Raw genomic sequence first — 112,782 nt, 5'->3', positions numbered from 1 at the left:
CTCGATTGCCCGGCCATGGTCTTGTAGCCGCTGACCACCTGCACGCCCGGGGCATGCAGGTCCACGAAGAAGGCGCTGATCTCGCGCTGCGGGCTGCCCTCGGGCGCGGTCGAAGCCATGAGCACGGCCAAGTCGGCGAACGGCGAGCCCGAGATGAAGCGCTTGCGGCCGTGGAGCACGTAGTGGTCGCCCTCCAGCACGGCGCGAGTCTCCAGCGCGCCCGCGTCCGAGCCGGCCGCTGCCTCGGTCAGCGCAAAGCAGATGGATTTCTCTGCGCGCGCCACGGGCAGGATGAACTGCTCCATCTGCAGCGGCGTGGCCTTGCGGATCAAGGCGCCTATGCGCGGCGGGCCGCTGAGTTCGCCCAGCACATGGGGCGCGAAGGGTGAGCCCGTGGCGTAGATGGCCTCCTTGACCAGCACCTGGTCGAGCACGGACAGGCCGGCACCGCCCATGGCCTCGGGCAGGGTCATGCCGTAGAAGCCGCGCGCATGCGACAGCTTCCAGACCTGGCGCAGCAGTTCGGTGGAGGCGCTGTTTTCATGGTCCACGCCATGCGCGCGGGCGAGGTCGGCCAGTTCGCCGTGGATGAATGCGTTGAGCGCGTCGATCAGGCCGGCTGCGCGCTCGGAGCCTTCAAAAGGCATTTCCAGCAGGGCAGCGTTGGCGGCGGGGAGAGTGTCTTTGGCGTTCATCTCAGTTCACCTTGCGGGCGTGGTTGGCCCAGTAGGGCGCCTGCACGGCGCGGCGCATGACCTTGCCGTTGGGGTTCTTGGGCAGCTGCTGCACGAATTCGATGTGGCGCGGGCGCTTGAAGCCGCCCAGGCGCTCCGCGCAAAAGCGGTCCAGCGCGGCGCTGTCGCCGGCCAGGCCGGGCTTGAGCACGATGTGGGCGGCCACGGCCTCGCCCCATTTGTCGTCGGGGATGGCGAACACGCAGGCATCGGCCACCGAGGCATGTTCGTAGAGCACGGACTCCACCTCGGACGGATAGACGTTGAAGCCGCCGCTGATGACCATGTCCTTCTTGCGGTCCACGATGTAGACAAAGCCCTGCTCGTCCATGCGCGCCAGGTCGCCCGTGTGGTAGCGGCCGTTCCTGAGCACCTCGGCCGTCAGCTCCGGCGCGCGCCAGTAGCCCGCGAAGATGTCGGCGCCGCTGACCACGATCTCGCCGATCTCGCCCTCGGGCACCGGGCGGCCCTCGTCGTCCAGCACCTCGACCAGGGATTCCAGGAAGGGCCGTCCGCAGGATGCCAGTCGCTCGGGCCGCGATGCGCGCGCCTGCAGGTGGTCCTGCACGCTCAGGCCGCAGACGCCCGAGGTGGTCTCGCCCGCGCCGTAGCCCTGGGACAGGATGGGGCCGAACACGTCCATGGCCTGCAGGATGCGCGCCGGCGCCATGGGCGCTGCGCCGTAGCCCAGGCGCAGCAGGTCGGGCAGGGGGCGGTAGCGGCCGCCGATCTCGGCCAGCAGCATGTTGATCATGGTGGGCACCATGAAGGTGTGGGTCACGCGCCGCGCCTGCATCTCGGCCATGAAGGCGCCCGGCTCGAAGCCCGAGAACAGGTGGATGGTGGCGCCCGTGCACAGCGCCGGCACCATCTGCATGCCCGAGGCGTGCGTGACCGGCCCCACCAGGCCCAGCACATGGCCGGTCTGCATGCCCTCGCCGCGCATCAGGAATTTGCGCAACTGGGCCAGGCGGTTGCCGAAGGTCTGCATGGCGGCCTTGAGCACGCCCGAAGAACCCGAGGTGTAGTGCAGCACGGCCACCTCGTGCTCGTGCACGACCACGGGCTGGAAGCGGTCGCTGGCGCGGGCGAGCAGGGCCTCGTAGCTTTCGCCGGCGGGGCCGTCCAGCAGCAGCAGGCGCACATCGGCGGACTGCAGGTGCGGCTTGAAGGCCTCGGCGCGCGCTGCGGTGGTCACGATGACGGCGGCATCGCTGTTGGCCGCGATATCGCCCACCTCGCGCGGCGAAAGGCGTGCGTTGAAGGGCGCCTTGATGAGCCCGGCCTTGTAGCAGGCGATCTCGATCTCGACGATTTCCACGCAGTTGGGCAGGTAGATGCCCACGCGGTCGCCACGGGCCAGGCCCAGCGCCGTCAGCGCATTGGCCAGCCGGTTGGAGCGCTGCTCCAGCTCGGCATAGCTGATGCTGCGCGCGGCGCTGGTCACGGCCGGCTGCGCGCCGTAGGCCTTGCAACTGCGCGCGACCAGTTCGCCGACATTGGGGATGGGAAGGGAGTGGGGGGGTGAATGGGGGTGGCCTGCGGTGGGCCGGGATGTCTCGTGCATGGCATTCCTTGGCTGAAGCCGCGCGTTTTGCGCGGCGTGCCATGCACTGTTCCAGAAGAGGCCTGGAGCGGGGAAATACCGTTTAGTGATTCAGGCGCATCAGAAAAATTGATGTCCAGATCAACCCTTGCGGTATTTGCTGATGGCCCGTGCCCAGACCCCTGCGGTCATGCCGTCATGCCTGCTGCCAGCGTGCCTGCCAGATGCCGGCCGTGATCAGTTGCCGGGCCTGTGCCATCAGCGCCTGCTGGACCACCTGCAGCGCCGGGTCGCTGCTGCGGTTGGCCTGCACGGCCAGGAAGTAGCGGCGCAGCAGTTCGGGCGCCGTGACCTGGGCCACGATCCAGCCGGGCTGGATGCTGCCGGGCGCAGCCTGGGCGCCGGCCCGCAGCCAGATGGGCGCCTCGCTCAGCGAGCAGGCGGGCGTGAAGGTGAAGCCCGCGCCGCAGTGGTAGAGCGAGCGGATGACGCGGGCCGAATCGTGTTCGTGGACGATGTTCAGCCGCAGATCCCGTGCGTCGGCCGCGGCCTCCACGGTCTGGCGGATGGAAAAGCGGCGCGACTGCAGCACCAGCGGCAGCTGGCAGGCGTGGGCAAAGTCCATGCGCGGCAGGCCGCCGTCCGGCGCGGGGCGCAGCAGCGGGGCCACGCTGCCATCGACATCCTGGCCGCAGACGTAGATGGATTCCTCGGCCATGGGCTGCACCTGCATGTCGTGCAGGCTGGCCGTGTCCACGAGGATGGCCAGGTCGGCACGCCGGTCCAGCATGGCCTTTTGCACCATGAGGCTGAGGTCGTCGAGCACGAAGATGCGTATGCGCGGGTGGCTGTTGCGCAGGCTGGCGATCACGGGGCCGGCCAGCAGGCTGGTCAGCAAAAAGGGCAGGGCGAGGGTGACCGAGCCTTCGGGGCCCTGCGGCAGGCGCTGTATGCGCTCGCGCATGGCATCGGCGTCGGACAGCAGGCGGCGTGCGTCCTCGTACAGCTGGGCGCCGGCCGGCGTGGGGGTCACGCCGGCGTGGCTGCGCTCCAGCAACTGGGCGCCCAGCTCGCCTTCCAGCTTCTTGATCTGCGCCGTGAGCGCAGGCTGGGCCACGTACAGCGAGTGCGCGGCGCGCGAGAGGCTGCCCGCCTCCAGCACCGCGATGAAGTAGCGCAGCGCCCGCAGGTCCATCTCAGCCCAGGGGGCGGTAGGTGGGGCGCAGGGCCTCGATGTCGCCTTCGGTCCAGGCGCGCAGTGCCTCCTGGGTGATCAGCAGCACCTGCTCGTCGCCCGAGCTGGTGTCCAGCCAGAACACGGGCAGGTCGGGGAAGGCGGCTTCGAAGAAGTCCTTTTCATTGCCGATTTCCAGCACGACCACGCCTTCCTTGGCCAGGCGCGACGGCAGGTCCAGCAGCAGGCGGCGGATGAAGTCCATGCCGTCGGCACCGCCGGCCAGCGCCAGTTCGGGCTCGGCCTGGTATTCGGCGGGCAGGCGCGACATGCTGTCGGCGTTCACATAGGGCGGGTTGCACAGCACCAGGTCCCAGGGGCCGGGCAAGGCGGCCAGTCCGTCGCTTTCCAGCAGCTGCACGCGCTCGGCGAGTTCATGGCGGTCCACGTTGATGCGTGCCACGGCCAGCGCGTCGGCCGAGATGTCGGCGCCCGTGACCTCCACCTCGGGCCAGGCCATGGCCGCCAGGCAGGCCAGGCTGCCGTTGCCCGTGCACAGGTCCAGCACGCGGCGCGTGCGGTCGGACAGCCAGCCGTCGATGCTGCCGTCGGCCAGCAGCTCGGCGATGAAGCTGCGCGGCACGATGGCGCGCTCGTCCACGTAGAAGGGCACGCCCTGCAGCCAGGCCTCGCGCGTGAGGTAGGCGGCGGGCTTGCGCGTGCGGATGCGCTCTGCGAACAGCTCGGCCACTTCGGCCTGCTGCTGGGCGCTGACGGCCTGGTCGGCCAGGGATTCGGGCGCGCCGGGCGCCAGTTCGCTGTCCAGCGGCAGGCCCAGCTTCCACAGCGTGAGCCAGGCCGCTTCGTCTTCGGCCGTGGCCGTGCCGTGGCCGAAGGCCACGCCGGCCGCCGTGAGCGCTGCGGCGCCCGAGGCCACGAGGTCGGCGATGGTACTGCCCGAGATGGCGGGAGTATTGGCAGGGGTGGGGGCGGATGTCATCGTCGGCTCCTTGGTCGCGTTCAGACGGCCTGCTGTCGCTGCAGCTCCTGGAGCGTGCGGCGGTAAATGTTCTTGATGGGCTCGATGTCGGCCACCACGATGTGCTCGTCGATCTTGTGGATGCTGGCGTTGGGCGGGCCCACTTCCACGACCTGGCTGCAGATCTGGGCGATGAAGCGGCCGTCGCTGGTGCCGCCCGTGGTGGACAGCTCGGTCTCCAGACCGGTCTCGGTGCGGATGGCGGCCTGCACGGCATTCACCAGCGTGCCCGGCGTGGTCAGGAAGGGCTGGCCGCCAATGGTCCAGGCCAGCTCGTACTCCAGCCCGTGGCGGTCCAGCACCGCCTGCACGCGCTGCTGCAGCGACTCGGCCGTGGACTCGGTGCAGAAGCGGAAGTTGAAGTCGATGGTCACATGGCCGGGGATGACGTTGGATGCGCCCGTGCCGCCATGCATGTTGCTGATCTGCCAGCTGGTGGGCGGGAAGAAGGCATTGCCCTCGTCCCAGCGCGTGGCGGCCAGTTCGGCCAGGGCCGGCAGGGCCTGGTGGATGGGGTTGCGCGCCAGCTGCGGGTAGGCGATGTGGCCCTGGATGCCCTTGACCGTGAGGCGCCCGCTCATGGTGCCCCGGCGGCCGTTCTTGATCATGTCGCCCGTGCGCTCCACCGAGGTGGGCTCGCCCACGATGCACCAGTCCAGGCGCTCGCCGCGCTCGCGCAGCAGCTCGACCACGACCCTGGTGCCGTCCACCGAAGGGCCTTCCTCGTCGCTGGTCAGCAGCAGGGCGATGTCGAAGGAGGGGGCCGGTGTCTCGGCCAGGAACTCCTCCAGCGCCACGACGAAGGCGGCGATGGAGGTCTTCATGTCGCTGGCGCCGCGGCCGTACAGCTTGCCGTCGCGGTGCGTGGGCACGAAGGGCGGGCTGCTCCACTGCTCCAGCGGGCCGGTGGGCACCACGTCGGTATGGCCGGCAAAGACCAGTACGGGCCGGTCGGCGCCTGTCCCGGAGCGCCGGGCCCAGAGGTTGCGCACGCGAAAGCTGTCGGGGCCGCTGTCGATGCGCTCGCAGGCAAAGCCCATGGGCTGCAGGGCATCGGCCAGGAGTTCAAGGCAGCCGGCGTCTTCGGGAGTGACGGAGGGCAGGCTGATCAGCTGCTCGGTCAGTTGCAGGGTGCGGGACATGGTGGGTGGGATCAAAAAACAAAAAAGTCGGAGGGCCGGCTACCGCCAGCGTGCTCCGACATTGTGAACGCTGCGGGGCCAGCCGATCAGTTCGGCTTGACTTCCAGCATGATTTCCGTGAACGAGGGCATGTCGTCCTCGCCGGGCGTGGCCAGTTCGGCGAACTGGCTGGATGGCGCGGCATGGCTGGCCTTGACCACGTCGTTTTCCAGCCGCCACATCAGGTTGGTGGGCGAATCGGCGAAGGCCAGGGCTTCGGCGCGGTCGATGCGGCCGGAGCGGACCAGCTGCGCCAGCGCCTCTTCAAAGGTCTGCGAGCCTTCGGCCATGGATTTTTCCATGGCCTCCTTGACGCCCGAGAAGTTGCCGCGCTCGATAAGGTCGGCGATCAGCTTGGTGTTGAGCATGACCTCGACGGCCGGCATGCGGCCGCCGTCCACGGTGCGCACCAGGCGCTGGGAGATCACGCCCTTGAGCGCGGCCGACAGCTCACCCAGCATGGTGGGGCGGATTTCCTCGGGGAAGAAGGACAGGATGCGGTTGAGCGCGTGGTAGCTGTTGTTGGCGTGCAGCGTGGCCAGGCACAGGTGGCCCGACTGCGCAAAGCCCATGGCCGAGGACATGGTCTCGCGGTCGCGGATTTCGCCGATCAGGATCACGTCGGGCGCCTGGCGCAGCGCGTTCTTGAGCGCGATCTGCAGCGATGCCGTGTCCGAGCCCACTTCGCGCTGGTTGACGATGGAGCGCTTGTTGCGGAACTGGTATTCGATGGGGTCCTCGATGGTGAGGATGTGGCCCGTGAGCCTTTCGTTGCGCGCATCGATCATCGAGGCCAGCGTCGTGCTCTTGCCCGAACCCGTTGAGCCCACGACCAGCAGCAGGCCGCGCTTTTGCATGATCAGCTCGCCCAGCACGGGCGGCAGGTTCAGCGTGTCCATGGCCGGAATGTGCTGGGCGATGAAGCGGATCACCACGGCGCAGCTGCCGCGCTGGTGCATGGCGCTGACGCGAAAACGCCCCACGCCGCGCAGCGGCACGCCCATGTTGAGCTCGCCCGTTTCGTCCAGCTCCTGCAGGCGCTCGGCCGGCACGATCTCGGCCAGCAGGCTGCGCGGCGCGTCGGGCGGCAGCAGCTGGTTGTTGATGGGCACGCATTCGCCGTTGATCTTGATCAGCGCCGGCGCGTTGACCGCCAGGTAGACGTCGGACGCCTGCTTCTCGCCCATCAGGCGCAAAATCCTCTCCATCGTGCCCATGTTTTCCCCCAGATTCGTGTACTGCCGCTGTTCTTGGATCGTTTGCACGCTCTTGTGACGTGAAACGGGCGTCCGCTGCCTGGTGGCCGGGGACGCCCTCGAGAGTATGCCTTGCTCCATCCCCTGAACAGGGGATGTTTGGGCGCCGCAACCACGCCTTTGGCGCGGTGCGGATGCGGGTCAATCGCGCAGCAGGTCGTTCAGGCTCGTGGTGGAGCGGGTCTTGGCATCGACCTTCTTGACGATGATGGCTGCGTACATGCTGTAGCGGCCGTTGTCCTTGGGCAGGTTGCCCGACACCACCACCGAGCCGGCAGGCACGCGGCCATAGCTGGTCTCGCCGGTCGCACGGTCATAGATGGGGGTGGACTGGCCGATGTACACGCCCATGGAGATCACGGAGTTCTCTTCCACGATCACGCCTTCGACGATCTCGGAGCGCGCGCCGATGAAGCAGTTGTCCTCGATGATGGTCGGGTTGGCCTGCAGCGGCTCCAGCACGCCGCCCAGGCCCACGCCGCCGGACAGGTGCACGTTCTTGCCGACCTGGGCGCAGGAGCCCACGGTGGCCCAGGTGTCGACCATGGTGCCTTCGTCCACATAGGCGCCGATGTTCACGTAGGAAGGCATCAGGATCGCGCCCTTGGCGACGAAGCTGCCGCGGCGGGCCACGGCCGGAGGCACCACGCGCACGCCGGTGGCGGCGATCTCGGCCTCGGTCATGCCGGCGAACTTGGTGGGCACCTTGTCGAAGAAGTTCAGGTCGCCGGATTGCATCAGCACGTTGTCCTTGAGACGGAAGGACAGCAGCACGGCCTTCTTGATCCACTGGTGCACGGTCCACTGGCCCACGCCTTCGCGCGTGGCCACGCGCAGCTGGCCGTTGTTCAGGGCATCGATCACGTGGTCCACGGCCTCGGTCACTTCCTTGGGAGCGGCAGCGGGGGAGAGGCTGGCACGGTTGTCCCATGCGGTGTCGATGATGGATTGCAGCTGTTGCGTCATATGGCTTTGGTGATCAAAGGGTTTGTGAGGAAAGGGGAGCGCAGGGCTGTCTCAGCGCTGGCGCGATTCTATGAACTGTGCAATGCGCTGGGCCGCTTCCAGGCATTCGGCGGTCTCGGCCACCAGGGCCATGCGCACGCGCCCGGCGCCGGGGTTGCGGCCATTGGCCTCGCGCGCCAGGTAGCTGCCGGGCAGCACGGTCACGCCGGTGGCGGCATACAGCTCGCGGGCAAAGTCGGCGTCGTCCAGGCCCAGCGATTCGGGAATGCCGGCCCAGAGGTAGAAGCTTGCATCGGGCAGGCGCACATCCATCACGCGTGCCAGCACGGGCGTGACCTGGTTGAACTTCTCGCGGTACAGGCGGCGGTTTTCCTCGACATGGGCCTCGTCGGCCCAGGCCGCCATGCTGGCCGTCTGCACCACGGGGCTCATGGCACCGCCGTGGTAGGTGCGGTACAGCAGGAAGGCCTTGATCAGGGCCGCATCGCCCGCCACGAAACCGCTGCGCAGGCCCGGCACATTGCTGCGCTTGGACAGGCTGGTGAACATCAACAGGTTCTTGTAGTCCGTGCGGCCCAGGCGCTGTGCGGCCTCCAGTCCGCCCAGGGGGGGCGTGCCGTCGAAGTAGATCTCGCTGTAGCACTCGTCGCTGGCAATCACGAAGCCGTAGCGGTCGGACAGGGCAAACAGCTTTTCCCACTCGGCCAGCGGCATCACCGCGCCCGTGGGGTTGCCGGGCGAGCACACGAAGATCAGCTGGGTCCTTTCCCACACGTCGGCGGGCACGCTGTCCCAGTCCACCGCAAAGTTGCGCGCAGCGTCGCTGGGCGCGTAGTACGGCTGGGCGCCGGCCAGCAGGGTGGCGCCTTCGTAGATTTGATAGAACGGGTTGGGGCAGATCACGCGCGCGCCGTCCTGGCTGGCATCCACCACCACCTGGGTGAAGGCAAACAGTGCCTCGCGCGAGCCGTTGACTGGCAGCACCTGGGTGGCGGCGTCCAGGGCAATGCCGTAGCGCTGGCGAGCCCATTGGGCGCAGGCCTCGCGCAGCGCGGGCTCGCCGGCCGTGGCCGGGTACTTGGCCAGGCCGCCGAGATCGGCGCTCAATGCCTGTTCGATGAACGCCGGCGTGGCATGGCGGGGCTCTCCGATGCCAAGGCTGATGGGGCGCACACCCGCCGGTGGCTGGACCCCGGCGAACAGTTTGCGAAGACGCTCAAACGGGTAGGGCTGGAGTCGGGAGAGCAGGGGATTCATGGGCTCGCATTATGGATTGATGCGCTTTCGGCATGCCGTTGTCACAGGGGACTGCGGGTCTGCACGCTGGCTTTTTTGCATTCTGTTACCTATTCTGGCATGGTCTCGACTGGGGCCATGCCATCTCGTGTGGCGGGGCCTCGCGAACGGTGAATTCCAGATACCAATGACTAGAGAGGCAATCAGCTATGCAGGCAGGCGCTGGCATGGAAAAAGTGGGAAACAGGCATCGTAAGCATACATCCGGCCCCGGGGCCGGCTTCCTTGTATGCGCGGTGTGGGCATTGGCCGGGCCGCCGCTGGCGCTGGTGGCCGGTTCGGCGGGCATGGGCCCCTGGGTTTGGGGGGGGCGTGCTGCTGTGGGCCGGGCTGCTGCTGGGCGGCATGCACAGGCTCTGGTCGCGGGTGATCGGCGAGCGCGAATTGCTGCAGCAGGCCATGCAGGGCATCGCCCAGGGCGACCTGAGCCAGCGCGTGACCGTGGAGGCGGCCGCCTCGCAGGAGGGCGCTGGCGCCGTCCAGACGCCCAAGGCACTGCTGGGAGGCATGGTCACCTCGCTGTCGGGCATGGTGGCCGATGTGCGCAGCAACGCGGCCCTGGTGGCGCAGGCCGGGCAGCAATTGGTGAACGAGCACCAGGCGCTGTCCGACCGCACCGAGCTGCAGGCCACCAATCTGGCCCAGACCGTGGTCAGCGTGGAGCAGTTGAGCAGCGCCGTGCAGCACAACGCCGATGTGGTGGGCGTGGTCCACCACCAGGCCAGCGCCGTGCGCGGCGCCGCCGATGAAGGCGTGGTGGCCATGGGCCGCGCCGTGGAGTCGGTGGAGACCATCGAAAGCAGCGCCGGACGCATGCGGGAGATCATCGGCGTGATCGACGGCATTGCCTTCCAGACCAATATCCTCGCGCTCAACGCCGCAGTGGAGGCTGCACGGGCTGGCGAGCAGGGCCGGGGCTTTGCCGTGGTGGCCAGCGAGGTGCGCTCCCTGGCCGGCCGCTCGGCCGAGGCGGCGCGCGAGATTCGCCACCTGATCGGCGATGCGCTGACCCAGGTGGAGCACAGCACCGAGTTGATCCGCACGGCCGGGCGCGGCATGGAGCGCGTGACCGAAGGCATCCGCCAGGTGGCCGAGCACATGGGCGAGCTCTCGCAATCGACCGGCAGCCAGAGCACGGGCTTGGCCGAGATCAGCCGCGCCGTGCACCAGATCGACGAGATCACCCAGCACAACGCGCAGATGGTGGGCCACGCGCTGGACCAGGCGCGCGCGCTGCAGCAGCGTGCGCAGATGCTGTCGGGGGCGGTGTCGCGCTTTCGGCTGCAGCAGGGTACGGCAGAAGAGGCCGTGGCGCTGGTCGAATCCGCCCTGGGCCTGGCGCGGCGTGGCGTGGCCACCGAAGCACTGCTGGCCGCCGTGAACGACCCCGGCCAGCCCTTCCATGACCGTGACATGTATGTGTTCGCCCTGGCCGCCGACGGCAGCTACCGCGCCTTTGGCGGCAACCCTGCGCGCGTGGGCGTGCGCGTGCAGGAGCTGCCAGGCGTGCGGGGTGAGCAATTGCTGAGCGACATCATCGCCCAGGCCGAGCGCGGCCCAGGCTGGGTGGAGTACGACTTCAGAAACCCCGCCACGCAACAGGTACAGACCAAGATGTCCTTCGTCTGCAAGCATGGCGGGCTGTACTGGGGCTGCGGCGTTTACAAAAGCCTGGCGCTGGCTGCGTAGGCCTGCGCAGGCCCACAGGGGGCAAATGCGACAGGTGGCTCGCCTGCCTTGGCACGCACACTGTTCAGTGCGTATTGGGCAATGCGTCGCCGCCCGCGCGCTGGGCTCGTGCGCGGGCCATGATGGCGGCGATGGTGGCCTGCTTGCTGTTGTCGGCCACGGGTGGCGCGGGGCAGGGTGTGGAAGGGCTGGCATTGTCGGCGGCGGCGTCCTGCCGTGCCGATGCATGAGGCACCTGCGCCCGGCTTGCACCCAGACGCTCGCGCTCCAGTTCACGCTCGCGGCGCAGCACATAGCGCTGGCGCGCGTGCTCGGCCTGCTGCGGGCTCCAGGCAGACCAGCCTGTGGCCGGTCCGCTGGCATTGTGCAGTTCGATGCAGTCCACGGGACAAACCGGAATGCACAGCTCGCAGCCCGTGCAGTGGGCGGCGATCACCGTGTGCATGAACTTGTTTGCGCCCAGGATGGCGTCCGTGGGGCAGGCCTTGATGCACAGGGTGCAACCTATGCACCAGGCCTCGTCGATCACGGCCACGGTGCGCGGGGCTTCCGTGCCGTGCTCGGCGCTCAGGGGAACAGCGGGCCGGCCCGTCAGTGCAGCCAGCCGCTCCACTCCCGCAGCGCCGCCCGGGGGGCACTGGTTGATGCCGGCCTCGCCCGAGGCCACGGCCCGGGCATAGCTGGCGCAGTCGGGGTAGCCGCAACGCGTGCACTGCGTCTGCGGCAGCGCCGCGTCTATGCGTGCTGCCAGATCGTCGCGGGCAAGGATTGCGAAGGCGGACATGGCGTGCCGGGTTTGCTCGGTGCTCAGCCTGCCTGCACCTTGGCACCGCGCTTGCGCGGCTGCTCGGCGGCCGAGGGCCCGTCATCGCTCAGGCTGCTGGCGTGACCGGCCGCGCTGGCGGCCGTGGCGCTTTCGGGCTGGTGGGCACTGATGAACTCGCGCACCTGCGGGTAGACGATCTCTCTCCAGCGGCGCCCGCTGAAAATCCCGTAGTGGCCCGCACCCGGCACTTCAAGGTGCTTGCGCTGCTCGGCTGCGATGCCCGTGCACAGATCGTGCGCTGCGCGCGTCTGGCCCGAGCCGGAGATGTCGTCCAGCTCGCCTTCCACGGTCAGCAGGGCGCTGCCCTTGATGTCCTGCGGGCGCACCAGCTCGGCCTGGCCTTCGGGCGAACGCACTTCCCAGGTGCCATGGACCAGCTTGTAGTCCTGGAACACCGTGGCGATGGTCTCGAGGTAGTAGTCGGCGTCCATGTCGAGCACGGCGTTGTACTCGTCATAGAACTTGCGGTGGTGCTCGGCGCTGGCGTCGTCACCCTTGATCAGGTCCTTGAAGTAGTCGTAGTGGCTCTTGGCGTGGCGGTCCGGGTTCATGGCCACGAAGCCCGAGTACTGCAGGAAGCCGGGGTACACACGGCGTCCCACGCCTGGATAGCCTTCGGGCACGCGGTAGATCACGTTGTTCTCGAACCACTCGAAGCTGCGGTTCTGCGCCAGGTTGTTCACCGAGGTCGGCGAGCGGCGCGCGTCGATGGGGCCGCCCATCATGGTCATGGACAGCGGGGGTGTCTCGCCGCGGCTGGCCATCAGCGACACGGCAGCCAGCACCGGCACCGTGGGCTGGCAGACGCTGACCACGTGGCACTGGCCGTACTTGCCCTGCAGGTAGCGGATGAACTCCTGCACATAGTTCACGTAGTCGTCGAGGTGGAACTCGCCATCGGCCAGAGGCACCAGGCGGGCGTTCTTCCAGTCGGTGATGTAGACCTTGTGGCCGCCCAGCATGCTTTGCACCGTATCGCGCAGCAGCGTGGCGTAGTGGCCCGACAGCGGTGCCACGATCAGCACCACGGGCTGGCTCAGCATGGTCTGCAGCGTGTCGGTGTCGTCGGAGAAGCGCTTGAAGCGGCGCAGCTCGCAAAACGGCTTGTCCACTTCGACGCGCTCGCGGATGGTCACGTCAACGCCGCCCACATCCACACTGTGCAGGTTGAATTCGGGCTTCTCGTAATCCTTGCCAAGGCGGTAGAACAGATCGAACCCGGCGGCCATGCGCTGGGACATCGGACCTTGGCTCAGCACCGAGTGGGGGTTGCTGTAGAGCTTGGCTGCAGCTTGCGCGAAATCGGCAAAGGGCTCGACCATGGCGCGCTGGATTTCGTAGAGCTGATAGAGCATGGATACAAGGGGTTGTTTGGAAATGTTGCAGTGCAATATATCAGCAGCAAGCTAAGAAAATTGGTAGTAAAACCCCTCTGATGCTGTCGCGTAAGTGATAGTTTTCACCGATAGGCCTGGGTGGGCGGTCGCCTCAGCCCTGGCCATCCTGCAATGCAGTCCCCGGCACTAGGCGGCAAGCGCCGCCTCGGCCGGTTTGGTGCGCGCAAGCCGCATCACTTCTGAAGGCGGCAATAGCTTGAGCTGGTGATTGCTCCATACCTGGCGCCAGCGGCGCGCCCCCGCCAGCCCGTTGCGCAACCCCAACATATGCCGCGCGATGGAGTACCAGTGAGTGCCGTGCGTGCGCGCCTCGCGCTCCATGTACGCCACCATCTGCTCCTCGATGGACTCGCGCGTGCGTTCCACGCTCGCATCGCCGTAGTACAGCGCATCCCACGAGGCCAGCCACCAGGGGTTGTGATAGGCCTCGCGGCCCACCATCACGCCATCGACCTGCTGCAGCAGTTCCTGTACCGTGGCATCGGCCTTGATGCCGCCGTTGATGGCAATGGTCAGTTCCGGAAAATCCTGCTTGAGCCGGGCCACGATCTCGTAGCGCAGCGGCGGGATCTCGCGGTTTTCCTTGGGCGACAGGCCCTTGAGCCAGGCATTGCGGGCATGCACGATGAACACGCGGCAGCCCGCATCTGCCACCGTGCCCACGAAATCGCGCACGAACCCGTAGCTCTCATCCTTGTCGATGCCGATGCGGTGCTTCACCGTGACGGGCACATCCACCACATCGACCATCGCCTTCACGCAATCGGCCACCAGCGGCGCCTCGTTCATCAGGCAGGCGCCGAATGCGCCGCGCTGCACCCGCTCGCTGGGGCAGCCGCAATTGAGGTTGATCTCGTCATACCCCCACTGCGCCCCCAGCCGCGCGGCCTGCGCCAGATCGGAAGGCTCGCTGCCACCGAGCTGCAGCGCCACCGGATGCTCCTCGGCCTCGAAACGCAGATGCCGCGGCACATCCCCATGCAGCAGCGCGCCCGTCGTCACCATCTCTGTGTAGAGCAAGGTGTGGCGGCTCAGAAGCCGGTGCAGGTAGCGGCAATGTTTGTCGGTCCAGTCCATCATGGGCGCAACGGACATGCGCCACATGCTGGCAGGTGCTTGATTTTCTACGTTTGTCATTGATCTGATTGGGTTTTTTGCTCCGGTGACTGCTCCTGATTTTGCACCGTTGAACCCCGTTTTTCCTGTTTTTTCAGCGCTGAGTGCTACATTGAGTGCTACAAAATTGGCTTGTAGCACTCAATGGGAACCATCACCACACGCAAGCGAGCAGACGGCTCGCAGTCATACACCGCGCAGATCCGGCTCAAGGAAGGCGGCCAGATCATCTACAGCGAAGCACAGACGTTCAGCCGGAAGGTTCTGGCCAGCGAATGGCTGCGCCGGCGGGAGTACGAGCTGGAGCAGGAGCGCGCTTCTGGCCAGGCTCTACACAAGAAAATTTCAGTGGGGGAGCTACTGCGGGATTATGTCAGCGCGGCCGAAAACGTGACTGAGTGGGGCCGTAGCAAAAAGGCCGACATCGCGCGCTTGCAGGCCTCTGGCCTGGCCGACCTTCAGGCCACCAAGCTCACGGTGCAGGATCTGATGGGCTACGCCAAGAAGCGGCGCACGGAAGACGAGGCCGGCCCTGCCACCGTGCTCAATGACATGGTGTGGCTGCGCCAGGTCTTCCTGCATGCTTCGGCCGCGCGCGGCATTGATGCGCCGCTGCAGGTGCTGGACCGTGCCAAGTCCGAGCTGCTGCGCACGCGCGTGATCGCCAAGCCAGCCCAGCGCTCGCGCCGGCTACTGCCGGAAGAAGAGTCCACGCTACTGGAGCACTTCGCCAGCCGCGACGGCAGGGCGTCGATCCCCATGCGCGACATCATGCAGTTCGCGCTGCTCACGGCGCGGCGCCAGGAGGAGATATGCCGCCTGCGTTGGGACGATGTGGATTTCGAGAAGGGGGTGGCCTGGCTGGATGATGTGAAGCACCCGCGTATGAAGAAGGGCAACAGGAGATGCTTCAGGCTCGTGAAAACTGCGGCAGAACTCATTAAGATGCAACCGATGCTTGAGACAAAAGCTTATGTATTTCCGTACAACAGTAAGTCTGTCGGTGCTGCCTTTGCTAGGGCATGTCAGTTCCTTGGAATTCTTAATTTGCACTTTCATGATTTGCGTCACGAGGCAACGAGTCGACTTTTTGAAAAAGGATATTCCATTCAGGAAGTGTCACAGTTTACTCTTCATGAGAGTTGGTCTACATTGCGGCGATATACGCATTTGCGGCCTGAAGACGTAGTCAAACGCTAGAAGATAAGATTTAAAATACTATTTTTCGGATATTTACAATGAATTCTATTGTTGAGCATAAATTTCCAGACACTGAGTTGACGGAATTGGGTCAATCTTCTGGGGTGGAATATGAGCCTGTTAGTGAAATGGAGGAGCCATTTGATCCTGCCTCTATATCTATAGATACAAGAGTTATTGCGTTGGATCATGTTTTGCGGCGTTTGCGTCAAGGTACTATAAGATTGGCGCCGTCTTTTCAAAGAAAGTATATATGGGATGAGCCTAGGAAAAGCCGTCTTATAGAGTCTCTTATGCTGCGAATTCCGTTGCCAATGTTTTATGTGGCAGCAAACCATGACGGGACTTGGGATGTCGTTGATGGCCTTCAGAGATTGACTACGATCAGAGATTTTTTAATCGTTTCTGAAAAATCTGAATATAAAAGTCTTAAGTTGGCTGGGTTGGAGTTCTGGGGTGATCGATTCAATGGTAAAACATTTGCTGAGATCGAGTCGATGGAGACTAATAGCCGAGTTGTGAATAACATCTTGGAGACAGAGATGAGGTTCACGGTAATTAATCCGGGCACCCCAGAAGAGGTTAAAAGAAATATATTTAAAAGAATTAACACCGGTGGCATGCCACTCACATTGCAAGAAATTCGCCATGCTCTTTATCAAGGTCCCGCGACCGATTTGTTGGCGAAGCTTGTGGAGTCAGATTCATTTCTAAATGCCGTTGATAATTCTATCGACGATAGTCGCATGGCAGGTCGAGAGTTGATTTTGAGATTCTTAGCTTTTTACATGTTTGATCATACTAATGGTTTTGATGGAGACATGGATAAATTGCTTAGCAACGTTATGAGGGTTATAAATTGCCTTCCGAATGTTGGTGAAAAAGAAATGCTGAAGATTTTCAAAGATGCTCCAGTCCCCGAACTTATCTTTCGAGATATAGGCAAGGTGGAGATTGCATTCGGAAAGGCAATGATCCGCGGTAAGCGATTTTTTGGAGAAGATGCTTTTAGAAAAGGTACAAGTGAGTCCCGGAGAACTCCTGTAAATAAAGCATTATTTGAGGCTTGGTCGAAAATATTTGCCGCAATGAAACCGTCTGAGTTTCGTGATCTCTGCTCAAATAAAGCGGATGCCATTAAAGAGTATAAGAAAATTTTGACTAAAGATAGCTTTGAAAGAGCGATCAGTAGAGACTCAACCTCTGGCCCTGGTGTTAGAGAGCGCTATAGAGTATTGGATGGTTTGGTAAAGAAGTGGGCGGTGAAGTATGATCTATGAGCTTAAAATTGAAGGTTTTAAATCGTTTGTTAAGCAGAGAATAGAGTTCGGTGCTGTTACTCTTTTGTGTGGTTTAAATAACAGTGGGAAGAGTTCAGTTTTACAGGCATTGCGCATGTATTGCCGAGCGGCGAACGGTGACTCGCCAATAATTTCCGGTCTTGGGGATTTTAATGAGCTTAGATCAAAATATGTGCCACCATCGTCTCATATAAGAATTGAATGCTTGTATAGCGATGGTAAAAAGGGTGTTCTTGATTTAACTGAAAAAAAATATAAAAAGCCTTCAAAATTTCCGTTGAATATATATATATCGGCTGAACGTTTTGGTCCTAGAGTCTCCTTGCCTTTGGATATAGGTTACAAGAATCATCCTGATGTTGGCTCTGAAGGTCAATACGTTGCAGGATTTATTGAGGCCCTTCAAGATTGCGTCATTCCTCCCGTGCTGCGACATCCTAAGGCGGAAGGTTTTACCCTGAATTATCAAATTCGCGCCTGGATTGCTGAATTTGCTCCAGGTGCTGAATTTGGCTTTAGTGTAGATAAAAAAACTGACTCTGGTACTTTGCAGTTCAATGACTTTCGACCAACTAATGCGGGATTTGGTCTGAGCTATTCTTTGCCTATAATTGCGGCTATATTAGGTTGCGCTTCCAAAAAATTAGATGGTCCGTGGGATGGGCCCTGGGATGAGCATTGGGAAAGCGCTAGAGAAAAAGATGGTTTGCTTTTAATTATTGAAAATCCTGAGGCTCATTTACATCCTTCTGCTCAAACTGCTATTGGAAAATTGATCGCAAAAGGCGCTGCTGCTGGAGTACAGATGGTCATCGAAACTCAGAGTGAGCATGTTATGGACGGAGTTAGGTTATTTGCGAAAGAGCATGAAGGGTTTCAAAATAATGTAAAGTTTAATTATTTGACACGAGGGGAAAATGGTATATCTGTAGTTGATAGTCCTATCCTTTCTCAGTCTGGTCGCTTGTCTCATTGGCCAAAAGGTTTTTTTGATCAAGCCATAAAAAATAAAATAGAGCTCTCGAAATAGATCATGTTTGAAAACCTCGTTTGGAACTCTAGTAGCTTTCAATCTACTACTGATGAAAATTCGGTATTGCTTTTGATGGAGACTTTGCGTGGGTCCTTACGCTTGATTGATGCAGAGGCACTTGGTGCATTGTATTATGATGGACCAGAGTCTTTAATGGAAAGGAAGATTTCTGAAAATAGGTTTGTCAAGGATTTTATTGATCATTTAGATAAAGAGAATGAGATTGAACTTCTGGAGGTTTTCTTGAATCTCGAGGATAGATCTCCAGCTTTTGATTCGATAGATGAAATTGTTTTTGATGAGATTGCTAAACACGAATATCATTTTGTAGATTTAGCTGCTAATGATAGTGTGGATTATTTAGGCTTGGCGCGGCATCTGAATGCCGTTTTATTTACTGCGCGCAGCAGTGAGTATTGGGCAGATTCTGAGCTTTCTTACAGTATTCTGCCCTCCGTTGATGGTGGTTATGAGCCAGTAGGTATTAAATCCGTTTGTGACGTAAATTCTGCAGAGGAGATATTAGAAGCGTTATCCTTGTTCTCTGGTGAAGGTCATATTTCGGAAATTTTGAAATTTTGTTTCCTAACGGAGGACTTTAGTGGTTGGTATGAGGGGCTTGATAAAAATAATAAAGAAATTGTTAGGCGTCGGCTTATATATGCTGATCAGAAGAGATTTCAAGGAGGCAAACCTTTGTTTGATACGCTAAACAATGCTGATGGTATGCGTGAGATTAGAATGAAAGCGCATGCTGGTGGAGCCATACGGATACTGTTTGGAATTGCTCAAACTGGCAAGCAGGCAATTCTAAGAGCGTGGATAAAAAAAGCTGATAATGAAGGCTATAAAACAAACATCGCGGCTGCTAAGTTAGTCTGGGATGGATTGAAAAAATAAAAGATCATTTGTTGTTGAGAATTCCCCATTCTCTGCTAGCTTCACTTTTTCTTTTATCAAGAAATTCCGCGAGATAGCTCGCGTCAATCAGCCAGGGGCTTTTTTGAGATCCGAGCCTGAAGGCTGGGACTGGCAAACTTTGACGGCCTGCGGCCTCGCAAGCCTTTCTTGGCGACAAGCCGAAAATATCTGCGCATTTCTCTACTGGAATATGGGCGGTCCCATATTCCGCCATAAGTGCAAAAAATGTGTTCATTGCGTCTCGTCCCTCGCAAGTCCGGCAATGGGCTCTGCACGGGCATCGCTACCTGAGGGTGTCTTGGTGGGGTCATCGGTGAACCGCAGCCGCTCGGCAAGCGCTTCCAACTGCTCGAAAGTGAAGCACATGCCGCGGATCGCGCGCGTAGGCCCGGGCGTGTGGAAGGTGGCGCCGCACTGCTGTGCCAGCAGCACCAGAGGGGTGTTGATCATCGTCATTGAAGGCTCCAAGTCAGGCGGGGAAAGGTTCGACGCGACGCGTGGGTGCGGGGTAGTACAGATGCCCGCCAACGCGGCTGGGCAGCGTGAATGCATAGAAGCGGGAGGCAGGCAGGCCTGGATGAGGTTTCAGCTCCGTGCCCTGGTAGCAGTTGCTGGGAGGGGTGTAGGGCTTGTCGGCTTTTTTCATTGTTGAGCAGGAAATAAAAAACCCGCCGAGGCGGGTATGTGATGGCATGCCGGAAAACGCCGGCGATGGATGGGGTTAGGTGCGCTGCGCTGTGTCCGCATGGGCACTGATGAGCGGGCAGGCCAAGCGCAGGATGACCTTGGCCAGCCGCCGTGCATGGGGCTGCTTTCGCGCATCGGGCGTGGCGTACACCCAGCGGGCGCATTCAATGAGCTTCGTAGCCATGTAGACGACGTCCTGCGTGGGCCGCTGCGGCTGATCGCCGTTGTCGAACAGTTGGATGCTGCCGGCCTTCGGATAGTCGGCCAGCCAGCAGTACAGCTTGGGCGGTACGTGGTAGCCGGTGGTGCACACGGGCTTTGTGCTGATGCACACGGTCGTGGCGAGCTGCGGGGCGCTACGCTGTGGCGCGATGCTGTTGAGCGCGTCGAGCAACTGATGCCCATTGAGCGTGAGCGGCTGCTGTTGCATCTGGGCGATGGCTGCTAGGTCGGTTGCCATCGCATCCAGTTCACTGTCTGGCATTTCGTAGCGCGTGGCCAGGTAGTCGCGCATGGCCTGGATGGTGTCGGACATGATCAGCGGCCCATCGTGTGGACGCGGCGATTGCCGAGGCCGCGTACCCATGGGTGATTGGCTGAGGGGCCAGAGTTCAGCACGCGGTCTCGCCGTTCCTCGGCGGTCAGAGGCGGTTCCGGAAATGGCTCATCGTCGGGATCATGCTGCAAGGCTGGCTGCGGTGTGTTCAGCCGTTCGCTGGCACCGTCCTGGTTCTCGATGAAGGGCAGCGTGACGGCGCCCTTCATGACTGCAGCGAACTGGATTTCGACCCGGGCGGTGTCTATGATCTGTTTGGACATTTCGCAAACCATGCGGCTGCGTTCAAGATCCACGGTTTTGCTTAAGTCGCAGAGCATGTCCATCTGATTGAACAAGTGCTCGCGCAAATGACCAATATTTTTGGTTGCACTCATTGCTTATCCTCGTTAATTGAAGACTGACCGGCCTCGATCTTAATGCTATCAACGATTTCCGCAGCACATGCTGCTATAGCTCGGGCACGCATAACTGAGATTTCACTTCCACTGCGCTTAAGCGTTTCTAATGCTTTCTTAAGTTGTGAATATATTTCTTGAAATTCTCGGCTATTTTCGTGATGCGATGATTTATACATTTGCCCTCTCCTTTTTAACCCCAAGCCGCTTTGCCCTTTGATAAATGGCAGGCTTGCTCCTGCCAAATATGCAAGCTAGATCCGTTATGCTTGTAGTAGGATAAAGATCCGAGAGCTTTTTTTCGTTCTCTTGACTCCAAGTGCACGACGGGCGAGTGAGACCAAGAATTTTTAGTCGCCTTTCTATACCGATGGAGCTACGGCCTAAAGCCCCAGCCATTTCCCTATTTGTACATTGCAAGTAGTTGTTCAGCAGAAAATCATCTCCTTGGGCAGACCACGAATTTGTACGAGAAAAATACTTGCGTTGTGCTCCTGTCTCGTTTTGATCCTCAGGATGCATGCTTTCAATTAGATTCAGGGCGGCGCCGATTTGAGATTTAATGCTGAGCAGTTTGATGAGGGTAGGAGACATTCGACTACGCGCTGCCATCATCGGCACATCGGAGGGAGACATGAGTCTTAGGGGTTCCCCTTTTCTCCGACCTATCAATACCATCCCTTCGGGGACAGGTCCGTTGATAGCCTCCCATTCGATTACTTCCACGCGCTTCCAATCGATTCTACGAACTCCTGTTAGTGCAACCTTACGAAAAATTTTGCCTCGACTTATCCGCTCTGTCCCAATCGGTAAATGCCGGATACATTTTGCATTTGGGTTTTTGGTGCCATTGTCAGAAATTCGGTTATCAATTGAATGCAATGATCGATCCAATTTCTTGGCAATGTCCTCAAGCGTCATTATGCCAATCGAAGATTTTAAGAAATCTGCCTCTTCTTCTGTCCATCGCCTTCTCGTTAGGGAAACTCTATTTCCCATTTGAATGCCGATCTTCTGCGCTTTTTTTAGTACGGCGGTTTGGGCTCTCCCGATAATTGAACTCACTGCCGATGCCCCCATAGATGGGTAAATATCATGCAGCAATTTGACTTCTGCAGCGTCCCAAGCACGGGAGCTTCTGGCGGTGCTTCGAAAGAGGCCCATGCTGCGCGCTTTTTGATCGATGGCGGCAAATGAGCGGCCAAATATAGTCATCAGCTCTGGTGCCGATTTTGTAGAATAAATGGATTGCAGATTTTCCACCTCTGCCGATGTCCATGGAGTATTTATCTTCATGATGATGATGGTGTTGAGCACACCGGGAAGCACCCAAAATAGGGCGCTTTCCACTGTGTACATATAAAGGTAAATCGCGGAAACGATGTGTAAATTAAAAAGCCCGCTTCTGCGGGCCTGTAGCTGGGACTAGTCTTGTGCCTCGTGGGCAGCCTCTTTTATCAAGCTATTACAAATGCATTGCGATCCTTGCCTGCGATCCAGTTCGGGGGCTTGCCTCGCCCGGTCCAGGTCGAGCCGGTGGAGGGATCGCGGTACTTGGGTTCGCCCACAGAGCCCTTCGGCTTGGCGCCGCGCGTAGGGAAGACATCTTGCTCGGTCAGCTGGTACTGCTGAACCAGGGTGCGGACCTCTGTGACCGCGCCGGCCTTCTCGGTCTTCATCACTTCCGCGATGCGTGCCTCCAGTTCGGCCTTTTGCTGCAGCAGGGTCTTGTAGTCAGTCATCTTCGATTTCTCCAGTTGGTTTAGGAAAGTTGAAGCCCAAGCAGAGGGGCTTTTGGGAGTCAATTATCAATTGGCAAAAGCCGCCGCGAGCAGGAATGCGCCGGCAAAGCCGGTGCTGTCGGCCAGCAAGCTCATGCCGGCCACGGCGAGTAGAACGGCCCGCATGTCAGGCCTTCGCTGCGCTGTCGCGCACGTCTTCGATGTGCGCAATGAGGAGATTGCAGAGCGCCGTGAAATCCTCGGTAGCCATGTGCACTGCGCCGCGGCTGCGCTCAATCAAGATCCCTACCGCAACCAGCGTTTCGGCGTCGATCTTGAGCAGGCCGAGGGCTGCATTGATCGCGCCGATGGTCATGGTCTGGCCATCCACGATCAGCTGAGCCAGGGACGCGCGCTCCTGTGGAGCGGGCCTCGGCGGCGGCGCCTGGCGCACAGCTGGCGTGGGCGCCGGGGCGGCCTGGGCATGGGCCAGCACCTGGGATGTGATGCCGGGTGCAGCTGTCGCGGCGGCGGGGGCCGTTGCTTCCAGCGTCATCTGTTGGACAGGGGCAGCGGTGGGTGCTGGTGCGGGCGCTGGTACGGCCGGTGCTGGTGCCGAAGCCTGCGCTGTGGCGGCTGCCAAAGCTGCCTTGGCCTCGGCCAGCTCGTGCGCCAGGCGCTCGTTCTCCAGTCGGGTGCGCTCGGTTTGTGCCAGCGCACGCAGCGCGGCCACAGTGCTGTCGCGCGTCAGCGCTGCAGCTCCCGCGAACTCCTCCCATTCCTCGCCAAACTGCAGGTCCTCCAGCGCAGCAATGGCGCGCTCGATGGCCTCGACGGGCTGGCCATAGGCTTGGTCAGCGTAGGCGCGCAGCTTCTCCAGATTCTGGCGGTGCTGGGCCACGCGGTCCGCTTCGGCCTTTTCGCGTGCGGCCTTCTCGTCCGCCTTGCGTTTCTCCTCGGCCTTGATCTGCCCATCCACATGCTCCTCGATCGGCTTCACGATGGCCACCAGGCGCTCCACCTCGTCGGCCATGGTGCGCTTGAGGTCGTTGACTTCGCCCTTGATGCGCGTTTCGGTGCGCGTGAGCAGCAGCCGGCCGTTGTCGCGCAGGTCAGCGCGGGCGGCGACTGCTTCCTTCATGCCCTTGGGCGTGGCCACGGCATAGGCCACGTCGCGGTATTTGTCGGCCAGCGCCTGTATGGCGGGCTCGGCCTCGCGGAACTGCGCAAGCACAGCGTCGCGGATCGATATTGGCGTTGTGAGGACGGCGCCCGCACCAGGGCTGGGCGCCGCCGCCACGGCGGTGGTGGCTTCGTTCATTGGGTCTTCCTCAGAAAAGTTCGGGCAGCGCCACAGCTGCGGGCGTTGTGGCCTTCGGCTGGCGGGCGGGTTGTCGTTCGGGAGCGGGTGCGCGTTGCTGGACCGCTGCAAGAACCTGGGCGGTTGCTGCCGCCGCGTTGGCGCCGAATGCAGCGACGTGCGCGGGCTCGGGATGCGTGGCAGCGAATTCGGAGATGCACCGCGCGTAGTAGGTCCGGGCCAGTTCCAGCTTCACGTCCATCTGCGCCTCAAGCGCGCGGTCGCGCTCGATGGCCCAGGTGGTCAGGCGCATGTGCTCGGGGATGTGCTCGACCAGGTGCAGCTGCTGCGGCTCGTACTGGCCCAGCAGTTCCTCGGGCGTGTTCACCATGGCGTAATTGACCTCCCAGCGGTCCACGTCCCAAAGCCGCATGTAGCCGCGCATCTGCCACTCGTAGAGCGAGTCTTGGCAGTCACGCACGAATGCGGGGAAGGTCTGCAGGCTCCACGAGCATTTCAGGTCGTGGCCGCAGCGGCGCGGCCCCAGGTCCACCGTGTCGGCTTCACCCGTGATCTGGCCGTCGCTGCGCCGCTCGGTGTTCTTGGCCAGGGCCAGCCCGCGCACGCGGTTCAGCAGTGCCAGGCCTTCGGCTTCCACGGCCAGGCCCTTGTCCGTGTACTTGCTGGACACCTCGAAGTCCACGCCCCAAAGCTCCTGTCGCACCAGCTCCCGGATGTAGGTCTTGGCGGTTTCGCTGAGCGTGCCCAGCTTGAGGCGTTCCAGCACGGCCTTCTCTTCGTCCGTGCGCTTCTTCTTCGCCTGGATGGCTTCCACCTCGGGCGTGATCAGTGCGGGATCGATGCTCACCGGCGCGGTCATCAGCTTGCCGATGCTGCTGCAGCGGAACAGGATTTCTCTCATGCTGTGCTCCTGGTGGCGGCGTTGAAGGCGATGAGGCCGGCGCGGTCGCGGGTCAGCGCAGCGCGGCCATCGCGGCAACCCTTATCAAATTCATCCGTGCCGCGCACGCTGATGATGTAGTCCACCCAGCCCTGGGCCAGTTTGGAGAGCGGTGCAGCAGCGCCGCCCTGGCCGTCGTCATCCTCACCGGCCTCGGCCACGCCTGTGATCTGCTTGAGCGTGTGCCGCTGCAGGTATGTCGTGGTGGAAATGATGGCCTGGATGGCGTTCTTGCCGCCCGTTTCGTCGGGCTGAGCCGTCAGCTGGACTGTCTCGGCATGGCCTAGGCGGTGCCGCAACATGCAGACCACGGTGATGTCGCGGCCGACCTGGTGGGTCTTCCACGACCAGGCGAAGCCGTGAACGGAAAGCTCGGGGCCCATGGCCTGCACAACGTCGTCCAGCTCGGCATGCTTGTAGCTGGTTCGTCCGCCCTTGCTGGGGAAGTCCACCAGCTTGCGCTTCACGATGCGGATGTTCTTGGCCTTGAATGCGGCCAGGGCTTCGTTGTAGGCCTTCTCGGCCTCGTGGCGCTCGTTGCGCTCCAGCAGATCCATCATCTTCTCGATCTGCTCCAGGCCTGCGCCGCGCTCCTGCAGCGTCAGCATGAAGTTGGCGGCGGGTGATGTGGGAAGGGCGGTGGGAGCGGGGGCGGGCGCGGCGTCTGCCGCCGGCACCAATTCAAGGGCTGCGGCCTCTTTCTGAGAAACAGCGTTCATGGGAACCTCGCAGGTTGTGGAAAAAGAAACGCCCGCAGCAGCGGGCGATAGTCGGCGCCGGCACGGCGCGTATTGCATGGGGTGCTCATTCCGGGTCTTCCGGATCGCCGCGCATTTCCCTGACGAACGCCAGGTAGCGGGCGCCGCCAGCGGGCCAGGCCCTGTCCAGCTTCTGTGCGGTTTCCTCAAGCCACTCCATCAGCAGCGGCACCTTCTCGGCGTCGGTGAGTTCGGATAGCTTCATGGCTTTTCGCGGTGGCATTCCACAACGCTCTCGCTCACCCATTCGGCGTGCATGCCGGGGCACGCCAGCGCGCTGACGGTGGCAGGCGGGGCCTTGCCCGGCTCATCGTCCAGCGTTGCCTGCAGGCACAGCAGGCTGATGCCCAGCAGCACGGCAATCAGCCATGCCAGCGGCGGCGGGTCCGGGATTTCGTCACGTTGGTGCATGGTGGCTCCTCGATCAGTGGCGGTTTCGTTGAAGGTCCGCGATGTCTTCGCGGGCACGTTGGCGGGCATAGGCCCGCAGCCACTCGTCCATGGAGTTGCCCATGACGGTCAGCTGCGGGTGTTCGGGGTTCAGGCTCTGGCCCATGCGCTCGCTGGCGGCGGCGATCTGCTTGGCCAGCTCGTACTGCGCGGCCTGCAGGGCCTTCTGCACGAACTCGGCGTCGAAGGGCGGGCCGTAGTACGTGCTGGCGTAGGTATCCAGCTCGGCGTCTTCTGCCTCGGTGCGGTCTTCCTGTGCCGCGCGCTCGGCATCGGCCGTTGAGGCCCAGCAAATAGAGGGGAGTCGTGCATTCATGTGGGCCTCCGGAAATGAAAAAGGGCCTGCGTGTGCAGGCCCTTGGGAGAGGCAGAGTTCAGGTCTCCGTGAAGACCGCTCTCGGAATGTTGGGTGTCCGCCACTGCCATGGCTACGATGGATGGGTCTCAAACAACCATCGCCATGGAGAGCGGACATGAAATCGTCGGATGTCTACTTTATTTATTTGTTGCCCAGAGTCCTTGCTGAGCCAGCTTGGAAGCACTTGGAACGGTTTTTTCATGTTCCAACTTTGGAGAATGAAAAGCAGGCTCTGATGGTTGGATGTGAGCTGGATCTACATCAGCATCCGTACCTCTCGATCCGGGCCAAAGATTGGGGAGGACTCGGGGGAACTCGGAGAGTTCTAATTCGTCACGATATCGTTGCGTCGATACTTGAAGTGGCGAGCCACACCAGCCAAGTTGGGTTTGTGAACTTGTCGGTCGTCCGCGAACAATTAAAGGATCAGTCGTCATAGGTGCTCCTGAAAAGATCGATGGCTGCCGTGTACGCCCCGGCTTTTTCCACAACAACAACCAAAGGGCAGACCTTTGCTGTGCAGGTGGGCAACTACCTGTCACGCCATCGCGGCGGCGTCCTGGGGCAGGGCGCCAGCGTGATGGCCCTCTTGCGAGGGCATTCCGGATGCGCTCCGGCGGGCGTTGGTCTGGGCTTTTCTTTTCTTGGCATCCCAGTGCATGCCTCAAGCCGTATTTCTCCAATCCCCCCAGCTCAGGGTTCTGCGAGGCAGTCCTGGCTTCCTGGCCCCATTGGCCGCGGTCCCCAGGCAATTTCCCAGATCCTCAAGCACTTACCCGGCCCGTGAGGGCTGGTGGCTTGTCTCAGTAGTAGTGCGCCGACGACCTCTTGTTGCCCGCTGCCGCCTGCGGAGGTGCTTTGTTTACCCAGCCTGCCAAGCTGCATGAGCTGGCGTCTCCAGTACCTGCTGGTCCGCCCATCACCAGTGAGATCACTGCTGACGGGATGAAATGTACCTTCAGGTATTGCTTGTAATCAAGACCTTTGGGTATTGACCCTTTGGTATTGTTGGGTATTGTTGAGATGGTGTGTAGTTGTCAGGCGAAAAAAAACCGCCTCAGGGGCGGTTCTGGCTGGTCCAGGATGGGGGCTAGTAGGTTTTGCTTTCCCAAGCGCGCAACACCTTGGCAAGGATCTGGAAGTTCATTCCTGGTTTGATGTACCAGTCCCGGTATCTCTTGTTTTCGCTGATGACCAAAATTCCCTCACCGGGGATGCGCTGCAGACGCTTGATGAAGCCTTCGCCGTCCACGTCGAAGAAATAAACGCCATCAAACTCGCACTCCCTGACGCCTTTGTCCACCAACAATGGATCGCCTGGGTTGAACATGCCTAGCATGGAGTCGCCAAAACCCGTCACGATTGCAAGATTCTCATAGGCTGAAACATAGGGAAGGTTCTTTTGCGCCCACTCTCTGCTGACACTCCAGCTCTTGATAACTCCGGGTTGATCGCGAAGAACCAAGCCTCCCCCCATCGCACCGCCTGTCGAATACTGTCGAATCAAAATCTCGTCTCTTGCTGGTTTCTGGTCGGCATCTCCAGCCATGGGCGTTGGTGACTCCAGGGCCTCTAAAGCCTCGTTGGGAGTCATTTCCCAGAAGCCCCGAGGCAGGTCGAACGTGACGCGCGTCGCATCCATCAATTCTTGACCTATCCCCTTCGCGCCCTTCTTGTCCTGTGGGTAGAAAAGCCGGTTGATATAGCTCGCATCCTTGCCTATGGCACGCGCCATGGCAGCACGGTTTCCGTTGGTGAAGCGAGAGCAGACGATTGTAAGAAGCTGTTGCAGGCGCGTGTGGGTGTCCATGGATTGATTGTCTGAACATATACCCGCAGGTACAAGGTTCCTAAGGTATCTTCTTGATGTACCTTGGGGTATCATCTGCGGCATGAATTCGTTCAAACTGTTCTTCTCCGAGCTGGATCGGGCTGGCCGCATTGAGTTCGCCGCGTTATGCGGCACCACGCCCGGCCTGCTCAACAAGCTCATCTATGGTGGCGGGCGCGTCGAACTGGGCCTTGCTGATGTGATGGTTGCTGTTGGATGCGGCCGTTTTGTGCTGGCGGATCTCCCGCTGACAGAGCGAGCGAAGACTCAACACGCGGCGCGCACGAAGGCATACGGCGAGGAGGCTACCAATGGCTGAGAAATCGGCTGGCACCGCTCTCCATGTCCGTCGTGTCCTGCGTGGCTTGGTTGCCTTCGCGCGTGGTACGGGCCGCACCAGTTGCTCCGACACCATGGAGCTGCGTCAGCAGTGCGACGCCAACACACTGCGCGTGCTCGACGCGCTGGCCCGGGCCAAGGGCATGGAGCGCCCTGCCTACATTGAGGCGCTGCTGGAAGAGCATGCGAAAGAAGCGTTGCATGAGGCAAGTCTGATCGTGCGTCAGCTGCGGGGCAATCCGCTGCTGCTGGATGCGCTTGGAGCCCCGCCGGAGACCTTTGGTCTGCCAGCGGCCGAGGAAGAGGTGGGGAATGCACGAGCAACAACTGCCTGAGCCCCTGGTTCCCGAGGATTGCGACCTCGCTGATTTCGCCTTCATGCCTCTGGATGTCGCGCGCTTGCGTGACTCGGACCTTGCTGCCAATGAAACGCCGGAAGCCTGTTGGGCTGCCGTGCTCCTGTGGTCAGCGGCTTGGCACCAAGTGCCAGCGGGCTCCATGCCTGACAACGATGCCTGGATTGCGAAGCAGGCCGGCTATGCCCTGCGCGGGCGCATCGATCCGAAGTGGAAGCGTGTGCGCGAGGGCGCCATGCATGGCTGGGTGCTGTGCAGTGATGGCCGCTATCACCATCCCGTGGTGGCAGAAAAGGCCCGGGATGCCTGGGCCTCTAAGCTGATGCAGCGCTGGCGGACAGAGTGCGCGCGCATCAAAAAGCACAACGACAGGCACGGGACAAGCGTGGGACGTCCCTCGTACGAGGAGTGGATTTCCTCGGGACGTCCTGCGGGACAGCCTTTGCCACTCCCTGGGGACAAGGGCTCTTGTCCCGAGGGACAAGGCGGCGGTGTCCCTGGGGACAGCCAGCTTGGTCCCGATGGACAGGGTGCATATGTCCCTGACGAAAGCCACTCCAAGAGACAGGGAGAGGGACAGGGACAGGGACAGGGACAGGGACAGGGACACCCTATTTATTCCGTACCTGACGGTACGGGCGGTTCCCCCGCCAGGCTGACCGACCCCGGCGAAATCATCTTCGGCTACGGGCTCTCGATGCTGGTCAACGCGGGCACGGCGGACAAGGCCGCGCGGTCGTTCCTCGGCGGGCTGCGCAAGGCCCACGGCGATGCCGCGCTCATCGACAAGCTGCGGGAGTGTGCCAAGGCGCGGCCCTTGCAGCCGCTCGAATGGCTCGCCGCTGCACTGCCGCCTCCCTCGGTCGGTGGTCCGAATCGTGGACCCCAGGCCAACAACAAGCACAGCGCCGCGTATGCGGCCATCGTGGAGGACTGACCCATGAAAAGCATTTCCGCGCTGGCACCTACAGCGCTGCACGACGGTGCGCGAGAGCCTGCCGCCAACCCTGCCGTGAAGAACCTGTTCCTCGTGATGCAGGGCTGCTACGGGGCGCTGTTCCTGAGCAAGTTCGCCACGGGCGTGCTGGACGACCAAGGCCGCGACCTGGGCGTGCGCGCTGCGATGCGGGTCTGGCGCACGACGCTGGCCAAGTACGCCCCGGACGTGATCGAGTCCGCTGTTGCGCGCCTGACGGCAGAGCACCCGGACTATTCGCCACACCTGCCGCAGTTTGAGGCCATGTGCAGGGCCGCCACGCCGCGCAGGACGCACGCTGAGGAGCATGGTTGGCTGGCACTGCCGGCGCCCAACGCAGCGCCCGTGCATGTCCAGATCCAGCTGCACGGCGATGGCAAGGACTGGGCTCGGCGCATCGTGGCGCGCGTGCAGGCCGGCGACCAGACGCTGACGCGCACGGCCATCCGCGCCGCCATGCAGGCCCTGGGCATGGAGGGCTGGCCGCGATGACGCTGCTGCAGCTGCTCAAGACCGGCGCCGTGCTGCGCTACCGGCCAGGCTTCCGCTTTTACGCGGTCCAGCAGGGCCGCGAAATCTCCGTCAACCAGGTCGAGGCCGAGGCAGCCGTGCGCGCCGGCCGCGTCCGCCCCGAAAGCACCGGCCCCGATGGGTTCGGCGTGTATCACTTCTCGCTCAGGAATGCCCAATGACCCGCAGGTTTGAGTTTGCCCGCGACCAGGTGCTGGCCACCATCGAGGCTGGCCCCGTGCAGTACGCAGCTCTGGCCGGAACCATGTCCGACCCGGCCCGCGCCCAACTGCGCGCAATCATCGATGAGCTGACGGGGCAGGGCCTCATACGGCTGATCCAGCTGGACCGCTTCCCGCACTACGTGGTCACCGACTGGGTGATGCCCGACGAGCTGCGCCTGCAGCTGATCGAGGGAAAGTGCAAGCGCACCGTGGACGGGTGCCTGGTCTGGACTGGCTATATCGACCCGCGCCGCGGCCCCATGGTGCGATTTGGGCCGGACGGCCCTCCCACGGCGGCCCGCCGCGTGGTCTGGACGATCAAGCGGGGTCCGCTGGGCCTGCAGCAGACAGTCCGTGCGGGCTGCGATGACCCGGCATGCGTGGCCTATGAGCACATGAAGCTGGGCACCCGCGCCGACAAAGCGCGCGGCCGCAGCCTCACGCCGTTGACCAGGCTGCGCATAGCCCGCGCACAACAGGCAGCGCGCGGCAAGCTGGACCTTGAGAAGGTGAGGGCCATCCGCGCGAGTGCTGAATCGGAGACTGTGCTGGCGGAGCGCTACGGCGTCTCCAAGCCCACCATTGGCCAGATCCGCAGGAACGAGACGTGGAGGGAAGAGGGCGGCATGTTCACCGCGCTGATCCCAGGGAGGGCACGGGCATGAGCGTGATCCTTGGAATGGACCCTGGAGCCAATACGGGCGTGGCCGTTTTCTTGGACGGCCAGCTGGTGGAGCTGCTGACGATACCGCCGCACCACATCGAGCGGACGCTGCGCGCACGCATGCCGTCGCGCGTGGTCTTCGAGGACAGCCGGCTGCAGTCGCATACCTGGACGCGGGCGAAGACTCAGGCGGCCAGCCAGAAGATGGCGCGCGACGTGGGCCAAGTGGACGCGCGCTGCGCAGACATCATGAGCCACTGCGCGGACCTCGGTATCCCGGCCCACGGCATCAGCCCGGCGGGGAAGGGTAGCAAGCTGGATGCGAAGCGCTTCGCGGCCGTCACGGGCTGGACGGGATCAAGCAACGAGCACAGCCGCGATGCGGCCATGGTGGCCTGGCCCTATCGCCGCGCGGCGGATCTGCGGGGAGGTGGCCGTGGCTGAGATTGCCCTTCACGCTCGTTGGGATGGCCCCGAGCAGGCCCGGGCCAACTTCCTGCAGCGCGTGGCGCCCTGGTGCATACAGCAGTGGGAGGCTGGTCGCCGGCTGGAGGTGTTCGTGCGTCTGCACGAGGACGCCAAGACCGACAGGCAGCGCGTTTTCTATCACGACTTCGTGCTGGCCGAGATCGCGCGCCAGGTCGTCATCGACGGCCGCCGGCACTCGAAAGCCACCTGGAAGGAGCACTTCCGCGCCGAGTACCTGGGCAGCCGCGCGGTGACGCACCATGACCCGATCAGCGGCGCCACGACCACCACGCAGGAGCGCATCAGCACGGAGAGTCTGGGCGTGCGCGAGTACGGCGACCTGATCGACCGCGTGATGGCCCACGCCATCAACGAGCTGAACGTGGAGTTCCCGGCGACCTTCGAGCAATGGGAGCGCGAGCAGACCCACCCGGACACGGGCGAAGTGATTGGCGGGGTGTGCCCCTGATGCGCCGCACTGCCATGAAGACCGGCGGGACAGGGTTCCGCCGGCAGACCGCTCCTGCATCCCATGCTGCCCACGAGCTGGCGCGCGAGCAGCGCCTGGAGGCCCGCGCCGCCCGCGCCATGGCCGAGGCCCGGCCGCGCGCCGCCACTGTGGCCCTCATCGACCAGCACCAGGTCGTGCCCGCGCCGAAGACCGTGGCCCGGCGCAACCCGCGCCTGCGTGCCTTGGCCAAAGGCCAGCAGTGCCTGCTGCTGGTACCGGGGATCTGCACGAACGACACCACCACCGTCGTCTGCTGCCACAGCAATCTGTCCATCCACGGGAAGGGCGAGCGCAGGAAGGCCGACGACCACTACAGCGCCTGGGGCTGCGCCGCGTGCCATTCCTGGCTGGACCAGGGGCCTGCGCCGGCCGCGCGCAAGGAAGCCGCGTTCATGGCCGCGCACCTGCGCCAGGTCTTGGCATGGCGCGCGTTGGCCGGCGCCCCCAACACCGACGCCCGCGACCGCACCGCTGTGCTGTGGGCGCTGGGCCTGCTGAACGCAACACCTATTTTTTTCTGAGACGGGGAGAACATGACCACGATTGCCCGATACAACGCCCTGCGCCGCGAGCTGCTGCAGGTTGAACTCGATCTGGCCGCGTCCAAGCGCGCCTACCTGTCCGACGGCATCAATGGCCCGCGTGGCGCCCGCGCAGTGCTGGAGGAGCGCCGCGCCGAGCTGCGTCTGGAGCTTCACGACCTGCGTGGGTTGGTGGAGGAGCTGCGAGAGGCCGCGTTCAAGGCGAAGAAGCACCAGTTCCTGCTGGCTCTGATTGCGGAGTGCGAGCGGATTGGCCGCCACGACCTGGTGCGCACCGCGAGCGCCGAAGCATCGGAATGGCTACGCGCTCAGGGAATGGCCCAGGCATACAGCGCGAAGGTGTGACTACTTGAGCTGCATGGACTGGATGGCTGGCCAGCTGGAGGGCTGGCACGAGGAGGGGGCGCGGCACAACAACCCGCGCCCTGCGGGCGTCATCCGCCCGGGCAGCGGCACCGACGTGCTGCTGCGGTTTCTGCGCCAGAGCCGCGGGCGCTGGTTTTTCCATTCCGAGCTGGTCCTGGCCTTGGGCCGCAGCAAAGGGGAGATCGATTGGGCATTGCTGTACCTGGTGCGGGAGGGGCAGGTTGAAAGCCGGCTCACCGAGCTGCCGGCGCGCAAGCCAGTGCATCGCTACAGACTGAAAGAGGGATCGACAACATGACCACGACAACGGAACGCCAGCCCCAGGCGGGCGACATCTACGCATACAGGGAGGACGGCGCCGTGCTGTTCATCCCGCCCGCGCACCAGCTGACGACCTGGCGGGGCGGCAACCCTTTTCAGGGCCAGTGCCGGCGCCCGCTGGGCCAAAGCCCCGACGCGCTGCGCAAGATCCTGAACCCCAAGGGGAAGAAGCATGCAGCTTGAGGTGACAGCAGAGAAGGCGGGCTTCGACCAGCGCAACGGCTGGGACACGTTCACCGTTCTGGTTGGTGGGGTGCCCTGCTGTTATGCCGATGGGCCGCTTTGAGGGGCGGGTTCTGGCTCCGGTGCGGCGTCGATCTGCTGGCGTATCCAGGCGGCGCCTCCCAGTCTCCGCAGCTTTTCGCGCTGCTGCTCTGTGACGGGGATGTTGACGGCCTTCATGGGCGTGTCATAGAGGGCTTTGCGCCCACCACCAGGGGCGCGAGTACGGGGAGGGCTCGGATTGGTCATGGAATCATTCTATTTCATGCGCACAAATTAACCTGCGAGTTTGCTGGGGAATTCTTGTGTTCTTTTATTTAATGCGCACAAAATAACGCATCGCAATGAAAGGCTCCTATGACACCCACCCCGAACCCCATCTTCACCCTGCCAGGCTTCCTGGCCGCCGCGCATGCACTCTTGGCCGCGCAGCCAAAGGGCACGGGCTACCGGCACCAAGAGGGTGTTGTGCTGCTGCTTGATGGGGAACTGTGCCTGTTTCAGGAGGGGGAGGGCATCGAGGACCCCGCCGTGTGTGACACGTCAGCTTGGGAAGAGTCGGCCGCAATTGAGGTGGCTGCTCTCAATCGACGGGAACTGGTGCAGCGGTTCCAGCCCTGCGAGGTCGAAGCATTCGAGAAAGGCCTCGTATGACCGCGAACACACTGCCAGCACCGGGGGCGCGTGTGCACATCGTGCAGCAAGGCATGCACTACTTCAATGGCACAACGCTATGCCATGTGACCGATAGGTGGGGGACGCATGCCCTCGTGCTGCTCGACTGTGGCGCCGTGAAACGCTGCAACGGCCTCACTGAAAGGGGTTTAGGTTGGTACAAAGGCGCCAACCCCTACGCGCACGGGCCTGACTTCTCGCCGGCAATGCTGTCCGACTAGTAGGGCCCAGATACCCCAGGGACACTGCCCCGAGCCTCACGGCCGGGGCTTTTCTTTGCCTGTCCCACTTTCAGCGTGCCAAGCCTGTCACGTTCAGCAGGATGAAGAAGCAACCTGCCCGCAAGACCGCGAAGACCACCAAGGCCAAGGATGGTGCGGCACCGAAGAAACAGCACATCACCACGGAGGACCGGCACCGGGCCTTTGCGCGGGAGTATGTCGCCCTGGCCTTCAACGCAACGCAGGCGGCCATCGCGGCAGGCTACAGCGCTGCTACGGCGGCTTCGCAGGGTGCGCGCCTGTTGAGAGATGCCAAGGTACAGGCGTATGTGAAGGAGTTCAGCCAGGCTGCGGTGGAGCGTGCCGAGGTGAAGGCCGAGGACGTGGTGCGGCGGCTCAACGACATGCTGATGGCCGATCCGCGCGACCTGGTTGAGGTCTACGTCTCCGCCTGCAGGCACTGCCACGGTGTGGCTCATGAGTACCAGTACACGCTGGCGGAATACAACGCAAAGCGCGAGAAGTGGCTGGACGCCGGCAAGGCGCCCCAGGACTTCCCCGAGCTGGGCGGTGTGGGCTACGACGCGAACAAGCCGCCAGTGCCGGAGTGCCCGGAGTGCTTCGGTGCTGGCCGACCGCGCGCCATCCTCAAGGACACGCGCACCATGCCACGCGGCGCCCTTGCCCTGTTCGCAGGCGCCAAGGAGGGCAAATACGGGCTGGAGATCAACGTGCACAGCCAGCTGGACGTGGCCGAGAAGCTGATGCGCTACCACGGCCTCTACAAGCGCGACAACGAGCAGCAGGGCGGCGGGAACGGCGTCGGCCACTTCGAGGTGCATTTCGTGGAGGCCCCAGCGCGGGAGCACGACCCACGCGATGGGGAGGCCGCATGAAGCTGCCACCGCCAAACACCCGTCCGTCCATCCTCGCGTTGTCCCTGGATGCTGCGCTGGCCGGCGAGGACCTGGAGCCGGACTTTGCCCAGGACTACGAGGTTGACCGCTCGCGCGTTCGGGTCGAGTTCCCCGCCAAGCTGCGCGGCCTGTGGCAGCCCAAGCGCTTCAAGGTCATGTACGGCGGGCGCGGCGGGGCCAAGTCCTGGTCTGTGGCCATGGCCTTGCTGGTGATGGGCAGCAACCGCCCCCTGCGTATCCTGTGTGCGCGCGAGATCCAGAAGTCCATGCGGGACTCGGTGCACCGCCTGTTGTCCGACCAGATCGCGGCGCTGGGCCTCGGCGGCTTCTACGAGGTGCTGGACACGGAGATCCGCGGCGCCAACGGCACGCTCATCCTGTTCGCGGGCCTGCAGAGCCATACGGTGGACTCCATCAAGTCCTACGAGGCCATTGACATCGTGTGGGTGGAAGAGGCCCAGAGCGTCAGCGCGCGCAGCTGGGAGGTGCTGGTGCCGACCATCCGCCGGCCCGGCTCGGAAATCTGGCTCACGCTCAACCCGGACCTGGCCACGGACGCCACCTATGTGCGGTTCATCGATGGGGCCGACAGCGACACCTGGCTGTGCGAAATCAACTGGCGGGACAACCCCTGGTTCCCCGAGGTGCTGGAGAAGGAGCGCCGCCGGCACTTCAAGCGCGACCCGGATACCTACTGGAACGTCTGGGAAGGCCGCCCGAAACGCACGCTGGCCGGCGCGATCTATGCGAAGGAGGTGGAGCGCCTCTACAACGACGACCGCGTGTGCCTGGTGCCCTACAACCCCAAGCTGCCCGTGCACACGGTCTGGGACCTGGGCTGGGCCGACAACATGGCCATCGCCTTCGTGCAGCGCACGGCCATGGATTTCCGCGTCATCAACTTCATGCAGGACAACCAGAAGACGCTGGAATGGTACGTGGAGCAGATGGAGAAGCTGCCGTACCGCTGGGGCACGGACTTCCTGCCGCACGACGGCGCCCACGGCGACTTCAAGACCGGGCAGACGGCCCAGCAGATCCTGGAGGACATGAGCCGAGAGGTGGTGGTGCTGGAGCGCGCGGGCCTGGAGTCGGGCATTCGCCTGGCGCGCGGCATCTTCTCCTCGGCCTACATCGATGCCCAGCGCTGCGCCAAGCTGCTGGACTGCCTGAGCCGGTACAAACGCAAGATCGACCCGCGCACGGGCGAGCCGGGGCCGCCGCTGCACGATGACGCCAGCCACGGCGCAGACGTGTGGCGTTACATCAACATGGCCCTGCCGCTGATGGACAACGACACTGCGGGCGCTGTGCCTCTCAGGCGACGCGCGGGCGGCATGGCGCGCTGATCCCGTACCAAGCCTGCCACTTTCGCGGGCATGCCTGCATGTATCGACCTGCGCAAAGCGCACCTTCACCGCCAGCATGGGGACTTGCTGGCCGTCTACACCTGGATCAACGCCGAGCGCGCGCTGGTCCTGATCCCGGCCTACCGCCCCAAATCACCCTGGTACGTGGTGATGGAGAGCGCGGCCTATCTCTACGATGACCCGGCCTACCTGGCCCGCGCCTGCGTCAAGGCCTGCGAGGTGCTGGGCATCGAGCCCAACCGGCCGAACTGGGTGCGCGTGGCCACCATCGTCAACGAGGGCCTGCCCGACCTGGTGGGCATGCCCAGCGAGCCCACATGGCAGCGCCCAGGCCAGGAGTTCGGCACCCTGGTGGTCAAGTCCGATGGCAAGGAAATCGCGGCCGAGGCCCTGACCATCCCGGACCTGGGGGCCGAATATGTCCCAGCTTGAGGCCCGCTTCAACCGCCGCGCGGGCGTGGGCGAGCGCATCCTGAACGATGTGCCGCTGGAGTTCGACGCCGACGAGGAGGCGCCGCCGCACCCTCTGGACCAGCCCGAGGCCCGCAAGACCCTGCGCAAGCTCCTGAGCTGGTACTACCGTGAGCGCGAGATCCAGGCCGAGAACCGCCTGCAGATGTCCATCGACGCCGACTACTACGACGGCGACCAGTGGGACCCGGCCGATGCGGCCGTGCTGGAGGAGCGCGGCCAGGTGCCCCTGGTGTTCAACGAGGTGGCGGTGATGTGCGACTGGCTCATTGGCACGGAGCGCCGCGCGCGCGTGGACTGGAGCGTGCTGCCGCGTGCCGAGGACGACGTGCAGCTGGCCGACGTGAAGACCAAGGTGCTCAAGTACGTCAGCGACGTGAACCGCACCACATTCAACCGCTCGCGCGCCTTCGAGGACACCGTGAAGGTGGGCGTGGGCTGGGTGGACTCCGGCGTGCGCAACGACCCCACCAAGGACATCATCTACGACAAGTACGAGGACTGGCGCAATGTGCTCTGGGACTCGATGGCCATGGAGCCGGACCTGAGCGATGCGCGCTACCTGTTCCGCACGCGCTGGGTGGATGAAGACGTGGCCAGCACCATGTACCCGCAGCGCCGCGACGTGCTGGAGCGGGCCGTGCTGCGCGAGGAGGAGTTCAGCGCCCAGCAGTGGGCCGAGGATGAATTCTTCTTCCAGGGCCACACCAGCGAGCGCCATGTCAGCGGCACCAGCGGCAGCTACCTGGCCGGCGGGCGCGGCAATATCGACAGCGAGGCGCGGCGCCGCGTGCGCCTGATCGAGTGCCAGTTCCGCATGCCTGCGTCCGTCCAGGTGGTGACCAGCGGCCCCTTCAAGGGCTCGTTCGTGGAGCCCTGGGACCATGCGCTGCGCGCCGTGGTGGGTGCGCACGGCGGCTCCATCGTGGAGCGTGTCGCCATGCGCATGCACGTCGCGGTCTTCACCGAGGGCCATCTGCTGGCCCTGGGCCCAACGCCCATGCGCCACAACAGTTTCAGCCTGACGCCCATCTGGTGCTACCGGCGCGGCCGAGACCGCATGCCCTATGGCGTGATTCGCCGCGTGCGCGATCTGCAGATGGACATGAACAAGCGGGCCAGCAAGGCCCTGTTCCTGCTGTCCACGAACCAGATCTTTGCGGAGAAGGGCGCCTTCGATGACATCAACGAGGCGCGCGAGGAGGTCAACCAGCCGGACGGCGTGGTGATCTACAAGGCCGGCAAGAAATTCGAGGTCCACCGCGACAGCGAGATGGCCGCCGGCCAGGTGCAGATGATGACGCTGGACGGCCAGGCCATCCAGAAGTCCGCAGGCATCAGCGACGAGAACCTGGGCCGGCGCACCAATGCCGTCAGCGGCCGCGCGATCGAGGCCCGCCAGCTGCAGGGCTCGGTCGTGACCACGCAGCCCTTCGACAACCTGCGCTTCGCTGTGCAGATCCAGGGCGAGAAGCTGTTGAGCCTGGTGGAGCAGTGGTACACGGAGGAGAAGGTGATCCGCCTCACGGGCCACAAGGGCCGGCTGGACTGGGTGAAGGTCAACCAGCCCGAGGTCCAGCCAGACGGGAGCGTGCGCTACCTGAACGACATCACGTCCAGCATGGCCGACTTCGTGGTGTCCGAGCAGGACTATTCGGGCACGCTGCGCCAGGTCATGTTCGAGAGCCTGAACCAGCTGGCGGGCCGGCTGCCGCCCGAGGTGGCCATCCGCATCATGACGCTGGCCATGGAGTACTCGGACCTGCCGAACAACGACCTGGTGGCCGACGAGCTGCGCAAGCTGACCGGCGAGCGCGACCCCAACAAGCCCCTCACGCCCGAGGAGCAGCAGCAGGTCCAGCAGCAGATGCAGGCCCAGGCCGAGGCCCTGCAGATGCAGCAGGAGAGCGCGCGCCAGGCGCTGGCCGAGCAGCAGGCCAAGGTCCGGGAGATCAATGCCCGCGCCGAGAAGCTGGAAGCCGAGGCCGAGCAGCTGCGCGCCGCCGGCGGCAACCCGGCGCTGGCCCAGCAGATGGAGGGCGTGGCCGCCACCGTGCGCCGCGACGCCGACATGGAGCTGGACGAGCTGCGCCGCAAGCTGGCCAAGACCCAGGCCGACCTGGCCAACAAGACGCTGCAGATCAAGGGCGACCAGGACGTGCGCCTGCAGGTGGCCCACATCGAGGCCGATTCGCGCGAGCGCGTGGCCCAGATCCAAGCCCAGAGCCGCCAAACACTCGACGCCATGTCGGGCCGGCTGAACCAATTCGACAACAAGGACTGATATGGATCGAGAAACCATCGTGCGCACGGCGGCCGTGGAGGGCGCCAAGGCCGCGCCGCCGGTCACCGTGGTGGCCACCAATGTGGCCAACGGCTGGACCATGACCCACACGGCCACGGCCCTGACCATCCTCTACGTGGTGCTGCAGGTCATCTACCTGCTGTGGCGCTGGAGCAATGAGCGCGAGGACCGCCGGGCGCGCCAGGCGCAGGAGCTTGCTGCAGCTTGCGAGGCGCGGTCGTGAGCGGGGGCCGAGTGCCTGCCGCAGGCCTGGGCATCGGCGCTGCCATTCTGGCGTCCTGGATCGCGGCCGAAGGATTCAGCGCCGCGCCCATCATCCCCGTGCGCGGCGACGTGCCCACCATCGGCCATGGCGCCACGCGCTACGAGGACGGCACGCGCGTGACCATGGCAGATCCGCCCATCACCAGGGAGCGCGCCCGCGACCTGGCCGCGAACCTGCTGGAGCAGCAGTACGGGGCCTGCGTGCGCGATTCGCTGGGCGACACGCTGGTGCATCCTGTCGAGTTCGCCCAGGCCGTGGACTTCGCGGGCCAGTACGGCTGCAGCGCCTGGCGCGGCTCCTCGATGCTGGCGCGCACGCGGGCCGGCGACTATGCCGGCGCCTGCAAGGCCTACCTGGCCTATCGCTTCATGACCAGCGCCCAGCCCCTGCAGGGCTACAGCGCCTACCAATGGAGCGCGGGCGGGCAGCCCACGCGGTGGCGCTACGACTGCAGCACGCCCGGCAACAAGGTTTGTCGTGGTGTCTGGGTTCGGCAGCAGGCAAGGCATGCCGCATGCATGGACGTGCAGCAATGAGCGTGCGCGCCATCAGCCACCTGGCCGCCGCCGGCCTGGCCGCCTTCCTGGCCTGGAGCTACCAGGGCGCTCGCTTGGGCGCCGACCTGGCCGAGGCCCGCGCCGACGCCGCGAGCGAAAAGCTGGCTGTCAGCACAGCCCAGCGCGTGGCCGACGCCCGAGTGCGCCGCGCTGAGCAGTCCATCAACACCAACTACCAGGAGGCACTGAATGCTGCCCGAACCCGCGAGGCGTTTCTGCGCCGTGATCGTGACCACCTTCTCGCTGTTTCTGACGGCTTGCGCGAGCAATCCGCAGATGCCGCCCGCCGACTTGCCAGCGCTCCCGCGGCCGCCGTCCTTGAGTACGCCACTGCCCTCGGAGTCGTATTTGAAGATTGCAGCGCAGCGTATGGAGACATGGCAACAAAGGCTGCAGGGCACGCAGCCGATGTCCAGACATTCAGTTCCGGGTGGCCCGTGACTCCAACCATGAGTCGACCGAAACCCGGCACCTCGTACACACCACCTTGAAGAAATTTTCATCCTACTTTAATGGTAAGTGCGCGCAAACATATAGGAGCCTAAGAAGCCACGTGTAAATTTTCGATAGCGAGTGCTCGCAAATTTTCAATCCGTTGGTGATGATGAACGGTTGTTTTCTCTATCTATCACACTGAGATTTTTTTGAGTGTTGTTTTTTTTGTTTGGTGACTCAAATAATTTGTAACAAATTTTCGACTATAAATTATAATTATTTATTGCCAAGAGAAGATTGATAGCAAATCATTCTCGAATGATCTGCACTCAATTAAGAGACAAATATTTGGCTGTTACTTTCTTTTTCTAATGAAAATATCGTGAAAACTTCTCAGATGAATAATGGAGCCGGTTTTTTTACTTACCATGGATTTTGGGCGCCGGGAGTGCGACTGTTTCGAGCGCTACGCTTCAAAGAAAAGGCATCTATTATTTCCTTGATATTCTTTATTCCTCTATCTGGGCTGATAATTTGGCAGCTTGAACAGTTGTCAGAACAAGGTCTTAAGTTTCGGCGAGACTCAACTCGGCAGAATGTACAGATTGCTCATGGAGTATTGGCAGCGGCGCATCAACAGGAAGTAGCTGGATCGCTTACACGGAGTCAAGCGCAAAGTCTCGCAAAAAGCACTTTGGCCAAGATACGTTATGACGGAGATGAGTACTTTTGGATTAATGACATGCATCCAAACGTGGTAATGCATCCAATTAATACAGAGCTGGATGGCACAGATGCGTCAGAAATCAGAGACTCTAATGGATTACCTCTGTTTAAAGCATTTGTGGCAAAAGTGAGGGAGGATGGGAAGGGCTTCGTCGAATATTATTGGCCTAAGCGGGGGATTGGTAAGATGGCAGAAAAGCTTTCTTACGTCCAAGGGTTTGAGCCATGGGGCTGGATTGTGGGCTCGGGAATTTACATGGATGATCTCCGCACTGCTAGATACCAACAAATGAAGTGGATAATTGTTGTGTTGGTATTGGATTTGCTGGTTGCGGGGTACCTTTTCTTTGCATTCTATCGTGTAATGAGTGGCGGGCTGCAAGAGACGCGGCGTCATCTCCGTGCGATGACAGCAGGCGATCTGACTACTTCCCCCTATCCTTGGGGAACTGACGATGCGGCAGAGTTGATGCTCGACCTTCGAGAGATGCAGGATTCATTGCGACATATGGTGTCACGAGTTCGTCGCTCCAGCGGAGAAATCGTCCATGCCAGCAGCGAAGTTGCCGCAGGGGCCTTGGATTTATCTGCACGAACCGAGCAGGCTGCTGCGAATCTTGAGGAGTCAGCAACCTCAATGGAGCAGATTTCCTCTACGGTTAGCCATAATGCGGAGCATGTTAACGAAGCAGCCCGAGTTGCGGAAAGGAATGAGTCAATCGCGACTGATGGTGGTCGGGTCATGCGCGATGTTATACATACAATGGATGATATTCGAAAGTCTTCTGCGAAGATTGGAGATATTATTGGCACAATTGATAGCATTGCTTTTCAGACAAATATACTTGCACTCAACGCTGCTGTTGAGGCTGCCCGAGCGGGGGTAGAGGGGCGCGGATTTGCCGTTGTTGCGGCTGAAGTACGGTCTCTTGCACAACGATCCGCGACCGCGGCACGAGAGATAAAAGCTCTTATTGTGGAGAGTGTTGACAAGGTGAACGCTGGAGCAATAGTTGTTCAGGGGGCAGGAGTAAAAATGGAACAAATTGTTGATGCTTCGAGAGCGATAAATGGTTTGTTGACAGAAATATCAAATGGTTCGCGTGAGCAGAGTCTGGGTGTTTACCAAATTGGGCAGGCTGTTAGTGAGTTGGATCGGATGACTCAGCAAAATGCTGCATTGGTGCAGGAAACGGCTGCTGCTGCCGATTCGATGAAAAGTCAAGCCTACGAGCTGGCTAACGAAGTGGATAGATTTCAACTGCCGGCCGCTATTGAATCGAGTCAAACAGAATTTGAGTTAATTGCGCCCGTTTTCGATTTCGATAAGGCTATCGATGCCCATCGCCAATGGAAAGTCAAATTGCGTAAAGCCATAGCTGAGAATATTACGCTAGATGTGGATGGAATATGTTGCGACGATCGATGCTCACTGGGGCGTTGGTTGCATGGTTCAGGGAAAAGAAAGTGGAAGGATCGGCCTGACTTTTCGAGCCTACTTGAAGCTCATGCACGCTTTCACAAGGTGGCAGGTGAAGTAGCACTGAAAATTAATGCCGGGGCTACGAGGGAGGCTGAGAAGCTAATTGGGGCAGGATCAACCTTCTCCCATATTTCAAACGAAGTTTGTACCTTGCTTACTCGAGCTAAAAAATGGGTTTGATAAATAGAAATTCTAGGTAATTAGATCTTCGCGGGTCATGGCGCGTTTCTGTTGAGGGAAACTCGCCGTGACTATCTTATTTATCCTTCAATAAGTTGGTTTTAAGACTCAAAAATCCATTTTGCTCTGGACGCGAGTCTCGGAACTCGTGCCAAGCCTGCCACCCTGCCGTGATCCAAACCACGAAAGGACGCACACATGAGCTTGAACGACGACCACCTGCGCCTCCTGTCCGACGCCGAGCGCGAGGCCATGGAAGCCGACGACAACGACTACGACCCCGAGGAAGACAACGCTGCCGCGCTGGCTGCCCTGGGGCGCGGCCCCCTCGATGCGCAAGAGGAAGAGGAGGGCGACGACGACGCAGCTGATACCGGCAAGAGCAAGCCCGAGCCCAGCACGCCCACCGAACCCACTGAAACCACCGCTGCGCCCGCTGCAGCGCCTGCAGCCGCTCCTGCTGCAGCGCCCGCAGAACCCTCTGATGCCACGCAGCCGACCGACGCGCCGGCACCGAATCCGCAGACTGCGCAGCAGGCCAGCGGCTACCGTGCAGAGCTGCCCGCCGACTACGACGCCCAGGTGAAGGCCAACAAGGACGCGGTGGCCGCCGCCCGCGCCAAGTTCAACGAGGGCGAGCTGGAGCAGACCGAGCTGGACGCGGAGCTGGATCGCCTGCAGGACGAGCGCGACCGGCTGCGCGACATGAAGACGCGCGCCACGGTGTCGGCCGAGATGCAGCAGCAGTCCACGCACCAGGCCTGGACTGCCACCATCAACGGCTTCTTCGAGGAAGCGGCCCAGAGCGCAGAGCTGGGCATCGTGGACTACCGCAAGGACGCGGCCAAGCAGGCGGACCTGGACGCGATGGTGCGCGCCCTGGGCGCGGCCCCCGGCAACGAGCACAAGCCCATGCGCTGGTTTCTGGAAGAAGGGCACCGCCGCGTGGTGGCCCTGCACGGCATTGCCACGACCAAGAAGCCGGCCGATGTGCAGCGCAAGCCTGACGCCTCGGCCGTGGTCACCAACTTGGCCGACGTGCCCGGCGGCGCGGGCGATGCTGACCCCGTGAGCGATGAGTTCGCCGAACTGGACAAGCTCACGGGCCTGGACTACGAGCGCGCGCTGGCTGGCATGTCCGAGGAGAAGCGTGAACGCTACAACCGCCTGGGCTGACACAGCCGCCATGCCGTCTGCTTCCACTACCCCCGACGCGCGCCGCATCTTCGTGGAGCTGCGCATGGGCGATGTGCTGGAGGTGGGCGGCGCTCGCATCCAGCTGGAATATAAGAAGGGGCAGGCCGCGCGCATGGTCGTCGTGGCAGCCCCTGAAACCACCGTCAAAAAGACACCGGCCGCACTGCGGCCCGTACCAAGCCTGCCATCTTGAGGGCTGGATCATTTTTCAACCGGGGCGCTGGAGTGCTCGCTACCACACAGGAGCACTCCTATGGGCAAAACAGTGGTGGGCGTGAACAGCCCCCGCGCCGTCAAGCGCTTTTCCGGCAACCTGGCACTCGATGTGTCGCAGGCCTCGTACTTCGGCAAGCGCTTCGCGGCCGTGGGGCAGGGCGCCAAGACCCCTATCCAGCTGCTGACGGATCTGGAATCCGAAGCCGGCGACCTCATCAGCTATGACCTGCTGGCCGAGCTGCGCATGGCGCCCGTCGAGGGCGACGATGTGCTGGAAGGCAAGGAAGAAGGGCAGCGCTTCTACACCGATGAGCTGTACATCGACCAGGCGCGCGGCGGCGTCAACACTGGGGGCCGCATGTCGCGCAAGCGCACGCTGCATGACCTGCGCGTGCGTGCCAAGCAGCAGCAGTCCAGCTGGTGGGGCCGTTTCCAGGACGAACTGACCTTCACCTACCTGTCGGGCTCGCGCGGCATCAATGCCAACTTCATCCTGCCGCTGGGCTACCAGGGTCGTGCCAAGAACCCGCTGACGGCGCCCACGGCCAACCAGCACCTGTTCGGCGGCGATGCGACGGCAGTGACCAATCTGGACGCGACCGACAAGATGTCGCTGGGGGTGATCGACCGCGCCATTGTCCGTGCCGAAACGCAGGGCGGCGGCGCGACGAACATCCCCGTCCTGCAGCCCTGCGTGGTCGATGGCGAAGAAGTGTTCGTCATGGTGATGCACAAGTTCCAAGAGGACGACCTCCGTAAGGAAACGGGCACGGGCGGTTGGCTGGAAATCCAGAAGGCAGCCGCTGCTGCTTTGGGTTTGAAGTCGCCGTTGTTCAAGAGTGCACTGGGCATGCACCGCAACGTGGTCCTGCACTCGCACCGCAACGTGATCCGCCACAACACCCACGGCGCCACGGGCGACCTGGAGACGGCGCGCGCGCTGTTCATGGGCGCGCAGGCCGGCGTGATCGCCTTCGGATCGCCCGGCACCGGCATGCGCTATGGCTGGCACGAGGAAACGGCCGACCGTGGCAACCAGGTCATCATCACCACGTCGTCCATCTTCGGTGTGAAGAAGACCGTCTTCGAGGTCGAAGGCGAAAAGCAGGACCACGGTGTCTACGGCTGCGATACCGCCGCCGCCTCGCGCTGATCCACCCCACCGAATAGAAGGAGTCAGACATGGCTTTTAAGCAACTCAGTGCCGTGGCCGCAGGCCATCAGGCCCCCATCACCCCCGGCGGCTCCGAGCTGGTGCGCTCGCGCTTCGGCCAGCCCCTGGCCGTGGCAGACCATGCAGTCGGCGCCCGTGGCGTCATCGGCATCCTGCCCGCCGGCACGCTGCCCGTGTCCCTGTTCATCCGCGTGCCTGCCGCCCTGGGCGCTGGCTTCAAGGCCTCCATTGGCCTGGCGGATGCGGCGGGCGACATCAGCGCTGCGGCCGACGACGGCGGCGGTGCCTGGGTGACAGACAACGACGCGGGCGCGGCCGGCGGCTATGTGCACCTGGTGCCCGCAGCCTTTGCCAAGCTGGTGCCCAAGGACGAAGACCGCCGCATCGTCCTCAAGGTCACAGGCGCGGGCACGGCCGCAGGCCTCTTCGCCCTGGACCTGATCTACACGAACGCCTGACAGCGTGTGCGCGCCCCGTAAGGGGCTTTTCCCCGGTGGCATCCGCTGCCGGGGCTTTTTGAACCCCGGAGAACCAACACCATGAAGCTGTTCACTTCGCTGCCCGCACGCAAGGACGGAACCCTGATCGTGCGCCTCAAGGGCGCCACCTACGTCTTCAATGGCAAGCCGCTGGCCTGCGACGTTGAGGACGAGGCAGATGCCAAGCACCTGCTGGCCCGCAACTTTCAGACCGAAGAGGAGTTCGATGCCGAGCAGAAATTCCTGCGCATGTCTGCCGAGCGCGAAGCCCGCCGCGCAGCCCAGGACGGCAAGGCCCCGTCCTCGCGCGGCACCTTCTCGCCTGGCGTGGGCCCGGACGATGAGGACGACCTGGATGGCGGCACGGGCATGCCCCAGGAATCCGACTCGGCCCCCACCGGCCGCGTGCGCAAGGCCTCGCGCGCTTCCAACGTGACCGGCTGATCGCACCATGGCCAGCTGGGAGAACTGGATGCCTGAGCTGGTCCTGGCCGCCCCCAAGGCGCCGGTACCGCTCATTCACCTGGCGCTGAACCGCGCCGCGCGCACCTTCCTCAAGGCCACGCGCGCCTGGCAGGAATGGCTGGAGCCTACGGATGTGACCGGCGAGGCCTTCGCTGAATACACCTTCGAGCTGCCCCAGGGCGCCGAGCTGCTGCGCCTGGAGCGCGCCACACTGGCCGGGCGCCCGCTGGAGGTGGCCAAGGCGCGCGATCTGCCTGCCGATCCCTGGCAGCAGGAGCTGCGCGGCAAGCTCTACCTGGTCACGACGAACCTGCGCGAATTCACCGTGCGAACCGGCAGCAATGGGGGCAGCGCGGGCCGCCTGCAGGTCTACGCCTCGCTGATGCCGTCCCTGCGCGGCAACAGCGTGCCCGACGAGGTGGCCTCGCTCTACCACGAGGCGATCCGCGAAGGCGCCAAGGCCGAGCTGCTGGCCACCGAGGGCACGGACTACTACAGGCCCGACCAGGCCGGCGTGGCCCTGGCATTCTTCACTCGCGCCATGGATGACGCCACGGCCGACGTGTGGCGCTCCAACACCAGCCGCGGCTCGCGGGGGAGGGCATCATGGCTTTGACCGTGGCCCAGCTGCTGGACGACGCAGCGCGCGACCTGCAGGACAAGGGGCACATCCGCTGGACGCGCCAGGACCTGCTGGACTGGTTCAACGCCGCGCAGCGTGCCTTTGCCGAGCAGCGGCCCGACCAGATGGCCCAGCCGCGCGACCTGGTGATGGCCGCCGGCTGGCGGCAGGAGCTGCCGGCCGATGTGCTCACGCTGATCGACATCACGAACAACGCCAACGCCACGCAGCGGCGCATCACCAAGACCGACCTGTGGGTGCTGGACGCCGTGGCCGGCGCCTGGCGCTCGGGCTCTCCGGGCCGCGAGGTGCAGCACTACATGCACGACCTGGGCACGCCGCAGGAATTCCTGGTCTATCCGCCCGTGGCTGCCGGCACCAAAGTGCGCGCGGTGGTGGGTGTCGCGGCCGTGGACCTGGCCGACGAGAGCGGAACGCCCAGCGTGCCCGAGCGCTGGATGGACGCGCTGCGGCACTTCGTGCTGTTCCGGGCCTGGTCCATCGACGCCGAGTTCGGCGGCAACGCGACCATCGCGGCGGCGCACCGTGCCCTCTACAACGAGGCGCTGGGCATTCAGGCCCAGGCTGCGGCCACCACGGCCGTGGCCCAGAAGTGAACCAAGCCTGCCATCCTGGCGGGCATCTTCCATCTGGGCGCTGGAGTGCTCGAAGCCAAAGGAGCCGTCATGGCTGGTTTCAGCACATCCCTCGCCAACGCGATCATCAGCGCCACGCTGCGCAAGCAGGCCTTCCCGGCCATCCGCAACGCCTACTTCGCCCTGTTCACGGCTGACCCTACCGACGCCTTCACCGCCGGCACCGAGGTGGCCGCACCTTGGTATCAGCGCGTGGCCACGGGCGCCTTTGCCGCGCCCAACAACGGCGCCACCTACAACGCCGTGCGTGCGGAGTTCCCGCCCGTCACGGGCGCCCAGGTCACGGTCACGCACATCGGGATCATGGAAGGTGACTCAGCCACCGATGGCACGGCCACGCTCATGTACTCCGAGCCGCTGCCATCGCCGCGCACGCTGCAGATCAACGACGTGTTCGTGGTGGACAGCCAGGCGCTGACTGGCGACTTCACGCTGCAGCTGCTGTAAGCCATGAACCGGGGCGCTCTCAACGGGTTCGCTCTCAACGGCCGGTCCGCCGACCCCGTGGTGCGCATCCGCGTGGACGCCAAGGGCTATGCCCGCGTCCGCGTGGGCGGGCGCGTGCTCGCCTATGCCGTAGTGCACTCGGCCCCCGCTGCTGCGCTGACGGGCCCGCTGGGCCGTGTGCACGCCAAGCTCTCGGCGGACTCTGTGGCGCGGGCGGCCGTGGAGGGCGTGCTGGGCCGGATTCACGTCCGCAGCCTGTTGGCGGCCACCGGCCGCGCGGTCCTCAAGGTCACGCTGCCGCCGGTCTACGGGCGCGTGGTGGCCAAGGCCACGGCCCGGGCCACCGTCAACGCCCATGTGCTGGCACGCAGCCCCGTGGCGGCCGCGCTGCAGGCGCAGTTCTCCCCCCAGACGCACCTGCTGCGTCGCGGCCCTGTGCAGTCCGCTCCGGCGGCGCGCGGCAAGGCGGATGGGCAGATCTACGTGCGCCGCTGGCTGCGCTCGCCCGTGGACGGCAAGGGCCAGGCCTTTGTCGTCACGCAGGGCCGCGTCGAGGCGCGGCTGGCCGTGCTGGCCCAGGGCCTGGCGCGCGGCGCCGTCGATCCGCACCGCCTGGTGCGCGCGCCGCTCGCGGCCCAGGGCGTGGCCTTCATCGACATCGACCCGGCCGTGCACAGGCGCCTGCCCTTCGATGAGGCAGCGCCCGAATCCCGAACCTTCCTCGTGCCCGCAGGAATGACCACCTTCTACGTTACCGACCAAGGGCAGAGCATGTTCCGTGCATCCCCCATGCAGCCTGCAGACACGCAGGACTACGACATCGAGTTCGCCGACTGGTTTCCGCCGGGCGACGAGATTGTTTCCGTCGAACTCAAGGTGCGGCCGGCCATGCCCATGCCGCCGTCCTATGCCTTCGTGGGCCAGCGCGTGAAGGTCTGGATCTACGCGGGCGGCGCCGATGGCCAGAAGTACCAGATCAGCGTGGCCGCCACGACCAACGACGGCCGCACCAAGGAGGTGGAGCTGATCGTGCCCATCAAGGAAAAATAGAAATGCCGCAGCTGTTCCTCAACAACTTCCAGACGCAGTTCATCGCTGACGTGCGCGCGGCGCCGCAGACAGGCGCCCCGGCCACCGAGCTGGACTATGGCGTGCTGCGCGTGTCCGATGGCGCGGCCGGCCTGCTGCGCAACCCCGAGCCGGGCTCCTGGTATGTGCTGACAGCCTACAAGCGTAGCGGTTCGCTGGAGTCGGACTACGAGGTCCTGCATGTGACCTCGGTAGACAACGCCGTGATCGGCGAATGCCGCCTGACGGTTTTGCGTGGCCAGGAAGGCACGGCGCCGCGCTCCTACGTGGCCGGCGATCTGCTGGAGCTGCGCTTGACAGCCGGCGGCATGGGCGTGAAGGTGGACCGGGAAGACGGCAAGGGCCTGAGCGCCAACGACTTCACCAACGCCGAGAAGGCCAAGCTGGAGGGCATCGCCGCCCAGGCCACCAAGAACGCCACGGACGCGCAACTGCGCGACCGGACCACGCATACCGGCGCCCAGGCGATCAGCACCATCACGGGCCTGCAGGCCGCCCTCGATGCGCGCGCGCCCAAGGAGAACCCCACCTTCACGGGCACGGTGTCGGGCATCAGTAAGGCCATGGTGGGCCTGCCCAACGTGGACAACACTGCCGACGCGGACAAGCCCGTGAGTACCGCGCAGCAGGCGGCCCTGGCCAACAAGGTGGACAAGGTGGCGGGCAAGGGCCTGTCCACCGAGGACTTCACCAGCGCAGAGAAAGCCAAGCTGGAAGGCGTGGCCGCGCAGGCCACCAAGAATGCCACGGACGCCCAGCTGCGCGACCGCAGCACGCATACGGGCACGCAGGCCATCAGCACGGTGGCGGGCCTGCAGGGCGCGCTCGATGGCCGGCTCAAGCTGCGGACCTTCGCCAATGCGGAGCCAACCGGTGGCGCGCCGGGTGACACCTGGGTCAACACCTCGGACAGCCGCGCTTGGATCGAATACGCCTGGTTCGATGACGGCAGCGGTGGCAAGTGGCAGCGCCTGGGGCCGGCTGCCGATGGCGCGGGCCTGTCCTCGAATACCGCCGTGCTCACGTCCGCGAACAACGGCGCGACCTTGCCCGTGGGCCAGGTCACGCGCGTCAACACGGCGGCAGGCTCGGTGACGCTGCTTGCGCCTGCGGCCTCGGCCGTGGACCTGCGTTTCGGGGTCCGTGACCACAGCAAGAGTTTTGGAACCAACACATTGACGATCAACCCGCAAGGCGGCGATTTGCTGATGGGCATGAATGTCGGCCTGGATGCCGATTTCAATTTGCCCGGTGAGTTGAGTTTTCGGTGCGTTCAGATTGGCCGATGGGAGATGGAATGATGAATCAGAGTCTGAGTGATTTGATGGGAGTGAACAGCCTACCTCCGATTGGTAGCATCCATACACTGCCAGATGTTTCCGATTCTTATGGAATTCAGCGAACCCAAGGTAGAACATATCTGAGAGCCGGGACTCTTGCGCGGTCCTCTCTTTTTCCTTCCGTTCCTAACCATCTGAAACCGGTTGGAAATATGGGCATTAAAACTGGTCAATTGCTCAATATGCCCGTTGGTGATATGGCATCTGACGGGAAAAATGCAATTGTGGCAGTCGCATATGACAGTACAGTTTATACGTCGCTGGATTCGGGGGATACTTGGACTAGTCGCGGAAAATTGCCAAGTTCAGCGGGGTATTCTTGGTCCATTGCTACCGATGGAAATGGACTCTGGCTTGCTATGGCGCGCGATGGTACGGTAGTTCGTTCGACTGATAATTTTTCCACTTGGGTTGTAACGCTGACTGCCGCGCAAGCGGCATTGGTGGGTGCCATCACTTTCGCTTGTCGCCTCGATTATGCAAATGGGGAATTTTGGGTTTCTCGACTACAGTTGACTCTCAGTCAGTTCAACTCTAATAATAACCATTGTTATCGACTGAATTCGGCGGGAACGGTCTTGACTCCAATCAGCCTGCCTGCCACCGGTGCCGATAACGCGTCATACTATTTATGTGGTGTATTCGGCAATGGAAAAAGTTTGCATGCTCTGTTTAATAGGATAGGGGTCAATTCGGCTGTGTCTAGCGGGAACAACTGGACGTACGTTTATACGTACGACGTTGGCGCCGGCGCCTTTCTTGCACCTTATGTAATTTGCTGGTCTTCCGCCATGAGCATGGCGTGGGATGAGAGTCAAGGCTTATGGATTACGTACGGAAATCATGTGTATTCCAGTGCGTTCTCTATGGACGTTAGAATTTACGATATAGATCTAAAATTGGTTGCCTCTTGGTCGCCTGCTATAGGTTCTTCGGGAATGGAAGGCTATTTCCCATCTAGTCCTCCCGCAGATGTCGTCTCGTGGGGTGACTGGGGGGCATTACTTAAGCTGAATCGTAATTTTTGCATAGATACCTTTGGCCGAAGTGGGGGGGCTGCTGCTTCTTCAACTTTCTTTGTCCAGCGACCATTAGGAGGGAGTGTTGCTCCCGTAGCATTTGGAATAAGTCCAACTTTATATTCTGGCGCGGGCGTTAGAGTAAATAGGGATTTGGTCGTGATTCATAGTAATAATTCCAGGGAAATTATTAAGATTCCTTCCTGTGTTGGACTCGTTGCCGCGAGTAAGCCGAGTACAGATACGGCGGTATATATGAGGGTGGGCTAATGAATCACGCCGATTTCTTTTGTGTGCCTCAGGCACAGTCGGAACTGACGCCGGGCCAGTTCCGGGCCTTGCTTACCTTGAGTGAGCAGCGCATCCTGGACAACTTCGATGTGCAGGAGTTCGCAAGTTTCAACCCCAAGATCAAGGCGCTGACCATCGACCAACGCGCCGATGTGCGCACGGGGATTGCCACCTACCGCGACAGCACCAGCGTGGATTTGGGGGATATGCGCACCGTCACGTTCATCAACATGATGGGCGCCTACGGTCTGCTGGACAGCGAGGAGCGTGCGGCGCAGATCCTGGCGGGCCAGGTGCCAGCGCTGGCCGCGTAGGGCGCTGGTGCCAAGCCTGCCACGGTAGCGGGCCATGACCACCTACAAGCTGTCCGCATTCCCGGGCGAGGCGCCCAGCGTGTCCGACCGCGCGCTGGGCGTGAACTTCGCCCGGGAGCACTTCAATCTCTTCCTGCCCAGCTCCGAGTTCTGGCCGCTGGCCACCGACCGGCGCCACTCGGCGTGCCTGGCCGGCACGCGCACGCTGCACCGCTTCGCGCGAGATGCCGGCGGCGCCGTGCAGCAGAACCCGGCCGCGCCCATCCGCTCCTGGGTGCAGGAGCTGTCTCTGGTCAAGGGCCAGATCAACGACGAGGCCACTGAACGCACCTACCAGACCACCAACGACGGCAGCGCGGCGCCGCGTGCGCTGGACGTGCGCGGCAACGACCGGCTGCTGGGCGTGGTGCGCCCGGTCAAGCCCACAGTCACCCTGCAGGTGGTGGACGAGTTCACGACCGAGGAGGCCAAGACCTGGCTGTATGGCGACTTCGCCGAGCTGGTGCGCGCGGACCTGCTGGCCACGGTGATCCAGCACGAGGGCCACCAGGAGGCGATCCGCTGGGATGCCAATGGCAAGGCTTATGCCGGCGCCACGTCCAACTACGGGCTGTCGCTGTCTACCGCCGTAGGGGCCGGCGCCTGGGCTGGGAATCTCTATGCCGTGGTCTCGGCCGCCCGCGCCAAGGCCTGCGAGATGGACACCACGCGGCTCGGGGCCATCAGCACGGCCAGCGGCTGGGCCGTGCCGGTGGCCGCCATGCCGTACAGCTATCCCTTCCGCAGGCCCGCGCTGGTGGAGGCGCTGCAGCGGCACGAGTTTCCGGACACGGCCGGCGAGCGCTCTGGCGAAACCGTGCTCACGGCCGACCAGGCAGCCAAGCTGGCCGACCTGGTGGAGGCCTCGGTGGCACCCGGCAGCAAATGCACGAACTGGCGCAGCGAGCTGGACAAGCTGCTCAAGGAATTCGCGGACCTGGCCCTGTCCAAGTCCTGGGCCGGCGCGGGCACGGCGCCCATCAAGCCGACCGAGCCCAGCGTGGCCCAGTACCACTTTGACGCGGACAACAACGCCATCGAGCACCCCGACTGGGTGCAGTACCGGCTGAAGCTGGAAAACTTCTTCAAGGCACAGGATGCCTACACCGACAGCAAGTCGGATGCCTCGGGCCAGGCCAGCAGCTTCAACGCGCGCTTGGTGGAGATCCAGCAGCGCTGCGCCACTCTGGTGTCCAGCATCCAGACCCAGCTGGCCAGCCAGTACATCGCGGCCACGGGCGATACGGCCGTGATCGGCACCTGGCTGGACCAGCTGGGTGGCGTGGCCGACCTGGCCGGCAAGACCGTGGAGCGCGTGGTGGACTCGCGCTTCTACGTCGTGGCCTTTGTGACCGACTGGGGCGAGGAGTCCGAGCCGTCGCCCATCTCCGACATGCTGGAAGTGGACCAGAACGACACCGTGACCATCCAGCGGCCCCAGGCCATGACGGGCGAGCAGCATGCCGCGCGCCACGTCGTGAAGTGGCGCATCTACCGCAGCAACGCCTCGGCCGCAGCGGCGGCCTGGCAGCTGGTGCAGGAGCTGCAGATCTCCGTGGCCAGCTTCCTCGATGACAAGAAGGGCGAGGAGCTGGACAGCCTGCAGCCGCAGTTCACCTGGGCCGCGCCCCCGTACCGCATGGACGGCCAGTACGAGGGCGACAACAAGCCCAGCGTGGGCGCCAACCCCTACCTGCGCGGGCTCACGGGCATGCCCAACGGCATCATGGCCGGCTTCATCGACAACACCGTGGCGTTCTGCGAGCCCTATGTGCCCTACGCCTGGCCCGTGGACTACCAGGTCACGACCGAGTGGCCCATCGTGGGCATGGCCGTGTTCGACCAGACGCTGTTCGTGGGCACGGCCGGCAATCCGTACTTCGTGACGGGCGCGCACTCGGCGCAGATGTCGGCCATCAAGCTCGACAGCAACCAGTCCTGCAGCGCGCGCCGCTCCATCGTGCCCGTGCAGGGCGGCGTGCTCTATGCCTCGCCCGATGGCCTGTGCCTGGCCAGCCCGGGCGGCGTGCAGGTGGTGACGCGGCAGCTGATCGCGCGCCAGGACTGGCAGCGCATGCAGCCGGCCAGCATGTTCGCGGCCGAGCACGAGGGCGTCTACTACCTGTTCTACGCCGGGGCCGGTGGCGGCTGCCTGGCGTTCAGCGCGCAGGACGGGGCCAAGCTGGGCCATACCGACCTGGGCAGCGCGGGTGTGACGGCGGTTTGGGTGGACCGCTTCAACGACCTCATGTACGTGGCGCGCGGCCAGGACATCCTGGAATGCTTCACGGGCGATGCCCTGCGCACGGCGCGCTGGCGCACAGGCCTGGCCACCCAGGGCCAGCAGCTGCCGCTGGCCTGGGCCAAGGTCTACGGCCTGCAGGACGCCCAGCACCCGATCACGCTGCGCCTGTGGGGTGACCGCCAGCTGCAGCACACGGCCCAGTTCACCGACCTGCAGCCGCAGCGCCTGCCGCCCGGGCGCTGGCTGGAGCACCAGGTGGAGATCGAGGGCGCGGCCCGCGTCACCAGCGTGGTGCTGTGCTCGACCACGGAGGAGCTGCGCAGCGTATGACCAACCGCAAGAAGATCGACACGGGCGCGGCCCGCCTCCCGGCCCTGGCCCGGGTCAACGTCCAGGACAAGGCCCTTTCAAACTGGATGCAGGCCGTGACCGAGCACCTGGAAGTGCGCTCCGGCGCCCGGGGCAACGAGTTCGAGCGCGGCGTGACCCTGCGCGAGCTGCTGGACCTGCAGGGCTCGGTGCAGGGCGTCACCCAGCTGCTGGCCACCGACAAGACGCCGGGGGAGGGCGAGATCGTCATCGACCTGGGCGGCGGGCTGTCGGCCACGGTGGCCGTGGAGCGCTTCGCCCAATCCATCATCGAATCACGCCTGTTCAAGAGCCTGGCCAAGACCCTGGACGACCCCAGCCGCTTCGACCACCTGGCGCAGGAGATCCGCGACGAGCTGCTGCGCTCCATCGCCGACGAGGCCGCCAAGCGCGGCGCCGAGGTGCGCGAGCTGCAGACCGTGGTGCAGAGCAACGAGCGCAGCCTGGCCATGGCCGTGCGCGAGGTCACTGCCAGCCTGCGCAACGCCAGCGCAGGCCTGCGCGCCACACAGGCGGCGTTCGCGGACGGCCAGCGGGCCATGGCCACCAACGTGCTGCAGCTGCAGGCCTCCCTGGGCAACTACTACCAGGACGGCAAGCCGGGCCGCGCCATGCTGGAGCAGGAGATGACGGTGCTGGCCGGCTACAGCGAAGGCCTGCGCGCGCAGTACACGCTCAAGGTGCAGGCCGGCGGGGCCCTGGCCGGCTACGGCATCGCGGCCGAGGAGGTCAACGGCAAGACTTCCAGCGCCTTCATCATCATGGCGGACAAGTTCGCCATCGTCTCCCCCAGCTACAACGCCGGCCAGATGAGCACGCCGCGGCCCGAGGACGTGGTGTTCGGCGTCGATGGCGATGGCATATATCTGCAGCGCAACGTCTACCTCAAGGGAAACATGCGCATCGACGGCCTGGGCAAGAAGCTCGTGGACGGCCTGCGCGGCTCGGTGCTGCTGTCCGCCAGCGGCAGCTTCTGGAGCGATGCCACCGCGCGCCAGGCCGTCTGGCAGGCCCTGGGCAACAGCGGCAGTGCGCCCAACACCAACCACCTGATCGTGGGCGATGCCGTGACCATCAGCAACGGCGCCGGCTTCACGCAGACCCGGCACTGGATGGGCGCGGCCTGGGTGATCCCCGCCGCCGTGCTCAACGGCGACCTGCTGGTGGACGGCACAGTGGCGGCCCGCAAGGTGGACACGCGCGGCCTCACCGTGCGCGACAACGCGGGCAACGTCATCCTGGACGCGAACGGCCTGGACGCGCAATGGCTGCGCAATCTCAAGGCCGCCCAGGTCAATGGCCTGGGGCCGCTGGCCACCAAGGACAAGGCCCGCATCGGCGAGACCGTGGCGTTCCCGGATGGCACGACGCTGAACACCAGCGACTTCATCAACCGGCTGCAGCGCATCACGTCCAACAACATCGGCGTGTTCATGGACACGGCGGCCATCGGCACGGCCTACATCGGCCAGGCAGCCGTGGGGACGCTGCAGATTGCCGGCGGCTCTGTCACATCCATGGCCAGCGGCTCAGGCGGAATGACCACCATCTACGGGGAAAACGAAGTTGAGCTGTGCTCGGCTTGGGTGAACAACGCGGCCGGCGGTTCCGGCGTGGTGGTCATCGCCCTGGTCAATGCCATGCCCGTGAACAGCAACGGCAGCCTGAGCCTCACCATATACCGGGGCGATATTGGCTTGCAGTACACCGGCACGTCGATGCCCAACGGCTACCGGACTTCGGCGCACAACAGCTGCTTCGACAGTAGCCCGCCGTCCGGCTGGACCTCATACCGGCTCATGGCGCGGGCCGGCCCCGGCGAGACGGTCACGGTCTTCCTGTCCAACATCGTGGCCACGGGAGGGCGCCGGTGATTCACTTTATCCAGATCGACGGAGCCGGCCGCATCCTGCGCTCGGGCAGCGCGCCGTTTCGTCACCTCAAGGACCTGCCCGGGGCGAATGGGAGCTTTCGCCGCGTGTCGCATCCCGTGCCGGACCCGAACGCCTTCTATTGGGACGGTGGCCTGGTGGCCGTGCCGGCGGCGCCCAGCACGTTCCACCGCTTCGACGTGGCCAGCCGGGGCTGGCTCATTGACCTGGGCCAGGCCTGGTCCGCCGTGCGTGCGGAGCGGGACAGGCGGCTGGCGGCGTGCGACTGGGTGACGCTGCGCGCTCAGGAGACAGGCGAGCCCGTGCCGGAGCCCTGGCTTGCCTACCGTAAGGCCCTGCGCGACATCACCGACCAGCCCGACCCGCTGGCTGTCGTCTGGCCCACGCCACCGGCCTGATGCGTGCCAAGCCTGCCACTGTGGACGGCATGAGATCTCACACTTTGGAATATGAACTGCACGAGGTGCTGCCGTTCATGCGCGAGCGCATTGAAGGTTTTGCGGCCTCCGAAGGGATGCGGGCCATCGGTCTTAGGCGGCATGGCGTCCTTGTGGCCGGGGCCATCTACGAGGGCTTCAACGGCCACAACATGTGGGTGCACCTGGCGGGCGAGGATGGCGGCCGCTGGATGACCCGCGATTTTTTGCGCGCGGGCTTCGGCTATCCCTTCCTGGTCTGCGGCTGCTCACGGATCAGCGGCTATGTGAATGAGAGCAACACGTCGGCCCGGCGCCTGAATGAGCACCTGGGATGGGTGCCCGAGGCGCGGCTGAGCCGCGCGGCCCCGGACGGCGGCGACGTGATTCTGTATGTGATGAAAAGAGAGGACTGCCGATATGTCGCACTGGCACAGGACTGAGTTCGATTTCTTGCCCGAGCGCGCGTTCTCGCCGCGCCCCGGCGGATCGATGACCATGGAAGGCGGCAAGGGCAGCAGCACGCCCGCCCCCGACCCGCGTCTGGTCGAGGCCCAGGTGAAAAACCTGGGCATCCAGGACGACATGATCCAGCAGATCATCGGCAACGCGAACGACATGGCGCCGCTGCAGAAGGAGCAGACGCAGTTCGCGCTCGACACCTCGCGCACCGCGTGGGAGCAGTCTCAGGCCGACCGAGACTATGCGCTGGGGCGCCGAGACAAGCTCACGGGCCTGCAGGACACCATGATCGAGGATGCGCGCACCTTCGATACGGAGGCCAAGCGCGAGGAACTGGCCGGCCAGGCGGCTGCCGATGTCTCCAACGCCTACGAAAGCGCCAAGCGCACGCAGGGCGCTGAGATGGCCCGCATGGGCATCAACCCCGCTGATGGAAAGTATGGTGCCGCGTCCAATGCGCTGGCCGCCGGTGAAGCGCTGGCCACAGCGACAGGCAAGAACTCGGCCCGAACCGCTGCGCGTGCGGAAGGGCGGGCGCTGACGGACCGGGCCTCGAATGCGCTGGCCGGCTATCCCGCCATGGGCATGCAGACGACGGCGGCCACGGCCGGCTACGGCGCCTCGGGCCAGAACATCGCCAATACCGGCCTGGCTGGCCTGAACTCTGGCTATGGCCAGGCGGCGGGCATGGCCAGCAACGCTGGCAACAGCGCGGCCAACATGTGGGGCCAGCAGTCCAACGCCTACCAGCAGTCCCAGGCCACCAGCGGCGCGGGGGCGGGCGCCATCGTGGGCGCGGGCCTGTCTGCTGCGGCCATGTTCTTCTGATGCGGGCCGCAGACATTGCCGACAGCGTGGGCCAGGCGATTGCCGGCCGGCGCGCCGCGTTGCATTTCAGCGGGGGCAAGGACTCGCTGGCATGCCTCTACCTGCTGCGCCCCCTGGTGGAGCAGGGCCTGCCCGTCTACTGGCTGTCCACGGGCGACACCATCCCGGAAACACGCGCGGTCGTGGAGCAGGTGCGCGCGTGGATTCCGGATCTGCGCACCGTGCAGACGGATGTGCTCGCCTGGAAAGCTGCCCATGGCATCCCGAGCGACGTGACCACGGCGCAATCGAGCTGGATCGGCCGGGCCTACGGCATGAGCGACACACCGCTGGTGGGCCGCATGGACTGCTGCGTGGCCAACCTGATGCAGCCCATGCACCAGCGCATGCTGGCCGATGGCATCGAGGTGGTGATTCGCGGCACCAAGCTGGCCGACACCGGCCAGGTGCCGGCCCGCGGCCCAGGCGATGCCTACGAGGTCTTGCTGCCGCTGCTGCACTGGAGCCATGACCAGGTGTTCCAGTTTCTGCAGGAGGTGGGCGCCCCGCGCAATGCCGTCTACGACACCTTCCGCGCCATCAGCGCGCCCGAGTGCCTGCACTGCAGCGCATGGTGGGACGACGGCAAGGCCGCCTATCTCAAGCAGCTGCACCCCGACAAGGTGGGGCAGTACCGAGCGAATCTGCAGACCATCCGCGCCGAGCTGGCGCGCCGGGTGCAGGAGTTGGACAGCGAATTGAAGGAGTGCGAACAATGAATTTGGGAAATGGCTTCGCTGCGGGCCTGGCACAGGGGCAGCAATTCACCCGGGGCATATTCGACGCATACCGCGCTGGTCAGCAAATGGCCGACGTGCAGGACCAGGCCGCGCAGAAAGAGGCGCTGAAAGGCATTGCCAGTGCCACAGCCGTGGAGTCCACGGGCTATACCGCCGACCAGGGCAAGGAACTGGAAGGCCTGGCCGCCAAGGGCTACAAGATCGACTTTGACGATGCCCAGAAGGCCTATGTCGCGCGCAACGATGCCGGCGACACAAAGACCATCGCCATGCAGGGCGTGACCGACTTCCTGGGCGAGCGCTCGGTGGGGTCGTTGAGCCGCGAGCAGCAGGACAGCACGCGCATGCTGGCCATGGCCGACGTGATCGGCCGCACGGACCCCGAGCGCGGCCTGCAGATGCGTCAGCAGTTCCGCCAGGGCCAGCATGCTGAAAAGCGCCAGGCCCGCGAGGAAAAGCAGTGGGCCAGAGAGGACGGCATCGAGGCGCTGGACAAGGAAATTGGACAGTCATTCAAGGATTCCTTGCGGGGCGAGGACGGAAAGGAGCGTGCCGCCACGGCCGATGACTATCTGGCCAACATGCAGCAAAAAATCGCGCGCTACTCTGGCGCCGGCTTTGCCAAAGAAGCAGAGAGCGCCATGAAAGAGCACTACGCCATGGCCAACATCAAGCTGCAGACGGAAAGCAAGGAACGCGAGGCAGCCATTACCAAGACCATTGCCCGTTTGGATGCCGGCGACGCCTCGGGCGTTATGGATTACTACAACAAATTTCTGCCCACAGGGGACAAGCTCACCGGGGTGGAGCTGGGCAAGGATGGGAAGGTCGTGGCGCAGCGCGTGCGGCCGGACGGCAGTGAATTGCCGCCAATGACCATGGGCTCCATTGATGAACTTCGCACTGGGTTGCTCAAGAGCGCAGACTACAAATTCGCGTACCAGATCAGCCAGGACCAATTCACCAACAACTTGAAGCTCCGTAGCGAACGACGCGCCGACAACGCCGACCGCCGCGCCGCCGGGGCCGATGCCCGCGCTGCGGCAACCCACGGCATTGCCATGGAGGATCGCCGCCAGCGGCTGAACGACAAGCGCGAACTGCGGGATGTGCGCGAGGCCATGGCGCGCGAGTCAAACCCCAGTATCTCGGACACCCAGATCCGGGCGGTGCGTGCCGGCATCCTGCAGACACCGGGCGCGGACAACGCCAAGGCCAAATACGACTACGACCCGGTGAAGGTGCAAAAGGCATTTGGGGAAACCATCCCCGGCCGATTCGCGGGGGACAAGGACACCGTGAAGCGCGACATAGACAAGGAGCGGCGCTTCCAGGAGTTCATGGCCGACAACCCGAGCATCCGGGATGTGGACGAGGGGCTGGTGAAGTTCAATGCCGCTGATGTGAAGCGCACGCGGGGTGAGAAAGCCGGCCGGGCATCGGCCGTGCAGGGCGCCATGTCGCCGGAAGCCATCGCCACGACGGCCAAGAAGTACGGCATGACCGAGGACCAGGTGCGCGACAAGCTGCGCTCCCAGGGCCTCATCAAGTAGCCTGGCCTGGGGCGTACCAAGCCTGACAGCCTCGACGGAGTTCTATCCGCGAGGTAATGCATGCCCCAGACCCCCCAAACCGCCGCCGATGGCGGCGTTGACCTGTTCGAGATTGCCGGTATCGATCCAACGGCGAAGACGGCAACCCCGGCCCCAACTGGCGACGTTGACCTGTTCGAGCTGGGCGGCATCTCTATCGATGTGCCCAAGTCCAAGCCGCAGGGCATAGGCGGCTATGTGGCGGATGCCATCACCGACGTGTTCAAGCGCGCGGGCGGGGCCGCTCTCTCTGGCGTGGCTGCCGTGCCCGAGGCCGCGCAGTCGGGCATTCGCGCCACGGTGCGCAGCGGCGCCGGCGGCGACCCCGCCACGGTCATGCCCGGCGGTGCATTCATCCCGGGCATTGACACAGACGAGGCCATCAACGGTCCGATGACGCAGCAGCAGCTCGACCGCCGCGAGCTGCAGGCCGAGCGCGCGGCCGTGGGCGTGCGCCTGCCAGGCGCCGAGGCGCTGGCCCGCGCCGGCCGCGATGCGCAGAAGGCCATCAACGACACAACCAGCCAGGCCACGCAGGACGCGGTGGCCAACTCCCAGATCACGGGCAATCTGCTCAAGGGCGAGATCGACTTCGGCAAAGACCCATCCGTGCGCGGCTTCCTGATGCAGGGCGCAGACGTGTTCGGCAGCATGTTCCCCGTGGTGGCCATGGCGCTGGCCACGCGCAGCCCGGGCGCGGCCGGCGCCGTGGGCGGTGCCATGGCAGCGGGCGAGGGCGTGGAGAACGCGCGGGAGTTCATCGCCAAGCAGTCGCACGAGCAGCTGCTGGACACCAGCCCGCTGTACCGCCGCATGATCGATGCTGGTGCAGCGCCCGACGAGGCGCGGCGCATCACCAGCGCCAAGGCCGAGGACGCCTCGGCGCTGCTGCAGGGCGCGGTGGCCACGTTCGGCGACCGCTTCACCGGCAAGCTGGTGACAGGTGGCCTCGACCCGCTGCTGGCCCGCGTGGCCGGCCGCTCGGTGCTGGGCAAGACGGCGGCCGGCGCGGGTATCTCGGCGCTGGAGGAGGGCACGCAGGAGCTGGCGGAAGGCGTAGCCTCGGACCTGGGCACCAAGAGTGTGGCCAGCGGCAAGGAAATCGGCGAGGACTCGGCCGCCAACTTCGTGCTTGGCGCGCTGGGCGGATCTGCACCAGGTGCTGCCCGGGGCGTGGTGGCCGGCGTGAAGAATCGTAGGGGCGGCCAGGCGGATGCTGGCGGGCGCAACACGGTCATCGACGTGACCTACAAGGATGCCGAAGGCAACACGGTCACGGACGTGGCCACGACCGCAGATGCTGGCCAGCGCGACGGCGCTGCAGCTGCGCCTGCCCCGGCACCGGCACAGACGGAGCAGCACGCTGAGCAGCAGCGCGTGCAGCAGCCCGATGGCGCGCCCGAATCCATGGACAGCACCACGGCTGCCACGCGCCTGGCCGAGCTGGAGGTGATCGACAGCACCACGGGCCTGAACCCGGTGCAGCAGGAGGAGCGTGCAGCACTGGCCCAGCGCCTGGAGCAGGACGCTGCGCGCGAGGACGAGCTGGAAGCTCTGGGCGATGAGCCCCAGGCCGTGGCCGCCGAAGCTGCTGCGGACGAACAGGCCCCGACGTTTGATCCTGGTGCAGTGCGGTCCAAGACCTGGCCCCAGTTCGTGCACGAGCGCGGCGAGAAGGTGGCCACCCTGCGCCGGGGCACGCCCATCTGGGACCAGCTGCAGCACGAATGGGCCGCCGTGAAGACGCGCCGCGCCGGCACCAACCCCGAGGGCACGGGCGCCGCCGGCACGCCCGTGCAGGAGATCCAGAACCGCGACCGCAGCCGGCCGGCCAGTGTGGTGCAGATGCAGGGCATGGCCCAGAACCCCGACTACCTCCGGCTGGGCGTATCGCGCAGCCCAGAGTCTGGCGCGCCCATGGTGTTCGCCGTGGGCGACCAGGTGCACGCTGCGCACGCGATCGGCCGCGGCGACACAGCCGTGATGAGCGACGGCCAGCGCGTGCCGTTCCAGTACGCGGTGATGGAGGCCGGCGACGTGCAGCCGTCCAATTTCGCCGACGGCGGCGTGAATCCGCTCTTCGACGCCGCACACCCGGGCACGGTGAAGGCGCTGAACAACGGTCGGACCGCGGGGCTGCGCGCGGCCTACGAACGCGGCACGGCCGACAGCTACCGGCAGGAGCTAATGGCCGACAGCGCCATGCACGGCATCGACCCGCAGGTGATCGCGGGCATGCGCGCGCCCATGCTGGTGCGCCTCTACTCGGAGCGCGACAACCAGGCCAACATGGGCGCCAAGAGCCAGAGCCAGGCCCTGGGGCTGTCGGCCACGGAGCAGGCTGCCACGGACGCGGCCCTGGTGGACAGTGGCGTGCTGGAAGTGTTCGACAGCGGCGCCCTGGACAGCGCCGCCAACCGGGATTTCGCGCGGGCGTTCATCGGCAAGCTGCGGGAGCAGGGCCAGGACGTGGCCGGCATGGTGGATGCCAGCGGCGCGCTCTCGCCGGCCGGCGTCACCCGCCTGCATGCGGCGCTGGTGCACAAGGCCTACGGCGATGGCGACCTGGTTGAATCGCTGTTCGGCTCCACCGACAACGACATCCGCGCCATTGGCGAATCCCTCAAAGCCGTGGCTGGCGAATGGGCAAACCTGCGCCTGGCGGCCGAGCGCGGCGCCATCAATGCCGAGGTGGACGTGACCGAGAACCTGCTGCAGGCCATCCGCCTGGTGCAGAAGGCTCGGCGCGAGCGCGCGGCCCTGCACGACGCTGTGCAGCAGGTGGACATGCTGACGGGCGACGTGCCCGATGCCCTGACGGTGGGCATGCTGCGCCTGCTGTACAGCGGCCATTACCTGACCCGGCCCGTGGGCCGCGACCGCCTGGTGGAGTCCCTGCGCGCGTACATGGGCGCTGCATTGGCGACATCGGCCAGCGGTGATATGTTCGGCGAGCAGGTTGGACCTGCCGCAATTCTTGCTGCCCTGAGCGGCCAACCCGTCCCACAGCCACAACAGACCAATGACACAAGCACCGACTCCCAGCAAGCCCCAGCCCCAACCCCGCAAGGCAGCCGAGAACCCCCTGGCAGCGATGCTGCTGGGGAGCGTGCTGATGCAGCAGGGCCAGAAACACGGCGACAAGAGCCAGACGGAGCAGGGCGAGCAGCTGCTGGAGATCGCGCAGGCCGCCCAGGGCAAGAAGCCGACGCCGCCAGCGGCGCCGTAGCGCCCGAGCTGGAGCTTTCCAGCTACACCCCCGACGAGATCCAGGCCCAGCAGGCCCAGCAGCAGGAGGACGAGCAGCGCCGTGCGCGCGACGACGCCCAGGCCGAAGCCCAGGCGCGGGCCGAACGCGAGCGCAAGGAAGTGGCCGAGCGCCAGGCTGCCAGTGCCGAGCACTTCCAGCTGGGCCAGGACGCGAAGGATGCGCTGAGCGGCCAGCAGGGAGTTTTTGACAAACCGGCCGCGGCTGGGCCAGTGCGGCCAGACACTGCTGCAGCACCTGCAGCACCTGCAGTGAGCCAGCGGCCCAAGCTGCGTGACACGCGCGGTACGGGCGTGCGCCTGCATGGCACCAGCCGTCCGCTGCCCGCAGGCGGCCCCACGAATGATGGCGTCTACCGCGGCAACGTCCTCAACATTTACGGCCAGGGCTTCTACACCACAGACGCCGCCGACATCGCCGCCGGCTACACCCGCAAAGGGCAGGGCGGCGAGCCCACGCTGTATGAGATTGCCGAGCACTCCCCTGTCCGCCTGTATGACATGGATGCTCCGATGGAGCCAGAAGTGCAGTCCATGGCCAAGCGCGTTTTGGACGACCTGGCCCGCGATGAGAACACGGAGACGGGCGAGCGCATCACCACGCTGGCCCAACTGTTCGATGAAGCGCGCGCCGAGTCTCGCTACGAAGGCGTGAGTGCGGACGAGCTGCAGGAGCGGTTCGACGGCATTCGCTACAACTTGGAGGACATGGGCTATCGCGGGTTTGCGCATGTGGGCGGCGGAAAGACTGGCAACCAGGCCCACAAGGTGAACATCTATTGGTATCCCGAGGATGATCTGTCCGTCACACGCAGCGAGCTGTCCCGTTTTGAGGAAGGGGCCGAGCAGCCGGCGGGCGTGCCGTTCAAGCGCGCGGAGAGTTCCGTGGCGCCCACCATGACGGCAGACTTGGCGCAGCAACTGCTGCGCATCGCTGGTGGCGCGGAGCCGGCGGGCGCGCGCCGTGCGCCCCAGGCGCCGATGGCGCGCGTGCAGAAGGTCGTGGACGCGGTACGCCAGGCCTGGGCCAACGCCCCGCGCATCAACGTGGTGTTCGACCTGCAGGACCCGCGCGTGCCACAGGAGGCGCGCGACACGGAGCGACTGCAGGCGGCAGAGGGGGCAGAGGGCGTTCCCAAGGGCTTCTATTTCGATGGCGAGGTCTACCTGGTGGCGAGCCAGCTGGCCACGCCCGAGGAAGTGGCTCGCGTGCTGTACCACGAGGCGCTGGGCCACCACGGCCTGCGCGGCGCCTTCGGCGAGAAGCTGGATGCGGTGCTGGATCAGATCATCGTGGCCCGCCCCCGCGAGGTGCGCGCCAAGCTGCAGGAGTATGGCGAGCTGGACGACCTGGTGGGCCGGCGCTACGCGGCCGAGGAGGTGCTGGCCGAGATGGCCGAGACACAGCCGCAGCTGGGCTTTGTCCGCCGCGCCGTCGCCGCCATCCGCGCCTGGCTGCGCACCCATGTGCCCGCGCTGCGCGACCTGGCCATGACGGACGCGGAGATCATCCGCGACTTCATCCTGCCTGCGCGCCGCTGGGTGGAGCGTGGTGCGGTGGCCGCTGCATCGGTGGTGTCGGCACGGCCCAAGTACAGCCTGGACAGCGGCGCTGGCCGGCGGGCGCTGCAGGAGCTGTCCCAGCTGGACGACTTGTTCACCTTGCCAAAGTCGAAGCAAACGGATCTGAAGGCCATCGCCAAGGAGCACGCTCCGGACATCGAGGTGAGCAAGCCGGTGAGCATTGCCGGCCGGCAGGAATACACGTTGAAGATGCCTGATGGCAAGAAGGCCACGCTGTCGGTACGCCAGCCCAACCCATACGGCGAGCAGGTCTACGACATGCTCTACACGGCGGAGGGAATGGAGGCCGTGGCCGGCAGGCCTGGCGAGAACCCGGAGGATGTGCCTCCGACCACAGACGTGTGGCTGGACGTGTCCAAGTTGTCCCGAGGGGACTCGGGTGCCATGGCGTACAGCATCGCCGCCACCTTCGCGCACAACACGGACAGCATCTTCATCGGCGATCCTCACGGGCTGAGCAAGACCGCGCTGCGTCGCCGGCTGGAGCAGATGCTGTCCAGCGCCTTGAAGTTCGGCACCACGCGCCACCTGGCGCCACACCCTGACCAGGTGCGCGGTGGTCACGGAGTGCCGGGCCTGCGCTGGATCTATGGGGATGACGTCGGCAATGTGGAGCGCATGATTGCGGCGAGCGTGGCTGCCACGGATAATGCGTTCCCAACCTCCAACCAGATTGAATATGACGCAGACAGTGGATCGTTCCGACTTTCCAATTCCGGGAAGCAACTATCAAGACAGCAACTGGCTGGCTTGGTTGGACAATCCATCCGAGCAAGACGTGCAGTGGCTGGAAGCGGACCGGCAGAAGCGGAAGCTGGCTGGCGAACAGTTGCGCGAGCGGCTGTCTGGCGTGCCCTTCTACGCGGAGAGGGCAGCGCGGGTGAAGGCAATCGACGGGGACGAGGCGCTGTACTGGGAAGGTTTGCTGAGCGGCACGCACAAGTTCTAGGCGACCCCAGCCCCAAGCTGCGCGTTTTCTACAGCCGCGGCCCCACTGCCGGCGCGGCCACGCCGGAACCCTCCAAGGGCAGGCTGGGCCGTCTGCAGGACAAGGTGGCGGACCTCACCGGCTACCGCTCCGTTGATGATTTCCTGTATTCCTGGCAGGACAAATTCATCGATCTCAAGCGCATCCAGGAACACATCAAGGCCCTGAACGGCACCGTCAGCGAGACGAACGACGCCTACCGGGGCGAGGAGCTGTACCACAAGCGCGTGGCCAAGCGCACGGCCAACTTCCTGCGTGACGAAGTGCAGCCACTGCTGCGGCGCCTGAATGCCACGGGCGTGGCCATCGAGGAACTGGAGCGCTTCCTGCACGCCCGCCACGCTCCCGAAGCCAACCGCGTCATGGCCGAGCGCAACCCCGGCGCCCAGCAGCTGCAGGCGCAGCGCGATGCCGCTGGCAAGGCGGTGGAAGATCTACGCCGCCAGCTACAGCGCGCCCAGGCTCGGGGCATGGCCACCGGCCCGGTGCAGAAGGCGCTGGGACAGGCCCTCATCGACCAAGACCGCTGGAACAGCGCCGAGGCCTTCGATGGCACCGAGGAGGAACGCCTGTCCCTGTCAGGCATGAGCGACGCCGAGGCGGCGGCGGTGATGGCCGGCTACAGCCCGGAGCAGCGCCGGGTACTGGACGAGTTAGCCGCGCGCGTGGACAGGATGAACGAGGGCACCCTGAAGACTCTGGAGAGCTACGGGCTCATGGACCAGGACACGCTGTCGGCCTGGCGCAAGACCTACCAGCACTATGTGCCTCTGCACCGCGACGAAGCCCACCCGGACAGCAAGGCCCATCCCATCGGCCAGGGTTTCAGCACCAAGGGAGATGCATCGAAGAGGCGCACGGGCTCGAACGAGCGCGTGACCAACATCCTGAGCCACATCGTCATGCAGCGCGAGGCGGCGCTGACGCGCGGCGAAAAGAACAACGTGGTCAAGCGCATGTACCTGCTGGCAGCGCAGAACCCTGACAAAGAGCTTTGGAGTCTGGAACTGCCCAAGAAGAAGGCGCTGGACCCGGATACGGGCCTGGTCAAGACCATGGTGGATCAGGGCGCCAAGGCGCGCGACAACGTGGTGACGGTGCGCATTGGCGGCAAGGATCGGTACATCGTCTTCAACGAGCGCAACGAGAAGGCCGTGCGGTTGGCCGTGGCCATGAAGAACCTGGACGCCATGGAACTGGACCGCTTCACTCGGATTGCAGCCTGGATCACGCGCTGGTTCGCATCTGTGAATACCCAGTACAACCCTGTGTTCGGTGTCATGAACCTGGCGCGCGATCTACAGGGCGCCATGCTGCAGTTGTCCACTACGCCACTGGCCGGCAAGCAGGCCGAGGTGTTTCGCAACATCCGCCGGAACACGCGCGCCATCTACAAGGAACTGCGCCGCGAGCGCAAGGAAGAGGGCGCACCCACTGGCCAATGGGCGCAGCTGTGGGAGCAACTGCAGCTCGATGGCGGCACGACAGGCTACCGCGACCTGTATGCCGATCCCAAAGACCGCGCCAAGGCACTGCAAAAGGCGCTGGACCAAGCTGGCCAGAGCACGTCAGCTGCCGCCGGCGGCCGGGCCCTGCTGGGCTGGCTGTCCGACTTCAACGAAACGCTGGAGGCGACCACGCGCCTCGGTGTCTACAAGGCCGCGCTGGACCAGGGCATCAGCCGCCAAGAAGCTGCCAGCATCGCCAAGAACATCACGGTGAACTTCAACCGCAAGGGCCGCAACACCTCCGTGGTGGGGGCGCATTTTGCGTTCCTGAATGCGGCGATCCAGGGCAACAAGCGCATGCTGGAGACGCTGGCGGGGCCTGCCGGGCGCAAGATCATGATGGGTGGCGTGGCCCTGGGCATGGCGTCGGCCATGGCGGGGTATTTGATGATGGGCGGCGGCGATGGTGCCGACGACGAATGGAAGAAGATCCCCGAGTTTGTGAAGGAGCGGGCGATCATCATCCCGCTGGGCAGGCAGGACTATGTAGCAATCCCGCTGCCGCTGGGGTTCCATGTGTTCCCCAACATCGGCCGCACCATTGTGGAGATGGCTGTGCATGACGACCCGACCAAGAGCCGACTGGGGCACGTCCTGGACATGGCCGTGCTGGCCCTCGATGCCTACAACCCGCTGGGCGGGTCTGCTGATCTGGGGCAGATGGCGTCGCCCACCTGGTTTGATCCCGCGCTGGCCCTGGCTCGCAACAAGGACTGGACAGGACGGGAGATCTACCGAGAGGACCGGAATTCAAACGACCCGACGCCGGGCGTGAGCCGGGTGAAGGATTCGACTGCGGAGCCTTACCGCTGGATGGCCACCTTTGCCAATGCCGTGACGGGCGGCAACGAATGGCGGCCCGGCGCTGCCAGCCCGACGCCAGAGGCCATCGAGTACTTGGTGGAACAGATCACTGGCGGCGTGGGCCGCGAGTTGAACAAGGCCGTGGCCATGGCCACGTCCGCCTTCACTGGCGAGGAACTGGCGCCGCACCAGGTTGTTCTGGCAGGCCGGCTCTATGGGAACACGCGCGGCGCCAACGGCCAGAGCAACGCCTATTACGAGAACCTCAAGCGAATCAATGTCAGCGAGAACGAGTTCAAGGCCCGCGTTCAGCGCGGCGAGGATGCAGATGCAGTGCTGGCTGACGTTCCTCTGGCCAGGGCCCATGACGCAGCCAAGGCACGGGACAAGAAGATTTCGGATCTCCGCAAGTTCCGCCGCAGCGTACAGGCGAGCGAGGCTGCGGACAAGCGCGATCAGGTCAGGGCTATCAATCAGGAGATTGAGCTGTCCATGCGTCTGCTGAATCACGAAGTACACCGAACGCTAGGGTCAGCGAAAGTCTCTCAATCGTGGGAAGGCAAACGCGAATGACTTCTTGATTAAAGAGTTCAATGTTTTGCATATTGTTTCAGTTGACAATGCTTGACACTTTTAACGCATAACTGTGACCGTGCCCTGCGGTCCTGATGCCCAGCGGAGCTTGCTTGATGACGTTTTCTCTTTCGCGATGGCTGGCAGGGGTCGGCTTTGCTTTCCTACTCTCCTCCAACGCAGCGGCCCAGTGGTCCTATCCACCGGGCAGCTCTCTGGTTGTCCCGCCGGGCGGGGCCGTGGACCTGTCCTGCTCTGCGCTGGACATGCAAGGAACCCTGGACCTGGGAGGCGCGCTGACCGTCGATTCTTCGGCTACGTTCGCAAGTACCGCCGCCATCACCAACAGTGGCGGAACGCTGTCGGTGGGTGGTGACCTGCAGATCAACGGATCACTGAATGCCGGCAACAACACGATCGAGCTGCGCGACGGCTGCGATCCGGGCAACACCAGCCAGCTCAGCGGCACCCTGGTCGTGCAGAACCTGACCATCAGGAGCAGCACGGGCCGCACCTTTGTGCTGCCTGTCGGGGCAAATATCACCGTGCTCGGGACGCTGACCGTCGAGGGAGTGCCTGGTCAGCCTGTGGTGCTGCAGGCTGCCAGCGGCACTGCGGTCATCAACCTGGGTCCCGGTGCGACGGTGGTACGCACCAATGCGACGGTTCCGCCCACTGTGCAGATCGGTGCAGGTCCCGGCCCATCGGCTGCGGCCATTCCCACACTGAGCGAGTATGGGTTGGTCCTTCTCTCTGTGCTCATGGGACTGGCGCTTTGGCGTCAGCGCCGCACTGCACAACGTTAGCCACTACACATTCAGACCATGAAAACCATGAAATTCACGCTGCGCTCTGTCTCTTTCGCCGCGGCCATCGTCTTGAGCGGCGCTGCAGTGGCGGCTCCTGGCGGCGCCGACATCACCATCACACCACCGGCCAATGGTGGATTCGTCATCAAGAACAATGCAGGCAATGCAGAGCGGCTCCGGGTGATGGAAACAGGCGATGTTTATCTGCCCAACCTGTCTAATACAACGGAGGCTGGCAGCGTGGCCTGCTATGACGACGCGACGGGGCGGCTGGGCAAGTGCGCAGCAGGGGCGATTGTGGGGAACCCGGGTCCAACAGGAGCAACCGGAGCGACTGGTGCCACAGGACCGGCGGGCGCGACCGGAGCCACCGGCCAGGCAGGACCGGCGGGCCCCACAGGTCCGATTGGCATTCAAGGCCCAGCGGGCCAGACAGGCGCTCAAGGCCCCATTGGTGCCACGGGCCTTCAAGGTCCGACGGGGGCGCAGGGTGATATTGGCTTGCCTGGTCCCACAGGCCCCACTGGACCAGCAGGGGCTGGAGGAACTACCGCCACCTCGATGGCTGCTCACAACACTAGCGGTTCTGTAATAGCTGTGGTTCTCGGTGGGACCGATATTCCATTACCTAACTCGCAGAATCTTTCTGGTTTTGTGGTCAATGGTTCAAATACGATATTTACGGTTGCTTCGAGCGGTAGGTATAGAGTTAAATATTCTATTAAAATTACTAACAATATGCTTGTTTCGGCAAGGGTTCTGTTGAATGGTGCAGCAGTTGATGCGCTTACAGAGAATACAGCGACCAGCGTCTCAAGATTCGATGGTGAATCAATTATCACTTTGAGTGCCGGCGATATACTGAATGTTCAATTCTTTGGAATGCTTGGGGCGGTGACTTTGCAGTCAGGTAGCGGCGCTGCTCTAATCGTGGAAAAGTTAAGCGATTAGTATATTTAAATTATCATAAAAGCGAGCGTCAGGCTCGCTTTTTTTGTTACGTGACTGTAGCCTAAAGAATCGTATTTTTGATAAAGGAGAGTCTCGAGGTCTTCAAATGGTCTGCGTGTGTCTGAGGGAAGATGGAGGGGTGAAGTCGATGTGGCCGGGGTTCGGGCCTACACATCGCCACTGAGGTTTACAGAAAAGCTTCTCAGCGCTGAGTGCAAGACTGCTTATCAGTCCACCCACCATGACCAAAGTAGGCCGAAATTGGGCTAAAAAGGAATGATTTCGAAAACATCACCTTATCGGCCGGCACATGCAGACAGCCGGATCTATGCACATTAGAAGCGCAAGTGGGCGAGCGATGCTGCATAGTTGCTACAGAGTTTCGGGAGTATGTATCTAAGTTGTTGTCAGATAATGTTTTTCTTCACAAATCAATCCAGTCCATCATGGGCGCAACGGACATGCGCCACATGCTGGCCGGTGCTTGATTTTCTACGTTTGTCATTGATCTGATTGGGTTTTTTGCTCTGGCGTCGCTGCCTGATTCTTCGCCATTCAACCCCGTTTTCGCTGATTTTCTCGCTGGCTTTGCTACATCCTTCACCGGTAGCAAAACAGATGGGACCATCACTTCACGCAAGCGAGTACACGGCTTGCTTGCACCGCAAAGATCCGGCTGATGGAGAACGGCACGTTCGTCCACCGCGAAAGCCAGACCTACCGTCGGAAAGTGCTGGCCAACGAGTGGCTGCGCAGGCGCGAGTACGAAATGGACCAGGAGCGCGCTTCCGGTCAGGCTGTGTACAAGAAAATTTCAGTGGGGGAGCCACTGCGGGATTATGTCAGTGCGGCTGAAAACGTGACTGAGTGGGGCCGTAGCAAAAAGGCCGACATCGCGCGCCTGCAGGCCTCTGGTCGGGCCGACCTACAGGCCACCAGGCTCACGGTGCAGGATCTGATGGGCTACACCAAGAAGCGGCGCATGGAAGACGAGGCCGGCCCCGCCACCGTGCTCAATGACATGGTGTGGCTGCGCCAGGTCTTCCTGCATGCTTCGGCTGCGCGCGGCGTCGATGCGCCGCTGCAGGTGCTGGACCGTGCCAAGTCCGAGCTGCTGCGCACGCATGTGATCGCAAAGCCGGCCCGGCGCTCGCGCCGGCTACTGCCGGAAGAAGAGTCCAAGCTGCTGGAGCACTTTGCCAGCCGCGACGGCCGGGCATCCATTCTGCGCCGTGATCTGGACCTCTGGACCAACTGCGCGCTGCCTCTGACAGCCTGCGCGAGCAATCCGCAGATGCGGCCTGCCGACGTGTCAACGCTCCCCCCCCGCCGCCGTCCTTGAGTACGCCACTGCCCTCGGAGTCATATTTGAAGACTGCCGCGCAGCGTATGCGGATATGGCAGCAAAGGCTGATGGGCATGCAGCTGATGCAGCCCTGATGAGTGATTCCTGGCCCAACACGTCGCGTTGACAAGCGCGCGGGCGGGCAAAAGGAAAAGCCACCCTTAGGTGGCTTGTGTTTCAGGCTTGTCGCCGCATTCTTGCCAGTCCGAAAATTGACATCAGCGCCGACAACACGATGAGGCCCCACTCAGAAATCGTGGGAATTGCGTGCGAGGCTGCAGGTGCCGCCAGCAACATGGGCGCGAAAGGATCCGTGATCACGCCCGGCACGGTGGTCTCGTTGTCGCCCTCGCCGTCATCCGTGACGCTGTAGCTCACCGAATTGCCATTGACAGCCAGGTCCGGCGGGGTGAACCAGCCGACCTGCATGGGCGGCTGGCCGTGGGGGCCATATTTTTGCATCTTCAACCCCGCCAGGCTGCCGGCAGGGTAGTCCACCTGCACCTGGAGCTTGGCGCCTGCGCAGCCGGTGGTACTGAAGAACAGCGCACCCACTGGGAAGGATGCATTCGCCGGTGCACTGGGAATGCCCGACGCACTGATGCGAAGGGTTCCGGGGGACACCGTGCAACCCGCCTGGGTGCTGGTGACCAGTACGGACGCATTGCCTGCGTTGCCGGGCAGCGGTACGGTTTCGGCGACCGGTGCTGTCACAGCTACTGAATAGGCTCGTGAGCCTTTGGCACCGTTGGCATCCGTGGCCGTGACCGTGAAGCTGCTGGTGCCGCTGGCGGAAAGGATTCCGCTGATGTTGCCGGTCGATGTATTGAGAGTCAGACCGGCTGGAAGGCTGCCTGAGCTGATGGTGTAGCTGTAGGGAGCGGTGCCACCCGACGCGCTGACCGTGGCGCTATATGTGGTGCCTTGGAGCCCTGCGTTCAGGGAAGCAGGCGCCACAGCCAAAGTCGGGGCACTGACGTTGATGGATACCGTGGCCGCGCTGGAGGTGCCTGTGGCATTGGTGGCGGTATAGGTAAAGCTGTCTGGGCCCGAATAACCTGCCGTGGGTGTGTAAGTGATGCTGGTCCCGCTGGCCGTGGCAGTGCCGTGGCTGGCTGCGCTGGCGATGGCCACGCTAGTGGCGGCGCCACCGCTAAGGTTCAATGTGATGGGGTTGGCACTGCTGTTGGCAGCAACCGTGGCGCTGACGGCGCCGGCGACGGGCGCTTGGGCATTGATTGTAAATGTGTAGGCTCTTGATCCGGTGGCACCGTTGGCATCTGTGGCCGTGATGGTCAGGTCGGTGGTACCACTGGAGTAGGGCGTGTTGCTGATCACTCCGGTGGAGGTGTTCAGGCTCAGCCCGATGGGAAGAGTGCCGGCGGTAATGGTGTAGGAGTAGGGCGCCATGCCACCGGAGGCAGACACGGTGGTGCTGTAGCTTGAACCGACGGTACCGTTGGGCAGGCTGGTCGGGGTAAATACAATAGTCGGGGGTTTGACCGTGATGGTTATCGTGGCCGGGCTGGATGTGCCGCTGGTATTGGTGGCGGTATAGGTGAAGCTGTCTGAGCCCGAATAACCTGCCGTGGGTGTGTAAGTGATGCTGGTCCCGCTGGCCGTGGCAGTGCCGTGGCTGGCTGCGCTGGCGATGGCCACGCTAGTGGCGGCGCCGCCACTGAGGTTCAGTGTGACGGGGTTGGCACTGCTGTTGGCTGCGACCATGGCGCTCGCTGCCCCTGCAACAGGCACCGGCACATTGTAGGTATATCCATTGACAAGAGTGGCCGAACCGCCAGGCGTAATGATCGTAACATTCACAGCGCCTGCCGCGTGGGCCGGTGTGGTAGCCGTAATTGTGGTGGCGTTGTTGACGGCGTAGTCCAAGGCAGCTGTACCTCCGAAGCTGACTGCAGTGGCGCCCGTCAGATTGTTACCGGTGAGCTTGACCGAGGTGCTGCCGGCGGTGCTGCCGCTGTTGGGGGCGACGCTCGTCAGCGTGGGCACAGCGGGACTGGTCACCAATAGGTAATACTTGGCAACACCGCCATCGTTGTTGTCGTCATTCAGAGTGATGCTGAAGGTATACGCGCCGGCTGTGGTGGGGGTACCATGCAAGTCCGTGGTCGCCGAGCCTGGCGAAGCGTCCAGTACGAGCCCTGGCGGGAGGCAGGGCGCCTCGCTGTCATAGTCTGGATCGTTTGCGTCACATTCCACCCACCTGTCCAAGGGTGCTACGCCTCCTATGGAGTATATGGTGATGCGCATGGACTGTCCTACGGCGATGGTCGGTAGCGTGCTTCCTGAGGTGGGGTTAGTGATAACTGGCGCTCCTGCATGGGACGAAGCTACCAACATGAACAACTGCAGGAAAAAAACAGCGATTCCTCGAAAAAACCAAGGTAAGAGCCTTATTTTTTGCGAAATTTTAATCATGTAGGCCATTGCTAATTACCTAATTTAAGGTTTGGAAGAATGCGTTTTCTATTGGGAGAGGCTTCTCAATGGTTGAATTCAAGTCGCTAGATGAACCGCACCTTGAATGCACCCGTCTCTGTTGCTGACCATAGTAGCGCCTAGTGATTTTAGTAACAAAAAGCATATTTTCTATCACTGATTTCGCTGTGCAAATGCTCAGCGTCGTTTGGCAAGTATGGGCGTCCTCGGATTTTTCGCCATATCCACCACTCGTGCCAAGCCTGCCACCCTGCCGTGATCCAAACCACGAAAGGACGCACACATAAGCTTGAACGACGACCACCTGCGCCTCCTGTCCGACGCCGAGCGCGAGGCCATGGAAGCCGACCAAGACGACTACGATCCCGAGGAAGACAACGCTGCAGCGCTGGCTGCCCTGGGGCGCGGCCCCCTTGATGCGGAAGAGGAAGAAGAGGGCGACGACGGCGCGGCTGATGCGGGCAAGGGCAAGCCGGAGCGCCGAGTCTCGCTAGGAAGGCGTGAGTGCGGACGAACTGCAGGAGCGCTTCGATGGCATTCGCTACAACTTGGAGGACATGGGCTATCGCGGGTTTGCGCATGTGGGCGGAGGAAAGACCGGCAACCGGGCTCACAAGGTGAACATCTATTGGTATCCCGAGGATGATCTGTCCGTCACGCGCAGCGAGCTGTCCCGTTCTGAGGAAGGGGCTGAGCAGCTGGCGGCTGTGTCGTTCAAGCGCGCCGAGAGTTCCGTGGCTCCCACCATGACGGCCGACCTGGCGCAGGAGCTGCCGCGCATCGCGGGTGGCGCGGCGCCGGCGGGCGCGCGCGGTGCACAGCCGGCTTCCATGGCGCGCGCGCAGAAGGTCGTGGACGCGGTACGCCAGGCCTGGGCCAACGCCCCGCGTATCAACGTGGTGTTCGACCTGCAGGATCCGCGCGTGCCCCAGGAGGCGCGCGACACGGAGCGACTGCAGGCGGCCGAGGGCGCGGAGGGCGTGCCCAAGGGTTTCTACTTCGATGGCGAGGTCTATCTGGCGGCAAGCCAGCTGGCCACGCCCGAGGATGCTGCCCGCGTGCTGTACCACGAGGCGCAGGGCCACCACGGCCTGCGCGGCGCCTTCGGCGAGAAGCTGGATGCGGTGCTGGACCATATCATCGTGGCTCGCCCGCGCGAGGTGCGCGCCAAGCTGCAGGAGTATGGCGAGCGGGACTACCTGGTGGGCCGGCGCTATGCTGCCGAGGAGGTGCTGGCCGAGATGGCCGAGGTGTTCCACAACATCCGGAGCACCACCCGCGCCATCTACAAGGATCTGCGCCGTGGGCGCCGAGAGGAGGGCGCTGGCACTGGCGAATGGGCCAAGCTTTGGGAGCAGCTGCAGTTGGACGGCGGCACCACCGGCTACCGCGACCTCCATGCCGATCCCAAGGACCGCGCCAAGGCATTGCAGAAGGCGCTGGACCAGGTGGGCGAGGGCAAGGTGATCGGCAGCGGCCGCGCGCTGCTGAACTGGCTGTCGGACTTCAATGAAACCCTGGAAGTCACGATGAATGAGCAGCATGCCTGTGTCGCGCAAATTGTTGATCATGCATCTGCACTGCAGCCGGCCCGCGGTCATAGTAATGGGGAATTAACATGGATACTATTGCTCTGTGTGCTGAATTCCGGTGGCTTAGAGATCAGAGCGAAGAAATCTAAGTGACTGAAATCAACTTCTTAAAAAATAGCAGCTTACGCTTGGTGTATGGGCTAATTTGGTTTAATCGGTGCGGACTATCGATTTAATGAGATAAAACGGATTTATTTTATCTATTGTGCTTAACAAGCGTGCGAGGACCATATGTGTTTAAGGCTATTTTTGGTAAATGATGCGTATCACTCATGGTGCTGTTTGGATTACTGACAGCACATGCGCAGTCCGTTACCTATTCTGGGATTTAAGATGACTACAATGGTGCATCAGATTTCTCATCATGTACCACTCCACCTTGCGGGTGCCACACTTCCTGCTTTCGTGCTGCTGCAGCGCGGGCACTCGCTGTTATCGTTGTCTCTTGTTTTTATTTTGCTTTAAAAATTAATGATTTAGGCCATCCGGCTGGAATATTCTTGTTGATATAAGAAGAATTTCCTGCCTTAAATGTGGCTTTGCCAAAATCTGCATTTTTTATAACGCTCCAGTAATTTGAAGATTTCTCACTGAAGTCTGAAAAATCCAAATAAATATCTTCTGCTTCACCAAACCATTTCCCTGATGGTGTCGGATTCGTGTTGGTTGGTATGAATTCTCCAGATGAGTTTTTTCCTTGGGCTTTGCTGAAATTATGTGTCCCTTTGTGTATTACATATTTAAATGCATATACATTTGGTTGGCCTTTGAGATGAGGTACATCTTGGGACTTGTAGTTGTGTATAGGGCCGTGTTGCGACGCGCCAATATATTCAATATTGCCATTTTTGCTCCAGATAACTACATCTTCCCAGTCGTGGCGATGGCCCCAACCGGTCGTTGGACCTTGATCTTTGACAAAATATACTGAAAACATTCTTGCGGAATATTCGTCACCATCCACGTTGGTTTTGAACTCGCTTACAGCAACTGTTGCTTTTTCAAGTTGATTCGCATAAGCGCAATGCCCATTTCGGGCTCCTGTATCCTTGATGCCTGGGTTGGGCTTCAATTCTCCAGCGATCTCACCGACGGGTGAGGATGCCAAGCATCCATCGCCATTGCTTCCGAAGGCAAAAACTATTTTTCCACTCTTAAGGTTTGGGGAAATTTGCGGCCTATTTTCCTTTGATACGGCGAAGCAAGCTGCCTCTGTGCTGGGGCAATCGTCTTTTTCCCAAGAGTGCGCGGTTGAAGAGAGTATTGCTGTCAGCGAAACAAGAAGAATATTTGATTTGCGCATTTGCAGTTCCTTCAGAATTTGAGCTATGGAGATCTAAATTTATCTCATGCGATCTATGATAAATGGTCAAGTTAATGTTGGCGAAAAATTGGTCGGTAATTTTCTCTACAAACAAAGTGCTTGACGCTCAATAGTGCGACATGAGGGTCTGAGCCACAATTGGTAAGTACATTACACACTTTTTTTTGGAAATCTCATATACCTGAAATTTGGTATTTTGAAATTGATAACGATTTGTCATTGACTATTGCTAGTGTGGGGTTGATTCTTTGGAGAGAATTTGTTTGCAAAGAGCAGTGGGCGGTTACCGCTGTTCTTATCGTCTTGTGTGCGATTCCGCGCTGCATCCGTGTAGTGGTGGAAGTCATTGCTCCGAAAAGTGGTGCGATAAGAGAATTGACTACTATGAGAATCTGAAACGCATCAACATCACATGGCGGAGGCCAACGGTCGTGTCGAGCGCGGATAGGTACTGGACGTGCCGCTGTCGAAAATGACGATGCCGCGCCCTGGTGGATAAGCGTATTTCCGACTTGGCGAGGGCGCGGCGCCACGTGCAGGTAAGCGACGATCTGAACAAGCGCGAGCTGGTGAAAGAAATCAACGCGGAGATCGAGGCCTCTTTGCATCGGCTGAACCCAGCCATTGAGGAGGCGCTGTTCTAGGTAAGGAGCTGATAGTGGATTGCCCAGGCAGTCACTGTGCCATGACCAAAACCTGCCCAAAGTAGGCTGGACCAGTGGGGAGAAGGCATGATTTCGAAAACACCAAGAGCGTGGCTATCGCTGCAAGCTGTTGATGTGCAAGGTGTTTTCTCTCATGCCTATTTCGGTGGATCGGACTTTAATCCGTTGGTCGCAGCCTCATGACCAGGTACTACTCCCCGATTGGGCCATGCCCCTTCCGCTCAAACGCTTCTGAGCTTGGTAGGCCAGCCGCTCATCGGTCGGTACATGCAGACCGCCGGATCTACGCACAATTAGAAGCGCAGCCAAGCGAGCGATGCTGCATAGTTGCTACAGAGGGTCGCGGCTATTCCTCTAAATTGTTGTCAGATAATGATTTTTTCATAAATCAATGCAGTCCATCATGGGCGCCACGGACATGCGCCACATGCTGGCAGGTGCTTGATTTTCTACGTTTGTCATTGATCTGATTGGGTTTTTTGCACCGGTGGCGGTCGTTGATTCTTCGCCATCCACCCCCCGTTTTCCTGTTTGTTCAGTTCTGAGCACTCAGGGGGAATCATCACCGCACACAAGCGCCCAGGCGGCTCGCTGGCCTACACCGCACAGGTCCTGCCAATGGAGAGCGGTACGTTCATCCACAGCGAGAGTCCGGCCTTGATCGGAAGGTCCTGGCGGACGAATGGCTGCGCAGACGCGGGTATGAAATTGAGCAGGAGCGCGCATCGGGTAGATGCAGCACAAGAGAGTTTCAGCGGGGGAGATGCTGCAGGACTATGTCAGCGCGGCCGAAAACGACTGCGTGGGGGCGTGGCAAAAAGGCCGACATCGCGTCTGCAGGCTTCCAGGCAATCGAGCTCACGGTGCAGGATCTGCTGGGCTACGCCAGGAAGCGGCGCACGGAAGACGAGGCAGGCCCGGCCACCGTGGTCAATGGCATGGTGTGGCTGGGCCAGGTCTTCCCGCATGCTTCGGCCGCGCGCGGCGTCGATGCGCCGCTGCAGGCGACGGCAGGGCGCCCATTCCCATCCGGACAGCGCCATGCGCTGTGCTCATGCCTCGGTCGGTTGCTGGGGGCGTGAAGGAGGCGGCTACAGTGGTGCATACAGTCTGAGAGCATGGATCAATGTTTCTTCTGCCACTCATATTTTTGCCATTCGTTTTCATCATGGCGATCAACAGGCTGATCCGCATTCCCGTCGGATTGCACCGCGGCGAGCTGCATGTTCCGGCGCTCCAGCGGGGTATGCTGATGTTCGCCGGTGCAGGGGCATACCTTCTGTTGCTGGGCTACACCATTGGCCTTTTCGTGGTGATAACCAAAGGGGTTCTTTTCACTTCGGATGTTGTGACGGCTTTGCTACATGCAGCCGGGTATGTTGCGGCCTATCCATTGGTCTACATGGTCGCCGCATGGGTTTTTTATTACACATTCAGGACTCGCTGATTCACAGTGCTCCAGCGCAGGCATGGGTCGGCGCGTTGCCGGCTCAGAAGCGGCTTGTTGAAAGAAAAAGCCCCTGGCACGCGTACCCAGGGGCTTGAGGCGCCGCCTAGACTTGGCGCGCACCTCCTTGCTTGGTGTATCGGCAGTTCGTTGCCTAACTTTTGGCTGCTTCGATGAAGAACTGTCCCCTGTCCTTGCCGCCGATCCAGTTCGGGGCTTGCCCCGGCGGTCCGGGTGGCGCCCGTCTCCGGCATGTGCACGGCGCGGCGGTCCTTGACCGTGGCAATGCCAAGTGCCGCGGCCGTGGTGGCCTTCACCTCGAAGATGCCCAGGCGCTTGTTGATATGGCCGACGATCAGGCCAGCACACGCGCGCTCTGCATTTCCCCAGCACCGGCTCTTGGGGCGCGCCCGTAGGACTCTCGCCACCGAAATCTTGCCCAGGGACCGACAGCCTGCAGCCCGCTGCTGGCACAACATAAAAGCTCTGAAGAAACAGGAGCTATGAATGACGGTTTCAGAAAAGATCCAGGACCTGCGCAAGTGGGATGACTCTCGAAAGGGATTCACGGGAGAGCACTGGCTGGTACTCGGCGCAGGCCTCTTGGCCCTGCGCCATGCCCGGCGCGCGGAAAGCGGCATGGGCCGCCTTGTGAGCGGTGCGCTGGGCACAGCCCTGATAGCGCGCGCGGCAACGGGCCGCGACGGTGTATTGGGAACGGCAGGGCGATTGGCTGCAAAGCCCACGCTGGCCGAGCGCCTGCTGATCGCCGCGCGCCGCCTGTAAACGCGCAGGCAAAGAAAAGGCCCGCAGTTGCGGGCCTTGCTTTTTCAGGTTTTTCAGGTCAAGGCTGTATCAGCGCTGGCGGCGCGTGCGGCGCAGGCCGAACATCGCCAGCAGGGCAGACATCAGGATGACTCCCCACTCGCTGAGCGTGGGAATGGCTGCCGTGCCGCCACCTGGTCCGGCTGCTGCCAGCACGGGCACGAGTGGATCTGAAATCACGCCCGCTGCAGGATTGGTGTCGCCAGGTCCGTTGTCCGTGATGGTGTAGGTCACTGTGGTGCGCGTGCCGTCCACGCGCACATGCAGCGCAGTGACAGGGTCAAACCAGCCGCCGGCACCATCGGGCTTGCGGAACTGCACGCCTTGGGGAAGGGCGCTGGGGTAGGTGAGCGTCATCGTCACGGGAGCAGTGCAGTTTTCAGCGCTGAACGCAAATTGGCCGTTCAGCGCCTGCAAGCCAGGCGGCGTGGATGCTGCGGGGCCGAAGCCGCCGCCAGGCTGCAGCGTGCAGGTGGGGCCGCCGCCGGACATCGTGGCAGTCGGCGTGCCGGCCATGCCGGGCACACTGCCGGGGGCACTCACCAGTTCCAGCCTGCGTGGGGTGGCTTGTACGGCTGGGGAGGGTGCGCCGGTCGTTCCGTTGGTTGCCGCGATGGCGAAGTTGTAGATGAAGCCATTGGTCAGGCCGGCCACGACGATGGGTGATGTCGTTCCTTGCTGTGTGACTACGCCAGATGCGCCCACGGGGGTTGCAGTCACGATATACCCGGTGATGGGGTTGCCACCGTTGGATGCAGGAGCAGTGAAGGTAACCATGGCCTGGCCGTCACCTGCAGTGACGTGGCCGATGGTGGGGGTTCCAGGTGCTGTCGCACTCACCATGAAGGTCTGCGACACCTGAGGTGCTGGCTCGTAGCTTCCATCGCCGCCCTGGTTCGCATGGATAGTGCAGGAGCCGGTGGCCACAAATGCCAATCTGCCGCCAGGGGAGGTGGTGCAGACATCTGCGGTGGAAGAGCTGAAACTCACCGGCAGGGTGGAGCTGGCCGTTGCGCTCAAGGTCGGCGTGGTGCCGAAATTCTGGATGCCGGGGTTCGCGAACGTGATGGTTTGGGCTTGCACGCCATTCACCAGCACGCCGGCCGTGGCACCTACATTCGCCAAAGTCAGTACGGCGCTGGTGCCACCGCTGGTCATCGTGCTCCCGTTGAGAGCGATGGCGGATCCCAGTGTCACGCCATTTGTGTCAACGTCTCCCGGCTGCACGGTATATGCAAAGGTCAGTATAGACGTGTCGCTGCCGCCGACGAAGGTCGCTTGCCGGTTGGTTGCACCAATCACCAAGGGGATAGAGGGCAGGCCGCCAGCTGTTGTTACCGCGACAGCAGCGTTGTAGTTCACATTGAACTGCAGGTTCTGCCCAGCGGTATAGGTTCCATTTGCAGGGACGCTGACTGACTGCACCGAGGGGGCGGAAGCAGTCAGCGTGAAGGTCTGCATCGTTTGACAGGCGTTGGCGTCTGTGATGGTCACCCGATATTGACCGGGAGCTAGTCCCGCCACGGTTGCCGTTGTGCTCCCGAGGGGGGTCCAGTTGTATGTGTAGCCAGGGGTGCCTCCGGTAGGCACGATGGTTGCGCTACCGTTACTGCTATCTCCAACGGGATTGATCTGAGACGGTGTGCCTGACAGTATTCCGGGCTGTCCAATGATCGTAGAAGCTGTGCCCTGCAGGCCTTTCGTGTCAGTAACCGTAACTGTATAGGTGCCTGCCATGAGCCCTGTTGCGGTAGCGTTTGTGCCCCCAGTGGGTGTCCATAGGTAGGAGAAGGGTGCAACACCGTTCCGGATGTTTTCAACCGTGGCGGTGCCATTGCCTCCCCCGTAACACGAGGCATTGGTCTGCGATGTAGACACGTTTAGCGACTCTGCGCTCGCGGAGCCAGAAAAGGCCGCAAGAGCCATGGCGCTGCCAAGCATCCATGTGCGCAAAACTCCAGAAGACATGTTGTTCCCTTATTTTGGAGATCGGCGCACTCTCTGTAGCGCTGTTTTCCGAATTTCTATTGGATGACCAAATGCGCCACAAATTGTAGAAACTTGTGTATTTTTGTCTATCACTGAAATTTGGTATTTACCTTGATAGGGTGCCTGTTGACCATCCCGGACCTTGGAGGCCGAACTGGCCAAGGCGCGCGCTGCAGATGTGGGTGAAAAGCCGGCTGTCAGCACAGCCCATCACGTGAACGACGTCCAAAAGGCCCTGACGCTGGAGCATCAATAGGGCAACAATGCAGTCTCTGAGCGGTTTTTGATCAACGGATTTTCTACTCAATGGAATTTCTTGAATTGAGAAAATACATGAGTAGATTCCCGTTTGGCGTGATTGCTCGGTTATCTAAGATCTGTGCTATGTGCCTGGAAGGTACTTCTGTATTATAGATGTTGTTATTGTTTATTCGAAATAGTATCCTCTTTGTTCCAATTATGAATTCATCCCCCTGGATTTGCCCGATATAACTTCCGTTTTCGCTATGTACGTTCCACCAGCCACCTTCAATCATTGCATGTCTCCCTATTGGAGTATTTAATCATAATGGAATAAGATCAGCAGGATTTGTAATCTTTGCACAGGTGGATCTTTATTTGGTTTTTTTCACAAAAATTAACAGAATGATATTTAATTATCGAATTTGATAATTCATTATCAAATTCGATGGTTTGGTGGTGTCATCGTCGAATAGATACAGGCGCCATGCGCTTGTTCCTGGAAGAAGGGCAAGTGCCTCCCAGTGCTGGCCGCCCAGAACCCGGACAAAGAGCTGGCAAGCCTGGACGGTATGGCCGCAATGCGGTTGTGACCGCTGAGCGGGGCATTGGCGCCAGATCGGGCGCGGTTCAGGGGGCGGCAGCCAATATTTATGTCAAGATGAGCAAAACCGTGGCCTGACGGGGCACGCACGAAATCTATCTGCCCACAATTTTTTTCTCGTATGAGAACCTTGGACGCGATAGCGCCGATTGCAGATGGCGCATGGCGCAAGGCCGCTCAACAGTGGTGCGGCTTCGGCGATGGAGCATGTGACGCCCCGGGGCCCTTCACCGACCCACGCCCTTGCCCAGCGACAGTATTTCGCTCGCATGGACGATGGCCTGGGCAATCTCCTCCACCGAGCTGCGCCGGCTCATGGCCTGGGCGCGGATCATTTCATAGGCCTGGTCTTCGTTGATCTGGTGGGTTTGCATGAGGATGGCCTTGGCTTCGGCCACGCGGCGCTGGCCCAGCAGCTTGGCCTGGAGCTTGGCGATGCGTTGCTGCTGCTGGCGTGATTCCTTGTGGTTTCTGCGTGCCAGCACCAATGTGGACAGCAGGCCGAAGGAGCGGATGGGCGAGGGCAGGATGGCCTGTACCTGCAGTTCCAGCACCGCGGAGACGATGGTGGGGTTTTCGTAGTTGACCACGGCGATGGCGGTGGGCGGGCTCTCTCCCTCGCCCTGGGTCCAGGCGTAGTTCAACTGCAGGTGATCGGGGCGCACGGCCAGGAAGACCACGTCCGTGCCCTCGGGCAGGCTGGGCTGGGGCGGCCAGATGGCCTGGACCTGGCAGCCTATGCGCTGCAGTTGCTGGGCCAGCAGGCGGCCGTCCGCGTCGTCAGGGTGGATGACGGCGATGCGCAACTGGCGCAGTTCCTTCAGTTGGGGCGAGGTGGCGCGCAGCAGCGGCTTTCTTTCGAGCAGGGGCCTGCCTGCGTCCTTGCTTGGTACGGCAGTCACGCTCAGGTCTCCAGGGCACCGAGGCTGGCGGTCCAGTCGCCCAGGGAATGGGTGACCAGGTAGGGGTCGGGCGAGACGGCCCGCGTGGCCTGGCGCACGATGGTGAAGCCGCCCTGTGCATTGGCGCGGCCCACGCGCGGGTGCAGCCAGGTGTGGTGGTTGTCGGGGTCCAGCCTGATGCGGCCCTGGGGCGCGTCGAATTCGCTGCCCAGCAGATGGGGCAGCAGCTCGCCTATGCGGTCACTGCCGGCCTGGCGGAAGGCGTTGGCGAACAGGTGCATCTGAAAGTAGGCGGCCTCCCAGCACAGGTTGGGCCGGCAGTCGTCGCCCAGGCGCTGGCGCAGCCGGGCCAGGCAGCGCGCATTGGCCGGTGAATCGATGGACTGGAAGTAGGGCGCGGCCGTGAAGTGGCCGGCCGCCACATCGGCGCCCATCTGGGCGATCTCGGCCTCGGAGGTGGTGAGGCTGGCAATCGGCATGGTCTGCGGGTTGAAGCCCGCATCGGCATAGGCGCGGTAGAGGCTGGCCGTGGAGTCGCCGACCACGGTGGAGAAGATGAAGTCCGGCTGCCTGGCGCGGACGTCCTGCATGATGGCCGCGTAGTCGCGCTCGGTGGCGTCCAGCGGCAGGTAGTGTTCGCCCAGCTTGTCGCTGCCCGGGTGCTGCATGACCAGCTCGCCCATGATGCGGTTGGACTCGTAGGGATAGATGTAGTCCGAGCCGATGAGGTAGACCCGCGCGCCGAAGCTGCTGGTCATGTAGTCGGCCAGTTGCACGCTGTTCTGGTTGGGCGCGGCGCCCGTGTAGATGACATTGCCCGAGAACTCGAAGCCTTCGTAGAGCGTGGGATAGAACAGCAGCTTGTTCCATTTCTCGACGATGGGGATGACGGCCTTGCGGCTGCTGGACATGTAGCAGCCGAAGATGACGTTGATGCCGTCGCGCACGATGAGCTGCTCGGCCAGGGCCGCGTAGCGGGCCGGCGTGGAGGCCGGGTCGTAGCGCACTGCGACCAGTTCACGCCCCAGCAGGCCGCCCGCCTCGTTGATTTCGTCGATGGCCAGCTGCGCGCCCTGCAGCTGGGACTGGCCGATGGTCGATGTGGTGCCGGTGGCCGAGTAAAGAATGCCGACTCTGACGGGGTCGTTCATGGGTTCCTTCTGTGCCAGGTGCTGGCTTGCGTTCTTTGCATGCTTCAGGTTAATCGAGATTTCCGTGGCGCTTGCCGAGGTCAGCGGCCGGCTGCGAGCCTTGCGCTCATCTGGGACAGCCGCCTTGGCAGATGCCGCGCGTCGTCGGCAATACCGTAGTTGCGCCCGCCAAAGATGTGGCGCACATAGCCGTCGGCCTGGCTGTCCACGGCCAGGCAACTGATGCGTATGCCTGCGGCGCGGGCCTGCTGCACGGCATGGCGCGCGTCTTCGATCAGGTAGCGATCGTCATGCACGTCGATGTCGGCGGGTGCTCCATCGGTGATCACCAGCAGATGGCGCTGGCCAGCAGGCTCGGCCGCCAGCAGGCTGCTGGCGTGGCGCAGGGCTGCGCCCAGGCGGGTGGAATGGCGGCCATGCAGCGATTGCAACCGGGCGGATGCCTCATCGGCAAAGGGTTGGCCGAAGTCCAGCAGGCGCAGGTAGCGGACTTCGGCGCGCGTGTTGGACGAGAAGGCGTGGATGGCCAGGCGGTCCACGCCGGTCCTGTGGCCTGCACGCGATTCGGCCAGCATGAGGGCCGCCTGTTTCTCCAGCTCCAGCAGGCTGGCGCCGTGGGGGCCGGGCGTGTTGACCGATTCGGAAGCGTCCATCAGCACCAGCACGCTGGTGGGGCGCGGGCCTTTGCCGGCGCGCATGAAAAGGCGGGGCTCAGGGCGCAGGTTCAGGCGGCGGTCCACCTGGACCTCGATGGCGGCATTGAAGTCCAGGTCATCGCCTTCCCACTGGCGGCGCAGGCGCTGGCGCCGGTCCAGCTGGCGTGCGGGCGGCAGCGGCAGGGGCGGCAGTGTCTGTCTGCCGGCCTGGGAGCCTTTCCCGGCCAAAGCCTCGGGCTGCCATGCGGGCAGGGTGTCGATGACGGTGCACCAGTCCTTCTTCAGGCGCTCCGACCTGCGGTCCCATTCGGGATAGCTGTGGCGCGACAGTTCCAGGCCTGGGTCCAGGTCCAGCGACTGGCCTTCCTGTGCATCGGACTGCTGTCCTGCGCCGGCCGATGGAGGCGGAGCCGCGCGCGCAGCGGACTGCTGCAGCGCGAGTGTGTCTTCCTCTTCCTGGGGCGACTCCGGATGCTGCCAGAGGTAGCTGTTGTCATCACGGTAGATGCTGGGCACGGCATGGTGGTTCGGGTCCATGCGCACGCGCATCTGGCCCAGGTCGTTGGCCAGGATGGAGGCAATGGCCCGGAATGCGGCGTAGTCCTCCAGCCCGTGGCGCGTGGCGGTGTCCTCGAACAGGTCACGGGCCTTGTGGATCCAGTGGTTGCCGTCCATACGGTCTGGCCACAGCAGCATGCGGTCCAGCCGCGCCATGAAGGCGGCAAAGCCCAGGTCGGATGGGTCGGGCTCGGGCGCGATGCAGGCCTCGAACCAGCGGCGCACGCCGGGGTGCTGCAGGCACAGCAGCCGCTCCACGCGCGCATCTTCCAGCGCGGCCACCACGGTCTGGCCCATGGGCTTGAGGGCGCTGCTGTCCTGGCGGGTGGGCGAAAAGCGCAGATGGGCTGCGGCATGGGCCATCGTTGCTGCGTGCAGGTTTGCCTGAATGGGCAAGTTGGCGGGAACCAGCAGCCGGGCAGGCCGGCTGATCAGCACGGCGCGCGGCGGCAGGGCGTGGGCCTGGCCCGGCGCCGGGGCACTGGCCGGCATCCTGGCCAGCGCCTGTACGGCGACAGGCTGGCGCGCGAGGCCGCTGGCCAGCAGGCCCAGCGTGTGCAACAGGCGAGACTCTTCGGACAAGGCAGCGGAGACGATGGCCATGGCGCGCGGCCCTCAGGCGCCGAATTCGGCTTCGACCAGCTGGCGCAGCGCGGCGGCGGTGTCGGGGTCGTCGGTCAGGGCGCTGGTGATGGTCATGTCGCAGCTGTCATGCACCGAGACGCCGTCGCGCATCAGCAGGCCTGCGTAGATCAGCATGCGGGTGGAGGCGCCTTCGTCCAGGCCCCGGTGGCGCAGTTCGCGCGTGCTGCGCGCCAGGCTGACCAGGCTGCGAGCGGTGGCCGGGGCAATGCCGGTCTCGTGGGCCACGATGTCCGCTTCGATCCCGGGTGCAGGGTAGTCGAAGTCCAGCGCAGCGAAGCGCTGGCGCGTCGATGGCTTCATGTCCTTGGCGCTGCTCTGGTAGCCGGGGTTGTAGGAAACCACCAGCTGGAAGTCAGGGTGCGCGTGGACCACCTCGCCCCTTTTGTCCAGCGGCAGGGCGCGGCGCGCGTCGGTCAGCGGGTGGATGACGACGGTGGTGTCCTGGCGGGCCTCCACCACTTCGTCCAGGTAGCAGATGCCGCCATGGCGCACGGCCAGGGTCAGCGGTCCGTCGTGCCAGGCCGTGCCGTCGGCATCCAGCAGGTAGCGGCCCACCAGGTCGGAGGCCGTCATGTCCTCGTTGCAGGCCAGCGTGACCAGGGGGCGATTGAGCGCCCAGGCCATGTACTCCACAAAGCGCGTCTTGCCGCAGCCCGTGGGGCCCTTGAGGATGAGCGGCATGCGGTGCTGGTAGGCCTGGCGGTACAGCTGCACTTCCCGGCCCGAGGGGCGGTAGAAGGGCTCTTCCTCGATGCGGTAGGCCGCCAGCGGGTCGGCGGCCTGGTTGGCAGGAGCGTGCAGCGGGCCTGTGGTTGTTGTCGTGCTCATCTTCACTCTTCACCTTTGCGTGTTCATGGGCGGGCCTGCCCCCGCGCCTGCTGGCACGGAGGCAGGACGCTGTCAGCGGTGCTTGGGCGCCTCGTGCGGAATGCCTTCGATGGGGCATTCGGGCGTGCCGACGGTGGTGCGTGTGAAGGACTCGACCATCTCGCGCGTACCCTCGGGATCGTTGACCCACTGGCTGTAGAAGTTGTAGGGGCAGGCGGCCACGCCCTTGTCCCCGTCGCCGGAGTTGATGGTGCCGGTGTAGCCCCGGTGCACCAGCTTGAACAGGTGGTTCTGGGATTGGCCGTTCTTGCGCGCATCGCGGATCAGGTGCTTGGACAGTTCGGCGTACTGGATGCCCATTTCCTCCTCGCCGGTCTCGCCCAGGGTGCGGCCGTCGAAGCCGATGATGGCCGAGTGCCCGAAGTACGAGTACACGCCGTCGAAGCCCGCCGCATTGGCCACGGCCACATAGCAGTTGTTCATGAAGGCCATGGCCTTGGAGACCATGATCTGCTGCTCCTTGGCCGGGTACATGTAGCCCTGGCAGCGCACGACGAGTTCGGCGCCGCGCATGGCGCAGTCGCGCCAGATCTCGGGGTAGTTGCCGTCGTCGCAGATGATGAGGCTGATCTTCAGGCCCTTGGGGCCTTCGCTCACATAGGTGCAGTCGCCCGGATACCAGCCCTCGATGGGCACCCAGGGCATGATCTTGCGGTACTTCTGCACGATCTCGCCCTGGTTGTTCATGAGGATCAGGGTGTTGTACGGCGCCTTGTTGGGGTGCTCCTCATGGCGCTCGCCCGTCAGCGAGAACACGCCCCAGACGTTGGCCCTGCGGCAGGCGTCGGCGAAGATTTCGGTCTCTTCGCCCGGGATGGCGCTGGCCGTGTCGTACATCTCCTTGGCGTCGTACATGATGCCGTGCGTGGAGTACTCGGGGAAGATCACCAGGTCCATGCCCGGCAGGCCGCGCTTCATGCCCACCAGCATCTCGGCGATGCGGCGCGCGTTGTCCAGCACCTCGGCCTTGGTGTGCAGGCGGGGCATCTTGTAGTTGACCACCGCCACGCCGACGCAATCGTTGCTGCTGGAAATATCTCCGTGTCTCATGCTGCTGCTCCTGAAGGGGTTGAGGGGGCGGCGTGCGGCATCGCAGCCCCCTCGATTCCCGGCCAACAAAAAAAGGCCCGAACCGCTCCGGGTCAGGAAGCGGTTCGGGCCTTGTTGCCCGACATCGGCGCTGGCAGCTTTGGCAGCGGATGTCGTCTTGTCGGTAATGCGGGAATGAATCGGGGCGATGCCTTATCGCCGTGCATGCATTGTTGCCTTGCACCCGCCCCGCGCATATACGTCATATGCCGGTTGTGGCGTGCGCGACGCCGTGGTATTTCCCGCGCGCGCCCTGCGCCCTGTTCCCTCAGAAGGACCCGAACATGGTGCCGAGGGTGATCACCAGCACCAGGGCCAGCAGTGGTGCGCCAATGGTCATGATGGCGATGTTGCCGTATGACTGGCGGTGCGTGAGGCCGCAGATGGACAGCAGCGTGATGATGGCGCCGCTGTGCGGCAGGGTGTCGAAGCAGCCGGCCGCCATCACCGCCACGCGGTGCAGCAGCTCGGGGCTGATGCCCAGCTGGGCGGCCATGGCCAGGTAGTCCTTGCCCAGCGTGGACAGCGCAATCGACAGGCCCCCGGACGACGACCCCGTGATGCCGGCCAGCACGTTCATGGCCACGGCCTCGGAGATCAGCGGGTTGTGCGGGGCCACGTTGAGCACGGCCTCGCGGATGATGGCAAAGCCTGCCAGCCCCGCGATCACGGCGCCGTAGCCCACTTCCGAGGCGGTGTTGAAGATGGGCAGCATCGAGCCCAGCACACCCTTGTTCACCGATTCCTTGAGGTTGCGCCAGCGACCCAGGCCCAGCAGCACCAGTGCGGCGCAGGCCACGGCCAGGGCCATGATCAGTGCCCACAGGCCCGTCTGCTTGGCCGGGTCCACGGCAGGAAAACGTTCCTTCAGAAAGCCGAAATCCATCTGCGGAAACACGCCGTAGGTGAGCAGCGCATTGACCGCGATCACCAGCACCAGCGGCAGCAGGGCCAGCAGCAGCGGCAGGTCCCGGCGGCTGTGCAGGGCGGGATCGCTTTCTTCATGCAGGCCTTGCTCGACGGCATCGTCATGGTCGCCGTAGCCTTCGCCAGCCACGCGCGCCTTGGCCGCGCGCGACTGCAGCCACCACAGGCCCAGGGCCAGCATGGTCATGCCGCCGATGATGCCCAGGCCCGGTGCCGCGAACACATTGGTGCCGTAGTAGGGGATGGGAATGGCGTTCTGGATGGACGGCGTGCCCGGCAGCGCCGTCATGGTGAAGGTGAACGAGCCCAGCGCGATGGTGGGCGGTATCAGCCGCTTGGGCACATGGGCCGCGCGGAACAGCGACTTGGCGATCGGATAGATGGCAAAGGCCACCACGAACAGCGACACGCCGCCATAGGTGAGCACGGCGCAGGCCAGCACCACCGTGAGGATGGCGTGCTTCTCGCCCAGCACGCGCATGATCCAGTGCGATATCGCGGTGGCCGCGCCGGAGTCCGCCATCAGCTGGCCGAACAGCGCGCCCAGCAGGAACACCGGGAAGAACTGCAGCATGTAGTTGCCCAGAGCGCCCATGAAGGTGCTGGTGTACAGCGGCAGCATGTGGCTGAGGTCGCCGGACAGCAGCACGGCCACGGCGGCCATCAGCGGTGCCAGCAGCAGCACGGAGATGCCTCGGTAGGCCAGGAACATCAGTCCAGCCAGGGAAATCACGATTGCCAGGGTACTCAAATCGTCTCCAGTCCATTGGTTCTAGTCAAAAAGACAGAATAAATGCGGATGGGTGACAATTTGGCGTAATTGGCGTGCTTTGTGGATGATTTGGCGCAATATATCGCCACGTTTACCCGGGATTGGCGTCCCTGCGCGATTGCAGCCGCAGTCTCAAGGGAGTGGATGGCCGCAGCGTGACCTGCAACACAGGGCGAGGGGCGCCGGCACCTTCGGGCACGCTCAGTTGCAGGCGCTGCAGCACCATGGCCGCCACCACCGCCATCTCGGTGCTGGCCAGGTGCTGGCCCAGGCATACGCGCGGGCCGGTGCCAAAGGGCATCCAGCTGCCGCGCGGCGCGGCAGGGGCTCCGTCCTTGTCGGCATCGGCGAAACGCTGCGGCTGAAAGGCATCGGGTTGCGGGAACCAGCGCGCATCGCGTTGCATGAGGCCGGGCGCAATCATGAACAGGGTTCGCGCGGGCAGGCGCCACGGACCCAGCTGCACGGGCCGCGTGCAACGCCGGCTGATGAGCACGGGCGCGGCCGGGTAAAGGCGCATGGCTTCCTGAAGGCTCCAGCCCAACTGGCGCAGCGCGGGCAGGTCCTGCGCCGTGGGCGCGCGGCCCTGCAGCTGTGCATGGATCTCGTCAGCCACCTGCTGCTGCGTCTCGGGATGGGTGGCCATGCACCAGGACCACCAGGTCAGGCTGCTGGCCACGGTTTCGTGACCTGCCAGAAAGGCCGTCATGCACTCATCGCGCACGGCCTGCAGTGTCCAGGCCTGGGCGTCGCCCCGGTGCAGGCGCAGCAGGCGGCTGAGCAGATCCTCGGGCCAGTCTTCATCGGCCTGCGCCAGCCGGAGCCGGACCTGCCTGTCGATGAAGCCGCGCAGCCAGGCAAGCGCCCGGCGCTTGCGGCGCTTCCAGGGCATGGCATCGGGCCAGCGCAGGGGCCAGTAGAACTCGCTGTTGGCGGCATGGCTGACTTCGCGGATGGCCTGCTCCGCGGAGCGCGCATCCTCGCCGATGGCGCCGGAGAACATCAGCCGCATGATCACATCCATGGCCAGGGCGGTCAGCGCCTGTTCCATCGGAAAGTCCTCGGACTGCTGCGGCCAGGCCTGGAGCGCGGCCTGCGCGGCTGCGGCCAGGGCCGGTACCTGGGCCTGCACGGCCTTGGGGGAGAAGGCCGGCAACAGGGCCTGCCGCTTGCTGCGCCAGGGCCGGCCTTCGCTGACCAGCACGCTGTGGCCGTGCAGTTGGGCAAAGACCGAAATGCCATGTTCCCAGCGCACCAGCGCATCGTGCTGGCCGACCAGCAGCTCGCGCACCAGTTCGGGGTCCGTGACGACGACCTGGTGCTCTGGCCAGATGCGCAGGTGGATGGCATCGCCGTGCTCGCCGCGCCATTGCGCCAGCGTGCCCAGCAGGTCGCGCGACATGCGGCGCAGCAGGCCCCAGCCCATGAGCCCCGGTGCCGGGCCGGGTGGCCAGGCCGTGGAGGCCGTCTGCTCGGATTGCTCGGATTGCTCGGATTGCTCGGATTGCTCGGATTGCTCGGGTTGCGCCGGTTGCGCCGGTTGCGGCACTTGCGTGGCGAAGGGGCAGGAGGCCGCATTCGACGGCGCCGGTGGGGAGGTATCTTGCGTGGGATTCGGGCGGTTCATGTTCCCATGCTCGCGGGTCACGCCGCCCGTGGTCTTGAACGAAAGCGTCACGGGATCGGCGGGCGGCAAGGCCTACACTGCGCCTCCATGGATGCCGTCGTGATGCCCGAAGCCGAAGCCGCAATCGAAGCCCGTACGCCCAGTGCCTTTGCTGCCTGTCCGCCCCTGCATGCCAGGGCCGCGCGCTGGGCAGGCCAGGGGCGGCAGCCGCACTCCATGCTGTATCCCGCGCCAGCGGGGCTGCATGGTGCGGTGGTGGCCGTCGTCTGCCGCGATACGCGGGGCGTGGTCCTGGACGATGCGCAGCGGCTGTCGCATTTTCCCGCCACCCCCATGGTCTGCCTGTCCTGGTACCAGGACATGGCCGCAGGCCTGGTGGGCTTGCAGGGCTGCGAGCCCTTTGCGGCATCCGTCATGCTTTCGGGCAGCCAGACCGCGCCCACGGCCAGCTGGGCCAGCGGGCCGGGCCGTGGCGGCATGGTCTGCCTGCACCTGGATGCCGCGCTGCAGCTGTTCGGCCCCGGCGTGCTGCAGGCGCAGGATGGCTTTGTCGCGGCATCCGGGGTGCTGGGGCCGTCCTGGTCCGCGCTGTGCCAGGCCCTGCTGCATGCGCAGGACGATGCCGGCACCCTGGACGCGTTGCAGCGCCACCTGGCGCCACGCTGGCGCGAGGTCCGGGGGAGCGCCCTGCAGGTGCGGCCCTCGTTGCGCGAGCATGGGCGCCACTGGGTGGCCTGGCTGGGGATGCAGGCGCTGCAATGGCAAAGAACGCTGGGCGCGCGCCAGGTGGAACGGCGCATCAAGCAGTTCAGCGGCCGCTCCCTGCGGCAGTGGCAGGGCATGGTGCGCACGGAAAGCCTGTTCCATGCGGCACGGCGCCACCATGAACAGGGACAGGCGCTGGACTGGGCCGCGCTGGCGCTGGACGAGGGCTTCTCCGACCAGGCCCATATGTGCCGCGCCGTGCGCCAGATCACGGGGTTTTCGCCGGGGGAGTTTGCGCGACGCTTCGAGCACGACGAGTCGTTCTGGATGTATCGGCTCTGGGTTTGACCCCGGGGGGTCTGCTCCGCTTGCGTGTCCGTCACGCTACAGCATTTTTTGCATGGTAGAAAACGCAGGGGTTGCAAGCCGTTTCCCTGTGAAAACGCGTCCTGAATGCCGCTGTAAAACCCTAAGTCTTCTACAAGACTTAGAAAATGTGGCGGGTTCCGCTTAGAATTTTGTATTGTGGGATCGCATTGCAGAAAACGCCGGGGCAGCATGCTGGCGCGACGGGGCATTGCGTGACGGTCCTACTGCCTCAGGCTGCACCGGCCCCGTTTCCCCTAGCGGATGCCCGGTTCGACGGCCTGCGGTGCGACCCCTACCTTTTCACTACCTGAGACAAGAGATGAGCACGCAGCAACCCACCATCATCTACACCCTGACCGATGAGGCCCCGCGCCTTGCCACCAGTGCCTTCCTGCCTGTGGTGCGCGCCTTCGCCGCGCCCGTCGGCGTGAACGTCGAGACCGCCGACATCTCCGTGGCCCACCGCATCCTGGGTGAGTTCTCCGAATTCCTGGCCGAAAACCAGCGCGTGGCCCACACCTTGTCCGAGCTCGGCAAGAAGACGCTGGAGCCCGATGTCAACATCATCAAGCTGCCCAACATCAGCGCCTCGGTGGCCCAGCTGATCGCTGCCATCAAGGAACTGCAGGCCAAGGGCTATGCACTGCCCGACTACCCCGAGAATCCGACCAACGACCAGGAAAAGGACATCAAGGCACGCTACGGCAAGTGCCTGGGCTCGGCCGTGAACCCCGTGCTGCGCGAGGGCAACTCCGACCGCCGCGCTCCCGCCGCCGTCAAGAACTACGCCAAGAAGCACCCGCACTCCATGGGCGAGTGGAAGCAGTGGTCGCAGACCCATGTCTCGCACATGGAGCACGGCGACTTCTACCACGGCGAAAAGTCCATGACCCTGGACGCCGCGCGCGACGTCAAGATGGAGTTGACCACCAAGAGCGGCAAGACCGTGGTGCTCAAGTCCAAGGTGGCACTGAAGGCCGGCGAGATCATCGACTCCATGTTCATGAGCAAGAAGGCGCTGTGCGACTTCTATGAAAAGGAACTGGACGACTGCCGCGACGCCGGCATCCTGTTCTCGCTGCACGTCAAGGCCACGATGATGAAGGTCTCGCACCCCATCGTGTTCGGCCACTGCGTGAAGATCTACTACAAGGAAGCTTTCGAGAAGCACGGCAAGCTGTTCGACGAGCTGGGCGTGAACGTCAACAACGGCATGTCCACGCTGTACGAGAAGATCGAGACGCTGCCCGCCTCGCTGCGCGAAGAGATCATCCGTGACCTGCACGCCTGCCAGGAACACCGTCCCGCGCTGGCCATGGTGGACTCCGCCAAGGGCATCACCAACTTCCACTCGCCCAACGACGTGATCGTCGATGCGTCCATGCCCGCCATGATCCGCCAGGGCGGCAAGATGTGGGGCGCCGACGGCAAGCCCTACGACTGCAAGGCCGTGATGCCTGAGTCCACATTTGCCCGCATCTACCAGGAGATGATCAACTTCTGCAAGTGGCACGGCAACTTCGACCCCAAGACCATGGGCACCGTGCCCAACGTGGGCCTGATGGCGCAAAAGGCCGAAGAGTACGGCTCGCACGACAAGACCTTCGAGATCGAGGAAGACGGCGTTGCCAACATCGTCGATCTGGCCACCGGCGAAGTGCTGATGAGCCAGAACGTGGAGCAGGGCGACATCTGGCGCATGTGCCAGGTCAAGGACGCTCCCATCCGCGACTGGGTCAAGCTGGCCGTCACGCGTGCCCGCAACTCCGGCATGCCTGCCGTGTTCTGGCTGGACCCCTATCGTCCGCACGAGGCCGAGCTGATCAAGAAGGTCAACACCTACCTCAAGGACTACGACACCACGGGCCTGGAAATCCACATCCTGTCTCAGGTCCGCGCCATGCGCTACACGCTGGAGCGCGTGGCCCGCGGCCTGGACACCATCTCGGTGACCGGCAACATCCTGCGCGACTACCTGACCGACCTGTTCCCCATCATGGAACTGGGCACCTCGGCCAAGATGCTGTCCATCGTGCCCCTGATGGCCGGCGGCGGCATGTACGAAACGGGTGCTGGCGGCTCGGCTCCCAAGCACGTGCAGCAGCTGGTGGAGGAAAACCACCTGCGCTGGGATTCGCTGGGCGAGTTCCTGGCACTGGCCGTGTCGCTGGAAGACCTGGGCATCAAGAACGGCAACGCCCGCGCCAAGCTGCTGGCCAAGACCCTGGATGAAGCCACGGGCAAGCTGCTGGACGAAGACAAGTCGCCTTCGCGCCGCACCGGCGAGCTGGACAACCGTGGCAGCCAGTTCTACATCGCCCTGTACTGGGCACAGGCCCTGGCGGCGCAGACGGAAGATGCCGAACTGGCCTCCAAGTTCGCTTCGCTGGCCAAGCAACTGGCCGACAACGAGTCCAAGATCATCGAAGAGCTGCGCGCCGTGCAGGGCAAGGCCGTGGACATCGGTGGCTACTACATGCCCGACGTGGCCAAGATGGATGCCGTGATGCGCCCCAGCGCCACGTTCAACGCAGCCATCGACGCGCTGCTGTAAGCCGCTGTGCCCCGGGGCCTGGCCCCGGCAGGCTTCAGCCATGACCGGCCGGCCCGCAAGGGCGGCCGGTTTTTTCATTTCACCATGACTCCAGCACCGAACTTCGCTGGACTACGCCGAAGCCCGATACAGCAGGTTTATCAATAACTTAGGCGAGTTCAACATATGCCGGTGCTTTCCGAAACCTGACCCGGCTTCCCCTCTGCTGGCCCCTATGGGGCTCCTGGGAAACGGGTCTTTCCGAGGAGTCATCATGGCGAAAACCAAGCTCACCAAGTCTGCTGTTGAAGCGGCACAACCCCAGGCGCAGGCCGTCGAACTCCGGGACACACTGGTGCCCGGCTTCCTGTGCAAGATTACACCAGCGGGCCGCAGGGTGTTCATGCTCCAGTACCGCACGAACTCGGGCGAGCGCCGCAAGCCCGCACTGGGCCTGTTTGGCGAACTGACTGTTGAGCAAGCCCGCTCGCTCGCGCAGGAGTGGCTGGCCCAGGTGCGCCGGGGCGGCGACCCGGCAGCCGACAAGGCGACGGCGCGCAAGGCACCCACGGTCAAGGAACTGTGCGAAAAGTTCATGGAGGATCACTCCAAGCAGCGCAACAAGCCTAGCACCCAGCGCGGCTATCAGGCGGTCATTGACCGTTGCATCGTTCCGATGGTCGGCCGCATGAAGGTGCAGGACGTGAAGCGGCCGGACGTGGCCGGCGCGATGAAGAAGATGGCCCACAAACCAGCCGAGGCCAACCGCGCTTTCAGCGTGATGCGCAAGATGTTCAACCTGGCCGAGGTGTGGGGCTATCGGCCGGACGGCACCAACCCTTGCCGCCATGTTCCGATGTACCCCAACGGCAAGGCCACCCACCTCATCAGCGACGAGGAAATGGGCAAGCTGTTCCAGTATCTCGACTTCCTGGAAACCGATGGGCTAGGACTGGATCACGCCATCTTGCCGCTGGCGATTCGTCTGCAATTCGAGTTCGCGGGCCGTCGCTCCGAAATCGTCACCCTGCAATGGGATTGGGTGGATCTGGAGAACCGGCGCGTGGCCTGGCCCGACAGCAAGACCGGCGGCATGTCCAAGCCTCTGAGCGAAGAAGCCCATCGGCTGCTGTCGGCCGCACCCCGCCAGGATGGCTGCCCGCACGTATTCCCGTCCCCCAACCATCCGGGACAGCACATGACCACGGGCGAGTATTACGGCGGCTGGACGCGCATCCTCAAGCGCGCGGGCGTGACCCATGTGGGCACGCATGGCATCCGGCACCGCTCGGCCACGGACATTGCCAACTCGGGGATTCCGGTCAAGGTCGGCATGGCGCTCACAGCGCACAAGACCGTAGCCATGTTCATGCGCTACGTCCATACCGAGGACAAGCCGGTGCGCGAGGCCGCTGAGCTGGTGGCCAGCCGGCGCAAGGCGATCACCGGGGCACGGCAGGCAACAGAGGCGCTGGCGTGAAGGCGAAGCCAAATAGGCCAGACAGTGTCTGGCAATTCCGTCACCACCGAATGGTCGCGACAGCGTCACGGCCATTCGGGCGGCCGTCCTCCGCTCGGTGCTCTTGCTCTTTATTCGTTAATAAACGAAAATAGCCATGTACCGAATCGAGCACTACCTGACTGCTGACGGGCAGAAGGATCTCTACATCGACTGGCTGCAGCGCTTGCGGGACATGCAGGCCAAGGTGGCGGTCATCCGGCGCGTGGCCCGCATCGAGCAAGGCAACTTCGGCGACCACAAGTTCTGCCGCGATGGCGTGTGGGAACTGCGCATCGACGTGGGGCCGGGCTACCGCGTGTATTACGGCAAGGCGGGCCAGCGGCTGGTGCTGCTGCTGTGTGGCGGCGACAAGCGCACGCAGGATGCGGACATCCACCGTGCGGTGGACTATTGGCAGGATTGGCAGCGGAGATTGGATGATGAGAAGCAGACCCCATGACGAAGCGATGGCCGAGCTGTACGGAAGCGATCCGGCGCTTGCGCTCGAAGTCCTCAACGGCATCCTGGCTGATGGCGACCAGGCCGAACTGCTGGTCGTGCTGCGCCAGATGGCGCAAGCATTCGGCGGCGTTCAGGCGGTGGCCGAGCAGGCGCACCTGAATCCGACGCAGCTTTACCGCACGCTCTCACCTAAGGGCAACCCGGCCTTGAACAGCCTGACGGCTATTCTGAAAGCCATGGGGATGCGACTGGCGGTGCAGCCGCTGGTCTCGCCGCCCTCAGCGCATGCCGCTTGATGTCTATGGCGAGCATCGTTCACCCGAGTCACTTTGAAGACTACAGCGGCGTTCAGTTTGAACGCCTTGTTTTTGCGTACCACGTTCGCGCAGGCTGGCGCGACCTGATTTGGCATGGCCAATTGGGAGGTGACCAAGGGCGGGACATCTTCGGGATCGAGGAATTTGATGATCGGCCTGCTCGCAAGACGATCATCCAGTGCGCCAATCGTGACACGCTGACCCTGGCGAAAGCTCGAACCGACATGGAGAAGGCTGTCGCGGCTGCTGGCGGGAAACCGGATGCTTTTAAGTTCGTCTGCCGCGGTGCTGTTTCCGATGCCAGCAGAACACGGATCGGCAACGCTGCTGCCGCACTCGGCGTAGCGCATGTGACGATTTGGTCCGGCGTCGAGTTCGAGGAGAACTTGCGTCTGCGTGGCGAATTCCTTTTGCACCGCTTTGTCCAGGGCGTCGAGTTCCCTGAAGCGGAGGCTGACATCCGCAGGTTCGCTGACGACTTCCCTGATCTGTCCGACGCCGAAGCGCTGGGCCTCATGGCCGCCGTGTTCGACCGGCCGGCTTTTCGCACGCCGTTTCAGCAGGAAAGTTCACTGCCGGCTTTCCAGCAAGCTGTTGAAGACACTATCGGGGCACTCAACACCGGCGCGTGGCGCACGCGCGAAGGCACCGAAATTCGGCGCATCCCCTCGATCCATCACATCAGAGACCAGCAGGTTCGCAAGGTGCTGGCCCAGGTTGTGCGCCAGGTCGATGAACTGCGCCGCATCTTCGTCTCTCGCCTCCGAGAGGGCGAGATTCAGCATTGCGGATGCGGCAAGGCGGATTGCCCCACCTACATGCTCAGTTCTCGCGTGGCTGACGAACTGGATGATGCCCGTGACCGCATCCTTAATGCCTTTCGCTCGGTGCATGCGCCGTTCGATGTTGTTGTTCGATAGACACGGAGAGGTCGGCAATGGCAGAGCAAATTCCCCCGTTCAACTCGCAGCACCTTGAAGCCGCCTGCCGCGTGCTTGCCGACACCGAGCGTGGCCTGAGCGGCACGCAGATCGGGAGGTTGCTGCAAGACATGGAGGTGGCCGATACATCTCCGGGCATGACGAAGTGGAAGCGGTTGTTCAACGCGCTTGCCGAGGTGCAGAACAAGCAGCAGCGAGGCAATCACCTGATCATGTTCATCAACCGTGCGATGAAGCCAGTGAACTTCACGCGCGATCCTGGAACGTTTGCTTGGTTGCGTGATGAACTCAATGTTGTTCTCGCATTCTCAGGCTTTTGTGTGCTTGCCGATGGCCGGGTGGCGCATGCCGACAAGGCGACGACACTGGACGCGGCCCGCGCACGCGCCGGTCGTCTCAAGGCTGCGTTGGAAAGCCGAGCCGTCCACGCGGCGGTTTTGAACTACTGCCGCGCCGAGCTACTGGACGAGAACTACTTTCACGCGGTCTTCGAGGCGAGCAAAGGTGTTGCCGAGCGGATTCGCATACTGTCGGGGTTGACCAGCGACGGTGCCGACTTGGTGAACAAGGCCTTCGCGGGGCAGCAGCCACTTTTGGTCTTGGGGCCGCTGAGCACCGAATCCGAAAAGAGCGAACAGCGAGGGTTTGCGAACTTGCTGATCGGGCTATTCGGCGCCGTGCGCAATCCCCTGGCCCATGCCCCGAAGACGAATTGGCCTATGTCTGAGCAGGATGCGCTCGACATTTTGACGCTGGTGTCGCTGATCCATCGCAAGCTGGATGGTGTGCAAAAAGCGGCGGCGGCGCCGTCGCCATAGGCATCGGGATCGCCGGGGCATGCAATGAAACACGCTCCCATCCATTGGCCCGCTCTGCGCGGCGGCCTGCTGGCCCTGCTGGCAGCGGCGTTGTTCGGCATCAGCACGCCGCTCGTGCAGCGCATCGGCGCGGGCGTGGGGGCGTTCTCGACCGCGGCGCTGCTCTATGCGGGGGCCGCCATCGTCGGTCTGCTCTCACGCCAGCAAGTGGACAAGGAGGCCCGGCTGGTGCGCGGCGACCTCCCGCGCCTGCTGTCGATGGCGGCCTTTGGCGCCGCGCTGGGGCCGGTGGCGCTGTCCTGGGGCCTACAGCACACCAGCGGCACCGGCGCTTCGCTGATGTTGACGCTGGAGGCCTTGTTCACAGTCTTGCTGGCACGGCTGCTCTATGACGAAACGATGGATCGGCGTGTCTGGGCTGCGATGCTCCTGCTGCTGGCGGGTGGCATCGCACTGGTTCTCGACCAGGGGCGCCAGTACGGCGCCCAGCTCTGGGGATTGCTCGCGGTGCTGGTGGCCACGATGGCCTGGGGGGCGGACAACACGCTGTCGCGTGCGCTGGCCGAGCGTGATCCAGGCCAGGTTGTGCTGGGCAAGGCGGTTCTCGGCACTTCGGCTACGGCCGTGCTGGCGGTCTTGGCCGGTGATCCGCTGCCGACATGGGGTGCGGCGCTGGGCCTGATGGCCGTGGGGGCCACCGGTTATGGCTTGAGCCTGCGCTTTTACCTGCTGGCGCAACGGGCCTTCGGCGCAGCGCGCACGGGCTCGGTGTTCGCCTTCGCCCCCTTCATCGGTGCCGCGATTGCCATTGCCCTAGGCGACCGCAGCGGCACCTGGATCATGGCGGTAGGCGGCCTGCTGATGGTGCTGGGCGTGGTGTTGCACCTGGCGGAGTCGCACGGGCACGAACACGAGCATGAGCGGCGAGCGCATGAACACGCGCACCGGCACGACGATGGGCACCACAACCACACACACGACCCGATACCAGCCGGCACTCACAGCCATCCGCATGTCCATGAGCCGATGGTGCACGCGCACCCGCATGTGCCGGATGCGCATCACCAACACGCGCACTGACTGGGCGGGCGCTGCCGCTAGCGTTTGGGCATGGGCCGCAGCAGCCCCCCGGAACACCACGAACTGCGCATCGTCCTTGTACTGCAGTCCTGCCCGTCTCGGGTGACGCGGTAGCAGATCGGTTCGTCCTTGCTGACTTCCGGTTGCAGCAGGCAGAGCCGGTTGCCCTTGACCGACCAGCGCACCGTCCGCTGGCCTGCTTTGATCCCGGGGGGCGCCCCCTTTTTTTGCCGCGCCCAGTGGCGCTCAGATTGCCGCCTGCCTCACACGCCGGCTCAGCGCCTCGGCGCTTTCCTTGCGCTCGCTGTAGCGATCAACCAGATACGGCGCCACATCGCGCGTGAGCAGCGTGAACTTCATCAGTTCCTCCATCACGTCCACGATGCGGTCGTAGTAGGCCGAGGGCTTCATGCGTCCGGCCTCATCGAACTCCTGGTAAGCCTTGGCGACCGAGGACTGGTTGGGGATGGTCAGCATGCGCATCCAGCGGCCCAGCACGCGCATCTGATTGACGGCGTTGAAGGACTGCGAGCCACCCGAGACCTGCATCACCGCCAGCGTCTTGCCCTGGGTGGGGCGCACGGCGCCGGCCGACAGCGGAATCCAGTCGATCTGGGTCTTCATCAGGCCGGTCATGGCGCCGTGGCGCTCGGGTGAACTCCACACCATGCCCTCAGCCCACTGAGCCAGCTCGTGCAGTTCCTTGACCTTGGGGTGGTCGGCAGGCGCATCGTCCACCAGCGGCATGCCCGAAGGGTTGAACATCCGCGTCTCGCCGCCGAGGGCGCGCAGGATGCGGGCCGCTTCCTCGGCCGCCAATCGGCTGAACGAGCGCTCGCGCAGCGAGCCATAGAGCAGTAGAAAGCGCGGTGCGTGCGTGGCGCGCTCGGGCGCGAACAGTTGCCGGGTGTCAGGCTGCTGGAACAGCGCGGGGTCGATTTGGGGCAGATCCATCCGATGCTCAGACACGGCGGCCCTCCGCATCCACCACGGCTTCGCCGTCTTCCTTGTTGAAGGCGCCGCGCTGCGGCTGCGGCAGGATGTCCAGCACGGCCTCCGAGGGCCGGCACAGGCGCGTGCCCAGCGGTGTGACCACGATGGGCCGGTTGATGAGGATGGGATGCTGGAGCATGAAGTCGATCAACTGGTCATCGCTCCACTTCGGGTCATCCAGGCCCAGCTCCGCGTAGGGCGTGCCCTTCTCGCGCAGCACGGCGCGCACGGGTACACCCATCGCGGCGATCAGTGCCGTCAGCGTCGCCCGGTCGGGCGGGGTCTTCAGGTACTCGATGACCGTGGGCTCCTCGCCGCTGTTGCGGATCAGGGCCAGCACGTTGCGCGACGTGCCGCAGGCAGGGTTGTGGTAGATGGTGATATTGCTCATGAAGCCTCCAGAGACAGAATGCAAAACTCAGCCGGGCTGATGGGCCGGCGATGGCGTGGGCGGTGTTCGCAGCAGCATCAAAGCCGCGAATGCAGCGGCGCCGATGGCGCTGGACAGCCACAGGGCATTGGCACCCCAGGCATCGAGGGCCAGCCCGAACAGAAACGGAGCCAGGGCCTGTGCCACCCGTGCCGGCAGCATCAACCAGCCTTGGCGGGCGCCGTAGCCCTGCGCGCCGAACAGCGCGAGCGGCAAGGTGCCCTTGGCGATGGTCAGAATGCCGTTGCCCGCGCCGTGCAGGACGGCAAACACCGAGGCCAGCGCAGGCCCCGAGGCCAGCAAGACCGCTGCGCCAATGGGATGGGCCAGCGTCGCCAGGCGCGCCGACTGCAGCGGATGGACGTTGCGCAGAAAGCCAAACTCCAGCATCCGCGCGGCCACCTGCGCCGGCCCGATCAATGCGCCGATGCCGACGGCCGCCGCCAGCGTCATCCCCGTGGCCTCCAGCATCCTCGGCAGGTGCGTGGCGACGGCCGTGCTGATGAACCAGGTCGTGGCAAAGACAAAGGCCAGGATCACAGTGACCATTCCCGGCGGGGTTTGCGTGGCAGGCTCTGCAGCGACGGGAGGTGTCTGATCTTTGGCCCGTACTTCAGCTTGCGGCCCATCCGCCTTGGCCGCGACCGCCGTGCTCGGCAGCCAGGCATTCAGCGGCAGCCCGAGCAACAGGTGGATGGCCGCCCAGCCAAGGCAGGCGCCCCGCCAGCCAAACTGCACTTCCATCCACGCCGACAGCGGCCATCCCACCGTGCTCGCAAAGCCCGCGATCAGCGTAATGCCGGTGATCGCGCTGCGGGCATCGCGGCCGTAGAGCCGCACCAGGCTGGAGAACGCGGCCTCGTACAGACCTGCCCCCATCGCCACGCCGATGACCAGCCAGGCGGCCACCATCATCCAAGGCCCGGGGGCGAGGCCCAGCATGGCCAGACCCAAGGCGAACAGCAGGCTGGTGCCGACCAGGACGATGCGGCCGCCATGGCGGTCAATCGCGTGGCCGGCCAGCGGCCCGACCAGTGCTGAGGCCACCAGGGCGCCCGAGAACGCCGCATAGACCGTGGGCGTGGTCACGCCCAGCTCCCGGGCCATGGGCGCCGCCAGCATGGCCGGCAGGTAGTACGAAGACCCCCAGGCCAGCGTCTGCGCGACGCCTAATGAACCGACAACCCGGGCTGGTGCGCTTGCCACGGGTCAACCTCTACGGGCACCGGCTTCGTACCAGCCCTTGCTTTGGTTGACGATCCGCACGACCAGCAGCATCACGGGCACCTCGATCAGCACGCCCACCACGGTGGCCAGCGCTGCGCCAGACTGGAAACCGAACAGGCTGATGGCGGCGGCCACGGCCAGCTCAAAGAAGTTGGAGGCGCCGATCAGCGCCGATGGGCAGGCAATGCTGTGCTGCTCGCCCGCACGGCGATTGAGCCAATAGGCCAGGCCGGAATTGAGGAACACCTGGATCAGGATCGGCACGGCCAGCATGGCGATCACCAGCGGCTGGCGCAGGATGGCTTCGCCCTGGAAGGCGAACAGCAGCACCAGCGTGAGGAGCAGCGCGGCCATGGACAGCGGGCCGATGCGGGCCAGCGCGGCGTCGAAGACGGCCTGGCCCCGACGCAGCAGCGCGCGGCGCCAGAGCTGGGCCAGAATGACCGGAATCACGATGTACAGCCCGACCGACACCAGCAGCGTGTCCCAGGGCACGGTGATGGACGACAGGCCCAGCAGCAGGCCGACGATGGGGGCGAAGGCGAAGACCATGATGGTGTCGTTCAGCGCCACCTGCGACAGCGTGAACACCGGGTCGCCGCCGGTCAGCCGGCTCCAGACGAAGACCATGGCCGTGCAGGGCGCGGCAGCCAGCAGGATCAGGCCGGCGATGTAGCTGTCCAGTTGATCGGTGGGGAGCCATGCGGCAAAGACATGGCGGATGAACAGCCAGCCCAGCAGGGCCATGGAGAACGGCTTGACGGCCCAGTTGATGAACAGCGTCACGCCGATGCCGCGCCAGTGCTGCCTGACCTGGCCCAATGCACCGAAGTCCACCTTGAGCAGCATCGGGATGATCATCACCCAGATCAGGATGCCGACTGGCAGGTTGACTTGGGCGACTTCCAGGCGCCCGACGGCCTGGAACACTCCCGGCGCGAACTGGCCCAGGGCCACGCCCAGCACGATGCACAGGAACACCCATACGGTGAGGTATCGCTCGAAGGTGGACATGGAGGAAGCGGCCGGCGCGCGGCAGGCCGTTGCGGCTTGTGTAGACATGTCCACCCTCACTGCTTGCCGATCTCGCGCAGCTCGTGCTGCAGGGACATGGCATCCAGCCGCTGGAGCGGCAGCGACAGGAACAGCTCGATGCGCCGGCGCAGGGTCAGCGCGGCATCCTTGAATGCCCTGAGCCGCTGCTCCTCGGAGCCTTCGACGGCCGCGGGATCGGGCACACCCCAATGGGCCGACACCGGCTGGCCCGGCCAGAGCGGGCAGGCTTCGCCGGCGGCGTTGTCGCAGACCGTGAAGATGAAATCGAACACCGGCGCACCGGGCGCCACGAACTCATCCCAGCTCTTGCTGCGGTAGCCGGTCGTCGGCATGTGCAGCCGCTCCAGCGTGGCGAGCGCCAGCGGATGCACCCCGCCCTTTGGCTGGCTGCCCGCCGAGTACGCTCGAAAGCGCCCCTGGCCCAGTTCGTTGAGGATGCCTTCGGCCAGGATGGAGCGGGCCGAATTGCCCGTGCAGATGAACAACGCGTTGTAGGTGGTGTCGGTGGTCATGGGAGGCTCGTATCAGCAGCAGGACGAACGGGAAGTGCCCGAGCAGCAGGCCGCCGCAGGCGCCGGCTTGGCGGCGGGGGCGGCTTCATGGAAGACCGGGATGCTGCCCAGCGTGTGGAAGTGCTCCCAGGCCACGCCCTGCGGGTCGGTGACCCAGTGCTTCTCGCTGCGCGCGTAGCAGCAGGTTGTGGCGCCCTCGTCCAGCAATGCCATGTCGGCCGCTTCGGCGCGGGCCTTCAGCACCGCCAGCTCCTCGGCATCGTCGGTCTGGATGCCCAGGTGGTCGATGCCCGGCTTGCCGCCACGCGTGGAGATCGCGAAGTTCACCGGCGGGTCTTCGAGCATCCACTTGGCGTAGTCGCTCTCGATGCGCGCCGGCTGCGCCGCGAACAGTTGGGAGTAGAAGCCGATGCTCTGGTTCAGGTCATCGACATGCAGGTGGACGTGGAAGCGCTTCATGGAGGCCTTTCAGCAGGAAGTGCAGGAGCGGGAGGAATCGGGGGATTCGGTGACCTCGCAGGTGCCGCCCTGGCAGCAGTGCTCGGTCAGGTAGCCGAGCAGTCCGTTCATCTGGCTGAAGTCGGCGCGGTAGATCAGGTTGCGGCCCTGCTGCTCGACCGTGACGAGGCCGGCATGGGCCAGCTCCTTCAGGTGGAAGGACAGCGCGTTACGGGCCACGTCGAGCTGCTCGGCCATGACGCTGGGGGTGAGTCCTTCGGGGCCGGCGACGACCAGGGATCGGAACACGCGCAGGCGCTGGGCATGGGCCAGGGCACCGAGGGCGGAAACAGCTTGGGTCTCGTTCATTATTCAACGATACATCAATCATTGAATTAATGCGAAAAAACCCACTCTTGAATCAAGCCTGCGCGCTGCGCTTGCCAATACCGGGTGTGCCGGATGGTTGGGGGTGTGGGCGGCTTGCTGTTCCCTTCATCGTGCCACGGCGTGCTCGCCGTCAAGGGCTTCGCGTGCGAGCACGCTTGCGTCCTGCGGCCGTCTGCGACCCCTGACTGCTTGCGCTGCGCCGTGCCCCGGAAGGGTCGGGCAATTCCGCCCGGCAACCTTTCAGGAGTTCACATGAACCACGCACTCATCACCGACGAGCAACGCATCGTGCTGCTGGCCAATGGCCGCCAATCCTTGGAGAACCCGGACTTCGATCCGGCGCCCGTGGTCAAGCTATTCACGCCGGACGGCGGCGCGACCTGGCTACTGACCGAGATTGATCCCGACGACCATGACCACGCTTTCGGGCTGTGTGACCTGGGCCTGGGGGAGCCGGAAATCGGCTGGGTCAGCCTGGGCGAGCTGGCGACGGTGCGCGGCGGGCTGGGCCTGCCGATCGAGCGTGACCTGTCCTTCCGCGCCGAGAAGCGGTTGAGCGCCTATGCGCGCGATGCGCGGCTGGCCGGGCGGATCGTCGTTTATTGATCCGGCCCTTGGGCGTCGCAAAACGCCCAAGGGCACTGCGGCCGCCGTGTCGGCGACGCTGTGTGATGACTTGAGCACCGAATGGGAAAGGTTGATGCTGCGAGTCTCCGAAACTCGATGAAAGCACCTTGAGCCGTCTACGGCGCTACGGCAAGTGACGCGACGGCAGGTCCGGCCTTACGCTTCTTGGCCGTGTTCACGTTGCGCGTCTCGACCTGTCCGCGCCAGGTCTCCAGCGCCATGATGTCGGCGAGCAGTTCATCGGGTTCAGGGACGGCGACACCACCCATGAGTGCCTTGTCGTGCGCGTAGTTCGAGCACTTTGTCATGCCCGCGTTCACTTGCGCGTAGTCATCATCCTCGACTACAACACCGGCCAGCCGCTGCGTTTCGACACCTTTGCGGAAGCGAAGGATGACCTCTCGCAGTAGTACTTCCTCGACAGCACGCTCCCATGCCATGCGCAAGCGGAAATAGGCATCGACGGTCTGCCGTCTGTGTTCTTGCTCTTCGCCGTCCTTGTGGAGTTTGGCGATGGCTTGATGCTGGGCTTTCAGGGCGCTGACGCGCTTGCTCGCGGTCTTTCCCTCGAATGGTAGATCGGGGTCTGCAACCCCGAAGCCCTCTGTGCGGCGGGTCAGACTTTGGGTTGCGATCGGGACACCCGCCAACTTCGCTTCTTCGACCAACAGGCACAGGAAGTAGATGTCATGGGTAAATACCGCAACCTGCCGCCGCGCTGCCTCTGCAGTCAGGCGCTTTGCCACACGTTCACGCCGACGGTGATCGAGAGATGACACCGGATCATCGAACACGATGCCGCCCTGACCCCCATTTAGGCCGACCTCGGCAAGGAAGGAACCGATCGCGATCGCGCGCTGCTCGCCCTCGCTCAAGATCTCGCCCGGACTGCGGCTTTGTGGTAGTTCCAGCTTGAGCTTGTGCAGGGCTTTACCTCTATCCGACCGGCTCTGCAGCGAAACGCGCAACGTGCCGACACCGAGCGCCTTGAATTCGCGGTTCAGGGCGTCGGCCAGTTCCTTCGACACAACCTTCTCCGCCAGTTCCGACGCCTTTAACGAGATGGCGTTGGTCTTCACGGCAGACAGGCACTTCGTGAGCTTGGCCTGGTGGGCGAGTCGATTGACGGCGGTGACGACAGCATCCTTGATCTGACTTAGTCTTACCCGTGCATCCAGTTCCAGGAACTGCTTCTGCAGGGCCGCACGGGCCTTTTCGTCCGAGGCCTTCTCCAAGGTCACCGCTTCGGCATTCAGCTTGTCAGCCAAAGCCTGAAGGCGCTCGGTCGGATTGACCAGAGGTTGACTGACGTCGTCCCACTGATGCGAGATCACTGCCGCTTTGATGGCCTCCTGACGGGCGGCCAGGAGCGGCTCGAAAGCCTTGGCATCGGCGGCCAGTTGCGGGTCCAAGGCCTCGATTTCTCCATATGTCACGTCGTCGAGATTCAGCGTGAGAACCTGCGCAGCGAACGGCTTGTATTCCGCGTACAGGGCAACACGGCGTGCCTGGGATGTCTTCTCCGCTTCCTGTTGAATAAAGGCTTCGAAGCGCAGCAAGCGGTCGGAGCCTTCGGCAAGGGGTTGTTGGCAGAGCGGGCAAGGTGCGTCCGCGCCCAGCGCGGGGAACGATTTTTCTGGGTGGGATTCGATGGCGAACTTGCGCGCTGCCTCGAATAGTTCACGCCATGTCTCGCCGCCAGTACCCGGCAGCAGGTTCTCACCTTCCTTGAACTGCTTCGCGGCGAGGGCGGCTGCAGTCTGCGCCGTGCGATAGCTGTCTGCCAGACCTTTCAGCTTGGCGACGACAGCTTGATCCACCTGTGCGCCTTTGCTGGCCGCATTCGCTGCGATAGCTGTGATACGGCGAGCGCGCAAGCGCAGTTGCGCAGCCTTCTCCTTCGGGTTGTTCTCCTTTAGGCTCTTGTCCAGAGACGCATGCTGGGTCAGTTCCTCTGGGGTCACCGTTGCTAGCGCTTCAATCTGGGCTAGGGCCGTCTTGGCGGAAAGCGAGGCGACTAACTTGCCGACGGGTGTGTCGCCTTGCAAGGGCGCAAAGGCGGACAGATCAGCGGCGGATTGGGTGTATTCGGTTTCGATCGCCGTCTTCAACTGCTTGCAGACTTTGGCCAGCCCTTCGAATACATCGAGCCCGTAGGGCACATAGGAGAAATCGTCCTCTCTGTCGAGGTAGGCGCGAGCACAACGCGAGTCAAAAATCGCAAATGACGAAAGCGCAGCAGGAGCCGCTTTGCCGTGGTGCCAGTGTGCATCTTGCGCAACTCCGTCGATTGCGATTTCGAACGTGGCTTCCGGAGTCCCGGCTTTGCCTGCAGGCAAGTTGGCGTTCGGATGAATAGCCTCCGTCTGATCGCGCGCACGACATGCGCGCTTGAGCACACGGGAGTACCCCGATTTGCCTGAACCGTTATCGCCATAGATGACGGTCATTCCAGAGGCGCCGAAGGGCAGACGTTGGTTCTCCGCAATCGCGTTGACGTGCCGCATGCTCTTGATGGCTCGCAGCTCAACGTGAGTTGCCGCTTGGACCGGAGCGGGAATCTGATCTGCCGTCAGCGGCTTGGGCTTGCGGTCTTTGGGATCTGTGATGCCATGTGCCGCCTTGAGTAGCGCGAAGAGGTCATCCTGATCCTCTATCGTGAGCGTTTGCTTGGCCAGCAGGCGGGCCACCGCATCGCTCTGCCACTCAGGCAACCCCTTCGTCCAGTCCAGTATCTCCTGCAATATCGACATAGGCCCCTCCCGCCGTCGTGTCATTTATCGTCCAGAAGCTCTCCCGATTCGCCGTACAGGCCATGGGAGCGCTGTTGCAAACGGAAACATTATGACCCCCAGGGTTCCGCTGCAAGGCTCGCGCACAGTGCCTAGCGTTTCGCACCAAACCGCCACCACGCGGCATTGCCTTCTCATGCATTTGGTAGCGAGAAAAACCCTTCGCCCTAAGTCCGCTCAGATACGTCCATCAATTGCACCTCCGATTTCCGTATGTCATAGCTGATGCCTTTGATTTCGCAGATGACTATGGACTGGGGGACAAGCTCCAACGTCGAATCGGTTTTTTCCAAGAAATCCCAGTCATCGTTGAGCGATGCGGGATCTTCTTTGTACCAAACCTGTGGATGAAACCATTGATCACCCTCATCATCCGTTTCGTATAGATAGGCATTTAACTCGCGCCCATGTCTCTTGAAAAATCTCTTTACGAACGATGCCTTGTTGAATAGCGTGACGTTGAGCGGGCGCCTGTTTTCGGATGCTGGCACCTGCGCAGAGCGGAAGATTAATCCATCCAAATTGAGCTTCGCATGGGTGGCGAGATAGTCGGATATCACTTGTGTCAACAGATAGCCATCCTCACTGTGCTCAGGGAGGACGGGCTTGGTGAGTACTCTTTCGAGTTGAGAAAGGAACTTCTGTCGTCGCGCGATTTCCAGTGATGACGCATCGAACATGCTGCGATTTATGACAGATGGAATTTGCGGCAGGCGTGTCAAGTCCAGCAATCGTATTGAACGAAGAATTTTGAATTCTGCAACCGCAACGCGGCTTCCAACGGGAGGCCGTACCTCGGCAATCGCGACATCTGGCGAATTGGCGCCGTAGAACATCGAGATGCCTCTGGCGTTCATGCGTCCCGCACCGCCAACACCCGAAGGGGGTGGCCCCAGTTGAGCGTCTGGGTCTTCCAGCGCCTTCTCCAAGGCATCGTCGTTCTGAAAAACACGTGCGCGGAAAAGAGTTCCCAGTTCATGACCGGGGCCGACCTCGACAATCAAAGGCTCGCCCGAGGCAGTGACATCTTTGTCTACCTTGTCGAAGACCATCTGGAGCACTTCGAGTGCGTCTGGGTTAACAAACCTAGTGCGTGTCCGAAGACTTTCCTGCATGTCATGCCATCGGCGATGAAGCCAGTGGTCTGCTACGCCAGTTTTAATGAATAAGGCGTCCGCCTCTGGTGCCTGGCCATCGTATGCATCGCGTTCCCAGATGGCCCGCACGATTTCGAATAAATCGTCGGAAAGCGCATGGGATGCGGGTTCTACTTCTTGCTGAATGATCTCCTGGAGTTCATCCCCGAGAGACGGATACCCATGATCCTCACGAAGAACATTGTCGGCAACTTGATAGTTGTCCTGGAACTCGTGGTCAAAAATCTGTGCGATTTCATCTAGCCCCAAGGTCGGTGCGTTCCGTCCGCAATAGTCACACGCTACATCGGTCGTTTCGCTGGCACTTATCTTCTGGCTTAGGAACTGATTGCCGATGCATGTGCCACAGACTGCCTTTTCATCTAGATCGACTCCGCTCAAGATACTGCTCCATTATTTTTGAGTTGCTTTGTCCCCGGCGCCACGCTGCATAAGCAGACGAAATCCTGCTAGGCAGGCGCCATGTCCCGGCCCTTTTCATGGGCGTGCCATCGCTAGATTAGCGTAACGACAAGTTACCAAGTTCGGCGCTCATGCTTTGTCGGTTGTGGATGCAGGGCGTCCCCGGCCAAGAAACATGGCCGGTCGCGCTGTCGTGCTGCGCATCGAGCCGCCTGCAGCGTCTCGCCCCATGCGGGCTTCCATCGTTCCCTCGCTCCGCTCGGCTGACGCCTCCGGCCCGGCTTCCAGCTTCGGGCCTGCGCGCTTCGCTTGCCGTGCGGTTCGGCACGCAGAGGCGGCCGTTGCCATGTCCAGCCGTCTTCCCTGACTTCATCACCTTACCCGCGACCGTAGCCCGCTCCCGTGTGCCGTCAAGGCGCGCAGGGCCGTGTCCTCGGCTGCGCCTGCGGGCCGCACCAACCCTGCGCTTGCCTCCTTGACGGCACCCGTCCGCGCGCTCCTTTGGCCGCGGGCGATGAACTCAGGAAAGACGGTGGCAACAGGGCCAACCGGGTTCCTCGTGCCGACCGCACCGAACAGCCGAAAGGCTGGGCTCCGAATCTAGGAATCCGGTGTGCGCTTTCTTCAACAGCCAAGTCAGGAGAACAACATGCTTGCAACCCGTTTCGCTTCCCATTCCCTCGCACTGCGCAGCGACTACCCGCTGACCGATGACCAGATTCATCGCGTGGCCCCGTCCATCTTCGCGGACGCCCCGCATGAGAGCCGTTCGCAGCGTTACGCCTACATCCCCACCGCTGCCGTGCTGACCGAGCTTCGCAAGGAGGGGTTTCAGCCCTTCATGGTGACGCAGACCCGCGTGCGTGATGAAGGCAAGCGCGAGCACACCAAACACATGCTGCGCCTGCGCCATGCCAGCCAGATCAACGGCGCGGAGGCTAACGAAATCGTGCTGCTGAACTCGCACGACGGCACGAGCAGCTATCAGATGCTGGCCGGAATGTTCCGTTTCGTGTGCAGCAATGGCCTTGTGTGCGGCGACACCGTGGCGGACGTGCGCGTACCCCATAAGGGCGACGTGGCCGGTTCCGTCATCGAAGGCGCTTTCGAGGTGT

Annotated in this window: 109 protein-coding genes and 1 pseudogene (2 of these 110 cut by a window edge); 65 read left to right on the top strand and 45 right to left on the bottom strand. The window is 63.3% G+C overall.

Annotated features, from left to right (window positions below; all coding sequences use genetic code 11):
- The 8 genes from ACFPFG_RS01895 to dapC form a co-directional block, all read right to left on the bottom strand.
- Positions 1–695 carry the 5' portion of an acyl-CoA dehydrogenase family protein gene (locus ACFPFG_RS01895; protein WP_071955718.1) on the bottom strand. Its footprint begins 529 nt before the window's first position, so only the first 695 of its 1,224 coding nucleotides appear in the window; the start codon lies at positions 693–695; its stop codon lies off the left edge, out of view.
- A 1-nt stretch (position 696) separates the two neighbouring features.
- Complete coding sequence (locus ACFPFG_RS01890) at positions 697–2,301, bottom strand: AMP-binding protein (RefSeq protein WP_380104676.1); 1,605 nt, start codon at positions 2,299–2,301, stop codon at positions 697–699.
- A gap of 175 nt (positions 2,302–2,476) precedes the next feature.
- Complete coding sequence (locus ACFPFG_RS01885; RefSeq protein ID WP_380104674.1) at positions 2,477–3,475, bottom strand: LysR family transcriptional regulator; 999 nt, start codon at positions 3,473–3,475, stop codon at positions 2,477–2,479.
- Between the two features lies 1 nt (position 3,476).
- Positions 3,477–4,454 (bottom strand): 50S ribosomal protein L3 N(5)-glutamine methyltransferase, encoded by a 978-nt coding sequence (gene prmB, locus ACFPFG_RS01880; protein WP_183017941.1) that lies wholly within the window; start codon positions 4,452–4,454, stop codon positions 3,477–3,479.
- 20 nt (positions 4,455–4,474) lie between these two features.
- On the bottom strand, positions 4,475–5,635 hold the full coding sequence (gene dapE, locus ACFPFG_RS01875; protein WP_312376362.1) for a succinyl-diaminopimelate desuccinylase: 1,161 nt from the start codon (positions 5,633–5,635) through the stop codon (positions 4,475–4,477).
- Between the two features lie 86 nt (positions 5,636–5,721).
- On the bottom strand, positions 5,722–6,891 hold the full coding sequence (locus tag ACFPFG_RS01870; RefSeq protein ID WP_183018162.1) for a PilT/PilU family type 4a pilus ATPase: 1,170 nt from the start codon (positions 6,889–6,891) through the stop codon (positions 5,722–5,724).
- Between the two features lie 180 nt (positions 6,892–7,071).
- Positions 7,072–7,896 (bottom strand): 2,3,4,5-tetrahydropyridine-2,6-dicarboxylate N-succinyltransferase, encoded by an 825-nt coding sequence (dapD, locus tag ACFPFG_RS01865; RefSeq protein ID WP_380104671.1) that lies wholly within the window; start codon positions 7,894–7,896, stop codon positions 7,072–7,074.
- Between the two features lie 51 nt (positions 7,897–7,947).
- Positions 7,948–9,153, bottom strand: coding sequence for a succinyldiaminopimelate transaminase (gene dapC / locus ACFPFG_RS01860; RefSeq protein ID WP_183017944.1), 1,206 nt, complete (start codon positions 9,151–9,153; stop codon positions 7,948–7,950).
- A 351-nt stretch (positions 9,154–9,504) separates the two neighbouring features.
- Here dapC and ACFPFG_RS01855 point away from each other — a divergent pair, with 351 nt between their 5' ends.
- The gene (locus ACFPFG_RS01855) at positions 9,505–10,881 is read left to right on the top strand and encodes a methyl-accepting chemotaxis protein (RefSeq protein WP_380104668.1); all 1,377 of its coding nucleotides are present in this window, start codon (positions 9,505–9,507) and stop codon (positions 10,879–10,881) included.
- A 64-nt stretch (positions 10,882–10,945) separates the two neighbouring features.
- On the opposite strand, the gene rsxB is transcribed toward ACFPFG_RS01855, so the two are convergent.
- The 3 genes from rsxB to dusA all read right to left on the bottom strand — a co-directional run bounded on the left by rsxB (position 10,946) and on the right by dusA (position 14,241).
- The gene (gene rsxB, locus ACFPFG_RS01850; protein WP_197956341.1) at positions 10,946–11,665 is read right to left on the bottom strand and encodes an electron transport complex subunit RsxB; all 720 of its coding nucleotides are present in this window, start codon (positions 11,663–11,665) and stop codon (positions 10,946–10,948) included.
- A gap of 23 nt (positions 11,666–11,688) precedes the next feature.
- Entirely contained in the window at positions 11,689–13,062 is a 1,374-nt protein-coding gene (locus tag ACFPFG_RS01845) for a polyhydroxyalkanoate depolymerase (protein ID WP_183017947.1), read from the bottom strand.
- 168 nt (positions 13,063–13,230) lie between these two features.
- On the bottom strand, positions 13,231–14,241 hold the full coding sequence (gene dusA / locus ACFPFG_RS01840) for a tRNA dihydrouridine(20/20a) synthase DusA (RefSeq protein ID WP_183017948.1): 1,011 nt from the start codon (positions 14,239–14,241) through the stop codon (positions 13,231–13,233).
- Positions 14,242–14,364: 123 nt separating this feature from the next.
- On the opposite strand from dusA, the gene ACFPFG_RS01835 reads away from it, so the two are divergent.
- Genes ACFPFG_RS01835 through ACFPFG_RS01820 form a run of 4 tightly spaced genes read left to right on the top strand, consistent with a single transcriptional unit; the run spans position 14,365 to position 18,654 of the window.
- Positions 14,365–15,420, top strand: a complete 1,056-nt coding sequence (locus ACFPFG_RS01835) for a site-specific integrase (protein WP_380104665.1) — start codon at positions 14,365–14,367, stop codon at positions 15,418–15,420.
- Positions 15,421–15,458: 38 nt separating this feature from the next.
- Positions 15,459–16,700, top strand: coding sequence for a DUF262 domain-containing protein (locus ACFPFG_RS01830; RefSeq protein ID WP_374621551.1), 1,242 nt, complete (start codon positions 15,459–15,461; stop codon positions 16,698–16,700).
- A complete protein-coding gene (locus ACFPFG_RS01825; protein WP_374621554.1) occupies positions 16,690–17,751 on the top strand; it encodes an AAA family ATPase in 1,062 nt (353 codons plus the stop codon). Before ACFPFG_RS01830 ends, ACFPFG_RS01825 begins: the two co-directional genes overlap by 11 nt.
- 3 nt (positions 17,752–17,754) lie before the next feature.
- On the top strand, positions 17,755–18,654 hold the full coding sequence (locus ACFPFG_RS01820; RefSeq protein WP_374621557.1) for a type II toxin-antitoxin system RelE/ParE family toxin: 900 nt from the start codon (positions 17,755–17,757) through the stop codon (positions 18,652–18,654).
- Positions 18,655–18,658: 4 nt separating this feature from the next.
- On the opposite strand, the gene ACFPFG_RS01815 is transcribed toward ACFPFG_RS01820, so the two are convergent.
- The 13 genes from ACFPFG_RS01815 to ACFPFG_RS01755 all read right to left on the bottom strand — a co-directional run bounded on the left by ACFPFG_RS01815 (position 18,659) and on the right by ACFPFG_RS01755 (position 25,822).
- Positions 18,659–18,910 carry a pyocin activator PrtN family protein gene (locus ACFPFG_RS01815; RefSeq protein ID WP_374621560.1) on the bottom strand — a complete coding sequence of 84 codons (252 nt, stop codon included), beginning with the start codon at positions 18,908–18,910 and terminating at the stop codon, positions 18,659–18,661.
- Positions 18,907–19,131, bottom strand: coding sequence for a hypothetical protein (locus ACFPFG_RS01810; protein ID WP_374621563.1), 225 nt, complete (start codon positions 19,129–19,131; stop codon positions 18,907–18,909). Before ACFPFG_RS01810 ends, ACFPFG_RS01815 begins: the two co-directional genes overlap by 4 nt.
- A gap of 265 nt (positions 19,132–19,396) precedes the next feature.
- A complete protein-coding gene (locus tag ACFPFG_RS01805; protein ID WP_374621566.1) occupies positions 19,397–19,897 on the bottom strand; it encodes a hypothetical protein in 501 nt (166 codons plus the stop codon).
- A 2-nt stretch (positions 19,898–19,899) separates the two neighbouring features.
- Positions 19,900–20,295: a hypothetical protein gene (locus tag ACFPFG_RS01800; protein WP_374621569.1), complete on the bottom strand. Its 396-nt coding sequence runs from the start codon at positions 20,293–20,295 to the stop codon at positions 19,900–19,902.
- Entirely contained in the window at positions 20,292–20,495 is a 204-nt protein-coding gene (locus tag ACFPFG_RS01795; RefSeq protein WP_374621571.1) for a hypothetical protein, read from the bottom strand. Before ACFPFG_RS01795 ends, ACFPFG_RS01800 begins: the two co-directional genes overlap by 4 nt.
- Positions 20,488–21,675, bottom strand: a complete 1,188-nt coding sequence (locus ACFPFG_RS01790) for a hypothetical protein (RefSeq protein ID WP_374621573.1) — start codon at positions 21,673–21,675, stop codon at positions 20,488–20,490. The genes ACFPFG_RS01795 and ACFPFG_RS01790 overlap by 8 nt, the downstream gene beginning before the upstream one ends.
- A 98-nt stretch (positions 21,676–21,773) precedes the next feature.
- Complete coding sequence (locus ACFPFG_RS01785; RefSeq protein ID WP_374621576.1) at positions 21,774–22,058, bottom strand: H-NS histone family protein; 285 nt, start codon at positions 22,056–22,058, stop codon at positions 21,774–21,776.
- Between the two features lie 166 nt (positions 22,059–22,224).
- Positions 22,225–23,358, bottom strand: a complete 1,134-nt coding sequence (locus ACFPFG_RS01780; protein WP_374621579.1) for a hypothetical protein — start codon at positions 23,356–23,358, stop codon at positions 22,225–22,227.
- Positions 23,359–23,368: 10 nt separating this feature from the next.
- Positions 23,369–24,259, bottom strand: a complete 891-nt coding sequence (locus tag ACFPFG_RS01775; RefSeq protein ID WP_374621582.1) for a hypothetical protein — start codon at positions 24,257–24,259, stop codon at positions 23,369–23,371.
- Complete coding sequence (locus ACFPFG_RS01770) at positions 24,256–25,017, bottom strand: ERF family protein (RefSeq protein WP_374621585.1); 762 nt, start codon at positions 25,015–25,017, stop codon at positions 24,256–24,258. Before ACFPFG_RS01770 ends, ACFPFG_RS01775 begins: the two co-directional genes overlap by 4 nt.
- 85 nt (positions 25,018–25,102) lie before the next feature.
- The gene (locus tag ACFPFG_RS01765) at positions 25,103–25,261 is read right to left on the bottom strand and encodes a hypothetical protein (RefSeq protein WP_169807224.1); all 159 of its coding nucleotides are present in this window, start codon (positions 25,259–25,261) and stop codon (positions 25,103–25,105) included.
- Complete coding sequence (locus ACFPFG_RS01760) at positions 25,258–25,467, bottom strand: hypothetical protein (protein ID WP_034393241.1); 210 nt, start codon at positions 25,465–25,467, stop codon at positions 25,258–25,260. Before ACFPFG_RS01760 ends, ACFPFG_RS01765 begins: the two co-directional genes overlap by 4 nt.
- Positions 25,468–25,480: 13 nt before the next feature.
- Positions 25,481–25,822: a hypothetical protein gene (locus ACFPFG_RS01755; RefSeq protein WP_374621590.1), complete on the bottom strand. Its 342-nt coding sequence runs from the start codon at positions 25,820–25,822 to the stop codon at positions 25,481–25,483.
- 157 nt (positions 25,823–25,979) lie between these two features.
- On the opposite strand from ACFPFG_RS01755, the gene ACFPFG_RS01750 reads away from it, so the two are divergent.
- Positions 25,980–26,303, top strand: a complete 324-nt coding sequence (locus ACFPFG_RS01750; protein ID WP_374621593.1) for a hypothetical protein — start codon at positions 25,980–25,982, stop codon at positions 26,301–26,303.
- A 651-nt stretch (positions 26,304–26,954) separates the two neighbouring features.
- On the opposite strand, the gene ACFPFG_RS01745 is transcribed toward ACFPFG_RS01750, so the two are convergent.
- Entirely contained in the window at positions 26,955–27,674 is a 720-nt protein-coding gene (locus ACFPFG_RS01745) for a S24 family peptidase (RefSeq protein ID WP_374621596.1), read from the bottom strand.
- A gap of 82 nt (positions 27,675–27,756) precedes the next feature.
- Between ACFPFG_RS01745 and ACFPFG_RS01740 the strand changes: the two genes are divergently transcribed.
- The 44 genes from ACFPFG_RS01740 to ACFPFG_RS01525 all read left to right on the top strand — a co-directional run bounded on the left by ACFPFG_RS01740 (position 27,757) and on the right by ACFPFG_RS01525 (position 72,556).
- The gene (locus ACFPFG_RS01740) at positions 27,757–28,014 is read left to right on the top strand and encodes a hypothetical protein (protein WP_374621599.1); all 258 of its coding nucleotides are present in this window, start codon (positions 27,757–27,759) and stop codon (positions 28,012–28,014) included.
- Positions 28,007–28,369, top strand: coding sequence for a hypothetical protein (locus ACFPFG_RS01735; protein WP_374621602.1), 363 nt, complete (start codon positions 28,007–28,009; stop codon positions 28,367–28,369). Before ACFPFG_RS01740 ends, ACFPFG_RS01735 begins: the two co-directional genes overlap by 8 nt.
- Complete coding sequence (locus tag ACFPFG_RS01730; protein ID WP_380104657.1) at positions 28,347–29,327, top strand: DUF1376 domain-containing protein; 981 nt, start codon at positions 28,347–28,349, stop codon at positions 29,325–29,327. Before ACFPFG_RS01735 ends, ACFPFG_RS01730 begins: the two co-directional genes overlap by 23 nt.
- Positions 29,328–29,330: 3 nt before the next feature.
- On the top strand, positions 29,331–29,858 hold the full coding sequence (locus ACFPFG_RS01725; protein WP_380104656.1) for a hypothetical protein: 528 nt from the start codon (positions 29,331–29,333) through the stop codon (positions 29,856–29,858).
- Positions 29,855–30,058, top strand: coding sequence for a hypothetical protein (locus tag ACFPFG_RS01720; RefSeq protein WP_380104654.1), 204 nt, complete (start codon positions 29,855–29,857; stop codon positions 30,056–30,058). The genes ACFPFG_RS01725 and ACFPFG_RS01720 overlap by 4 nt, the downstream gene beginning before the upstream one ends.
- Complete coding sequence (locus ACFPFG_RS01715; protein ID WP_380104652.1) at positions 30,055–30,765, top strand: HNH endonuclease family protein; 711 nt, start codon at positions 30,055–30,057, stop codon at positions 30,763–30,765. The genes ACFPFG_RS01720 and ACFPFG_RS01715 overlap by 4 nt, the downstream gene beginning before the upstream one ends.
- Positions 30,762–31,208 carry a hypothetical protein gene (locus ACFPFG_RS01710; RefSeq protein WP_380104650.1) on the top strand — a complete coding sequence of 149 codons (447 nt, stop codon included), beginning with the start codon at positions 30,762–30,764 and terminating at the stop codon, positions 31,206–31,208. The genes ACFPFG_RS01715 and ACFPFG_RS01710 overlap by 4 nt, the downstream gene beginning before the upstream one ends.
- On the top strand, positions 31,201–31,701 hold the full coding sequence (locus ACFPFG_RS01705) for a recombination protein NinB (protein ID WP_380104648.1): 501 nt from the start codon (positions 31,201–31,203) through the stop codon (positions 31,699–31,701). The genes ACFPFG_RS01710 and ACFPFG_RS01705 overlap by 8 nt, the downstream gene beginning before the upstream one ends.
- Positions 31,701–32,264, top strand: coding sequence for a nuclease domain-containing protein (locus ACFPFG_RS01700; RefSeq protein ID WP_374621621.1), 564 nt, complete (start codon positions 31,701–31,703; stop codon positions 32,262–32,264). Before ACFPFG_RS01705 ends, ACFPFG_RS01700 begins: the two co-directional genes overlap by 1 nt.
- A 12-nt stretch (positions 32,265–32,276) precedes the next feature.
- Entirely contained in the window at positions 32,277–32,630 is a 354-nt protein-coding gene (locus tag ACFPFG_RS01695; protein ID WP_374621625.1) for a hypothetical protein, read from the top strand.
- 13 nt (positions 32,631–32,643) lie between these two features.
- Positions 32,644–32,949, top strand: a complete 306-nt coding sequence (locus tag ACFPFG_RS01690; protein ID WP_154834784.1) for a hypothetical protein — start codon at positions 32,644–32,646, stop codon at positions 32,947–32,949.
- Positions 32,946–33,155 (top strand): hypothetical protein, encoded by a 210-nt coding sequence (locus ACFPFG_RS01685; RefSeq protein WP_047472205.1) that lies wholly within the window; start codon positions 32,946–32,948, stop codon positions 33,153–33,155. Before ACFPFG_RS01690 ends, ACFPFG_RS01685 begins: the two co-directional genes overlap by 4 nt.
- A gap of 396 nt (positions 33,156–33,551) precedes the next feature.
- Entirely contained in the window at positions 33,552–33,848 is a 297-nt protein-coding gene (locus ACFPFG_RS01680) for a hypothetical protein (RefSeq protein ID WP_374621629.1), read from the top strand.
- Between the two features lie 343 nt (positions 33,849–34,191).
- The gene (locus tag ACFPFG_RS01675) at positions 34,192–34,986 is read left to right on the top strand and encodes a terminase small subunit (protein ID WP_374621632.1); all 795 of its coding nucleotides are present in this window, start codon (positions 34,192–34,194) and stop codon (positions 34,984–34,986) included.
- Positions 34,983–36,356: a PBSX family phage terminase large subunit gene (locus ACFPFG_RS01670; RefSeq protein ID WP_380104644.1), complete on the top strand. Its 1,374-nt coding sequence runs from the start codon at positions 34,983–34,985 to the stop codon at positions 36,354–36,356. The genes ACFPFG_RS01675 and ACFPFG_RS01670 overlap by 4 nt, the downstream gene beginning before the upstream one ends.
- An 84-nt stretch (positions 36,357–36,440) precedes the next feature.
- A complete protein-coding gene (locus ACFPFG_RS01665) occupies positions 36,441–36,809 on the top strand; it encodes a hypothetical protein (RefSeq protein WP_380104642.1) in 369 nt (122 codons plus the stop codon).
- Positions 36,796–39,132, top strand: coding sequence for a portal protein (locus tag ACFPFG_RS01660; protein WP_380104640.1), 2,337 nt, complete (start codon positions 36,796–36,798; stop codon positions 39,130–39,132). The genes ACFPFG_RS01665 and ACFPFG_RS01660 overlap by 14 nt, the downstream gene beginning before the upstream one ends.
- 1 nt (position 39,133) lies before the next feature.
- The gene (locus tag ACFPFG_RS01655; protein ID WP_017406469.1) at positions 39,134–39,376 is read left to right on the top strand and encodes a hypothetical protein; all 243 of its coding nucleotides are present in this window, start codon (positions 39,134–39,136) and stop codon (positions 39,374–39,376) included.
- Complete coding sequence (locus ACFPFG_RS01650; RefSeq protein ID WP_380104638.1) at positions 39,373–39,954, top strand: glycoside hydrolase family protein; 582 nt, start codon at positions 39,373–39,375, stop codon at positions 39,952–39,954. Before ACFPFG_RS01655 ends, ACFPFG_RS01650 begins: the two co-directional genes overlap by 4 nt.
- The gene (locus tag ACFPFG_RS01645; RefSeq protein ID WP_380104636.1) at positions 39,951–40,466 is read left to right on the top strand and encodes a hypothetical protein; all 516 of its coding nucleotides are present in this window, start codon (positions 39,951–39,953) and stop codon (positions 40,464–40,466) included. The genes ACFPFG_RS01650 and ACFPFG_RS01645 overlap by 4 nt, the downstream gene beginning before the upstream one ends.
- Before the next feature lie 326 nt (positions 40,467–40,792).
- Entirely contained in the window at positions 40,793–42,799 is a 2,007-nt protein-coding gene (locus tag ACFPFG_RS01640; protein ID WP_380104634.1) for a methyl-accepting chemotaxis protein, read from the top strand.
- A gap of 198 nt (positions 42,800–42,997) precedes the next feature.
- Entirely contained in the window at positions 42,998–43,975 is a 978-nt protein-coding gene (locus ACFPFG_RS01635) for a hypothetical protein (protein WP_380104632.1), read from the top strand.
- A complete protein-coding gene (locus ACFPFG_RS01630) occupies positions 43,950–44,189 on the top strand; it encodes a hypothetical protein (protein WP_380104630.1) in 240 nt (79 codons plus the stop codon). Before ACFPFG_RS01635 ends, ACFPFG_RS01630 begins: the two co-directional genes overlap by 26 nt.
- Before the next feature lie 60 nt (positions 44,190–44,249).
- Positions 44,250–45,365, top strand: coding sequence for a N4-gp56 family major capsid protein (locus ACFPFG_RS01625; protein WP_380104628.1), 1,116 nt, complete (start codon positions 44,250–44,252; stop codon positions 45,363–45,365).
- A gap of 29 nt (positions 45,366–45,394) precedes the next feature.
- Positions 45,395–45,844 (top strand): hypothetical protein, encoded by a 450-nt coding sequence (locus tag ACFPFG_RS01620; RefSeq protein ID WP_126313070.1) that lies wholly within the window; start codon positions 45,395–45,397, stop codon positions 45,842–45,844.
- Positions 45,845–45,925: 81 nt separating this feature from the next.
- Complete coding sequence (locus ACFPFG_RS01615) at positions 45,926–46,309, top strand: hypothetical protein (protein WP_374621662.1); 384 nt, start codon at positions 45,926–45,928, stop codon at positions 46,307–46,309.
- Positions 46,310–46,337: 28 nt separating this feature from the next.
- Entirely contained in the window at positions 46,338–46,946 is a 609-nt protein-coding gene (locus ACFPFG_RS01610; RefSeq protein WP_380104625.1) for a hypothetical protein, read from the top strand.
- Complete coding sequence (locus ACFPFG_RS01605) at positions 46,937–47,569, top strand: phage adaptor protein (RefSeq protein ID WP_374621667.1); 633 nt, start codon at positions 46,937–46,939, stop codon at positions 47,567–47,569. Before ACFPFG_RS01610 ends, ACFPFG_RS01605 begins: the two co-directional genes overlap by 10 nt.
- Before the next feature lie 69 nt (positions 47,570–47,638).
- Entirely contained in the window at positions 47,639–48,055 is a 417-nt protein-coding gene (locus tag ACFPFG_RS01600; RefSeq protein WP_034398312.1) for a phage tail fiber protein, read from the top strand.
- A 3-nt stretch (positions 48,056–48,058) separates the two neighbouring features.
- Positions 48,059–49,105, top strand: a complete 1,047-nt coding sequence (locus ACFPFG_RS01595) for a phage fiber-tail adaptor protein (RefSeq protein ID WP_374621670.1) — start codon at positions 48,059–48,061, stop codon at positions 49,103–49,105.
- 2 nt (positions 49,106–49,107) lie between these two features.
- A complete protein-coding gene (locus ACFPFG_RS01590) occupies positions 49,108–50,445 on the top strand; it encodes a hypothetical protein (protein ID WP_374621673.1) in 1,338 nt (445 codons plus the stop codon).
- The gene (locus ACFPFG_RS01585) at positions 50,442–51,773 is read left to right on the top strand and encodes a WD40/YVTN/BNR-like repeat-containing protein (protein WP_380104622.1); all 1,332 of its coding nucleotides are present in this window, start codon (positions 50,442–50,444) and stop codon (positions 51,771–51,773) included. The genes ACFPFG_RS01590 and ACFPFG_RS01585 overlap by 4 nt, the downstream gene beginning before the upstream one ends.
- Positions 51,773–52,108, top strand: a complete 336-nt coding sequence (locus tag ACFPFG_RS01580) for a hypothetical protein (protein WP_374621679.1) — start codon at positions 51,773–51,775, stop codon at positions 52,106–52,108. Before ACFPFG_RS01585 ends, ACFPFG_RS01580 begins: the two co-directional genes overlap by 1 nt.
- Positions 52,109–52,142: 34 nt before the next feature.
- The gene (locus ACFPFG_RS01575) at positions 52,143–54,722 is read left to right on the top strand and encodes a hypothetical protein (RefSeq protein WP_374621682.1); all 2,580 of its coding nucleotides are present in this window, start codon (positions 52,143–52,145) and stop codon (positions 54,720–54,722) included.
- A complete protein-coding gene (locus tag ACFPFG_RS01570; RefSeq protein WP_374621685.1) occupies positions 54,719–56,635 on the top strand; it encodes a phage tail tip fiber protein in 1,917 nt (638 codons plus the stop codon). The genes ACFPFG_RS01575 and ACFPFG_RS01570 overlap by 4 nt, the downstream gene beginning before the upstream one ends.
- A complete protein-coding gene (locus ACFPFG_RS01565) occupies positions 56,632–57,051 on the top strand; it encodes a tail fiber assembly protein (protein ID WP_374621688.1) in 420 nt (139 codons plus the stop codon). Before ACFPFG_RS01570 ends, ACFPFG_RS01565 begins: the two co-directional genes overlap by 4 nt.
- Before the next feature lie 44 nt (positions 57,052–57,095).
- Positions 57,096–57,512, top strand: coding sequence for a GNAT family N-acetyltransferase (locus tag ACFPFG_RS01560; protein ID WP_380104619.1), 417 nt, complete (start codon positions 57,096–57,098; stop codon positions 57,510–57,512).
- On the top strand, positions 57,490–58,359 hold the full coding sequence (locus ACFPFG_RS01555; RefSeq protein WP_374621694.1) for a hypothetical protein: 870 nt from the start codon (positions 57,490–57,492) through the stop codon (positions 58,357–58,359). Before ACFPFG_RS01560 ends, ACFPFG_RS01555 begins: the two co-directional genes overlap by 23 nt.
- Complete coding sequence (locus tag ACFPFG_RS01550; protein ID WP_374621697.1) at positions 58,359–59,117, top strand: phosphoadenosine phosphosulfate reductase domain-containing protein; 759 nt, start codon at positions 58,359–58,361, stop codon at positions 59,115–59,117. Before ACFPFG_RS01555 ends, ACFPFG_RS01550 begins: the two co-directional genes overlap by 1 nt.
- Positions 59,114–60,691 (top strand): hypothetical protein, encoded by a 1,578-nt coding sequence (locus ACFPFG_RS01545; RefSeq protein ID WP_374621700.1) that lies wholly within the window; start codon positions 59,114–59,116, stop codon positions 60,689–60,691. Before ACFPFG_RS01550 ends, ACFPFG_RS01545 begins: the two co-directional genes overlap by 4 nt.
- A 60-nt stretch (positions 60,692–60,751) precedes the next feature.
- The gene (locus ACFPFG_RS01540; RefSeq protein WP_380104616.1) at positions 60,752–69,454 is read left to right on the top strand and encodes an LPD38 domain-containing protein; all 8,703 of its coding nucleotides are present in this window, start codon (positions 60,752–60,754) and stop codon (positions 69,452–69,454) included.
- Between the two features lie 116 nt (positions 69,455–69,570).
- Positions 69,571–70,260, top strand: coding sequence for an IPTL-CTERM sorting domain-containing protein (locus tag ACFPFG_RS01535; protein WP_374621706.1), 690 nt, complete (start codon positions 69,571–69,573; stop codon positions 70,258–70,260).
- Positions 70,261–70,287: 27 nt separating this feature from the next.
- Entirely contained in the window at positions 70,288–71,214 is a 927-nt protein-coding gene (locus ACFPFG_RS01530) for a BclA C-terminal domain-containing protein (RefSeq protein WP_269466174.1), read from the top strand.
- A 679-nt stretch (positions 71,215–71,893) separates the two neighbouring features.
- Positions 71,894–72,556 (top strand): hypothetical protein, encoded by a 663-nt coding sequence (locus tag ACFPFG_RS01525; protein WP_380104614.1) that lies wholly within the window; start codon positions 71,894–71,896, stop codon positions 72,554–72,556.
- A gap of 180 nt (positions 72,557–72,736) precedes the next feature.
- Here the strand turns inward: ACFPFG_RS01525 and ACFPFG_RS01520 are convergent, their stop codons facing one another.
- Positions 72,737–75,004, bottom strand: a complete 2,268-nt coding sequence (locus ACFPFG_RS01520; RefSeq protein WP_380104612.1) for an IPTL-CTERM sorting domain-containing protein — start codon at positions 75,002–75,004, stop codon at positions 72,737–72,739.
- A gap of 512 nt (positions 75,005–75,516) precedes the next feature.
- On the opposite strand from ACFPFG_RS01520, the gene ACFPFG_RS01515 reads away from it, so the two are divergent.
- Positions 75,517–76,701 (top strand): hypothetical protein, encoded by a 1,185-nt coding sequence (locus tag ACFPFG_RS01515; protein WP_380104610.1) that lies wholly within the window; start codon positions 75,517–75,519, stop codon positions 76,699–76,701.
- Between the two features lie 358 nt (positions 76,702–77,059).
- On the opposite strand, the gene ACFPFG_RS01510 is transcribed toward ACFPFG_RS01515, so the two are convergent.
- Positions 77,060–77,911, bottom strand: a complete 852-nt coding sequence (locus ACFPFG_RS01510; protein WP_183017950.1) for an NPP1 family protein — start codon at positions 77,909–77,911, stop codon at positions 77,060–77,062.
- A gap of 512 nt (positions 77,912–78,423) precedes the next feature.
- On the opposite strand from ACFPFG_RS01510, the gene ACFPFG_RS01505 reads away from it, so the two are divergent.
- The 4 genes from ACFPFG_RS01505 (at position 78,424) to ACFPFG_RS01490 (ending at position 80,830) form a co-directional block, all read left to right on the top strand.
- Positions 78,424–78,576 (top strand): hypothetical protein, encoded by a 153-nt coding sequence (locus ACFPFG_RS01505; RefSeq protein WP_380104608.1) that lies wholly within the window; start codon positions 78,424–78,426, stop codon positions 78,574–78,576.
- 797 nt (positions 78,577–79,373) lie between these two features.
- Entirely contained in the window at positions 79,374–79,679 is a 306-nt protein-coding gene (locus ACFPFG_RS01500) for a hypothetical protein (protein ID WP_380104606.1), read from the top strand.
- 44 nt (positions 79,680–79,723) lie between these two features.
- Positions 79,724–80,044: a hypothetical protein gene (locus ACFPFG_RS01495; protein WP_183017953.1), complete on the top strand. Its 321-nt coding sequence runs from the start codon at positions 79,724–79,726 to the stop codon at positions 80,042–80,044.
- 507 nt (positions 80,045–80,551) lie between these two features.
- Positions 80,552–80,830 carry a hypothetical protein gene (locus tag ACFPFG_RS01490; protein WP_183017954.1) on the top strand — a complete coding sequence of 93 codons (279 nt, stop codon included), beginning with the start codon at positions 80,552–80,554 and terminating at the stop codon, positions 80,828–80,830.
- 69 nt (positions 80,831–80,899) lie between these two features.
- On the opposite strand, the gene ACFPFG_RS01485 is transcribed toward ACFPFG_RS01490, so the two are convergent.
- From ACFPFG_RS01485 to ACFPFG_RS01445, 9 genes and pseudogenes are all read right to left on the bottom strand, one after another.
- On the bottom strand, positions 80,900–82,363 hold the full coding sequence (locus ACFPFG_RS01485) for an IPTL-CTERM sorting domain-containing protein (RefSeq protein ID WP_380110214.1): 1,464 nt from the start codon (positions 82,361–82,363) through the stop codon (positions 80,900–80,902).
- Positions 82,364–82,423: 60 nt separating this feature from the next.
- Positions 82,424–82,795: pseudogene (locus ACFPFG_RS01480) on the bottom strand (hypothetical protein); the annotation flags it as partial.
- 1,134 nt (positions 82,796–83,929) lie between these two features.
- The gene (locus ACFPFG_RS01475) at positions 83,930–84,604 is read right to left on the bottom strand and encodes an ANTAR domain-containing response regulator (RefSeq protein WP_380104603.1); all 675 of its coding nucleotides are present in this window, start codon (positions 84,602–84,604) and stop codon (positions 83,930–83,932) included.
- A gap of 2 nt (positions 84,605–84,606) precedes the next feature.
- Positions 84,607–85,755, bottom strand: a complete 1,149-nt coding sequence (locus tag ACFPFG_RS01470; protein WP_183017957.1) for a transporter substrate-binding domain-containing protein — start codon at positions 85,753–85,755, stop codon at positions 84,607–84,609.
- 80 nt (positions 85,756–85,835) lie between these two features.
- On the bottom strand, positions 85,836–87,572 hold the full coding sequence (locus ACFPFG_RS01465; protein WP_380104601.1) for a nitric oxide reductase activation protein NorD: 1,737 nt from the start codon (positions 87,570–87,572) through the stop codon (positions 85,836–85,838).
- A 12-nt stretch (positions 87,573–87,584) separates the two neighbouring features.
- Positions 87,585–88,442 carry a CbbQ/NirQ/NorQ/GpvN family protein gene (locus ACFPFG_RS01460; protein WP_380104599.1) on the bottom strand — a complete coding sequence of 286 codons (858 nt, stop codon included), beginning with the start codon at positions 88,440–88,442 and terminating at the stop codon, positions 87,585–87,587.
- A gap of 72 nt (positions 88,443–88,514) precedes the next feature.
- On the bottom strand, positions 88,515–89,552 hold the full coding sequence (locus tag ACFPFG_RS01455; RefSeq protein WP_183017960.1) for an aliphatic amidase: 1,038 nt from the start codon (positions 89,550–89,552) through the stop codon (positions 88,515–88,517).
- A 307-nt stretch (positions 89,553–89,859) separates the two neighbouring features.
- Positions 89,860–91,269: a GntP family permease gene (locus tag ACFPFG_RS01450; RefSeq protein WP_374621725.1), complete on the bottom strand. Its 1,410-nt coding sequence runs from the start codon at positions 91,267–91,269 to the stop codon at positions 89,860–89,862.
- Positions 91,270–91,381: 112 nt separating this feature from the next.
- Positions 91,382–92,917: a cytochrome P450 gene (locus ACFPFG_RS01445; protein ID WP_380110212.1), complete on the bottom strand. Its 1,536-nt coding sequence runs from the start codon at positions 92,915–92,917 to the stop codon at positions 91,382–91,384.
- Positions 92,918–93,019: 102 nt separating this feature from the next.
- Here ACFPFG_RS01445 and ACFPFG_RS01440 point away from each other — a divergent pair, with 102 nt between their 5' ends.
- From ACFPFG_RS01440 to ACFPFG_RS01405, 8 genes are all read left to right on the top strand, one after another.
- Positions 93,020–93,970, top strand: a complete 951-nt coding sequence (locus tag ACFPFG_RS01440; protein WP_380104596.1) for a helix-turn-helix domain-containing protein — start codon at positions 93,020–93,022, stop codon at positions 93,968–93,970.
- 340 nt (positions 93,971–94,310) lie between these two features.
- Complete coding sequence (locus ACFPFG_RS01435; RefSeq protein WP_380104594.1) at positions 94,311–96,545, top strand: NADP-dependent isocitrate dehydrogenase; 2,235 nt, start codon at positions 94,311–94,313, stop codon at positions 96,543–96,545.
- Positions 96,546–96,798: 253 nt separating this feature from the next.
- Entirely contained in the window at positions 96,799–98,004 is a 1,206-nt protein-coding gene (locus ACFPFG_RS01430) for a tyrosine-type recombinase/integrase (RefSeq protein WP_380104592.1), read from the top strand.
- 136 nt (positions 98,005–98,140) lie between these two features.
- Positions 98,141–98,485 carry a type II toxin-antitoxin system RelE/ParE family toxin gene (locus ACFPFG_RS01425; protein ID WP_380104590.1) on the top strand — a complete coding sequence of 115 codons (345 nt, stop codon included), beginning with the start codon at positions 98,141–98,143 and terminating at the stop codon, positions 98,483–98,485.
- Positions 98,466–98,783, top strand: coding sequence for a helix-turn-helix domain-containing transcriptional regulator (locus ACFPFG_RS01420; RefSeq protein WP_380110210.1), 318 nt, complete (start codon positions 98,466–98,468; stop codon positions 98,781–98,783). The genes ACFPFG_RS01425 and ACFPFG_RS01420 overlap by 20 nt, the downstream gene beginning before the upstream one ends.
- 5 nt (positions 98,784–98,788) lie before the next feature.
- A complete protein-coding gene (locus ACFPFG_RS01415; RefSeq protein WP_380104588.1) occupies positions 98,789–99,724 on the top strand; it encodes a hypothetical protein in 936 nt (311 codons plus the stop codon).
- A gap of 17 nt (positions 99,725–99,741) precedes the next feature.
- Positions 99,742–100,563 carry a TIGR02391 family protein gene (locus ACFPFG_RS01410; protein ID WP_380104586.1) on the top strand — a complete coding sequence of 274 codons (822 nt, stop codon included), beginning with the start codon at positions 99,742–99,744 and terminating at the stop codon, positions 100,561–100,563.
- 24 nt (positions 100,564–100,587) lie between these two features.
- Positions 100,588–101,643, top strand: a complete 1,056-nt coding sequence (locus ACFPFG_RS01405; RefSeq protein WP_380104584.1) for a DMT family transporter — start codon at positions 100,588–100,590, stop codon at positions 101,641–101,643.
- A 246-nt stretch (positions 101,644–101,889) separates the two neighbouring features.
- Here the strand turns inward: ACFPFG_RS01405 and arsH are convergent, their stop codons facing one another.
- From arsH to ACFPFG_RS01370, 7 genes are read right to left on the bottom strand one after another with little or no spacing between them, the layout of a single operon-like run.
- On the bottom strand, positions 101,890–102,612 hold the full coding sequence (gene arsH / locus ACFPFG_RS01400) for an arsenical resistance protein ArsH (RefSeq protein WP_380104582.1): 723 nt from the start codon (positions 102,610–102,612) through the stop codon (positions 101,890–101,892).
- Complete coding sequence (arsC, locus tag ACFPFG_RS01395) at positions 102,605–103,027, bottom strand: arsenate reductase (glutaredoxin) (RefSeq protein WP_380104580.1); 423 nt, start codon at positions 103,025–103,027, stop codon at positions 102,605–102,607. The genes arsH and arsC overlap by 8 nt, the downstream gene beginning before the upstream one ends.
- Positions 103,028–103,054: 27 nt before the next feature.
- On the bottom strand, positions 103,055–104,272 hold the full coding sequence (locus ACFPFG_RS01390) for an MFS transporter (RefSeq protein ID WP_380104578.1): 1,218 nt from the start codon (positions 104,270–104,272) through the stop codon (positions 103,055–103,057).
- A 3-nt stretch (positions 104,273–104,275) separates the two neighbouring features.
- Complete coding sequence (gene arsB, locus ACFPFG_RS01385) at positions 104,276–105,355, bottom strand: ACR3 family arsenite efflux transporter (RefSeq protein WP_380104576.1); 1,080 nt, start codon at positions 105,353–105,355, stop codon at positions 104,276–104,278.
- Between the two features lie 8 nt (positions 105,356–105,363).
- Positions 105,364–105,861: an arsenate reductase ArsC gene (locus tag ACFPFG_RS01380; RefSeq protein ID WP_380104574.1), complete on the bottom strand. Its 498-nt coding sequence runs from the start codon at positions 105,859–105,861 to the stop codon at positions 105,364–105,366.
- A gap of 12 nt (positions 105,862–105,873) precedes the next feature.
- Positions 105,874–106,320, bottom strand: coding sequence for an ArsI/CadI family heavy metal resistance metalloenzyme (locus ACFPFG_RS01375; protein ID WP_380104572.1), 447 nt, complete (start codon positions 106,318–106,320; stop codon positions 105,874–105,876).
- Between the two features lie 9 nt (positions 106,321–106,329).
- Positions 106,330–106,668, bottom strand: coding sequence for an ArsR/SmtB family transcription factor (locus tag ACFPFG_RS01370; RefSeq protein WP_380104570.1), 339 nt, complete (start codon positions 106,666–106,668; stop codon positions 106,330–106,332).
- 273 nt (positions 106,669–106,941) lie between these two features.
- Between ACFPFG_RS01370 and ACFPFG_RS01365 the strand changes: the two genes are divergently transcribed.
- Entirely contained in the window at positions 106,942–107,295 is a 354-nt protein-coding gene (locus ACFPFG_RS01365) for a DUF2958 domain-containing protein (RefSeq protein WP_380104568.1), read from the top strand.
- A gap of 137 nt (positions 107,296–107,432) precedes the next feature.
- Here ACFPFG_RS01365 and ACFPFG_RS01360 read toward each other — a convergent pair whose 3' ends face one another.
- Together ACFPFG_RS01360 and ACFPFG_RS01355 are read right to left on the bottom strand one after the other, a co-directional pair.
- The gene (locus ACFPFG_RS01360; RefSeq protein ID WP_380104567.1) at positions 107,433–110,069 is read right to left on the bottom strand and encodes an AAA family ATPase; all 2,637 of its coding nucleotides are present in this window, start codon (positions 110,067–110,069) and stop codon (positions 107,433–107,435) included.
- Between the two features lie 206 nt (positions 110,070–110,275).
- The gene (locus tag ACFPFG_RS01355) at positions 110,276–111,646 is read right to left on the bottom strand and encodes an RES family NAD+ phosphorylase (protein ID WP_380104565.1); all 1,371 of its coding nucleotides are present in this window, start codon (positions 111,644–111,646) and stop codon (positions 110,276–110,278) included.
- Between the two features lie 670 nt (positions 111,647–112,316).
- Between ACFPFG_RS01355 and ACFPFG_RS01350 the strand changes: the two genes are divergently transcribed.
- Positions 112,317–112,782: the 5' portion of a DUF932 domain-containing protein gene (locus ACFPFG_RS01350; RefSeq protein ID WP_380110208.1), read on the top strand. Its footprint extends 359 nt past the window's final position; 466 of the gene's 825 nt are visible here — the first part of the coding sequence; its start codon is at positions 112,317–112,319; the stop codon falls past the right edge of the window.

Source organism: Delftia deserti (assembly GCF_042653485.1).
In the GTDB taxonomy this organism is placed as follows: Bacteria; Pseudomonadota; Gammaproteobacteria; order Burkholderiales; family Burkholderiaceae_C; genus Comamonas; species Comamonas acidovorans.
The sequence above is the reverse complement of the archived record's forward strand: the minus strand, read 5'-3'. Positions and strand labels throughout refer to the sequence as shown.

Bases quoted from the DNA above. Each gene is read 5' to 3' on its own strand.
- ACFPFG_RS01845 (WP_183017947.1), bottom strand. From the start codon at position 13,062: ATGCTCTATCAGCTCTACGAAATCCAGCGCGCCATGGTCGAGCCCTTT.
- arsC (WP_380104580.1), bottom strand. From the start codon at position 103,027: ATGAGCAATATCACCATCTACCACAACCCTGCCTGCGGCACGTCGCGC.
- ACFPFG_RS01835 (WP_380104665.1), top strand. From the start codon at position 14,365: ATGGGAACCATCACCACACGCAAGCGAGCAGACGGCTCGCAGTCATAC.
- dapC (WP_183017944.1), bottom strand. From the start codon at position 9,153: ATGAATCCCCTGCTCTCCCGACTCCAGCCCTACCCGTTTGAGCGTCTT.
- ACFPFG_RS01700 (WP_374621621.1), top strand. From the start codon at position 31,701: ATGCGCCGCACTGCCATGAAGACCGGCGGGACAGGGTTCCGCCGGCAG.
- ACFPFG_RS01435 (WP_380104594.1), top strand. From the start codon at position 94,311: ATGAGCACGCAGCAACCCACCATCATCTACACCCTGACCGATGAGGCC.
- ACFPFG_RS01510 (WP_183017950.1), bottom strand. From the start codon at position 77,911: ATGCGCAAATCAAATATTCTTCTTGTTTCGCTGACAGCAATACTCTCT.
- ACFPFG_RS01525 (WP_380104614.1), top strand. From the start codon at position 71,894: ATGGAGAACGGCACGTTCGTCCACCGCGAAAGCCAGACCTACCGTCGG.
- ACFPFG_RS01440 (WP_380104596.1), top strand. From the start codon at position 93,020: ATGCCCGAAGCCGAAGCCGCAATCGAAGCCCGTACGCCCAGTGCCTTT.
- ACFPFG_RS01830 (WP_374621551.1), top strand. From the start codon at position 15,459: ATGAATTCTATTGTTGAGCATAAATTTCCAGACACTGAGTTGACGGAA.
- ACFPFG_RS01420 (WP_380110210.1), top strand. From the start codon at position 98,466: ATGAGAAGCAGACCCCATGACGAAGCGATGGCCGAGCTGTACGGAAGC.
- ACFPFG_RS01465 (WP_380104601.1), bottom strand. From the start codon at position 87,572: ATGGCCATCGTCTCCGCTGCCTTGTCCGAAGAGTCTCGCCTGTTGCAC.
- ACFPFG_RS01745 (WP_374621596.1), bottom strand. From the start codon at position 27,674: ATGGACACCCACACGCGCCTGCAACAGCTTCTTACAATCGTCTGCTCT.
- ACFPFG_RS01645 (WP_380104636.1), top strand. From the start codon at position 39,951: ATGAGCGTGCGCGCCATCAGCCACCTGGCCGCCGCCGGCCTGGCCGCC.
- ACFPFG_RS01620 (WP_126313070.1), top strand. From the start codon at position 45,395: ATGGCTTTTAAGCAACTCAGTGCCGTGGCCGCAGGCCATCAGGCCCCC.
- ACFPFG_RS01805 (WP_374621566.1), bottom strand. From the start codon at position 19,897: ATGTCCGACACCATCCAGGCCATGCGCGACTACCTGGCCACGCGCTAC.
- ACFPFG_RS01495 (WP_183017953.1), top strand. From the start codon at position 79,724: ATGTTTCTTCTGCCACTCATATTTTTGCCATTCGTTTTCATCATGGCG.
- ACFPFG_RS01425 (WP_380104590.1), top strand. From the start codon at position 98,141: ATGTACCGAATCGAGCACTACCTGACTGCTGACGGGCAGAAGGATCTC.
- dapD (WP_380104671.1), bottom strand. From the start codon at position 7,896: ATGACGCAACAGCTGCAATCCATCATCGACACCGCATGGGACAACCGT.
- ACFPFG_RS01460 (WP_380104599.1), bottom strand. From the start codon at position 88,442: ATGAGCACGACAACAACCACAGGCCCGCTGCACGCTCCTGCCAACCAG.
- ACFPFG_RS01790 (WP_374621573.1), bottom strand. From the start codon at position 21,675: ATGTACACAGTGGAAAGCGCCCTATTTTGGGTGCTTCCCGGTGTGCTC.
- ACFPFG_RS01810 (WP_374621563.1), bottom strand. From the start codon at position 19,131: ATGACGATGATCAACACCCCTCTGGTGCTGCTGGCACAGCAGTGCGGC.
- ACFPFG_RS01800 (WP_374621569.1), bottom strand. From the start codon at position 20,295: ATGAGTGCAACCAAAAATATTGGTCATTTGCGCGAGCACTTGTTCAAT.
- dusA (WP_183017948.1), bottom strand. From the start codon at position 14,241: ATGACAAACGTAGAAAATCAAGCACCTGCCAGCATGTGGCGCATGTCC.
- ACFPFG_RS01490 (WP_183017954.1), top strand. From the start codon at position 80,552: ATGACGGTTTCAGAAAAGATCCAGGACCTGCGCAAGTGGGATGACTCT.
- ACFPFG_RS01695 (WP_374621625.1), top strand. From the start codon at position 32,277: ATGACCACGATTGCCCGATACAACGCCCTGCGCCGCGAGCTGCTGCAG.
- ACFPFG_RS01690 (WP_154834784.1), top strand. From the start codon at position 32,644: ATGGACTGGATGGCTGGCCAGCTGGAGGGCTGGCACGAGGAGGGGGCG.
- ACFPFG_RS01735 (WP_374621602.1), top strand. From the start codon at position 28,007: ATGGCTGAGAAATCGGCTGGCACCGCTCTCCATGTCCGTCGTGTCCTG.
- ACFPFG_RS01765 (WP_169807224.1), bottom strand. From the start codon at position 25,261: ATGAAGCTATCCGAACTCACCGACGCCGAGAAGGTGCCGCTGCTGATG.
- ACFPFG_RS01455 (WP_183017960.1), bottom strand. From the start codon at position 89,552: ATGAGACACGGAGATATTTCCAGCAGCAACGATTGCGTCGGCGTGGCG.
- ACFPFG_RS01575 (WP_374621682.1), top strand. From the start codon at position 52,143: ATGACCACCTACAAGCTGTCCGCATTCCCGGGCGAGGCGCCCAGCGTG.
- ACFPFG_RS01360 (WP_380104567.1), bottom strand. From the start codon at position 110,069: ATGTCGATATTGCAGGAGATACTGGACTGGACGAAGGGGTTGCCTGAG.
- ACFPFG_RS01570 (WP_374621685.1), top strand. From the start codon at position 54,719: ATGACCAACCGCAAGAAGATCGACACGGGCGCGGCCCGCCTCCCGGCC.
- ACFPFG_RS01585 (WP_380104622.1), top strand. From the start codon at position 50,442: ATGATGAATCAGAGTCTGAGTGATTTGATGGGAGTGAACAGCCTACCT.
- ACFPFG_RS01785 (WP_374621576.1), bottom strand. From the start codon at position 22,058: ATGACTGACTACAAGACCCTGCTGCAGCAAAAGGCCGAACTGGAGGCA.
- ACFPFG_RS01430 (WP_380104592.1), top strand. From the start codon at position 96,799: ATGGCGAAAACCAAGCTCACCAAGTCTGCTGTTGAAGCGGCACAACCC.
- ACFPFG_RS01655 (WP_017406469.1), top strand. From the start codon at position 39,134: ATGGATCGAGAAACCATCGTGCGCACGGCGGCCGTGGAGGGCGCCAAG.
- ACFPFG_RS01780 (WP_374621579.1), bottom strand. From the start codon at position 23,358: ATGAACGAAGCCACCACCGCCGTGGCGGCGGCGCCCAGCCCTGGTGCG.
- ACFPFG_RS01375 (WP_380104572.1), bottom strand. From the start codon at position 106,320: ATGAAGCGCTTCCACGTCCACCTGCATGTCGATGACCTGAACCAGAGC.
- ACFPFG_RS01520 (WP_380104612.1), bottom strand. From the start codon at position 75,004: ATGGCCTACATGATTAAAATTTCGCAAAAAATAAGGCTCTTACCTTGG.
- ACFPFG_RS01405 (WP_380104584.1), top strand. From the start codon at position 100,588: ATGAAACACGCTCCCATCCATTGGCCCGCTCTGCGCGGCGGCCTGCTG.
- rsxB (WP_197956341.1), bottom strand. From the start codon at position 11,665: ATGTCCGCCTTCGCAATCCTTGCCCGCGACGATCTGGCAGCACGCATA.
- ACFPFG_RS01605 (WP_374621667.1), top strand. From the start codon at position 46,937: ATGGCTTTGACCGTGGCCCAGCTGCTGGACGACGCAGCGCGCGACCTG.
- dapE (WP_312376362.1), bottom strand. From the start codon at position 5,635: ATGTCCCGCACCCTGCAACTGACCGAGCAGCTGATCAGCCTGCCCTCC.
- ACFPFG_RS01415 (WP_380104588.1), top strand. From the start codon at position 98,789: ATGGCGAGCATCGTTCACCCGAGTCACTTTGAAGACTACAGCGGCGTT.
- ACFPFG_RS01675 (WP_374621632.1), top strand. From the start codon at position 34,192: ATGAAGAAGCAACCTGCCCGCAAGACCGCGAAGACCACCAAGGCCAAG.
- ACFPFG_RS01715 (WP_380104652.1), top strand. From the start codon at position 30,055: ATGACCCGCAGGTTTGAGTTTGCCCGCGACCAGGTGCTGGCCACCATC.
- ACFPFG_RS01710 (WP_380104650.1), top strand. From the start codon at position 30,762: ATGAGCGTGATCCTTGGAATGGACCCTGGAGCCAATACGGGCGTGGCC.
- ACFPFG_RS01670 (WP_380104644.1), top strand. From the start codon at position 34,983: ATGAAGCTGCCACCGCCAAACACCCGTCCGTCCATCCTCGCGTTGTCC.
- ACFPFG_RS01555 (WP_374621694.1), top strand. From the start codon at position 57,490: ATGTCGCACTGGCACAGGACTGAGTTCGATTTCTTGCCCGAGCGCGCG.
- ACFPFG_RS01370 (WP_380104570.1), bottom strand. From the start codon at position 106,668: ATGAACGAGACCCAAGCTGTTTCCGCCCTCGGTGCCCTGGCCCATGCC.
- ACFPFG_RS01720 (WP_380104654.1), top strand. From the start codon at position 29,855: ATGACGCTGCTGCAGCTGCTCAAGACCGGCGCCGTGCTGCGCTACCGG.
- ACFPFG_RS01725 (WP_380104656.1), top strand. From the start codon at position 29,331: ATGAAAAGCATTTCCGCGCTGGCACCTACAGCGCTGCACGACGGTGCG.
- ACFPFG_RS01365 (WP_380104568.1), top strand. From the start codon at position 106,942: ATGAACCACGCACTCATCACCGACGAGCAACGCATCGTGCTGCTGGCC.
- ACFPFG_RS01540 (WP_380104616.1), top strand. From the start codon at position 60,752: ATGCCCCAGACCCCCCAAACCGCCGCCGATGGCGGCGTTGACCTGTTC.
- ACFPFG_RS01580 (WP_374621679.1), top strand. From the start codon at position 51,773: ATGAATCACGCCGATTTCTTTTGTGTGCCTCAGGCACAGTCGGAACTG.
- ACFPFG_RS01750 (WP_374621593.1), top strand. From the start codon at position 25,980: ATGAAATCGTCGGATGTCTACTTTATTTATTTGTTGCCCAGAGTCCTT.
- ACFPFG_RS01545 (WP_374621700.1), top strand. From the start codon at position 59,114: ATGAATTTGGGAAATGGCTTCGCTGCGGGCCTGGCACAGGGGCAGCAA.
- ACFPFG_RS01760 (WP_034393241.1), bottom strand. From the start codon at position 25,467: ATGCACCAACGTGACGAAATCCCGGACCCGCCGCCGCTGGCATGGCTG.
- ACFPFG_RS01825 (WP_374621554.1), top strand. From the start codon at position 16,690: ATGATCTATGAGCTTAAAATTGAAGGTTTTAAATCGTTTGTTAAGCAG.
- arsB (WP_380104576.1), bottom strand. From the start codon at position 105,355: ATGTCTACACAAGCCGCAACGGCCTGCCGCGCGCCGGCCGCTTCCTCC.
- ACFPFG_RS01380 (WP_380104574.1), bottom strand. From the start codon at position 105,861: ATGACCACCGACACCACCTACAACGCGTTGTTCATCTGCACGGGCAAT.
- ACFPFG_RS01445 (WP_380110212.1), bottom strand. From the start codon at position 92,917: ATGAACCGCCCGAATCCCACGCAAGATACCTCCCCACCGGCGCCGTCG.
- ACFPFG_RS01615 (WP_374621662.1), top strand. From the start codon at position 45,926: ATGAAGCTGTTCACTTCGCTGCCCGCACGCAAGGACGGAACCCTGATC.
- ACFPFG_RS01795 (WP_374621571.1), bottom strand. From the start codon at position 20,495: ATGTATAAATCATCGCATCACGAAAATAGCCGAGAATTTCAAGAAATA.
- ACFPFG_RS01775 (WP_374621582.1), bottom strand. From the start codon at position 24,259: ATGAGAGAAATCCTGTTCCGCTGCAGCAGCATCGGCAAGCTGATGACC.
- ACFPFG_RS01815 (WP_374621560.1), bottom strand. From the start codon at position 18,910: ATGAACACATTTTTTGCACTTATGGCGGAATATGGGACCGCCCATATT.
- prmB (WP_183017941.1), bottom strand. From the start codon at position 4,454: ATGACATCCGCCCCCACCCCTGCCAATACTCCCGCCATCTCGGGCAGT.
- ACFPFG_RS01500 (WP_380104606.1), top strand. From the start codon at position 79,374: ATGTCAGCGCGGCCGAAAACGACTGCGTGGGGGCGTGGCAAAAAGGCC.
- ACFPFG_RS01535 (WP_374621706.1), top strand. From the start codon at position 69,571: ATGACGTTTTCTCTTTCGCGATGGCTGGCAGGGGTCGGCTTTGCTTTC.
- ACFPFG_RS01635 (WP_380104632.1), top strand. From the start codon at position 42,998: ATGAGCTTGAACGACGACCACCTGCGCCTCCTGTCCGACGCCGAGCGC.
- ACFPFG_RS01890 (WP_380104676.1), bottom strand. From the start codon at position 2,301: ATGCACGAGACATCCCGGCCCACCGCAGGCCACCCCCATTCACCCCCC.
- ACFPFG_RS01410 (WP_380104586.1), top strand. From the start codon at position 99,742: ATGGCAGAGCAAATTCCCCCGTTCAACTCGCAGCACCTTGAAGCCGCC.
- ACFPFG_RS01820 (WP_374621557.1), top strand. From the start codon at position 17,755: ATGTTTGAAAACCTCGTTTGGAACTCTAGTAGCTTTCAATCTACTACT.
- ACFPFG_RS01530 (WP_269466174.1), top strand. From the start codon at position 70,288: ATGAAATTCACGCTGCGCTCTGTCTCTTTCGCCGCGGCCATCGTCTTG.
- ACFPFG_RS01870 (WP_183018162.1), bottom strand. From the start codon at position 6,891: ATGGGCACGATGGAGAGGATTTTGCGCCTGATGGGCGAGAAGCAGGCG.
- ACFPFG_RS01470 (WP_183017957.1), bottom strand. From the start codon at position 85,755: ATGAACGACCCCGTCAGAGTCGGCATTCTTTACTCGGCCACCGGCACC.
- ACFPFG_RS01595 (WP_374621670.1), top strand. From the start codon at position 48,059: ATGAACCGGGGCGCTCTCAACGGGTTCGCTCTCAACGGCCGGTCCGCC.
- ACFPFG_RS01610 (WP_380104625.1), top strand. From the start codon at position 46,338: ATGCCTGAGCTGGTCCTGGCCGCCCCCAAGGCGCCGGTACCGCTCATT.
- ACFPFG_RS01680 (WP_374621629.1), top strand. From the start codon at position 33,552: ATGACACCCACCCCGAACCCCATCTTCACCCTGCCAGGCTTCCTGGCC.
- ACFPFG_RS01550 (WP_374621697.1), top strand. From the start codon at position 58,359: ATGCGGGCCGCAGACATTGCCGACAGCGTGGGCCAGGCGATTGCCGGC.
- ACFPFG_RS01590 (WP_374621673.1), top strand. From the start codon at position 49,108: ATGCCGCAGCTGTTCCTCAACAACTTCCAGACGCAGTTCATCGCTGAC.
- ACFPFG_RS01660 (WP_380104640.1), top strand. From the start codon at position 36,796: ATGTCCCAGCTTGAGGCCCGCTTCAACCGCCGCGCGGGCGTGGGCGAG.
- ACFPFG_RS01740 (WP_374621599.1), top strand. From the start codon at position 27,757: ATGAATTCGTTCAAACTGTTCTTCTCCGAGCTGGATCGGGCTGGCCGC.
- ACFPFG_RS01885 (WP_380104674.1), bottom strand. From the start codon at position 3,475: ATGGACCTGCGGGCGCTGCGCTACTTCATCGCGGTGCTGGAGGCGGGC.
- ACFPFG_RS01755 (WP_374621590.1), bottom strand. From the start codon at position 25,822: ATGAATGCACGACTCCCCTCTATTTGCTGGGCCTCAACGGCCGATGCC.
- ACFPFG_RS01625 (WP_380104628.1), top strand. From the start codon at position 44,250: ATGGGCAAAACAGTGGTGGGCGTGAACAGCCCCCGCGCCGTCAAGCGC.
- ACFPFG_RS01600 (WP_034398312.1), top strand. From the start codon at position 47,639: ATGGCTGGTTTCAGCACATCCCTCGCCAACGCGATCATCAGCGCCACG.
- ACFPFG_RS01685 (WP_047472205.1), top strand. From the start codon at position 32,946: ATGACCACGACAACGGAACGCCAGCCCCAGGCGGGCGACATCTACGCA.
- ACFPFG_RS01770 (WP_374621585.1), bottom strand. From the start codon at position 25,017: ATGAACGCTGTTTCTCAGAAAGAGGCCGCAGCCCTTGAATTGGTGCCG.
- ACFPFG_RS01730 (WP_380104657.1), top strand. From the start codon at position 28,347: ATGCACGAGCAACAACTGCCTGAGCCCCTGGTTCCCGAGGATTGCGAC.